Here is a 113,112-nt window from a genome sequence, read left to right as displayed (position 1 = left end):
CGTCGTGCAAATCGCGGGCTTGGTGGCGCGCCGCATCGTGTGCTTTGTCAAAATTGGTGATGCGCTGCAAACCGGCGAACGCTTCGGCCTGATCCGGTTCGGCAGCCGTCTGGATGTGTATCTGCCGGAGGGGATCCTGCCCGCCGTGTCAGTCGGCACCACAGCCGTTGCGGGGGAGACACTTCTGGCTGACCTGCGCGCGGACCAAACTCCTGTTCAAAGCGTTAATATCTGATCACTGGCAACCTGCTGGATTAGAGAAGGGGCCCACCATCACTGGTTGGGCCCCTTTTGTGTATACAGGCGAGGATTAGCGCTGGCCGTAGTAGAGGCCCACTGTGTGCTCCGCCTCTGCGAAGAATAGCCACCGCAGGGTCAGCGCGCCGCCAATGTGCAACAGCAGCGCGAACAGCGACAGGAGGTGGTGAAATGGCGGGATGACCAACAGAAGATAGGGCAGCAGCGACAGGCATAAAACGCCGATAATGCGCAGCTTGCGCGCGTGCTTGCGGCCGATGACGTGGACCATTTCCTTCATCAGATAGTTCTTCGAGCTGTGTGGTGCCTCGAACATGCGAACCTTGCCCATCGCGCCCAACCCCGTCGCGGTCTCTATGGTGGACCCAGAGGTCGCGAACAGCTTGTCCCCGACCATCCAGACGACGCATTGAAGCACCCCGAGGGCGAGCAGCATTGGGGCCGCGATGGAGGTTTGTCCCGCGAGAAATGCGCCGCCGGTGAGGGCGTAACCGATGAACAGCACAGGGGTTGTCCAGTGGTTCCACCGTGGGACCGTCGTAATCTGGGTGTAGATCATGGAGGTGCCAAACACCGTCGCGAGGCTCAGCGCCGCACCCAAGAGGCCAAGGAGTGTCCAGCGCGTATCAAGAAACACCACGCCGATGGCATAGAACCCCATCACGGTGAGCGCTGCGACGGCAAGGCAGCCCTCCCGTGAAAGCCAGCTGGTGCGCCACTGCGTAAACGCCTTAAGGGCGCGCTGCGGATTGCCAAGGTGAAAGGTGGAGGCGACCAGCCCGCCGACGGCAAAGACATAGGCAATCAGGAAGAAAATGAATGCCGTGAACCCCGAGTAGTCTGGTTTCCCGAAGCCAAGGAATGTTAGCAGGCCAAAGCCCAAGCCAGAGAACACCGTGAAAAAGATGATTGAGGGAGCCGGATGCATCAGCCGATCCTTTCAAGTGTTTTGTCGAGCCAACCGAGGAAGCCCGTTGGCTCCGCGGCGACGGGGTCTAGAAATGGGGCCAAGATGTCGATTTGCTCATCCTTCGGGCGGGGAGGCAGGTACTTGTTGACGGGTTTTGTGCCGAGTTCAGGCATCAAATCCATACCACCACGCTCTGCGACCAGCTTTGACACATCGGAGGTTGCATCCCCCAGGTCTCCAAAGTGGCGCGCGCCTGAGGGACAGGTGCGCACGCAGGCGGGTTGGCGGTCAATCTCGGGCAGGTTTTCGTTGTAGATGCGGTCCACGCAAAGGGTGCACTTTTTCATCACGCCTTCGGCTTGATCCATCTCCCGCGCGCCGTAGGGGCAAGCCCAAGCACATAACCCGCAGCCGATGCAGTCGCTTTCGTTCACCAGAACGATGCCGTCTTCTACACGTTTGTAGCTGGCCCCTGTTGGGCACACTGTGACGCAGGGCGCATCCTCGCAGTGCAGGCAGGACTTGGGAAAGTGGACGGTCATCGCCGCACCTTCGTCCGGCGTCACCTCGTAGGAATGGACTCGGTTCAGGAAGGTGCCGGACGGGTCCGCACCGTAAGGATTTTGATCCGATAGGGGCGCGCCGTAGTTTTCCGTATTCCAGCCTTTGCAGGATACCACGCAGGCGTGGCAGCCCACACATGTGTCGAGGTCGATGACGAGCCCCAGCTTCTTTTCGGTATGCGTAGGAAGTGTTGTCATTGCGACACCTCTTTGCCAAAGGCAACATCAGAGTTTCTTAGAAACTCTGCAGGCAAATTTTCTTTGAAAATTTGGTTTCTGGTCATTTTCCGACCTTCCATTCTAGGTGGGATGGGCCCGTGCCAACCGGCGACTTTTGCGCGGGCATGTTTGGTTGGCTTTCAGAGGGTGCGGCGGTCTTCTCGATGCGAACCTTTAGGTCGAACCAAGCGGCCTGCCCCGTGATCGGATCGGAGTTCGCCCAACGGAGCCCGTCACCTTTCGGCGGCAGTAATTCGTGGATCAGGTGGTTCAGCAAGAAGCCTTTGGTCGTTTCCGGCGCGTCTTCTTCCAAGGCCCAAGCGCCTTTGCGCTTGCCGATCGCATTCCATGTCCAAACGGTGTTGTCGTTCAACGCTTTCTGCAAAGCCACTGGCACGGTGATCTCCCCATGGGGGGATGTAACGCGTGCCCAATCCCCTTCCGAAAAGTCGTTGTCGTCCCAGATTTTCTGAGGAACGTAGAGGGGATTGTGCCCGTGGATTTGGCGCAACCACGCGTTCTGCGAGCCCCACGAGTGATACATTGCCATCGGGCGCTGTGTCAGCGCGGTGATCGGGTATTCGTCGGCCTTGTTATCATCCTCGTTAGAATACCAGATCGGCAGCGGATCCATTGTTGCCTTGATCCGAGCGCGCAAGTGCTCTGGAGGTTGGCGGGTGCCGATGCCTTCCGCGGCGAGCTGGAATTTGCGCATGGGTTCAACATAGAGGTTGAAGAGGTAGGGCATGGGTTTATCGAAAAAGGACTTCTTCACAGCCCAGTCTTGGTAAGCCATGTTCCACGGCTTGTAGAACGCAGACTCTTCAGGGACGTGCTCCACCCAGAAGCCACCGTTTTCGATGTAGCGATCAAGTTGCGCGGGGTTGCTATCGCCGCGCCCGTGATCGTCGCCGTTGCCACGGAAACCTGCCAATGGGCCGACGCCGGGACGACGGATGTGGTTGGTGATATAGTCCGCGTAATCTTTGTATTTCTGCGAGCCGTCCTCATTTACAAAGCCGGGTAGGCCAAGGCGGCCGCCAAGATCACACAGCGCAGACTGGAAGCCTTTTACGTCGCGGTCAGGCTCCACTACGGGCCAGCGGATGGCGTCGGCCACGGCGTCGGCTTCGCAGATCGGGCGATCCAGCAGGCTGATGCAATCGTGGCGTTCGAGGTACGTCGTATCGGGCAGGATCAGATCTGCGTAGGCGACCATCTCCGAGCTATAGGCGTCCGAGTAGATGATGTTGGGGATTACGTAATTCCCGTCGTCATCCGTGTCTGTGAGCATCTCGATTACACCGCGCGTGTTCATCGAGGAGTTCCACGACATGTTCGCCATATACATGAACAGCGTGTCGATCTTGTAGGGATTGCCCGCATGCGCGTTGGAGATGACCATATGCATCATGCCGTGGCTGGACATGGGGTTTTCCCATGTGAAGGCCTTGTCGATCCGTGCGGGGGAGCCGTCTTCGCGCAGGCAAAGATCTTCTGGGCCGTGGGTGAAGCCCAGATGCGGACCGTCAAGGGCTTGACCCGGCGTTACGCCGTAGTGCGGCTTTGGGTGCGCCTCTGGGGGTTTGGGATAGGGCGGCTTGAAGCGCATGCCGCCGGGGGTCTCCACGCTTCCAAGGATGATCTGCAACACGTGCAAAGCGCGGCAGGTTTGGAAGCCGTTGGCATGTGCGGAAATTCCGCGCATTGCGTGGAACGACACCGGACGACCGACCATTTTAGTGTGTTTGTGGCCGCGAAAATCAATCCACTCACGGTCCAGCTCAATCGCTTGGTTGAACGCCACATCGGCGAGTTCGGCGGCGATGCGCTTGATACGCTCTGGGGCGAGACCGGTACGGCCTGCCACGGCTTCGGGGGCGTACTGTGGGTCCAGATATTTTTCTGCCATGTGCTGGAAGACAGAGCGGTGGGTAACGCCCGCCTCGCGCAAAGAGCCCGCCAGATCAGGTTTGACACCCATCGCATCATAGGCGGCAGGCTTTCCGGTGGCGCGGTCCATAACCATTAGCTTGTTATCTGCGTCGCGCATCAACAGGCCGAAGTCTTCGGATTTCTCATCGCCATTCACCAGCACGGGCGCATTGGTGAATTGCGCCAAATAGTCGAGGTCCAGTTTGCCCGCTTTGAACAGTTCATGGATGAGGGACAGGATAAACAGCCCGTCCGTGCCCGGTGTGATGCCGACCCATTCATCGGCAACGGCGTTGTAGCCGGAGCGGATCGGGTTCACGCCGTAAACCTTCGCGCCTCGCGCCTTGACCTTGCCGAGACCCATTTTGATCGGGTTGCTGTCGTGGTCCTCCGCGACGCCGAAGATCATCACCATTTTGGTGCGGTCCCAGTCGGGTTGGCCGAACTCCCAAAACGCCCCGCCCATTGTATAGATGCCAGCCGCAGCCATGTTGACGGAACAAAACCCGCCGTGGGCTGCGTAGTTGGGCGTACCAAAACCCTGCGCCCAGAGGGAGGTGAAGCTTTGCGACTGGTCGCGGCCGGTGAAGAAGGCCAGCTTCTCAGGGGCCGTTTCACGGATCGGTTTCAGGATGTTGGTCGCGATGTCGTAGGCTTCGTCCCATGTGATCGTCTCGAATTCGCCGGAGCCACGCGGGCCGACCCGTTTCATCGGGGCCTTCAAGCGTGAGGGCGCGTTGTGCTGCATGATGCCAGCAGAGCCCTTGGCGCAGAGCACACCCTGATTGACGGGATGGTCGCGGTTGCCCTCGATATAGGCGACTTTTCCTTCCTTCATGTGCACGTTGATCCCGCAACGGCAGGCGCACATGTAGCAAGTGGTTTTGCGGATTTCGTCGCTGACTTTCGGGGACAGGTCGATCACGGGTTGGTTCATGGAATTGGCTCCGGTCAGCTGTTGCGGTGGGCGGCGTTGACGATGGCGGCGAGGCAGCACGATGCCATGCGCGCGGCAGGCGGATCGGCACGGGAGGTCAACAGCACAGGAACCTTGGCCCCCATGACGATACCGGCGGCGCACCCGCCGGTGAGGTAGACGAGCGATTTAAACAGCGAGTTTCCTGACACGATGTCCGGCACGATGATGGCGTCGGCCTGACCTGCCACGGGATCAGCTGTCATTTTCTTGGTGGCAACGGCGGCGGGTGACAAAATCAGGTCAAGCGCGAGGGGGCCGGAGAAGTCCGCGCCGCTTATCTCCGCCTTGGCCCATGTGGCGAGTTCATCGGCTTCAACGGAGGACGGGACCGCTGGCAGTACGCTTTCCGTCGCAGACAAGAACGCGATTTTCGGGCGGTCAGTCCCCAGTGTTTGAAGCAGGTTTACGACTTCCCGCGTAGCGTCTTTGCGGGTCTCAATGTTGGGGGACACGTTCACAGCTGCGTCGGAGATGGTGATGGACTTCCCGCCGTCCGGGTGGGTGATGTGGAAGATGTGAACCAGACGGTTCCCCGTGCGCAGCCCCGCGTCGCGCGCCAAAGCGGCGCGCATGAAAGTGTCGGAATGCAGTTGGCCTTTCATCATGACGTCGGCGCGGCCTTCGCCGCAGGCCATCGCGGCGGCCATGCCGCTTTCCTGTTCGCCTTCGGCCTCGATGAGTTGGAACTGTGAAATGTCCCAGCCCAGCTTTTCGGCTTCTGCTTCGATCAATGCGCGCTCACCGGTGAAAACCGGCTCCATGATGTTAGCCTGCGTCGCATCGCGCGCGGCCTCCATCGGGAGGGGGGCACCGGCGCGTGCGATGGCGACGCGGGGGGTGGCGGCTTTTTGCGCCATGTCCAAGAGCCAATCGGGGCAAGCGGCCTCGCGTTGGGACAAGAATGGATTGTTGGTGGTCATAGCGGTCTCTCTCCCAAAAACACGGCTTTTCACCACGAAACCCGCCCCAATTTCTTGGGGCGGGTAGGGTGTTCGTATGGTGCGAGGGTTACTCGGCTGCCATATCGGATGCTGTTACGCCTGCAACTGCAACCGGTTTCTTCATTGCATCGCGGCGGAAGGGCTCACCCAGTTCTTGGTTCAAAAGAACCTCGATGAAAGTGGTTACATTGCCTTCCATCTGACCTTTGATTGCTGTGTTCAGCGCGTCGGTCAAACCTTCCATGCTGTCGACCTGTACGCCTTTCAGGCCGCACGCATCGGCAATTTTGGCGTAGGAGACGTTGGTGTCCAACTCTGTGCCGACGAAGTTATCGTCGAACCAAAGCGTCGTGTTGCGCTTTTCTGCGCCCCATTGGTAGTTGCGGAAGATCACCATGGTCATGGCAGGCCAGTTACCACGCCCGACGGATACCATTTCGTTCATCGAGATGCCGAACGCGCCGTCACCGGCGAAGCCTACAACCGGAACATCTGGGCAGCCGATCTTCGCGCCGGCGATGGCGGGGAAGCCATAGCCGCAGGGGCCGAACAGGCCGGGTGCCAGATACTTGCGGCCATCCTCGAACGATGGGTAAGCGTTGCCGATAGCGCAGTTATTGCCGATGTCGGACGAAATGATCGCGTTCTTCGGCAGGGCCGATTGGATGGCGCGCCATGCTTGGCGGGGGGACATCTTGTTCGGCTCGCGCGAACGGGCGCGTTCGTTCCATGTGGTGCCCGGATCGTCGTCCTCGTGGTCAAGGGAGGTCAATTCCTGCGCCCAAGCGGATTTGGTTTGCGCGATCAGGTTCTTGCGATCGGCGCGGCCAGCGTCACCAGCGCCATCGCTCAGTTGCGACAGGATGCCTTCCGCTACTTTCTTGGCGTCACCCACGATGCCGACGGTGACCTTTTTGGTGAGGCCGATGCGGTCGGGGTTCAGGTCGACTTGGATGATCTTTGCGTCTGTTGGCCAGTAATCAATGCCGTAACCCGGCAGGGTCGAGAACGGGTTCAAGCGAGAGCCCAACGCAAGCACAACGTCAGCTTTGGAGATCAGCTCCATACCGGCCTTGGAGCCGTTGTAGCCGAGCGGACCTGCGAACAGCGGGTGATTGCCCGGGAAGGCGTCATTGTGCTGGTAGCCAACACACACGGGCGCATCAAGCGCTTCTGCCAACTTTTGGGAGGCCTCGATGCCGCCAGCCAGAACAACGCCAGCGCCGTTCAGGATCACAGGGAATTTCGCGGAGGACAGAAGCTCTGCGGCTTTTGCAACGGCCTCTTGGCCGCCTGCTGGGCGTTCGAATTCGACTGCGACGGGCAGTTCGATGTCGATCACTTGGGTCCAGAAATCACGTGGGATGTTGATCTGAACAGGCGCGGACGCGCGGTGCGCTTGCATGATGCAGCGGTTCAAAGTTTCCGCGATGCGGCTAGGGTCGCGGACCTCTTCTTGGTAGGCGACGCAATCTTTGAACAGGTTCATCTGTTCCATTTCTTGGAAGCCGCCTTGGCCGATGGTTTTGTTGGCAGCCTGTGGCGTGACCAACAGCAGCGGCGTGTGGTTCCAGTAGGCGGTCTTCACCGAGGTCACGAAGTTCGTGATGCCGGGGCCGTTTTGGGCAACCATCATGGACATTTCACCAGTCGCGCGGGTGTAGCCGTCTGCCATCATACCGGCGGTCATCTCGTGGGCGCAGTCCCAGAATTTGATGCCAGCGGTCGGGAACAAGTCCGAAATTGGCATCATTGCAGAGCCAATAATGCCGAAGGCGTGGCGGATGCCATGCATTTGCAGCGTTTTTACGAAGGCCTCTTCGGTCGTCATCTTCATGGTGGCGAACTCCCAATGTGGTGAAATGCGGGCGCAGGTGCCCGTTTTGCAGATGTCTGGACGGAAGTTATGCCGACGGGCAACGTTGTGTTATGACCAGTTTATCTGGTTTGTATATCCAAAATAAGCGTCGCAGTCGCGATTGCCCTTTGGTATGAATGCGTTCCGATTTTCCAAGAGTCTCAAAAATACGCTAATTCAACGCTGCATTTCATCTATCTCTTTGGCGATAAGCGCCACCCCCGGGGAGATTTGAGCCGCGCCGATTGATGAGTACGCCAGCCGGTAATGCTTGAATTCGCGCTGCTCGCCCTCGCAAAAAGCAGCTCCCGGCTCAATTAGGACGGACTTCTGGCGAAGGCGGTCGGCGAGTTCTTTCGTGTCGACGCCGTCGGGCGCGCGCATCCAGTAGCTGGATCCCCCGAAAGCCCCCGCACCCGCGACAGTCAGCCCGTACTCGGCAAGCGCCCCATCCATGATACGGCGCCGATCGTGGAAGGCGTTCCGCAGACGGCGCACGAGCGCGTCGTAGTGGCCAAGGGACAGAAAATATGCGGCAGTGCGCTGCATGTGGCCCGGGGGGTGGCGCAGCACCGCTGATCTAAGGGCGCGGGCTTCGCGGATGAAAGGCGCGGGGCCGACAAGGTAGCCAAGGCGCAACCCCGGAAACAGCGACTTGGAGAATGACCCCACGTAGATAACGCGGCCCTCCTCATCAAGCGATTTCAAAGCGGGGGATGGGGGTTTCAAGAACGACATCTCGAATTCGTAATCGTCCTCCACAATAAGGAAGTCGTCTTGGGAGGCGCGGCGCAACAGCTCCTTGCGGCGGGCAAGCGGCATCGTGGATGCGGTAGGGCACTGGTGGCTGGGGGTCGTGAAAACCACATCCGTTTCAGGTGGGATCAGGTGCGGCGGCAAGCCGTCGCCATCGACGGGAACCTCCACGCGGTGGCAGCGCGATTGGTGCAAGATAGAACGCAAGCCGGGGTAGCACGGGTCTTCGTGAGTTGCGGTGCGCCGCTGGGTGAGCAGGACTTGCGCCGCCAGCCACAGCGCATTTTGCGCGCCGACGGTGATTAGTATTTCGTCCGAATTGGCGAGGATGCCACGGCGGGGCAGCGTATTTCGGGCGATGAATTCCAGCAGCTGAGGATCATCGCGGTCGACCTGATCTGCGGTGAGGCTGTCAAAATCGCGTTGCCCAAGGGCGCGCAGGGCGCAGAGACGCCAGTTTTGACGGTCGAATAAGGCGGGGTCTACCTGGCCATAGATGAAAGGGTATTTGTATTTCCGCCAGTCGAGTGGCTTGGAGATTTGCAACCCGCCGGAGAACCTGTTCCCGATAGCGCGGGACCAGTCGACGGTGTCGGACGATGATCGCGGGCTTATCTGTGGCGGCTCCGGCGCGTTCTCTGAGACGAAGTAGCCCGAGCGACCGGCGGAGGACAGATAGTCATCGGCCATCAGCTCGTTATAGGCGAGTGTCACGGTGATGCGGCTCACGCCGAGGTGTTGTGCCAGCTTGCGAGATGAGGGGAGTTTTTCACCCGGACGAAAGCGACCGGACAGTATGCCGCCCGCAACCATTTGCTGGATTTGCTGCTGCAAAGTGCCCTCAAATGCGGGGTCTAGAAAAAAGGTTTCAACTGCGATGGGCATTGGCTGGCCTTAAATCGGATATGATTTGGCTATATCGCAAAGCCCGCCGCGGCGGAAGAGGTCTCGTGTGGTGGAGAATAGTCAAACTGCGGTGCAACGGCACGCCTATGGTCGGAAAGGGCGTGCCGCTGCGAAGGCCTCAGCTTAATGTGCCATCATTCTTGCAGCAACTTCATCGCCACTTAGGTTGGCGGGGAAGTAAGTCGGCCAGTTGGTAACTTCTTTCAGCAACGCAGCGCGATCGTTGCCCCAGTAGAGGTGATAGTGATCTACCTTGGTTGGTACGATCTCATGGTCGCTGAATTGGATGAGCTGTGGCGCGGCGGCGTCGCCCCCCATCTTCTTGAACACGTAGCGCACGCCTTGGTTGCCGGACTCGTAGGTCAGGATTTCATACCCGTCGTAAGTATACTGCCCCAAAAGCGGTTGGCCGTCTTGGAAGAAGGTCACAGTTGAGTCGTCAATCAGAATGCGCTCCACGTCGGTTTTATAGCCAACCTCATAATAGGCGCGGTATTCCTCGGCGGTCTTTTTCCCGCTTTCGGCTTTGTGTGTCATGACTGGGTCTAGTGTGCCATCTTGAAGGAGCGGATAGAGCGACTGCCAGTCGTCAGCCCAATCGGAAAGCTCGCGGTCCTGCACGTCGGCCTTGTTGATCAAGGACGGCTCGGAGGCGGCGTGTGAATGGTTATGCGTCTCTGTCTTAGTTGTCTGGGCTGTAGTCTGAGTTGCAAGGGCGAAAAGGGCAGCGGCAGCGATGACGCCAGCCTTTGTAAAGATCGTCTGTTTCATTGAATTTCCAGCTTCCGTTGATTCGTTATGTTATAATATAATGATTACTGTTTTTATGTTTGCCAGCTGGGTTTGGCAACCGGAAGCAGCTGCGATCAGGACGCTCGGCGAAGATTGGTCGGATGCGTATGATGCAAAGAAAACGCCCGCTACCTTGATAAAGGCGCGGGCGTTCAGGCGTAGCATCTGGCCGAGGGTATTAGCCCATAACGGCCGTTAGGGCGCCATCGACGGAGGTGATGATTGTGTCGATGTCATCCTTCGTCGCGATCAGGGAGGGCGAGAAGCACAACGTGTTGTTGAAGCCCGGCACAGAGCGGTTCGTCATGCCAACGATGACGGCGTCCTTTGCCATGCAGTGACCGACGACTTGCGCGACCAGCTTTTCCGCCAGTGGCTCGCGCGTGTCGCGGTCGGCGACCAGCTCCAGCCCAAGGAACAGCCCCTTGCCGCGCGCTTCGCCTGCGACTTTGTGCTTGTCCTTCAGTGCTTCGAGTTGATCGAGCATGTAGTCGCCCATTGCGGTGGTATTCTCGAGCAGTTTCTCATCTTCAAGGATGCGCATGTTCTCAAGCGCCGCCGCCGGACCAGCAGTGCAGCCGCCGAAAGTGGAGATATCGCGGAAGTAATTCAGGTGGTCGGAGGTGTCGTCTTTAAACATGTTGAACACCGCTTCAGTGGTGACGCAGCACGAGATTGCCGCGTAGCCGGAGGCCACACCTTTTGCCATCGTCACGATATCTGGTTGGATGCCGTAATGTTGGTAGCCGAACCATGTGCCGGTGCGCCCCATGCCGCAAACGACTTCGTCGATGTGCAGAAGGATGTCGTACTTCTTGCAGATTTCCTGAACGCGCGGCCAGTACCCTTCAGGCGGGACGATGACGCCGCCGCCTGCTGTTATGGGCTCAAGGCACAGGGCGCCGACAGTGTCGGGGCCTTCACGCAGAATGACCTCCTCGATCGCGTTGGCGGCGGCGCTGCCGTAGGCCTCGCCCGACAGGTCGCCCAAACCTTGGTCCATCGCGCGGTACTCTAGGCAATGCGGTACTTTGATGAACCCGGGAGTGAAGGGGCCGTATTGTGCGTTGCGTTCGTCTTGTCCGCCGCCGGACAGGCAGGCGATTGTGGTGCCGTGGTAGTCGCGGTCGCGGTACAGGATCTTATGCTTATTACCGCCGTAGCGCTTATGCGCGATTTGACGGACCATTTTGAAGCCCTTCTCGTTGGCTTCGGAGCCTGAGTTCGCGTAGTAGACGCGGCTCATCCCTGGCATTTTGGAGATCAGGCGTTCGGAGAACATGGCGGCAGGGATAGACCCCACAGTGCCGCCAAAGAAGTTCATTTTCACCAACTGGTCACGCACCGCATCGGCGATGCTTTCGCGCCCATAGCCTACGTTGACGGTCCAGACGCCACCGGAGACGGCATCGAGATGCTCGCGCCCATGTTGGTCCCAGATGCGCATACCTTTACCTTCGACCATAATTTTGGGGTCGGTCTGGTTGTCTTCGGACATGTAGCCAGCGTGCTGGCTGAGGTGATGCCAAACGTGCGCGCGGTCGGCTTCGACAACGCCGGAGAGATCATTGCTTTGCAGATTACCGTCCATCGGCTTGCTCCAATATGTGCAGGGGGCCGGACGCATTTTCCGGCGATTCTATAGAGGGTACGCTTAGTATAGCGCTAAAATCAAAGCTGCACGGAATCTGGACGCGCAATAGGGCCAGAAGTTACTCACGCGTAGCGCCAGATTCGCTGTCGTCAAGCAGGAAAAGTAGGAACTTTTCTGCGCTAAGTGGTTTCTTATCATGGGCTTAGTGATTAGTAATCGGTGCAGTTGTGATATGAGATGGATCAACGGTCCCTGATTAAATTCATTGACGTGACCCACTCCTATTCGCCTAGCTTGCGTGTGGAAAAGCAGGATTGGGACGTGAGAAATCATGAAACTTCGCCTGCATGGACAGACTTCACTGGCATCTTGTTCGCCGTGTGATTTGTTCTACCAGCCCTAGGTGCGGCGTGAGACTTGGATAACCAAGCTAGCAACACTGAAGGAAATATTCGCGTCGTCAGGCGCACATTGTTCGACATGGGAGATGAACATATGAAACTTACCACCAAATTGATGAGCGCCGCTGCGAGTGTTGCCATGCTGACCGGCGCGACTGGCGCAATGGCGGATGGCCACGGGCTGACCGTTGGTTATTTCCTGGAATGGCCAATGCCATTCGAATACGCCAAAGTTAACGGCACCTACGACGAGGCGCTGGGTGCGCCCGTGACTTGGGTGTCCTTCGACACCGGCACGGCGATGTCGGCTGCTATGGCGTCCGGTGACGTTGATATTTCGGTATCGCAAGGTGTGCCACCATTCGTCGTTGCGGCTTCCGCTGGGCAAGATTTGCAAATCCTTGACGTTGCAGTGTCCTATTCTGACAACGACAACTGCGTTGTCTCGTCCGGTCTGGAGATCGACAAAGACTCCGCAGGCGAGCTGGCAGGCAAGAAAGTTGCCGTTCCATTGGGCACCGCCGCGCACTACGGCTTCCTGAGCCAGATGAACCATTTTGGCGTTGATGTTGCGTCCATGTCCGTGGTGGATATGGCCCCCGCCGAAGGTGCTGCTGCGCTGGCGCAGGGTGATGTTGACATGGCGTGCGGTTGGGGCGGCGGTCTTCGCCGTATGCTCGAGTCCGGCAACGTCTTGCTGACGGGCGCTGAAAAAGAAGCGCTGGGCATTCTTGTGTTCGACGTCACATCGGCGCCTGCCGCTTACGTGGCTGAGAACGCTGAGATGGTAGCCAAGTTCCTGAAAGTCACCGCAGATGCAAACGCGATGTGGGCTGACGAAGCCAACCAAGCGAAGATGCTGCCAGTGATCGCTAAAGACGCGGGTATGGACGAAGATGCGACCAAATCCACGTTGGCCGGTTTCTCCTTCCCGTCTATTGACGAGCAGCTGGGCGAAAAGTGGCTCGGCGGCGGCGCGCAAAGCTTCATGAAGGGTGTCGCTGACGTCTTCGTGGGCGCGAAGTCCATCGACGCAGCACTGGATAGCTACAGCGCGACAGTGAACACGGGTCCGCTGGAAGCTGCGTCCAAAATGTAGAGCCGACTGGGGGTGGCGCGATTGATCTCGCGCCACCCCTTTCACTTCCATACCCGTACACACAAGGAGTGGGGCAGCTATGTCGGGCCTATCAATTGAAAATATTTCCATGCGCTTTGACCTGCCAAACGGCGGATCAGTGCAGGCGTTGAAAGACGTCACACTCAACATTCAACCGGGCGAATTGATGAGCGTTCTGGGGCCATCGGGCTGCGGAAAGACAACGCTTCTGAATATCGCTGCAGGATTTTTAGCGCCCACCGAAGGACGCATCGCCATGAACGGCCACACGGTCACCGGCCCCGACGCGGAGCGGGGCATGGTGTTTCAGCAAGGCGCGCTGTTTGAGTGGATGAGCGTTCGTGAGAACGTCGCTTTCGGGCCGCGTATGAAGGGCGAGAAAGAGGCGCAATACGCCGCCAACGTCGATCACCTTCTGGATGTGGTCGGTTTGCAGGATTTCAAAGAGAAAGCCATTTACGAACTGTCGGGCGGCATGCAGCAACGTGTGGCGCTGGCCCGTTGTCTGGCGAATGATCCCGACGTCATCTTGATGGATGAGCCTCTGGGCGCGCTGGACGCGTTGACCCGCGAGAAAATGCAAAGCCTTGTGCTGAAGCTGTGGAAAGAAACCGGCAAGACGATCATTCTGATCACCCACTCGGTGGAGGAAGCATTGCTTCTGGGCGAGCGGTTGCTGGTGATGGCGCCGCGTCCCGGCCGCATCCACAAAGAATACCGCCTGCCGTTTGCCGATCTTGGCGTCGGTCAGGATTTGCGTGAAGTGAAGAAACATCCAGACTACAGCAAAACCCGCGAAGAAATTCTCGCCATGATTTGGGACATGGAAGAGGAAATTATGGGCCGCACGGAGGAAAGCGCATGATTATTCTGCTGATTTACGTCGCTATTTTCGTCGGCGCATTCTTCGCCGTCAAATACGTCGCGGCCTCAACGACGCCGAAAGACTACACGTCCCTGAAGACGGTGACCTTCGGGGACGAAAGCGCTGTGCGGCCAAGCCGCGCCGCGTCGATCATCTCGGTGGTCAGCATCTTTTTGCTCTGGGCGGCCTTCACCGGATCAAGCCTGATCCCGTCATTCCTGCATGCGCCGGGCGCTTTTACCGGCACGGGCGAATTTACCTACACAGTAGAGGCTGGCGGCGAGACAGACGACGCCACGGTAACGGTGAACGTCCACGACAAAGACGCGGATGGGACTGTACCCGACGTCGCATTGGGCGACGGCTTTGCCAAAAACGACAGCACATCCATCGTGAAATACCGCTCCAAGCTGTTACGCGTGGACCAAAACGACGAGCAAGGCCGTGACAGCGGCGCGCAAATCGTCGCCGTCAACGGCCAAGCCATCACACCCGGCGGCGAAGTCATGACGGACTTCGCGCGGGTTGCCATGACACCGAAGGGGACGCTGAACATCGTGCCCAAAACCGGTTGGCAGATGGAGCCTATCTGGCTGCCACCGCCGGAGGATGTGGCCAAGCGCGTGAGCGATATTGCCACGGACGGTTTCCGCAACTTCACGTTGCTGGAGCACCTAGGGTTCTCCTTGTTCCGTGTGGTCGTCGGGTTCTTCTTCGGGGCCTTGATCGGCATTCCGCTGGGGTATGCGATGGGGCTATCCAACTGGTTCCGTGGCTGGTTTGACCCGATTGTGGAATTCATGCGCCCTGTGCCACCACTGGCACTGATCCCGCTGGTGATCATCTGGGCTGGCATCGGGGAGACGGGCAAAATAATCCTGCTGTTCCTCGCCGCACTATGGATCATGGCAATCGCCGCACGCTCCGGCGTGTCGGGGGTGAATATTACCAAGGTCCACGCGGCCTATTCCTTGGGTGCATCCAAGTGGCAGATCATGCGCCACGTGATCATCCCGAACAGCCTGCCGGAGATATTCACCGGCGCGCGTGTTGCGATGGGGGTCTGCTGGGGCACGGTTGTGGCGGCGGAGTTGGTCGCGGCGGAAAAGGGGGCGGGCATGATGATCATGGTGGCCTCCAAATTCCAGAACACCGACATCGTGCTCATGGGTATCATTCTGATTGGCGTCATCGGCTTTAGCATCGACGTGCTGATGCGTTGGGCGGAGCGGATCTTGGTGCCTTGGAAAGGCAAAAGCTAAAACCCAGCTTATGTCGTGAATACGCTGCCGCCTGTCTTGTTTCGATAGGCGGCAGTTTTCGTTTGGGCAGAGGGTGGCGGCATGTTTTTAAGTATCTTCGATATCTTCAAGGTGGGCATCGGCCCATCGTCTTCCCACACCATGGGGCCGATGACGGCTGCGGGGCGCTTTCTGGACGACCTGCGCGGGGGGCGTGAAAAAGAACCGGGCGCGGGGAAGCTTGCGGCTGTGTCGGCATCCTTGCACGGGTCGCTGGCGTTTACCGGCAAGGGACACGCGACGGACCGCGCGGTGATGCTTGGTCTGATGGGCTTCCTGCCCGCGACGATGGACCCTGATGCCGTGGAAGACTTGATTGAAACGCTAAAGGTCGAAAAGACCGTGAGGCCTGAAGGCCTGCCAGCGCTGGCGTTTGATCCCGCGACGGATGTGGTGTTCGATTACGACCTGACGCTGGACGGCCACGCTAACGGGATGATCCTGAAGGCGTGGGACGCGGCGGGCAATCTGTATATGCAAGAAACGTATTACTCTGTCGGTGGCGGATTTGTCCTGACCGAGAAAGAGTTGGCGGGCGCAGAACCAGACCTGCACGCGCAAAAAGAACAAGCCGGTTTCCCGTACCCCTTCGGCTCCGCCGCAGAGATGTTGCAAATGGGCGCGGCCAGCGGCAAAACCATCGCGCAGATGAAGGAGGCCAACGAGTTAGCCACCATGTCCCGCGCGCACCTTGACCAAAACCTGACCGTCATTCGAGATGCGATGTTTGACTGCGTCGACCGAGGGATGCGTATGGACGGTGTGCTACCCGGCGGGCTGAACGTGAAGCGTCGCGCCAAGCGCATTCACGACCAGCTGATCGCGGAGCAAGGTATGAACCGAAGCCAGCCCCACACGATCAATGACTGGATGAGCGTTTATGCCATGGCAGTAAATGAGGAGAACGCGGCCGGCGGCAAGGTCGTGACCTCACCGACCAACGGGGCGGCTGGCGTTCTCCCTGCGGTGCTGCGCTATTACAAGGATCACTGCGTCGGCGCGACGGAGCAGGGCCAGCGCAATTTCCTGCTGACGGCCGCTGCGATTGGCGGGTTGATCAAGCACAACGCGTCCATTTCTGGCGCTGAGGTCGGCTGTCAGGGTGAGGTGGGGTCCGCATCCGCGATGGCGGCGGCGGGGCTGTGTGCTGCCCTTGGTGGCACCAATACACAAATTGAGAACGCGGCGGAAATCGCGTTGGAGCATCACTTGGGTATGACGTGCGATCCAGTCGCGGGGCTGGTTCAGGTGCCGTGCATCGAACGCAACGGCTTGGGGGCGATTAAAGCCGTTTCGGCGGCGTCACTTGCTTTGCGCGGCGACGGCACACATTTCATGCCGTTGGACAATTGCATCGAGACCATGCGCCAAACCGGCATCGACATGAGCACAAAATATAAAGAAACGTCACTCGGGGGACTTGCAGTCAACATTCCAGAGTGTTGAGGTCTGGCTGATTAATCAGGAGATCACATCATGAAGAAAATTGTGCTGACAGGCGCGGCTGGCAACCTTGGTAAACTTTTGCGCGCGCCATTGGCGGCGATGTGTGACGAGTTGCTGTCGACGGACATCGCGCAAAGCGTTGGCGATTTGGCCACGAACGAGACCTTTGTGCAGGCTGATTTGGCAAAGATGGATGACATCCGCCCGTTGCTGGAGGGCGCGGATATGGTGGTGCACTTCGGCGCATTGGTGGATGAGGTTCCGTTTGAGGAAATCTGGGGCCCGAACTTCGTAGGCTCATACAATATCTGGCAATCAGCCAAGGAGCACGGCGTGCGCCGTGTGGTCTATGCGTCTTCGATCCATGCGATGGGCATGTATCCCAAAACCGTCGCGATCACGCCCGATATGTCGCACCGTCCAGATACGTATTACGGTCTCGCCAAGTGTTTCACGGAAGATTTAGGCCGAATGTTCTGGGAGAAGGAAGGGGTGGAATCCGTCCACATCCGCATCCTGTCGGCCACATCGCGCCCCGGCAACGCCCGCGCGTTGGGCTCATGGTTGAGCCCTGATGATCTGGTCCAAGTGGTGACGCGTGCTATTGATACACCCGTCGTCGGCTTCTCGGTGATTTACGGCGTGTCCAACAATGACCGCTCGCCCGTAGATAATTCGTCGGCGTCCCATCTGGGCTACCGCCCGAAGGACAACGCCGAAGTGTTCGCTGAAGAGATACTGGCCGACACCCCGCCTGCGGATTTGAACGATTTGGGGCTGACATGCCACGGTGGGCCGTTTGCGTCAGCCACATTGGGTGTTAGCCCGATGGCGTTGATGGGCATCCCTGAAGACGACTGACCGCACACCTTATGGCGCGGCCTTGACGGCATGAAGTATGCGGTAGCTAATGGGCGCGCCTGAGGCGGTGGTACATAAGGAGCAGATCAATGAACCATATTCTAGCGATTGATCAGGGAACGACATCAAGTCGCGCCATTATTTTCGACCAAGACATGAAGATTGTCGCCACCGCTCAAGAAGAGTTCACCCAGCATTTCCCGAAGTCGGGCTGGGTGGAGCACGACCCCGCCGATCTGTGGTCCACAACGGCGGGGACTTGCCGCTCGGCGATTGAACGCGCGGGGCTCACCGCTGAACAGATCGCGGCCATCGGGATCACCAACCAGCGCGAAACCACGCTGGTGTGGGACAAGACTACCGGCGAGCCGGTGTACAACGCTATTGTTTGGCAGGATCGGCGGACCTCGGACTACTGCCGTGAACTGCGCGATGCAGGTCATGAGGCGATGTTCACCGAACGGACGGGACTGCTTTTGGACCCGTATTTTTCCGGCACCAAGCTGCGCTGGATACTGGAGAACGTGGAGGGCGCGCGGGCCCGTGCCGAGTCGGGTGAGCTGCTGTTCGGGACGGTTGATAGCTTCCTGATCTGGAAGATGACAGGCGGCGCCGCACATGTGACCGACGCGACCAACGCGGCGCGGACCTTGCTTTATGACATCCGAAAAGGCCGCTGGAGCACGTCCATCTGCGATATGCTGGGCATTCCGATGGGTATGCTGCCGGAGGTAAAGAATTGCTCTGACGATTTCGGCATGTGCCGCGCGGATCTGTTTGGCAAGCCGTTGCCCATCTTGGGCGTGGCGGGCGATCAGCAGGCGGCCACGGTCGGGCAGGCTTGCTTCCAACCTGGCATGATGAAGTCAACCTACGGCACGGGGTGCTTTGCGCTGCTGAACACCGGAGAGACGCCGGTGGCGTCAAAGAACCGGATGCTAACGACCATCGCTTATCAATTCGATGGCAAGCCGACCTACGCGTTGGAGGGATCTATTTTCATCGCGGGCGCGGTCGTCCAATGGCTGCGCGACGGGATCAAGATCATTCGCGAGGCTGGGGAAACACAGCCGCTCGCTGAGAAGGCCGATACTGGCCAGAATGTGATCATGGTCCCAGCATTCACCGGCCTAGGCGCGCCCTATTGGGATGCTGATTGTCGCGGCGCGATTTTCGGGCTGACGCGGGGCACCGGCCCAGAGGAGTTCGCCCGCGCTGCGCTTGAGAGCGTGGGGTATCAGACCCGCGACCTGCTAGAGGCCATGAAAGACGATTGGGGCGGGGACGGCAAAGATGTGTTGCGCGTGGACGGCGGAATGACGGCTAGCGACTGGGCGATGCAATTCCTCAGCGATATCATCGGTGCACAAGTGGACCGCCCAGAGGTGTTGGAAACGACGGCATTAGGTGCGGCTTGGCTGGCTGGGTGGCGGGCCGGACTTTACCCCGACATGGAAGGCTTTGCCCAAAACTGGGCGTTGGAGCATCGGTTTGAGCCGAATATGGACGACCCGACCCGCGACGCAAAATATGCCGGCTGGAAGCGAGCAGTGGCCGCAACGATGGCCGTTTAGCGGGGTGTGATGATCTGTGCGCCGATGTGGGCGAGCTTTGCGTCGACCAACGCAGTCTGCGATGTGGTCAGAATTTGACTGCGGGGATAGCGCGGATTTGAACGGTCGTTCAATACGGGCGTGTCCCAACCATCAGTCGTCTCAAAAAAGCGTTCGGCGCCGTCTTCACCGAATACCTCCAGAAAGCCCTGAACGACTACATCGAGATAGCTGAGCAGGATGGGGTGGCGCACGTCTGGCGTGGCCTGAAGCTCCGGCTGGGTCTGATACATTTGCACATCAACCGCACCTGCGCTGTGCTTTAGCTGCGTCGCGTCAAGGTTGCTGCGGAAGTAGCCTGTTTCGCGCAAGTCGAGCACTTGCCAGTCGGAATTCGGCACCTCTGCAATCAACCCGTCAATCTGTGCGCCCTCTGCGGGGGTCACGCTTAGGAACGCTTGGTCGCGCAGGGAGGTGTGGCGCCATACGCGCCGCCAGCCATTCAGTTGCGCGGGATGGGTGGAGCGGTACGTGTGCGTCGCGGCGTTTACCAGCGACCCGTACCCGAAGAAATATGGATCAAGCATGGCCGGACTTGACCGGATTTTCCCCGCCAGCACAAGTTGAGTTTGGGGTATAACCAAGGTCCATATTCAAACCGGAGAAGTCAAAATGTCGATTGCACGCGTTACAGAAGTTATTTCGTCCTCAACAAAAAGCTTTGAGGATGCGATCCAGCAAGGCGTTGAGCGGGCGTCCAAAACCCTGAAGAACGTAGAGGGCGCTTGGGTCCAAGATCAAAAATGCACAGTCAAAGACGGCAAGATCTCTGAATACCGCGTGATCTTGAAAGTAACCTTCGTACTTGAAGACTAAGCGGGGCCCTTGAATCCAAGGCGGTGTTTCAACAGCCGCCATCCAAGTTTTGGAATACGCCGCAACAGCGCACCGCGCAGGTCGGCGTATTCTGCCTCCCCCGCCAAAAGCTCCAGATACTTCATTTGCAGCGAGCTTCCCCGCTCGAACGCTTTTCTGAAATAGCCCTCGGTGGCCTTCGGGAACATGATCATCCGCCACAATCTGGCTTGGTCAATCGAGCGTTGGATGGGTTTCACCAAACGCATGTATTCATCCAGCGCAACGTTCGCCTGTCCCGCGCGCAACGCCCCTATGGCGGCGGTGGCCGCGTGGTGGCCGCTTTCCATGGCGAGCGCGATGCCTTCGCCCGTGATCGGATCCACAAGGCCAGCGGCGTCACCTGCCAGCAATACATGCGCGCGCCCCGGTCTACGTTTGTAGTCACCGAACGGCAGGTACTGCCCTTTGTAACGCAGGTCTTCGTCGCTGCCTGTTTGGGTCACATAGGTGGCCATATTGGCCTTCATGTCAGCGTTCTTGACGTTGATACCCCCGACGCCGACCGTCACGGTTTTGCGCTTGGGGAAGGACCACCCGTAGCCCCAGCTTGCGGCGTCAAAGTCGATCTCTACGGCGCCGTCGCGTGACGGCGTACGCGGGGTTTCTATCTCAAGGCCGAAGCCGATCTTTTCGGGGTCGAACGGGCGGCCAAACAATGTGCGCGCGACGAATGAATTCACCCCGTCTGCGCCGATCAAGGCTTGAAAGCCCAGCTCGGTGCCGTCCCTCAGGGTTAGGGTGTGCTCATTCAGTTCGGTGATGGGTTGGCCCACATGGGGAACCGCGCCCGCGTCAACGGCTGCTGCGTGCAGCATCGCGTCAAAGTCGCGGCGCATCGTCAGGTGGACGGGCGGGGCATTCGGGATGTCTGCCAGCACGCGCCCCTTGGACATGAAACGCATGTGGTCTGTGGTCACGAACAGATCGTCGCTGACCTCCAAACCGAAAATAGCACGCATCGCCTTTTGGCTGCGACCCGTGAATAACCCGCCACACAGCTTGTCACGCGGGAAGCTGGCCTTGTCGACGACTGCGACCCGCAGTCCGGCCTTAGCGGCGGTGGTTGCAGCGGCGGAACCTGCGGGGCCGGAGCCGACGACTATGATATCATATTCTAACATGCGTGACTTTTAGGCGATCGCGATGGCCCTGCCAATGCGCTACCTGCACTGCCAATGTGTGATGGTGTCTTGGGTGGGTTTCGGCTAGGTCGGAGCGACAAGTATGGGGATAAGAACATGATACCAGAGACTGTTTTGGCGCGTAGCAATGGCGCGTGTGAGCTATGCGGCGCTGAGGCGAGCGTCGGGTCTGCCGTGAACCCGCGTGACGACGTTATCGCCCTCTGCGCGACATGTGCGTCGGGCGACGCAGACGACAGTCACTGGCGCTGTTTGCAAGGGGCGGTGTGGTCCGAGGTGCCGGCGGTGCAGGTTCAGGCAGTCCGTCAGCTGCGCACGCTTGACGCGGCGTGGGCGCAAGAGGCACTCGATATGGTTTATCTGGATGATGATGTGGCGGCGTGGGCTGCTGACGTCCCGGTGGAGCACCGCGACGCCAATGGGGCATTGTTGTCGGCGGGGGACAACGTTGTGCTGATCAAGGATTTGCCCGTGAAGGGCGGGGGATTTACCGCCAAGCGCGGGACGGCTGTGCGCGGGATTTCACTGGTTGCAGATAATGCCGGTCACATCGAAGGGCGCGTTGAGGGGCAGCGGATCGTGATCCTGACCGAGTTCGTGAAGAAGAAGTAGCGACAAAAGAAAAGGGCGCGCGAAGTTTCCTTCGCACGCCCCAAAATTCTGTATCGCGGTGGCTTATGCCAGTGCGATGTTCACTGCGCTCTCGCGGCCGTCACGGCCAGCTTCGATGTCGAAAGTTACAGCTTGGTTGTCGTCCAGTGTGGACAGACCGGAGCGTTCCAGTGCGGAGATGTGCACGAACACGTCCTTGGAGCCACCTTCTGGAGCGATAAAGCCGAAGCCTTTAGTGGAGTTAAACCATTTTACGGTGCCATTAGCCATCGTAGTATTCCTTAATTATGCTGCCCGCATGATCGCGGCAACCCGGCTCGATTGGTCTGTGACGATAGACTGGCGGCCGTATTAGGGAAGACAGTGGGTCGAAAGAGGCAAACGTTGCAAGGCGCGTTTGGCATGGTTCGACCCACAAGTAAAGCTTTTTCGGTTACAGCAGGGCTGCAATCAAATCCTTCAACGCCAGACGCTGCTTGCGCAACTCGGCCTCATGCAGGCTGTCGGTCGGCTCCACATTGGTTTCGGCGCGGTGCACCGCGCGGTTCACCTCGTGGTATTCGTCAAACAGTTTGCGAAAATGGGCGTCCCCTTCTTTCAGGACATGGATTTGGCTGATCTTGTCGGGGAACTCTTCGGCAAGCTCGTGCGGGGTATGAGACATCGGGGGCTCCATAGTGTGTCGCTTGGCGCCAGTATGGGCATGCAGCAATACGCGACTTTGATGTGGGTCAAACGGCGCGCGGAATAGGGTGGCATCGTGCAAAAGGTCATGCTTCCGGCGGAGAAAGCAGGAAAGCGGCGCATTGTAGCGGGCGAAAACCGCGCCAAATCCGACGAAAGTTTGACGGGTCATAAGTTTTTTCCGGTCCGGCGCCGCCAGAAGGCGTCAACATTGAGACGAATTGGCCCTTGGCGGCACAAAACTGGGCCAATTGAGCCTAAATCATGTCATCTGCGAGCGCGAATTGAGGTAATTTAATGTCAAAAAATTAAGGTATGGAGAAACATACTTGCGAGATTGGTGCATTTTTAGCCCTAATTAATGCATAAACCAGCTCTTCCCCCTCTGTTAAACACCTTTAGGAGACTGTCATGACTGTGACCCTGATCGAAAAAGCCCGCAGCAACCGTTTGACCGCACTGCGCGCCCTGCAAATCCGCAAATCCGGCTCTGACCGCGTTACGTTGTTCCCAACGGTTGACCGCGATGCCACGCAGATCATGTTCGCGTCCCGTCGGGCACACGCCTCCCAACCTCGCCCATTCGTCGCGGCCTAAATCGCGACAGGGGCGCCGCTCGCTACACGTTTTGCGCTCCGACCTAGGGCCGATTTAACCGGACCTCCTCCCAAGAAATCGCTCAGGGAAACCTGGGCGATTTTTTTGTTTTTACCCCTGGCCAAAGGGCGTCTGCCACGGTCGGAGAAGATGACTCTGCGCGTCGACCGAGGCGTGGCGAAGATCGAGGAGTGCCTGACGGTTGAGAAGAATTTCCACCAGTCTATTGAGCAGACCATGGACAGGTACAGCGATCCGGCACCGGAGGATATCGAGCAGGGGGCTTAGGTTGGATGGGGAGGAAAGGGCGGTCCGAAGACCGCCCAACAATCAGAGCACGAAGCTCAAAATCGCCAGCAAGAGTGAAATTGTTCCAACAACGTCGGAATAACGCACTCGCCCTTTCAACTTGAATGAAAATTGCATTGGAGTGATCCTTAACAACGCTCATCCAGATGAGCTACTACAGTAACTCCGTATTTGTATCCCGCCCCACGATCGGCGGTTTGGCATGGTCCTATGATCACTCGAACCTACCTTCGGCGGGCACCCGCTGAGTGTCGCCCAGTCGGACCACCTTAGCCTAATCCCCGCGAAGGTTTCGACATAGCACCGCTAAGCACTTCAAGGTTCGTGGGCGGGGTTTGCCGTGCTCCACAGGAGTTGCTCACCCGCCCTACGGCCAGCATCCGCTGACCTCCTCAAGAAAATGTTACTGGGGGGCTTTATTTCTAGATTTCAACGGGGCGCGAACGCGTTTCAAAGAAAACGCTGCCTCGCGCTCGTCGCGCCGCAAGCGGCGCGACGGTTACCTCGTGAACTTCTTGTACTTCACCCGCTTCGGCTCCACAGAATCCGGCCCAAGACGACGGATTTTGTCTTCTTCGTAGGCCTCGAAGTTGCCTTCGAACCATTCCACATGGGCCTCGCCCTCAAAGGCTAGGATGTGGGTGCAGAGGCGGTCGAGGAAGAAGCGGTCGTGGGAGATGACCACGGCGCAACCGGCGAAATCCTCAATCGCATCTTCAAGCGCCCTTAACGTTTCCACGTCTAGATCGTTGGTAGGTTCATCGAGCAGCAACACGTTGCCGCCGGATTTGAGGAGTTTCGCCATGTGCACACGGTTGCGTTCACCGCCAGACAGCAGGCCCACTTTCTTCTGCTGGTCGCCGCCCTTGAAATTGAAGGCGGAGCAGTAGGCGCGGGAGTTCATTTGCGCATCACCCAGTTGGATGATCTCGCCACCGTCGGAAATTTCCTCCCAAACGGTGGCGTCAGACGCCAGGGCATCGCGGGATTGGTCCACATAGCTAAGCTGCACGGTATCGCCGTAAGTGACGGAACCGCTGTCGGGCTGTTCTTGCCCTGTCAGCATGCGGAACAGCGTGGATTTACCCGCGCCGTTGGGGCCGATCACCCCGACGATCCCACCCGCAGGCAGGGAGAAAGACAGGTCTTCGACCAGCAGCTTGTCGCCGTAGGCTTTGGTGAGGTTTTCGACCTCGATCACCTTGTTGCCCAAACGGGGGCCATTGGGGATGATGATCTGGGCATTGCCGAGCTTTTCACGCTCTGACTGGTTGGCCATCTCGTTATAGGCGTTGATACGGGCCTTGGATTTGGCTTGGCGGGCTTTGGCGCCAGCGCGAATCCATTCGAGTTCTTTTTGCAGGGTTTTCTGCTGCGACTTGTCTTCCTTGGCCTCGCGCTCCAGACGCTTGGCTTTCTGTTCCAGCCAGCTGGAATAGTTGCCCTCGTAAGGAATGCCGCGACCACGGTCGAGCTCCAGAATCCAGCCGGTGATGTCATCAAGGAAGTAGCGGTCGTGGGTCACGATCAGGATCGTGCCCTTGTAGTCGATCAGGTGCTTTTGCAGCCACGCGATGGTTTCCGCATCAAGGTGGTTGGTCGGCTCATCGAGGAGCAGCATGTCTGGTTCCTCGAGCAGCAGTTTGCACAAGGCCACGCGGCGCTTTTCACCGCCCGACAGGCTTTCGACGGCGGCGTCATCTGGTGGGCAGCGCAGCGCTTCCATCGCGACGTCGATTTGCGCGTCGAGATCCCAAAGGTTTTGGGCGTCGATCTCGTCTTGGAGCTTCGCCATTTCCTCGGCGGTCTCGTCGGAGTAGTTCATCGCCAGCTCGTTGTAGCGGTCAAGAATGTCCTTCTTAGCCTTCACGCCCAGCATCACGTTGCCGCGCACGTCTAGGGCTTCGTCGAGGTTCGGCTCTTGCGGCAAGTAGCCGACATGCGCGCCCTCGGCAGCCCATGCTTCACCGGTGAAGTCCTTGTCCTGACCGGCCATGATGCGCATCAGCGAGGATTTACCCGAGCCGTTAACACCCACGACACCGATTTTCACACCGGGCAGGAAGTTGAGGCGGATGTTCTCGAACACCTTCTTGCCGCCAGGATACTGCTTGGAAACGCCGTCCATGAAGTAGACGAATTGATTGGCTGCCATGGGATGAACTCCGGACTAGAATGAGATTGCTTTGTGGGGTGTTTAATCGGGCTTGGGGCTAAGAGCAATCGCGGCGCTTTGATTTGACGGCGGCACGGATTGAGCGCAGATTGCGCCGCATGACAAAACCACAACGCCCCCCAAAGCCCCGCCCCATTCACTACCGCCCCGCAGATGACCGTTATGACCGCATGGTGTACCGCCGCTGCGGCAAATCCGGTGTAAAACTTCCCGCCGTCAGCCTAGGGCTGTGGCACAACTTCGGCGGCGACACACCACATGAGTTGAAGCGCCAGCTGTGCCGTACTGCGTTTGACCACGGGATTACGCATTTCGATCTGGCCAACAACTACGGCCCGCCTCCGGGGTCTGCTGAGACGGCCTTCGGCGAGGTTCTCAAGACCGATTTCGCGGGCTACCGTGACGAGCTGATTATCTCCAGCAAGGCGGGCTATGACATGTGGCCCGGGCCCTACGGCGAGATGGGAAGCCGCAAGTATCTGGTGGCATCTTGTGACCAGTCTTTGGCGCGGATGGGGCTGGACTATGTGGATATTTTTTATTCGCACCGCTTCGATCCGGACACGCCACTTGAGGAAACCATGGGCGCGTTGGATTACATCGTGCGCTCTGGCCGCGCGCTTTATGCGGGCATTTCCAGCTACAACTCCGAGCGGACCCGCCAAGCTGTCGGAATCCTGAAGGATTTGGGCACGCCGATGTTGATCCACCAGCCGTCTTACAACTTGCTGAACCGTTGGGTGGAGCATGATGGTTTGCTGGACACATTGGATGATCTGGGCGTCGGCTCAATCGCGTTCACACCGCTGGCGCAGGGAATTTTGACCAAGAAGTATCTTGGCGGGATCCCCGAAGGCAGCCGCGCGACGCAGGGCAAGTCACTGCTGGACGGCATGATCAACGAGCGATCTCTGGCCAGCGTGCGTGCGCTGAACGACGTGGCAGAGGCCCGCGGGCAGACGCTTGCCCAGATGGCACTGGCGTGGGTGCTGCGTGGCGGTCGGGTGACGACTGCGTTGATCGGTGCATCCAAGCCAAGCCAGATTGAGGATTGCGCGGGCGCCGTGGCGAATTTGGAGTTCACGGCGGGCGAGTTGGCGGAGATCGACCGCATTTCTTCCGAGGAAGAAATCAACTTATGGGCGAAGTCCTCTGAAACCGACTAACTGTCTCCGCGCGGGCTGGCCTATGGCACAGGCCGGACAAACTGTTGGACTGCTGGGCGGGTCGTTTGACCCTGCCCACGCGGGCCACGCCCATATCACCCGCGAGGCGATAAAACGGTTCGGGCTGGATTTCGTATGGTGGCTGGTGAGCCCCGGAAACCCGCTGAAAGAGCGCGGTCCGGCCCCTATGGCGGCGCGAATGACGCGCGCGCGCGCGGTCATGGACCATCCCAAAGTGCGTGTGACCGATTTGGAGACTCAGCTTGGCACGCGCTACACGGCGCAGACGTTAAGGGCGCTTCGTGCGCGCTATCCTACGGTGAATTTCGTGTGGTTGATGGGGGCGGACAACCTCGCCAGCTTCCATAAGTGGCAGGACTGGCGGTGGATCATGGAGAACGTGCCGATCGGTGTGCTGGCGCGACCAGGGGATCGGATTTCCGCCCGTCGGTCAGTTGCGGCGCAGGCTTATGCCCACGCCCGATTGCCTGGCGTGGCCTCCCAGCTTTTGGCGCGAGAGGGCGCACCGCGCTGGTGCTACATCAACCTGCCGCTCAGCGATGCGTCCTCAAGCGAAATCAGAGCGTCGGGCGCTTGGACTTCGGGATAAACAGTGTGGCGAAGCCGGACAGGAAGATCACCACCAGACCAAGGGTGGACAGCCCGTCCGGCAGATTCCCGAAGACCAGCCAGCCGTAGGCGGTTGCGCCTATGAGTTGGACATAAACGAACGGCGCAAGAACGGATGCGCCCGCCCGCGCGTATGCGAAAATCAACAACAGGTTACCAAACATCGACGCGACACCGGACCACAGCACCAAGCCGGACACGGCGGGGGTGACGGTGGGGAGGTTCAGTAACCCAAGGGGGGTGAGCAGAAGTGCACCGATGAAAAGCTGTGTCATCATAAGGTGCACGGGCTTTCCGTACGGCGACACCCAGCGGGACGCCGTAAGAAAGACGCCGTAGCAAATCCCCGAGAATGCAGCCCACGCAAGGCCCGTTGTCATCCCGAAGCCGGGCTTGACGACCAAGAACACGCCGATGAGGCCAATTGCCAACAGGATAAGGCGCAGCGTACTGGGGACCTCTTTAAGCAGGGTCACCGACAGGATGTAGCTGACCATAGGGCCAAGGAAGAACGCCGCGAACACGTTTGCGATAGGTTCGGTCTTTAGGGCGGTCAGGATGGTCGTGATTGTTATCGCCTGAATGGCGCTGCGCACCCATATGCGCCAGTTCTTCAGCAATCCGAAGGCATCTTTGTGCAGTGCGAACGGCAATAGCACAAGTAAACCAACAAGATAGCGCGACCATGCCACGAAAAAGGGGGCTATTCCCGTGGATGTCATCAGCTTGCCTGCGGTATCCCCAAGCGGGATCAGCAGCATTCCAAGCGACATCATTGTGACGGCAAAAAGAATTGAGCGTTCCATTACTGCTGCGTATCAGGGCGTAACTGTGCTTGCCAGCGCCAACGGCATGGGGGATTAGTTTGATATGAGTAGAGATCCTATCGTGACAAAATTCGGACGGCGCGCTGTCCTTGGTTTCTTGATGTTTGGCGTCGCCGACGTGGCACTCGCCGGTGCGCCTGCGGTGTCGCTGCGCCCCGTGCGCAAGCCTGCTGATGCAGTGAAGCGGTCGGTCAAAGGCGTGACGTCTTTGGTGGCTGATGCCAACTTGGGCGGCAAAGTGAGCTTTGTCGTCGCCGATGCGCGAAGCGGCGCGGTGCTGGAATCCTATAACCCGCTAGCTGCCCAGCCGCCTGCAAGCGTCACCAAAGCGTTAACTACACTGTTTGCGCTGGATCGCTTGGGCGCGGGCAAGCGGTTCAAGACGCAGCTTTTGGCGACTGGCCCTATCCAAAATGGCGTTTTGGCGGGGGATCTGGTGTTAAAAGGTGGCGGGGACCCGACGCTGAGCACGGATGATCTGTTCGAGATGGCAGGGCGGCTGAAAGCGGCGGGTGTGACCTCGGTCAAGGGCAAGCTGCGGGTCTACGGGGGGATGAGCGTGATCGACCAGATTGATCGCGACCAGCCGGAGCACGTTGGGTACAACCCCGCTGTTGCGGGGCTAAACCTGAATTTCAACCGTGTCTATCTTGAGTGGAAGCGCAGCAGCGGCGGCTATTCCGTCACGATGGATGCGCGGTCCAACAAGATCAGGCCTGGTGTCGGCTTTGCCAAGACCACCGTTGCGGCGCGCAGTTTGCCGATTTTCAAATACTCCGGCGCGGGCGGTCGGGACAACTGGAGCGTGGCAAACAAAGCGCTGGGCAAGGGCGGCGGGCGCTGGTTGCCTGTGCGCCGACCAGAGATCTACGCGGGCGACGTGTTGCAGACGGTGGCGCGGTCCCACGGGATCAAACTGCCGTTCCCTGTGAAGGCGTCCGGCGCGCCGCGCGGCACTGTCTTGGTGGAACATGTTAGTCAGGATTTACGGGTGGTCGCCCGCGACATGCTGCGGTTCTCGACGAACCTGACGGCGGAAGTGCTGGGCCTGCAAGCAAGTGGAGCGGGCAGCCTGAAGGCCTCTGCGCGCGCGATGAGCCAGTGGCTGGGCGATACCTACGGAATGAGAAAGGCCAAGTTTGTCGACCATTCCGGCCTTGGGGACGCGTCGCAGATCAGCGCGCAAGAGATGGTAAAGGCGCTGGTGGGTGCAGGGGCGAATAGCCAGCTGCGCTCCATCTTGAAATCCATTCCTGTGCGGGACGGCGATAACAAGGTCGTGCAGAATAGCGCCACCAAAGTTGTGGCGAAAACGGGGACGTTGAACTTTGTCAGCGCCCTTGCCGGATATATCCGCACGCCGGACGGGCGCGATTTGGCGTTTGCGATCTTTATGGCGGACGTGCCGCGCAGGCGTGCCCTGAAAAAGTCGGAGCGCGAGTCACCTCGTGGATCACGGTCGTGGAACGGGCGCGCCAAGCGGCTGCAATCGGAACTGATCAACCGTTGGGCGGTGCTACACGGGGCCTAGCCTTTGAGGTGGCGGGCTCTTGCACCGCGCTCAATCGCGGCGGCGTGCAAGCGGTCGATTTGTAGCTCGTAGCGGATTTCTTCCAGCAGTCGCAGTTCAGGCTGGTAGAGGGCGCCATCGGCGGCGGCGACATCGCATGCGAAGGCGTATGCCGTTTCAAAAAGGTGCTCTGGCAAGGCCGCACGCACGATCTCAAAAAGGGCATCCAGCCCTTCTTCTTCCTCGAACAAATCGGTTGTGATGGTCGACACCTCTTTGATGCGGTCAACATCGTAATCGTTGAAGATGGGCAGGGACGTCACCGCCTGTTGGATCGCAACGAGTTCAGCTGTGCGCATGTTTTGATCGGACATCGACACGGCGATCATGATGGCGACCAGCGCGTCTTGCGGGGAAAGGGATGCTGCGTCGAGGGTCATAGCCTGCTCCGGTGATGGTATTGTTGCGGTGCAGAATATTGACCTGAGGCAGCGCACACAATAGGTAGCGGGCTTGCCGTGTCATATGGTGTGCCGCGGATAAAACTGGATGTGCTCCGATGACGGATATGCGTGACGCTGGATTAACCTCTAAAGCTTGGCCCTTTGTAGAAGCGCGGTCGTTGCTTAAACGTTACGAAAAGGGTGCTCCAGAAAAGGGTTACGTGCTGTTCGAGACAGGTTACGGCCCTTCAGGCCTGCCCCATATCGGCACATTTGGCGAAGTCGCACGAACCACGATGGTGCGGCGTGCGTTCGAAGTCATTTCGGACATTCCGACGCGGCTGATTTGCTTCTCTGACGATGTGGACGGCATGCGCAAGGTTCCGGGCAACGTACCGAACCCCGAAAAATTGGAAGAACATTTGCAACGCCCGCTGACACGGGTGCCTGATCCGTTCGGTGAATTCGAGAGCTTTGGCCACCACAACAACGCCATGTTGCGTCGGTTCCTTGATGCGTTCGGGTTTGACTACGAATTCTATTCGGCGACGGAATTCTATACCTCTGGCAAGTTTGATGCGGTGCTGCTGCGGGCGTGTGAAAAGTATGATGACATCATGAAAGTGATGCTGAAATCCCTGCGCGAAGAGCGTCGCGGGACCTATTCGATCTTCCTGCCAATCCATCCGGAAACCGGTCGGGTACTGTATGTGCCTATGAAAAACGTGGATGCAGAGAAGGGCGAAATTACCTTCGATGATGAAGATGGTCGCGAGTGGACGCTGCCCGTGACTGGCGGCAACGTGAAGTTGCAATGGAAGCCGGATTTCGGTGCACGTTGGGCGGCGCTGGACGTTGATTTCGAGATGTACGGCAAGGACCATTCGACCAACACGCCGATCTACGACCGTATTTGCGAAATTCTGGGCGGCAAGAAGCCGGAGCACTTCACCTATGAGTTGTTTCTTGATGCTGAAGGCCACAAGATTTCCAAAACGTCCGGCAACGGCGTGTCGATTGACGAATGGCTAACCTATGCCTCCGCGGAATCGCTGTCGTACTTTATGTATCTGAAGCCAAAGACGGCGAAACGGATGCATTTTGATGTGATCCCGAAAGCGATGGATGAATACCATCAGCAGTTGCGCGCTTACGTGGGCCAAGACGCCACCGCACGCGCCAACAATCCGGTGTTCCACATCCACGGTGCCGATGTGCCGGAAAGCAAAATGGTTGTGCCGTTCTCTATGCTGCTCAACTTGGCCTCGGTGGCGAATGCGGAGGAGAAAGACCAGCTTTGGGGCTTCATCCAGCGCTATGCGCCTGACGCCACGCCTGAAACCCACGGCGACCTGGACCAAGCGGCGGGTTATGCCGTGCGCTATTACAACGACTTTGTGAAACCGGCGAAGGTGTTCCGCCTGCCAAGCGAGTTGGAGCGCGAAGCGCTGTTGGACCTGCGTGGGCAGTTGGCGGCATGGGACGGTGGTTTGGACGCGGAAGCGCTGCAATCGGTCGTGTTTGCCTGCGGTCGGGAGCGGTTTGACCCGCTGCGTGACTGGTTCAAGGCGCTTTACGAAGTGCTGCTTGGCGCGTCGCAAGGCCCGCGTTTCGGGGGCTTTATCGCCCTGTACGGCGTGGACGAAACGATCGCGCTGATTGATGCCGCGTTGGCTGGTGATTTGGTCGCCTGAGGTCCGAAAATTGACCTGACCCGCATCTGCGCTACCTTGGATTTAACAAGGAGAGCGTGATGCGGGTTTTGTTTGCGGTGATATTTTCGATGTTCGTGGCGCAGTCGGCGATTGCCGAGGAGCGCATCGCCGATATTGAGACAATCATCCAGAGCCAAGTTGACGCCTTTCTGGATCAGGACACGACAACGGCGTTCTCCTATGCGTCCCCCGGTCTGAAACGCCTGTTCGGCACGCCGGAACGGTTCGGCCAAATGGTTCAGAACGGCTACCCTATGGTTTGGGCCCCGTCCGAGATCCGGTTCTTGGAGTTGCGGCGGCAGGGCGCATTGCTCTTCCAGAAGGTGCTCATCATTGACGAAAACGGCGCGCCGCACGTGTTGGAATACAACATGATGCAGGTCGAGCAGGGCTGGCTGATCGACGGTGTGGAGTACCTTGCCGCACCACCGGTCGGTGCCTGATGCCCCCTGCGTACGGTGCGAATTAGGCTAGCCTTAACAGTTTCCAACTAAACCGCCCTCCGTCAGGACGGCGTGTCCGGCATTTCCCAATTTGAGCATCACTTCCACCCCGATCTCGGGGGCGCACGGGGCTTGCCGCGTGCCGCGCTTTGATCCGACACGCCCGCTCCAACCAAGTTGAAAAGGGCTACGGATGAACAAGGCGATTACTGACGGGCTGGTGCTTACGCCGCCCCCATTTGCGAACGGTCTGGATGTGTGGTCCCGCGGCGACGGGACCCCCGGAACGGCGACCTATGATGGCTTTGCCTCGGCGGCATATGTGCCGGCGGATCAGGATTTCGGTGGCTGTCTCGAATTGCAGAAGACCGAAAACATCCAATCCTTGCGCTACATGGGTGAGACGCCGTTGCTGCCGGGATGCTACTTGCAGATCAAGGTTCGCGTTAAGGCGATTTCGGGAAACCTTCCGACGGTCCGTGTTGGTGGCTTTGCGGGCGGCGCGGGCGGTGTTGCGGTCGCTGGCGTGACCACGCAAGGGGCGGCCGCCACATTGACGGGCTACGGCGAGGTCGTGGAAATCACCGCCATCGTCGGCGGCGGCGCGCGTACGGGTGTGGACCTAAACTGGGGGCGGGAGGCTTTGTACGGCCACTTCGGCATTGATCTGACCGGCGCAAATGGCGGGGTGGTGCGCATTGACGACGTGCAGATTGGGGACGTTACATCGGCGTTCCTGCGCACGATGATGGACTGGGTCGACGTGAAGGACTTCGGTGCGGTGGGTGACGGTGTCACCGACAACACTGCAGCCTTTGAAGCCGCGGATGCGGCGGCGGGTGGGCGCGAGGTACTTGTGTCTGACGGCGTTTACCATCTTGCCAACAACGTCACCTTCGAAAGCCGCGTGCGGTTCCAAGGTACGGTGACGATGCCCGCAGAAAAGTATCTGGCGCTCTCTCAGAACTTCGATTTCGACCACTATGCGGCGGCCTTTGGGGATGAAGAACTGGCGCTTCGCAAGGCGTTTCAGGCGCTGCTAAAGCAATCCAGCCATGAAAGCTTGGACCTGTGCGGGCGCTCCATCGGGTTGCGAGGGCCGATTGACATGCAGGCGGCGGTGCCGGATGTGACATCGTTTACCGCGCGGCGTGTGATCCGAAACGGGCAGCTGGATGCGATTGCGGATCCGGCTTGGGCCACTGGCACCGCCAGTTCCGCCGCTACTTACGCCACGTCGCAGCCCTATACCCTAAGCAACGTCACCAATGTGGCAAACATCGAAGTCGGTAGCTTGGTGCAGGGCAATGGCGTCGGGCGTGAGGTTTATGTGACCAGCAAGAATGTGGGTGCCCAGACGCTAACGCTGAGCCAGCAACTCTATGACGCGGTGGGGACGCAGACTTACAGCTTCAAACGCTTCCGCTACATGTTGGATTTCAGCGGCTTTCAGAAGCTGTCGCAGTTCAACATCTCTGACGTGGACATGAAGGCCGACGGGTTGGCGAGCTGTGTCATGCTGCCGCCTGCTGGTCTGATCTGGCACCTGCGGGATTGCTTTTTTAACCAGCCGTTGGACCGCGCGGTGACATCCATCGGACTGGCGTGTCAGGGGATGATGATTGATCGGTGTCAGTTCATCTCGAACGAGCAGGCCCTAGCGGCGACGGAGCGGGCGTCGATCGGCTTCAACATCAACGCGAACGACAGCAAAATCCGCGACAATCGCTGTATTCGTATGGGCGCCTTCGCGGTCATCCACGGGTCTGGCCACATGCTGCTGGGGAACCATTGGTTCCACGGCGACAACCTGAGCGGGGCGCCGCGCGTTGCGGGGCTGATCCTGACCAAGCCGTCCTCAAAAATCGTGATCAACGGCAACTACAGCGACAACAATTACATCGAGTGGAACAACGAGCATGACGCGTTGCCGAACTTTTCCAGCGAGCTGAGTTTTGGGGCCTTGTCGATTGTTGGCAATATTTTCACGGCAATCGGCGCGGCGTCGTACTTCCGGTTTATCGTGATCAAACCTTACGGGGCGGGGCACTTTATCAATGGGCTGAACGTCTCTGGCAATACGTTCAAGGTTACGAACGGCAACATCGACCGTGTGGACAAGGTAGATGACAGCGTTGCCGCGCTGGATGCGGGGCGGTTCCGCAACATCAACTGGACGGGCAATACCTACCATGCGGTGAACCAATGGACACAGAGCCCTGTCATGTTGTCATTTAGTGAGACCAGCGCGGCGGAGACATGGCGCTGTGACTTCACGGATTGGCTGCCTTTCGGCGGGCGTGCCAGAAACGTCACCGATGTCACACCAGTGGGTGCGCTGCGCAATGCTGGCAACGTAAAGCAGTTTGTCACCCATTACACCGACCCCGAGGAGGGGGCCTCCAAAGGGGCGGTTGATGTCATCTGGGGGACGGCGGTGAAGGGCAGGGTGAATGTGACGGCGCGCGTCGACAACCCATACTGACCGCCGGACGGGGTGGCGACGTATTGACGTGGATCAAAGCGGATGGGCTGCGTTAACGGGTATTAAGGGGGCAACTAAAGGAGAAGGTTTCATGTATTCTAAAATTCTTGTTCCAGTTGTCTTCGACCCTGACCATACGCCGGACGCCGCGCTGGAGGTGGCCCGCGCTATTGCCGCCGACGGGGCGCGGGTCACGATCTTGCACGTCATCGAGGAGCTGCCAAGCTACGCCGCGCGCTACGTCTCTGGTGAGTTTATCGAGAAGAGCCGCGAGGACGTGATGACCCGTTTGGACCAGATCGCCGCAATGGTTCCGGGCGGGGAGGCTATGGTGGTTACCGGCCATTCCGCCCGCACTATTCTGGAGTGGGCTGACACGCATGGGAACGACTGCATCATCGTGTCGTCGCACAAGCCCGGTGTGCAGGATTACTTCCTTGGTGGCACCGCTGCACGCGTCGTGCGGTATGCGCAATGCGCGGTTCACGTCGTTCGCTAAACAGTACGGGTGTTTCCCAACTCGCCGCTACAGTTATCTGGCTGTGGCGGCTTTTTGTTTTTGGGCCAAAGCATTGGCGGCAAGGCTAGCCGCGAAATGTGCTGCGGCACGGTCTAGCGTGGATGTGACGGGATGAAACCAGCCGTCGATGGCGGGGGTTGAGGCGTCGTGGCGCGCCATTTCATGCCGGTGTGCCGTTAAAACCTGCCGTCGTAAGTGGCGGATGCGGCGCAGCCAGAAGGCGGCGCGGTCTTGGGTTGGCGAAGCGCGCGCGGCGTCGCGGGCGAGCGCGATTTGGTCCCAGACTTGGGCGATAAGGGGGCCGTGCCGCAGGGCAAGTGGGTCTACCGTATGATCTGTCATGCACTCATGTTGAAGGGATTCGGGTTTCGGCTTTGTTAAAAGGACCGCCCCAAATCCCAGACCTGATGTGCTAAGCTGTACGCAGGAGGGATTTGATATGACCAAGATTTCTAAACAAGCGCAGTGCCAGACGGTGATCACCACCTTCGAGATGACGCCGGGGACGTGTCAGGATTTGTTGGACGAGTTGACGTCGGCCTATGCGGAATTCATCTCGAAGCAACAAGGCTTTATATCTGCCGCGCTGCATGTGAACGACGCGCAAACGCGGATCGCCAACTATTCGCAATGGGACCGCCGCGAGGACTTTCAGGCGATGCTGCGCACGGATGAGATGCGCAAACGCAACCGCGTGATCAGCGGGTTGTGCAAGAGCTTCGAGCCGGTGATGTATGAGGTGGCGGAGGGGTTTTAGAGGGGGGCGATGGGTTCAGAAATAGAGAAGTGTTAAGCTAGCGAGTACTAATAGTATTTGTGAAATCTAACCAATACTGAAAAACTTCGTGCATGTGTTCGTCTAAGTACACGACGCGATCTCCGTCAAAAGCTATTGGGTTTATCCCACCATACCTTGCGGTTCCGAATGTCCCTTCCCCAAATGCACTGGTTTCGATTTTCAAATCGGTGACGTTCTTGATGTTGGTACTGGGTTTTCCACTCAGATTTACGTGTTTGGAAGCATTCGCGATGTCCCGGATCAGTCCGAAAGAACTACTTCCCAGAGCTAAATGTGGGTATATATCCTTTTCGGATTCAAAACGGCGACCTTCCAAGGATTCAAGTGCGGCCCGCTCGTGAGAAAACGCCCAATCAGCCATGTGGAATAGGCTTTGGGCAAGGTGCACGCATTTTCGCAGTGAGATCGATGACTTGTAGTCAGTGTAATCCTCTTGAACTATGAGTTCGAAATAGTCGCCCAAATTTACTAATTCTTTAACAGTGCTCACCTCTTCCCCCGCTTCTTAACACCACCCCGTTGACCCGGCCTGCCAGCCGTTGAACGGCCACCGTTTTTCAAGCCGTCTTGCACGGCTTTCTCCACCGCGTATTGACGCGCCAAGGGGTCGTCGGAGACCACGAGATCGACGGTTTCCAAGCGCTTCACCTCGTCGCGTAGGCGGGCGGCTTCCTCGAACTCTAGGTTCTCGGCGGCCTTGCGCATGTCGACCCGTAGACCGTCCAGCACCGCCTGCAAGTTGGCGCCCGCAGGCGCGTCGATGGTGGCGGTTACGCGGTTCATGTCAACGTCGCCTTTGTAGAGGCCGGCCAGAATGTCCTCGACGTTTTTCTTGACCGTGGCGGGGGTGATGTTGTGCTTCTCGTTATAGGCAATCTGCTTGGCGCGGCGGCGTTCGGTCTCCCCCATCGCGCGCTCCATCGAGCCGGTGATTTTGTCGGCATACATGATGACGCGCCCGTCGGCGTTCCGCGCGGCGCGGCCGATGGTCTGCACCAGCGACGTCTCGGAGCGCAAGAAGCCCTCCTTATCGGCGTCCAGAATGGCCACAAGGCCACATTCGGGGATGTCCAATCCCTCCCGCAGGAGGTTGATCCCGATCAGCACGTCGAACACCCCAAGGCGCAGGTCGCGCAGGATTTCGATCCGCTCGATCGTGTCGATATCGGAGTGCATGTAGCGCACCTTGATGCCGTTCTCGTGCAGGAACTCCGTCAGGTCCTCGGCCATGCGTTTGGTCAGCGTCGTCACCAGCGTGCGCATGCCCTTGGCGGAGACGAGGCGGATTTCGTCCATGACGTCGTCAACTTGGGTCTCCACCGGACGGATTTCGATCATCGGGTCCAGAAGGCCGGTGGGGCGGATGATCTGCTCCACGAAAATGCCGCCCGACTGCTCTATCTCCCAAGAGGCGGGGGTGGCCGACACGAAGACGGATTGCGGGCGCATGGCATCCCATTCCTCAAACTTGAGGGGGCGGTTGTCCATGCAGGATGGCAGGCGGAAGCCGTGCTCTGCCAGCGTCATTTTGCGTCTAAAGTCACCCTTATACATGCCGCCGATTTGCGGCACGGAGACGTGGGATTCATCGGCGAACACGATGGCGTTGTCGGGGATGAATTCGAACAGGGTGGGGGGCGGCTCGCCGGGGGCGCGACCCGTGAGGTAGCGCGAATAGTTTTCGATCCCGCTGCACACACCGGTGGCTTCCAGCATTTCCAAGTCGAAGCTGACGCGCTGCTCTAGCCGCTGCGCCTCCAGCAGCTTGCCCTCATCGTTGAACTGCGCCAAGCGGTGCGTGAGCTCCTTTTTGATGCCCTTAATGGCCTGCTGCATGGTTGGTCGCGGCGTCACATAGTGGGAGTTCGCGTAGATGCGCACGCGCTCAAACGTGTCGGTTTTGGTTCCGGTGAGCGGATCAAATTCGGCGATGGCTTCCAGCTCCTCCCCGAAGAAGGACAAGCGCCATGCGCGGTCATCAAGGTGGGCGGGCCAGATCTCCAAGCTGTCGCCGCGTACACGGAAGGTGCCGCGCTGGAACGCCTGATCGTTGCGCTTGTAGGCTTGGGCGATCAGATCGGCCATGACCTTGCGCTGATCGTACTCCTGACCGATATGCAAATCCTGCGTCATGGCACCGTAGGTTTCGACACTCCCGATGCCGTAGATGCACGACACGGAGGCCACGATGATGACGTCATCACGCTCCAGTAGCGCACGGGTCGCGGAGTGCCGCATGCGGTCGATCTGCTCGTTGATCTGCGACTCCTTCTCGATGAAGGTGTCGGAGCGGGCGACATAGGCTTCGGGCTGGTAGTAGTCGTAGTATGAGACAAAGTACTCGACGGCGTTGTCGGGGAAGAAACCTTTAAATTCGCCGTAAAGCTGTGCCGCGAGTGTTTTGTTCGGCGCAAGGATGATCGCGGGGCGATTGGTTTCCTCAATCAGTTTAGCCATCGTAAAGGTTTTACCCGTACCAGTGGCCCCTAGCAAAACTTGGTCACGGTCGCCGTTCAGAATTCCCTCTTTCAGCTCGCGGATGGCGGTGGGCTGGTCGCCTGCGGGGTCGAACTCGGTTTCCAGACGGAACTTAATCCCGCCCTCCAGCTTGTCGCGGGTTTTCACATCCGGCGCAGGGTTGGACAGGATCGGAACCTGTTTAGGCATCTGTTCAGGAGAGTTATTATGCATGTCGCGCGATTCCTTGGGTTGCCCTTAAGATGATCCTTTTTTGTTCCGCTTCAACCCGTGCTGTTTTGTGCTCTTGCCATAGGGTGTCAGGATCGCGATATATAGGCAGAGTTTTTGGAGAAGTCCCCATGCGCGCACGCATCTACCAACCGACGAAGACAGCCATGCAATCCGGCACTGCAAAATCCAGAGGATGGGTTTTGGAGTTTGTGAACAGCACGGGCCGCGACGTTGATCCGTTGATGGGCTGGACGTCGTCGTCCGACACGCAGGCGCAGGTGAAGCTGACCTTCGACAGCAAGGAAGCCGCGCTGGATTACGCGAAAGACAATGGGATTGAGGCGACTGTCACCAGCCCCAACATCCGCAAGCCGGTGATCCGCCCGGGCGGTTACGGTGAAAATTTTGCCACCGGACGTCGCGGTGTGTGGACGCACTAGTTAGGGCGCGCCTTAACTAGCCGCCGTAATAGTAGCGTGTGACGTGGAAGAACACGGGCGCTGCGAAGACCACGGAGTCGAGTTGATCCACGAACCCGCCTTGCCCGGGAATGAGGTGGCCCCAGTTCTTTATGCCGCGGTCAGACTTGATCGCCGCCAAAACCAAAGACCCGCCGACACCCACGAGATAGGCCATGACCGCCATCGCAATCGATGCGAGCGGTGAGAACGGCGTCATCCACGTTAGCAGCAGGCCTAGAGCCGCCGCAAACGCGGCCCCGCACGCGATACCCTCGCGGGTTTTGGGCGATACGGCAGGAGCGACCTTGCGTCTGCCAAAGCGGCGGCCGGTGAAATATTCCATGAGATCGCTCATCTGGATCACGAATACCAAATAGGCGATGAGCAGTGGCGCGCGGTCGCCGTAGTTTGGAATGTCGAGGGTGACGAGCGCGGGTATGTAGCTGGCGCAGAACACACAGATCATCAGGCCCCATTGGGTTTCCGATATTCGCGCGAGGAAGTTTTTGTCGGCCCCTTCGCCGCCCCGCAGAACGCTGAGGATCGGGAGGAGTAGGAAGGCGTAGATGGGGATCAGGGTGGAGAACAGCCCGACCTCACCCCACCAAATCAAAACATATTGAAACGGTAGAATTAGATAAAAACTGGCAATCAGGGACCAATGATCCGCATTGGTTTTCGTTGTCAGCGTTAGAAATTCGCGCAATGCCGCTAAGGAGCAGAAGGCGAACAGAGTGATGATGCCCACCGGACCGACCAGCAGCGCGATGGAGAACAAAAACACCATGCCCCACCAGCTGTGAACGCGTGTCAGGTAGGTCTCTACCGTCAGGTTGGCACGGGTTTTGTGAAGCCGCGCTTGTAGGACTTCGCCCACAAGTGTCGCGATGATCAGCAAGCCGCAGCACGCGGCGAACAGGAACAGCAGGTCGGAGCTTGTTTGGGTCATTTCCATCAGGCTTGCCCTCGGGACGGGATCAGATCGAGCAGCGCGTCAGAGGCGCGAGACAAGAACGCGTCTTTCTGTTCTGTCTCGCCCACATGGATAGGGGCGCCAAACGTCACGGTGCAGGCCAATGGCACTGGGATCACCTCCCCCGTTGGCATTATGTGGGCGATGTTGTCGATCCAGCATGGGACCAGATCAACCTCTGGTCGTTGCTGCGCGATGTTATAGAGCCCCGCCTTGAATGGCATCAAAGGGTCTTCCGTGCGGTTACGCCCACCTTCAGGGAAAATGATAATGGATGAACCATCGTCGAGCGCCTGCACGATTTTTGCGATGGGATCATCGGTGCGGTGCTCGGCGCGGCGGTCGATCAGCACCCCATGAAAAACGTCGCGCCCGATGAACGCGCGGAGCTTGTTCTTCAACCAGTAGTCAGCCGCTGCGACGGCGCGGGTGTTGCGCCGAATTGCGGCGGGCAGAACCGTCCAGATAAGCGGCAGATCGGCGTTGGAGGAGTGGTTGGCGTAGTAGATGCGTTGACGTGGTACCGGCTCAATCCCACGCCAATCGGCGCGGGCTGCCGTAATGAACTGACCTACAAAAATCAGGAGTTGTCCTACGATGGAAGCTGCAAAGCGGCGCATTTCGGCTCTCTTATTAAACAGTTACTTCAAGGGACAGGTTTTGGCGGCTTTAATCAAGGAAAACCGCGCCCCCGGGGAGGAGGGCGCGGCAACTGGCTTGGAAATGTCTTAGGCGGCTTTGTCGACCGTCACATAGTCTTCCAGCAGTTTTTCGTTCCGTGCGCGTTCAATCTGTTGAATGCGGTCTTCGCTGATGCGCTCGTCAAAACGGTACTTCACGAAGTTCACCAAGCTCAGCGACAGCATCAGCACGCCGATGCCCCAGAAGCCTTTGGTCGACAGCGGCACGTCAGGCGACATGTAGAGGGAGAGGGCCAACATCCCGAGGGCGATGAACACGCCTGCAAGGTTTACCATCATTATCAAGGTATTGTCGGATTTGATTGCGTTATTCATTTTCTGTTCCTTTTCTAAAGAATTTTATGTGTCTGTCGGTTATTTGGATTTCAGGCGCTTGAGGACATCCGCGCCCGTGGCCCGTGTGGCTGCGCCGTATCCTGCGTCCGATAAGCGATCTGCGAGGGTCTCGTGGGTGAGATCGCGGTCGATGTCGGCGAGGATTTCGGCCTGCTCGAACGGGTCGTCTTTTTGAAGAACATTCGCGATTAGCTCTTCGGCCTCGGCCACGCTGGACTTACCCTGAAGTGTGGTGTTCAGCTTGGCTTGCACCGATTGTTCGTAGCGCACCGCTTTAGCCGTTATTGCGCCTTGCTTCAGGTCGATGATGCGGCGGTTTCCCGTTTCAATACTTTGGCGCAAGCGCATGATCCGCTGATCCAACCGGCCTAAAGTTTGGCGGCGGCCTTCAAGCTCGTTCTCAAGCTGGGCGATGGCATTCGCGGCCTCGGCGGCCATGGTCTCATTGTCATCATTAAGCGCCTTTTGCGCGCGCTCGGTCAGGTCAGTGACGCGGGCCTCGATGGAGCGCACTTGGCGGTCTTCACCGCGATGGCGCTGGATCAAGCTTGCCAATGTGGCCTTGGCAGCGGTCAGGCTGTTGGTCGCTTCGCGGATTTTTTGTTCAATCAACTCGATGGCGTAGACGTCGCGGACCTTTTCTTCGGCCCGAGCATTTGCGCCGGTCATCAGGGTCTTCAATGTCAAAAACATCTTGGTCTCTCCTACATGGTAGCGTGTGAACGCTGTTCATGAATTCAAGATACTGATTTTTGAACGACGTTCAATAAAAAACTTGAACGAAGTTCATTTTTCTGAGGGTGTTGACGTCAAGTGATTGAAAACAAGAGAAATCATATGTTCAAGCTTATCAATAGGAACGCCTGATATTCGCTTCTCCAACCCAAGAAGCACGATTCCATGCACGGATGAGAACAGCCCGCGGGTCATAAGATTCACATCCTCCTCGGACATATCCGGAAAGATTCGCACCAACGGATCAGCGATCAGGGAGAAGACGTTTTGCAGCTCCTCTAAATACCACGCTGGCACCTTTTCTTCGGTAGAAACCTCCAAGTCGAACAGCGTGCGCCAAGCGGGAGTGTTGTCACGTGCGAAGTGCAGATAGGCATGCGACATGGCGATCATTGAATTGACCGGATGACCGGGGGGCTGTGCCGCGACGGCCTTTGAAACCTGCGCGCCGACGCGTTTGAACGTCCGTGCGTTCACGGCCATGATCAAGTCGTTCATATCGCCAAAGACGTTGTATATGGCACCAACCGCACATCCTGCTTCCTTCGCAAGGTCTCGGGCCCGCAGGCCAGCTATGCCATCCGTCTTGATCCGCTCTTCAGCGATATCAATCAATCGCGCGCGGAGATCTTCACGTTTCTTCTGAACTTTTCCGGTCATAGGCCCCTCACTTGAACTGCGTTCATCTTTAGCTAGGGCGGATAAATAAGCAAAGCCCTTGCGTTTGCGCGCAGGCTTTCGCAATAAGCGGTCAGCGGTCCCTTAGCTCAACTGGATAGAGCAGCTGACTTCTAATCAGCAGGTTGAGGGTTCGAGTCCTTCAGGGATCGCCACAATGAACAGTTATTCGCAGCCAGCATTGCCGCGATGAATAAGGCACAGTGTTGCCTGTCTGAACAATCGACCTACTTTCATCCCTGTCAGTGCCCAAGCGACTGCAATATAGGTGAGCCTGTTATCTAGTTTTTGGTTTGCTTCTGCGGTTTGCGGAACGTGGTGGGAATTATAAACTGGGGATCTTCGGATTTGGTCGATTTTATTGTTAAAAAACACACTGGGTGGATTCCATTAACCATCATGACCGCTTGTGTGTTGGCGACGCTTGCCGTGGCCTCATGGTTCAACAATGACCAAAAGAAGCGCACGAGCGCGGTCTTTGAGACGATAACAGAAGACAACAAGGATGCTCTGTCCGGTCGCTTATCGGACTACCGGCAAGCGTTGACTAGCGCAGCCGGTTTTTACATGGCCTCCGATAAGGTGACGCAAGAGGACTGGCGCAAGTACGTAGAGGCGTTGACGATATCCGAAGCATTGCCGGGAGTTAGTGGTCTTGGGATTATTCTGCCGGTTGAGACGGCGAAGATGGACGAGTTTCGCGCGGGCCGCAGTGATTTTGGGCAACCGAACTTTCAAGTCCGGCCTGAGTCCAATCGTGAAACCGCCTATGTGATCACCTACATCGAACCAATGTCGGTAAATGCCGCCGCGATTGGCTTGGACATCGGGTTCGAGAAACGAAGGCGAGAGGCGGCCATCAAGGCACGTGACACGAAGTCCCCTCAGCTTACCGAACGTATTTTGCTGGTCCAAGATGAGACCAGTCAGCCAGGGTTCCTTTTGGTCAACCCGATTATCGGTGCAAACGACGTATTTATCGGTTGGTCGTACCTGCCGTTCGTTGGTGGCGAAGCTCTGAAAGACATGACAGCAGCGCAGACCGAGCAATTCTGGTTGACGGTCTACGACGGCACCGAGCCTGACGATGACATGGTGATATACGACGAAAGTCCTGACGGTGGTGCAACATCCGCTTTCACGCGGTCCGCCGTCGTGCCGGGGATGGGTCAGGAATGGCTGATGGTCTGGAGCAGTACGCCAAAGTTTGAGGCAGGCGAAGCGCAGTTATCCACGTGGTTCACCTTGGCGCTAGGGCTCATGGTCACGGCGCTGGTGGGCTTGCTGACGGCCTCGCTTTTGCAGCGGGAGCGTGCGGTGAGGATATTGGTCGCGCAGAAAACCCGTGAGCTAAAGGCGCGGGAGCGTCAGACCAGTTCCATCGTGGATAATGCAATGGCGGCCATCCTGCTGTTAGACGGTGAGCAACGCATCGTTACGGCAAACAAAACCACGGGCGAAATGTTCGAGCTGGATGAGCAGGCGTTGATCGGAAAACCGTTACAGTGCCTCATCGGCGGGCTTGATATTACCGCACATGACGACGCAACGCGGATCAAGGCGGAAACCTCCAGCGGAACGAAGCTTTTGTTAGACGGGCGGTTTTCAAGCTGGGATGCGATTGATGGGTCCACCCAGTCGGTGGCGATTTTACAAGACGTCACCGAGGAAGAAAACAGCAAGCAAAGGCTTGGCGAGGCTGAAGAGCGCTGGAATAAAGTGCTCATCGGCGCAGAGATTGGCGTGTTCGATCTGGATTTGAGAACGGGCAAATCAATTGTCTCCGGCATGTGGAAGCAGCTAATGGGCATCCCTGAGGCGACCTCCGACGTGGATACCCAGCAAGCGTTTTTGGACCGGATTCACCCCGACGATCTTGCGGCGCTGCAAGAGGCGGATCAGGCGTGCATTTCGGGTAAAACGCAACGCTCGGTCGCGCAGTACAGGATGCGGTTCGGCGAGGACGAATGGCGCTGGATGCGGTCGGACGCGGTCGTTGCAGGCAAAGATGAGAACGGGGTGGCTACACGCCTCATCGGGGCGCAAACGGACATCACCGAATTGCGTGAAGCGCAAGAAAGGCTTGAGCACAGCGAACAACGATTCAAATCCGTATTGGCACACGCTCCGGTAGGGATGGCGCTGTGCTCGGCGCAGGGCGACTTCCTTGGCGTCAACGATGCGCTATGCGATCTGACAGGCTTTAGCGAGGAATACCTGCAAACCAAAAAGCTCAGCGACATTGTGGTGCGTGAGGACTTCCGCAACCTGCATAGCAACGTGCGGGAGCTGCAAAAAAACAACGAGCATTCTTTGAAGAGCGAGTGCCGGATCGTCACGCGTGAGGGTGGCATAAAATGGGGGCTGGTCGGTGTCGCGTGGACGTACAACGATGAGCTGGATGAGGAGATGTTCATCCTGCAAGTTCAGGACATCAACGAGCTGAAAAACGTCGAGAAAATGAAGGCGCAGTTTGTCTCCACCGTTAGTCACGAATTGCGAACTCCGCTTACATCCATCAAGGGCGCATTGTCTTTGCTCGAAGGTCAGTACGCTGCCGACTTAGCTGGCCCTGCCAATCGGTTGGTGAAGATCGCGCAGCAGAACGGGGATCGTTTGATCGACCTTGTGAACGATATTCTCGACATGGAGAAAATCTCCTCCGGTCAGTCGGATTTCGTCTTCTCGAACGAGAACATCAATACGCTTGTACAGCTTGCGGTTGAGCAGCTGGAACCCTTTGCCCATCAACACAATACCACGATCAAGGGGAAATACCCTCCGATTTCCCCTGCCGCATATGTCGACCCGAGACGCCTGCAGCAAGTTGTTGCCAACTTCATTTCCAACGCGGCGAAGTATTCCTGCAACGACAGCGTGATCAACGTGTCGGTGGAACGGCTGGACGGCAACCTACGGGTGAAAGTGTGCAACATCGGACCAGGTATACCGGAGGCTTTTGTCCCCAAGGTATTCATGGCGTTCCAGCAGGCTGATAGCTCCGATACGCGGAGCAACGGCGGAACGGGGCTTGGCTTGAATATCTCCAAGCAAATAATTGATCACATGGGCGGAGAAATTGGCTTCGACAGTGTCGTGGACGGCGAGACATGTTTTTGGTTCACGCTACCCGAGATCGAGAGCGCCGCTGTCGTTGCCGCGAACCTGCAGGAGCATCAATTGGAGGATCAAAAGCCGATCGAGATCTTGCACCTAGAGGACGATGAGGACTTCGCCGAGATTGTTCGCAACAGCTTCGGCGGATTTGCCAAGGTAACATCCGTTGGGACGCTTGCGGGCGCGCGCAAAAAGATTCGCGACTTTACATATGATCTAGTTATCATCGACTGGGAATTGCCCGATGGACGAGGCGATGAGTTGTTGAGCGGCATTGAGGAAAATCAGAACAATATCCCGATATTTGGCCTTTCGGCGTATGAGGGCAAGGTCAAGAGCGATCTGGTCGTTGCAGACCTTGTTAAATCCCGTGCGGATTTGACTGAAGTCGTGACGAGAGCCATCAAAAGTGTCGAGCGCTTCCGGCGCGCAGAAGGTGACCCTCACGTCTCCTAAACTTGGATTCAAATCTACCACAACAATGCCGCAATTTCGGCACGGGATTAGCCACAAGTTCAGTGATTGTCCGTGGATATGTAAATAGTTACGCAAGTTGCGTGGATTGTGGGTCAACATGAGTCGAAAAATATCTCTAGGTGTTAGGCGGGCGTCGTCTCTGCTCAGCACTGCGGCATCCTTTGTCGTGCCGAGTGCAGCTTTGGCCGCGCCGGACCTTACTGCGTTGTCGAGCGGAACATACTTCAGCTTGGGACTCGTAACTTCCGCGCTGTTCTGCGGTGGGATGGGCTATGTGATGCACCTGAGAGCCGTTGCGGAGGCGCGGTGCTCTGATGCGGAAAACCAGCTTAAGGCCTTCAACCAACATACGATCGTTAGCGTGACGGACCGGAATGCGCGTATCACCGAGGTGAACGAACGCTTTCTTGAGACATTTGGATACAGCAGGGATGAGGTGATCGGCCAACAGGCCAACGCGTTTTATCCCGACAAAGAACAACATCAGTTCAAGCTCATTCGACAGGCGATGAACGACGGAATTCCTTGGACTGGCGAGCTACAGCTGCGGGCCAAAAGTGGGCGCCCTATCTGGACGCAAACTACAGTGTTCCCCGTGTACTCGGACGCGGGAGAACATGTCAGCAGCATCTCCACCCGAACCGATATTACCGCCGTGAAGCAGATGCAGAGCGAGCAGGACATGCGGGCCGCTCTGCATATGCTGCGTGACCAAGTGTATGTGTTTGATGCCGAAACCCTGCATTACACCTACATGAACAAAGCAGCGATGGACCGGTCCGGTTGGGGGGACGACTATAAGGACAAGACGCCCGCCGATTCCGTCGCGGAATTTGACCGCAGCCGTTTCTTCGAACGCGCAAAGCCGCTGATCAAAGGGCGCCTACCGCAGCTTACCTACGTGATTGAAACGGACGGGACATCGTTCGAGATAAACCTGCAGCACATTATCAACGTCGACGGGCGCGCACAATTTGTAGCTTTCGCCAATGATATCTCCAAGCGCTTGGCGCAAGAGAAGGCCAAGGACGAATTTGTCTCGACAGTCAGCCATGAACTCCGGTCTCCGCTGACGTCTATCAAAGGAGGCCTTGGGCTGGTGCTGTCAGGTGCAACGGGGGAGCTTTCGGACAAGAGCCGTTCGCTGTTGGAAATCGCGCATCGAAACTCGGACCGTTTGGTCCTGATCATTAATGATATATTGGATTTGCAGAAGTTTTCGTCAGGGCAAAACCAGCTCAATCTCGCGAAAACAGACCTGTCTGTTTTGATCAAGGATGCCGCCGCCGCGAACGAGGCGTATTGCACGCAGTACCAGGTCGGGATCCGACTGGTGGGGACGGACGAGCCGCATGTTGTGGAATGTGACGCGGACAAAATCTTCCAGATACTCAACAACTTGATGTCGAATGCGGCCAAATTCTCGATTCCAGGAGACGACATTGTTGTAAGCCTTGCGACTGACGGCCCTGACACGTTGATCGCGGTGCGCGACTACGGGGTAGGGATTCCGGCAGAAGCTCAGGCGACGATTTTTGACCGTTTCACACAAGTGTCTGGACAGGACCGCAAGTCAAAGGGCGGTACAGGTTTGGGGCTGAATATTGTAAAGGTCATTGCGGAACGCCACGGCGGCAAGGTGACTTTGGAAAGTGCCGAAGGGGCAGGCTCCACTTTCGTTGTGCGTCTGCCATCGCGGCATTCCGCACAGGGCCGTGTGCAGGACGCCGAAATACTGGACGCGGCGCAATAAGTCTTTAAGGCTTATAGGAAAGAGTAAGGTGGGGCATGGCAGATCAACTAACAGTATTGCACGTCGATGATGACGACGACATTCGAGAAATCACACTTCTGGCGCTGGAGGCAGTCGGCGGAATGACGGTCGTGCAAGCGTCATCCGGCGCAGCGGCGCTGGTAAGCGTCGAAAACCTCCAACCAGACGTGCTGCTGCTTGATGTTATGATGCCCGAAATGAGTGGCGTAGAGTTGCTTTCGCAACTCCGCAATATCCCAAAACTTCAAGAGACGCCGTGTATTTTCATGACTGCGCGCGTGCAAGCGAACGAGATCTCAGGGTTGAAGGAACACGGTGCTGTGGATGTCATCGAGAAGCCCTTTGACCCAATGACTTTGGCCGACCGGATCAGGGCGATCATCACCGCTTGAGTTTATTGGTCGGGTGACATGCCCTGCACTGCGAGCGCACCAGTTTCCAAAAGCAACTCTACCTGTGCTTGGAGACGCCTCGTGACGCTTTCGGTCATTGCTGACGCTGAAAGACCAGCGATGGCAGTATCGACGGTTGCCGCGACGCTGCCCAGTTCAGGAAGGCCAATCACGGGCGCTGTACCTGAAATTTTATGCGCTTCAGCTTGAATGGCCCGCATCGCGTTCGCGCGCTTTTGTGGGATAAGGAGCTGGTCCAGCTGCAGTTCTAGCAAGTCTAGTTTGTCATCAAGCTGCGATAGAAACCGAAGCTTGATACGTTCCAGACCTATTTGAACGGCGCTGGTTTGCGTCATTATAGGCCGCCCAGCCGGAAGGATGGGAACTTAGGCTTTGTAGGAATATGCGCCGGCACGTCTGCTGATTCATGCTCCACGCGCGATACGGCGGTGCTCAACGCACGGTCAATCGCGTCACGTCCACGGAAGCGCAGGGCAACTGGTTCGCTAACGAGGATTGACATAACAAGCGGGCGTCCGTCGCCGTAGCAAGGATCGATTTCCTCGACTGCATGGGCGATGTCGGAGGGCAGCGCCTCGATCAGTTCACGGTTCACGCCGTCGGCGACGCATAGGAAAGTGCCGTTGCCGCCGTGCGTCATAAGAAACTGACGGAAGGGGATCGCCGCCGCAATTGCGTCGGCCGCGTCTGTCAGGGCGCAGATGTATTCAAAATCCGTCATTGAGCCGTTCAACCGCTCGATGTTCTCAATCTTGAAGGTGATCAGGGAGGAGCTGAAAAGCGAGCCTCTGCCAAGTTGTTTCAGGTAGTTGTTGAACGCAGGAAGCGGGATCACGCAGTCAACATCTTGGATGGAATGCGGGTCTTCCAGAGCGATCTGACGCTCTTGCTGTGCAATATCGCGCAGCGAATTCGCGCGCGCGTCGAGACGTTTTTGGCCCTGCGCCAAACGGCTGGCCAAATCCATCCGAGAGCGCAACTCTTGCGTCTCGAAAGGTTTGGTCACGTAGTCTGTCGCGCCCGCGCGGAATGCGCGGTCGATGTATGCTTTGTCGGCCATAGCCGTCAGCATCAGAATCGGCACGTCTTTATAGCGGTGAATTTTGCGTGTCAGCTTGGTCAGCGTAATGCCGTCCATATCCGGCATTTGAATGTCGTATAGTAAGGCGTCGAAGCCTTGCTTATCATTCTTGAGGGTTTCTAGCCCTTCATAGCCTGAACCCGCAAACGTAAAGTCATCATACCCGAAAGAGCTTAGAACCTCGCTCAGGATCTCCAAGATGATTGGATCGTCATCGACTGCTAAAATACGCATAGTCTTGCCCTTTGGTTTCTTGCGGTCAGAAAAAACAACCAACTAACACCGTAACTTCCGTCCACAGTGTCGGGGAATGTGGGCAGGAATAGGGCGACTATGTGATTGTTTCCGGATGCAAGTTAATCTTGTGAGGGTTGCGAAACGCGATGTTACGAAAAGAAATTTCGTAATAAGCCGATGAAAATAAGACGTTATTCGGTGGTGTCGTCCGGCAAAATGCAAAACGCCCCGCAGCAGCAATGCAACGGGGCGTTTAGGTTTAATTTAACCTAGTTGCTCAGGTGTTAGCGCGTTCCGAACGCAAGCCTTTGTAGATCGCGTAGCACATGAACAGCAGCACAACAGTGAACGGCAATCCGGTAGAAATCACCATCGATTGCAACGACTTCAAGCCGCCTGCAGACAGCAGCAACACGATTGCTACGGCCCCTTCGAAGATGCACCAGAACACGCGCTGTGGAACCGGCGCATTAACCTTGCCGCCAGCCGTGATCGTGTCGATCACCAGCGAGCCGGAGTCGGACGAGGTGACGAAGAACACGATGACCAGCACGATGCCGATCAACGATGTGATGCCAGCCCATGGCAGCGCGTTGAGCATTGCGAACAGTTGACGTGGCAGCTCTGCTTCTTGTGCGACAGTGTAACCATCTTGGATCACTTGCTGGATTGCTACGCCGCCAAAGACGCTCATCCACAACACGCAAACGACACTTGGGATCAGCAATACGCAGACCAAGAATTCACGCACAGTACGACCACGGCTAACACGGGCGATGAACATGCCGACGAAAGGTGACCAGCTGATCCACCACGCCCAGTAGAACGAGGTCCAGCCTTGGACGAAGTTCACATCTTCACGGCCAACAGGGTTGGCTAGGGCTGGCAGGTACTCAAGGTACGCCAGCAACGAGGAGCCGAAGGTTTGCAAGATCAGCAGCGTCGGTCCAACGATCAACACGAAGACCAGCAGCAAGAACGCCAACCCCATGTTCAGCTCGGACAGGCGCTTCACGCCGCCATCAAGGCCGCGCAGAACAGACACTGTAGCAACTGCGGAAATGCCGGAGATCAGCAGCACCTGCGTTGTGGCGCCGATTGGCACGCCGAACAATTCGTTCAAACCGGCGTTGGCTTGCGTTGCACCAAGGCCAAGGGACGTCGCGAGGCCGAACAGCGTCGCAAAAACCGCAAGCGTGTCGATGATGTGACCAGGCCAGCCCCACACACGCTCCCCCAAGACAGGGTAGAAAGCAGAACGGATCGTCAGCGGCAAGCCTTTGTTATAACTAAACAAAGCCAACGCCAAACCTACGACGGCGTAGATGGCCCAAGGGTGCAGGCCCCAGTGATAGATGGTCGCGGCCATGCCAAGGCGGATGGCCTCTGTTTGGTCGCCCGCTGCCGCACCCAAAGGTGCCCAGTCGTTGCGCAGACCATCTTCACCAACGGATGTGCCGCCCAATGCGGTAGAGAAGTGGGAAAGCGGCTCTGACACGCCATAAAACATAAGCCCGATGCCCATGCCTGCGGCGAACAGCATCGAGAACCAGCCAAGATAGTTGTAGTCGGGCGCGGCATCCGCGCCGCCCAGCCGAACGTTGCCCAGCGGGGTCAGGATCAGGAGAAAACAGAACAAGACGAAGACGTTCGCCGCCGCAATGAAGAACCAGTCAAAGCCTTGGGTCACAGCCGAAAACAGCCAGCTGAACACAGCGCCAGCCTGCTCGGGCAGCGCCAAGGTGTAGAATACGAATGCGACAATGCTCAACCCAGATATCTGGAACACTGGGTTATGGATATCGAATCCAAAGGGGCCAACACTGCCCTCGTGGTTGTCTTGGCCGACGACGTAATCGGTATCAATTACATCTGCCGCGCCGTCCGGAGAGGGAATCCCCGGCGTCGAATCATCTGACATCAGACGTCCTCCTTATGATTTTCGTTTCGTCACTCCTAATTGATCGCGGCCCAGATCAACACAGCTGGGGCCGACTTTTGTTAACTTTTATAAAGTATTTAGGCGGTTTCGACAAATTCTCGCATGGTCTTTATCAGCGACGTCAAATCGCGTGTCAGCGCCGCGAAGCCTGATGACCGCTCTCGGGTAACCTCGTTCATGTAGAGCGCACGGTTCAACTCTATCTGAACACTGTTTCGACCCCTTGCCGGATCACTGTAGTCGCGGATCAGGTTTGCGCCCTTGAACGGGTCGTTGCGCTTCACCGAATACCCTAGGCTTTCGGCCGCGTTGCAAATGCAATCCACGAACGCGGGGTCACAGGTGGTGCCGTCACCGTCGCCGATCACAAAGTCTGCGCGTCTGGTGCCCGCGGGGTCAGGGGATAGCTTGTGACCGAATTCCGGCATGGAGTGGCAGTTGACATGATAGACGCGCCCGTAGGTGTCAAAGGTATGGTCAAGCAGCGCCCTTAGGCGGTCGTGATACGGGTGCCAGAAGGCGGCGATCCGATGCTCCATCTCCGCCACGGAAATTGGAGTGTCGTGCATCAGCACGTCGCCCCACGCGTATTTCCATGCCAGCCCCATGCCCCGATGCGTGGCGGCACTCGGGCGGACCGGATGGGGCCACTCGCCCGCAATCATGGAGACGTCGACGTCGTCGACGGCACGGTTCACATCTAGGTAACTGCGCGGAAACTCCGCAACGAGAAGCGGCGCGCCGATGTCAGGGGCAGCCGCGAACAACTCGTCGACATAGGTGTCGCTCGCTTGGCGCACCATGGCTGCATCGACAGAAGGTTTGAAACCGTCGGGCAGCGTTAGGCCGCTGTGCGGGCTGTCGAACACCAAGGCGCAAGACGGTAACGCCGGGGCGTTAACATGCAGGGTTCCATTAATAGCGTTCAGCAGATTTTCTGGCAGTGTCATCAGGAGGATCCGTTCAGATAGGCAGCCGCATAGGCTGCGGGGTAGGAAGTGTCGGGAATACCCACAAAGCCATTGGCGTCTTTGCCGATCATGGACGGGGACCCGAACGGCCGAGGCATGACGGTGGTTTGCGCGGGGGTCAGGCGCCAGTGGCGTTCCAGCGCCGCGATCTCCGCGGGCATCATGTCTGCATCAACGCTCATCTTGCCCTCAGGGCCAAGATGCAGGCGCGGCCTGTGGGCGGCCTCTTCCACATCAAGATTGGCGCAAAGGTGCAGCGCGATGAATTGCGCCACCGCTGGGACGATCATGTTCGCCCCTGACGCCCCAACCGCCATCACGGGGGCATCGTCCTTGGTGACGATGGCTGGGCACATGTTGGAATGCGCGTAGGCATTCGGGAGCATGGAGGTTGTCCGCCCCGCCCGTGCATCAAACCACGCCATACCGTTGTTCAAAATAATGCCTGTCCTTGGTGACAGCGCGCAGGCCCCGAAACGGTTGAACAGTGTGAAGGTGATCGACACAAAGCGCCCCTGCGCATCAACGGCGTTGATCTGCGTGGTGCTTCCTTTGGTGTCAAAATCGGCAGGCACGGCTGGCTTCACCGCATCCTCAAAGCCGGCGGCGATGGAATGGCCCATTGCGGTAAAGAATTCCGGCGACACTGGCCCGTCACCATGGCGGTCGGTGAACTGCGTGATCGTTGCATGAAGCCGTGCGCCAGCGCTGGTATGGCCAGCAGTATGGAGTTGATATCTGCCGAACACGCTGGTCACAGAGGGGTAGGTCAAAGGCGCATAGTTGCGCAGGTCGCCCTTCGTGATGCCGTTGCCGCCTGCTTGTAGGTCCGCCACCAGATCGGTCGCGATCTGGCCTTGGTAGAACTCGTCCGTGCCGTGCTCGACCAAACGTTCCAGCGTTGCGGCCAGCGCGGGCATTGCAAGAATCTGGCCCGGCTGGGGGATTGTGCCGTTTGGCAGGAACACGCTGCTCATTCCGGGGTCTTTGCGAATGTTCTGCTCCGCGAGCGCGATGGCAAGCGTGGTGTGCCAATCCACCGTCATACCCGCTTTTGCCCGCTCTAGCGCTGGCGTCAGGGCGCGAGCAAAGGAGATGGTTCCGTAACGTGTGAGCGCCTGATCAAACCCGCGCACGCAACCCGGAATTGCGGCGGCGGGGAAGCCGCGAATGTTGTTGTGATCTCGCGATATTGCGTTGCCGTTAAAGAACAGCGCACCGCTAGGATCGGGTGCATAGGTGTTGGCGTCAATTACAGCGGGCAGTCGGCCCGTGAACTCAATTGTCTCTACCTGCCCGTCGGGTTCGCCCACCAGCATATAGCCACAGGCGCCCAATCCAGACATCCAAGGCTCCGCTGTTTGCAGTGTGAAGGCGGTTGTGACGGCGGCATCAACTGCGTTGCCGCCCTCTGATAGAACAGCCAACCCCGCTTCCGAGGCCGCATAATGCTGGCTTGTGACAATGCCGTGCGCAGAGCGGGCGGCAGGCTTTGTGCGCGTCCAACGCTCTACGCGCGCGGCTTGTAGGGCTTCAGGTGTCATGCGGCGCTCCCGTTCATCGCTGCTTCTACAATGGTGCGCGCGCGCGATATGCGCCTTTCGCCTACGGGCAGGTTTTGCTGCGCGGCAGATGCGGCTTCGCGGGCGACGGCGGCACGGCATATGTCCCACGCGTCGGCGCGGGGCAGCACGATAACGCCTGTGTTGTCGCCCATCACAACATCACCGGGCAGGACGGGCACGTTACCAATGGCCACCGGAACATTGAGTGCCCCACCCAAATCGGTTACGCGCGTCGTCAGCGAGGATGCACCGCGGGCCCATATGCCAAGATCCACATCGGCGAGTTCATCGACATCGGTGCACGGTCCATCCACGGCGACACCAACAGCACCGCTCATAGCGATGCGTTCAGCCACCCCCCCGCCGACACAGGCGTACCTTTCGTCGCCCAAGCGGTCGATCACCAGAAAGTCGCCGGCCCGCAAGTGATCAAGCGCATAGTGCAACATCACGCCGTCGCACGCAGGTAGGCTGACCGTCACCGCCGTGCCCACCACGGTTTTGGGTTGCGGGGTCATGGCGGCAATGCCGTGATCGACAAACCCACGGTGTAAGAGATGTCCGATTGTTGCCAACTCCACCCCGCTTAGGGCAGTGACCAGATCGGCAGGCAGAGGCGGCGGCATGTCGGCGACTTCATATTTCTTCATCAAAGGGAGGTATCCTTTTGCGTTGGCAGTAAGAGCGTTCTCAACCGAACACGCGATTTGCACCGGGGACGGCGGCCAAAAGGGCGCGGGTGTAGGGTTCTTTCGCGTTGGCGAACAATTGATCCGGCGCACCTGTCTCCACGATCTGCCCCCTTTGCATCACGCAAATACGGTCGCATATCTGGCTGGCAACGCGCAGGTCGTGGGTCACAAACAACATGGCGAACCCGCGCTGCGTCTGAATGTCAGCCAGCAGATCGAGGATTTGCGCCTGCACCGAGACGTCGAGCGCCGAGACGCTTTCGTCGGCGATCAACAGGTCCGGTTGCAGCGCCAATGCACGCGCGATGCAGATGCGTTGGCGCTGGCCGCCAGAAAATTCGTGCGGGTAACGGTCTGCGGCAGCTGTTTCCAACCCTACGGCCTCAATCAACTCGTGGCTGATTTTGGTGGCTTCGCGCATGTCGGTGCCATGGATCAACGGGCCCTCGGCGATAGCATCGCCAACCTTTTGGCGTGGATCTAGGGACGTGTATGGGTCTTGGAAAATGATCTGGACCCGCTGGCGCGCTTTTCGCAACTCTTTGCCTTTGAGGGACAAGAAGTCTTTCCCCGCGATCTGGACTTGACCGGATGTCGGTTCCACCATGCGGATGATGCATTGCGACAACGTCGTTTTTCCCGACCCGCTCTCCCCCACGACGCCTAGCGTTTCGCCACCGTGGATGTGGATGTTGGCATCGACAACGGCTTTCACCTCGCGCCCTGCTTTGCGCAAAAAACTACCGGTTCGGTATGTTTTAGAGACAGAGTTCACCTCAAGGATTGGTTTGCCTTGAACGGGGCGCGCGGCACGCGGGGCCAGTTTCGGAACAGCAGCCAGCAGCGCCTTGGTGTAGTCATGTTGCGGGTTGGTGAGGATTTGCTCGCGTGGGCCGACTTCCACCAGCTGCCCTTTGCGCATCACCGCGACACGGTCGGCAATTTCGCTGACCACCCCGAAGTCATGCGTGATAAACAGGATGCCCGTGTTGTGGTTGTCGCGCAGCGCCAATATTAGCGACAGAATCTGGGCCTGTGTTGTCACGTCCAGCGCGGTTGTCGGCTCGTCTGCAATCAGCACGGCCGGATCAAGCGCAAGGGCAGAAGCGATCATGACGCGCTGGCATTGGCCCCCAGATAGTTCGTGCGGGTAGGCGCGAAAAATCTGTTCCGGGTTTGGCAAATGGACCTCTTCGAAAAGCGATAGCACTTTCTCGCGTATAGCGGCGGCGGGCTGATCTGAATGGGTGCGGATCGTCTCCGACACTTGCGCGCCAGCGGTGTAGAACGGATTGAGCGACGCTATCGGTTCCTGAAACACCATTGAAAGCTTGGAGCCGGTTAATTGACGGCGTGCATCGGGGCTGAGCTTGGTTAAATCCTGCCCCGCAAAGCGAATGGCGCCAGACGTTTGGCTCATCTCGCCTTTGAGCAGTCCCATGGTTGCCATGGCGGAAACCGATTTGCCTGATCCGCTTTCGCCGACAAGGCATAGGACCTCGTTCTGGCGCAGATCCAGGCTCAGGTTTTCAACAGCGTGAGGCCGATCCGCACCGGTTGGTAGGGGCACGCTCAGGCGGTCCCAGTGAAGCAGGGGGGCTTGGGTTGAAACGATCATAGGTTCTTCGGGTCCTGCGTTTTAAGGTGTGTCACGAAATCGCACAGTAGGCCGATTATATGCTCGGATATTTGCGCGCCCTTTTCAGGCGTGGAGAAGGACGGGTCACCGCCCAGAATGCCCGTCTCATTGGCGTCGCGGGCCGATAGCGGCATGTTGATAGATGCGGTGCCAAACCGGACTGATCGCGGGTTCTGGACCGGCAAGCCAAAGGCGGTGCCATTGTCCCGCGGGGACACGCGATTCAGGTGAATCTGGTCGGGGAAATAATGCATGTAGACGGACGTCATCGGGTCCGCGCCGTGGCCCCGGGCGGCGCTGGCATTGTCGCCATGAATTGCGCGCCACGTATCAGCGTCGAGCGACTGCCAGATGTCGATGGAGGTTAGGTAAACACCACGCTCGGCTTGTATCTTGCGCATGACCTCGTCGATCAGGAAGCCATTGGTGGTATGCCCGTTCACGATGATGAGCCGCGTTATGCCGTGATCCAGAAGCGATACGGCGACATCCTCCACCAAGGCTTTGAAGGTTTGGGAGCGCAGCTGGATGCCGCCTGCGAACGCACGGAAGAAATCAGCGTAGCCGAAGGGGACGGTGGGGGCGACGAGCGCCCCCGACCTTTGTGCCGCAAGGTCTGCAATCTGGCGCGTCAGGCGGTAATCGCCCATCGGTGCATGCGGGCCTTGCTCTTCCTGACTGGCGAAAGGCAGCAAAACGACGGGTTCTTCGGCTAGGGCCGCTTGGAACTCCACGAAGCTGAGATCGCTTAATCGGTGTGACCGTGTCATCTTGTCAGCCTTCTTTCGGGATCAGGATACAGTGAGGTAATTGCCGTACATGCGCATCTCACCGGCTGCGGGGGCCCAGTCGACACCCGTGCGGTGGACGTAGCTGAACAGCCGCTTCCACATGTACATGCCGGGCGTGACGTCCTGCCATTCCTTGGAGAGGGCCAGATAGGCATCGCGCCGTTCCTCGAACTCCACTGCTTTGACGAACTTCTCACCCAGTTCCACAAATTTGTCGGTTGGATCCCACACCTTCCAATCCGCAGACGCGCGGGTGGAGCCGGGGTTCCAATCCAGCCACAGCGGGCGGTAGGGATCGCCGGGGATGAAGTCGGTGCCGTTGGACATGTTGAGCAGGTGGAACGGGCGCTGATAGGCAAGAGAGAAGTTGTCGACGACAACCATCTTCACGTTGATCCCGACCTCGGCCCATTGGGCGATCATGATCTCCGCTGCGGTTTCATAGTTGTCATAGAAACCACGCGTGATGTGCCAGATCAGCTCTTCCCCGTCGTAGTCCGTCTCCGCAATAAGCGCGCGCGCTGCTTCAACGTCGTAGGGGTGGGGGTCAACCATGTCGGGGTCGTAGAAGTCGCCGTAATCGGGGAAGTTGAACGGTATGGTTGGGAAGAACGTTTCGTCGCCAAACAGCACCTTAACGATGGTTTCCATGTCGACACTTTGAATCATGGCGTGGCGCAACCGCACGTCGACCAGCGGGTTGTCTTCTGGATCAGGACGGGTGTTGAAGGCGAACATCACGTAGTTCGGCGCGACAGTGTTGATCAGATTGATGTTGTCGTAACCGCGCACCTGCTCTTGTTGGTCAAAGGGTACGTTAACGGCGAAGTCGTAATCGCCAGCAACCACACCCGCGATCCGGCCCGCGTATTCAGGAACGATCCGCCATTCAAGGGAGGCCGCAGCTGGTTGGTCGCCCCAGTAGTCCTCGAAGGCATCCATGGTCATGACTTCGCCCGGACGGAACAGGGTGACCTTATAGGGGCCGGTTCCGATTGGCATCTGGCCAAAGGCGTCAACGCCAACTTCAAGGTAGTGCGCTTTTGGAACGACCTTGGCGTGATGGTTTGACAGCTTTTGCGCCATGTTTGGATCAGGGGAGTCCGTTTCGATCTCCACGGTGTAGCGGTCAACGGCCTCCACCCGAACAATGTTGGAGCTGAAAATGGCGCCGCGCGGCTCATAGGCATCATCGGCGCGCAGACGTTCATGGGACAGGGTGAATGCCACATCTTCGGCGGTCATCTCTTCGCCGTGGTGGAACATCACCCCTTCGCGCAGCTTGAACTGCCAGACATTCCCGTCGCGTTTCCAGCTTAGAGCCAGTTTGGGGATGACGGTGGCCCCTGACGGGTCATTGAACCAATCTACTTCGGTCAGGGCTTCGTAGAAGTTGATGTTGATCCGGTTCCCAGTGGTCGACAGACCGTTAAGGGGCGCCATGGTGCGCCACAGATTGTCCACTGCTATGCGTATCGCCGGTCGGTCTTGTGCAATGAGCGCTGTCGGTGCCGAGGCTAGGGCAAGCGCGCTAACGCTCATAAGGGATTTATTCAAAGTACGACGTGTGATCATGGGTGACCCTCCTTTGCTGAGTAGTTTTTAATTGCGACGCGCCTTTAGCGTCGGGTCGAATCTGTCGCGCAGCGCGTCACCGACGACGCCGACCGACAAGGTAATGCAGAAAATAGCCAACCCCGGGAACACAGCGATCCACCACGCAGAGCCTAGGTAATCACGCCCTTCGCCAAGGATTTGCCCAAGGCTGGCGTCCGGTGGTTGAATGCCCAAGCCCAGAAAGCTGAGCGCGGTCTCCAGCAGGATAATCGCCGGAATGGTAAGAGTGAGTTGCACAATCAGGGCGCTGGCGATGTTGGGCAAAATATGGCGCCCGTAGAGCCGCCCCGACGTGGCTCCTAGGGACACGATCGCAACCGAATACGCCTGCCGCTTGGCGGATAAGACAAGGCCGCGGGCCAGACGGGCGTAGGTTTCCCAGCCGTACATTCCCATAAGCAGGATAAACAGCGCCATGGAATTCCCGAAAAAAGCCAGCAGCGTCAGCGCGATCAGGATGAAGGGCAGCGACAGCTGAATGTCGACAATGGTCATCAAAATGTTGTCGACCCAGCCTTCAAAGTGACCCGACACAAACCCGACAACCGTGCCCACCAGCGCGCCGATCATTGTGCCTAACAGGGCGACGCCCACGGACATTTGCAAGCCGACAATCAATCGCGACAGTAAGTCCCGCCCAAGCCTGTCGGTGCCAAGCCAGAACTCAGAGGAGCCGCCCTCTGTCCACACGGGGCCCGTCAGTCGAGACAGCAGGTTTTGCTTATACGGATCATGAGGTGCGACGTATTCACCAAGCAGGGCAACAACCGCGATAAGCACAAGGAACATGGCCGCAGCAGCGGTGATCGGGTTCATTCGGTGTATCATGAGGAGCGCCTCGTGCGTGGGTCTAGCATTCGGTAAGACAGGTCGACTGCCAAGTTGATAAGGACCATCGCGGCGGCGATGACGAAGACCAAAGCTTGAACAACGGCCAAGTCCTTGGATGAAATTGCGGTGACCAAAAGCCGCCCGATACCGGGCCATGCAAACACAGTTTCAACGACAACCGTGCCTGCGACGAGATTCCCTAAAATCAGACCCATGATCGTGATCACAGACAGTGCGGCGTTTGGCAGGGCGTGAAAGATCGCGCGGCGCACGGGGCGGATGCCCTTGGCCTCTGCCGCCAACATGTAGGTCTTTGACAGAACTTCCAGCATCGCGGAGCGGGTGAAGCGCGCCAGAATACCCGCAAGCGTTAGACCCAAGGCGAAGGCGGGCATTATGATATGTGCCCAAGAACTGGCGCCGGAGCTGGGCAGGATTTGCAACACCAGCGAGAATAAGAGGATCATCAAAATCCCGAGAAAGAAGTTCGGCAGCGCAAACCCCACAACCGACACGACCATGATGGCGCGATCAAAGATTGACCCTCTGTAAAGCGCGGCCAAAATGCCCGCAGGCACACCGATAACGATCGCAAATACGTAAGAGACGCCCCCCAGCCACAGGGTTTGTGGGAACCGTTCTGCGATAACCACGAACACGGGGCGGCCGTCGCGGAAGGAATTGCCAAAGTCGCCGCGAATAGCGTTGCCGAGATAGGCCAGATACTGGTCGAACAGCGGCTTATCGAGGTTCCAGCGGGAGCGGAACATTTCTATCTCGCGGGCCGTTGCGTCCGGCCCCAACATGGCGACGACTGGATCGTATGATGTGCGCAGCAAAATGAACGTCAAGGTGACCACCACAAACAGCGTGAGAGCCAGCCGAAAAGCCCGTGTTATCCAAAATTCCATCCATCCCTCCAAGGCCCGTCGATGGCCGTTCAAGGGTACTCTAGGCGCGAAAAATCAGTCTCAGAAAGGGGGTAGTGAATATATAATTAAGTTGCATTATGTCTTAATTGAAGTCCTATAAGGTGGCAGCGCCGGCAGGCACGCGTAGTAGAAAACGGGGTGAAGTGATGCAAAACCAGATCGAACTACGGCACCTGCGCTACTTCATGGTCCTTGCGCGGGAGCTGCATTTTGGACGTGCGGCAGATACGGTTGGGATATCGCAGGCGCCCTATAGCCAACAGATCAAACAGCTGGAGGACCGGATGGGAACAAAGCTGTTTGAGCGAACAACGCGCCGCGTATCCCTCACCGAGGGCGGCGTTCGTTTTCTGGAATATTGCGAGACAATTCTGGACACATTGGACGAGGGTGTCAGCCACGCCCGCGCCGCCAGCAGTGAGGAGGGTGGTCGGCTGCGTGTCGGCGCGATTAGACCAGCAGCCAACTATATCCTCCCCGAAGTTTTGCGTCGCTTTCGAGCGCTTTACCCCGCTGTAATTGTTGACGTATTCGGGATGACCACCAGCGCACAACTACAGCGCATGGAGAGTGCGGAGCTTGACTTGGCCCTTGTGCGCCCCGCGAGTATTCCGGGGTCTTTCGTTGCCGAAGTTGTCTGCAACGAAGGGCTGTGCGCAGCGATACATGAGGATAACCCGCTCAGCAAAAAGTCGCAGCTTGAGATGGCGGATCTGCACCAACAACCGATGGTGTTGTTCACGGACAAGGTTGGCACCGATTACAGCGGTGCCCTGCGCGCGGCGATAGCACGGTTCAACATTTCACCCAAGATTGTCGGCACGTTCTCAGACACGTTCGGCGGTATCTGCCTCGTTGCGTCGGGCTTGGGGATTGCAGTCCTGCCGGAGTCGTCGCGCTCCGCGGCAAGTCCCGGTGTCGTGTTTCGCCCCATCGACATTCCAGACGTGACGGCGAAGCTGGTCATGGTCATGCCCGAGCGCAAAGTGGCGCGTAAAACGACTGACTTCGCGGCGATCTTTAAGGATGTCGCCACGACGAATCAGCCGTGGCGCATGCCCCGCGACGCGCCGCAATTATGATCCCTTGGTTTGCCGCTTCATGGCTTCCGCCAATGCTGACCCAAGCGCGCTTGGGCCGCTGTCTTGTGACGGTTTTGCGGTCGTTTTCTTAGGGGACCGGTTCTGCTTCGGCTTACCTGTCTCTGTGTTTTGTGACGGAGCATTATCCTTGCGCATGGTGAGGCCGATGCGTTTGCGGGGCACGTCGACTTCCGTCACACGCACGCGCACGACATCGCCAGCTTTCACCACCTCATGCGGGTCTTTGACAAACCGGTCCGCCAATTGGCTGACGTGAACCAACCCGTCCTGATGCACGCCGATATCCACAAAGGCCCCGAAGGCGGCAACATTGGTGACGGTGCCTTCCAGCGACATGCCGGATTTCAGGTCGGTGATGTTGTCGATGCCATCGGCAAAGGTGGCGGTCTTAAAGGTCGGGCGCGGGTCACGACCGGGCTTCTCAAGCTCCGCCAAGATGTCGCGAATGGTTGGCAGGCCAAAGTTATCGTCGACAAACTGTTCTGCCGATAGGTGTGCCAAGGCGCTGCTGTCACCCATGATTGCACGAATGTCGCGGCCGCAGGCTTGCACGATTTTGCGGGCCACGCCGTAGGCCTCTGGGTGGACAGAAGACGCATCCAGAGGCTCCGCCCCGTCGTTGATCCGCAAGAAACCCGCGCATTGCTCGAACGCTTTCGGCCCCAGCCCCGCAACCTTCAACAGGTCTTTACGGCTCGCAAAGGGACCGTTGGCGTCACGATGCGCGACGACGGCCTGTGCCAGCGACGTGCCCAAACCGGCGATATGTGACAGCAGCGGGGCGGACGCCATGTTAAGGTCTACGCCGACGGCGTTCACCGCATCCTCCACCACAGCGGCCAGCGATTGTGACAGGCGGCGTTGGTCGACGTCGTGCTGATACTGCCCGACGCCAATGGCTTGTGGTTCAATCTTCACCAGTTCGGCCAACGGGTCTTGCAGGCGACGCGCGATAGAGACTGCCCCGCGTAGCGACACGTCGATGTCGGGGAATTCCAATGATGCCAGCTCCGACGCTGAATAAACCGACGCGCCTGCCTCCGACACGATAACCGGTGTGGGCCGCGCGATGCCTGCGGGCAGGGCTTTGATCACGTCGGCGACCAAACGTTCAGATTCGCGGCTGGCGGTCCCATTGCCAATCGCAATGAGCGCCACGCCGTGTTTACGTATCATGTTGGTCAAACTGTCCTGTGCACCGCGCACATCCATGCGTGGCTGGAACGGGTAGATCGTGGCAGTGTCGAGCAGCTTTCCGGTTTCATCGACGACGGCAATTTTGCAGCCCGTTCGAATGCCCGGATCAAGCCCCAGTGTGGCGCGGGGGCCAGCTGGCGCGGCGAGCAGCAAGTCCCGCAAGTTGCGGGCGAACACGTCGATTGCGGCGTCATGGGCGCGGCGGCGCAGATCGGTCATCAGGTCCATAAACATGGTCATGCTCAACTTGATGTTCCACGCCCACCGCGCAACCTCGCGTAGCCAGATGTCGCCGGGCTGCTCCCCTTGGATGCCGATTTCTGCGGCAACAATGTCGATCATACGGGGCAGGCCGTTCTCGGGCTCGGGCGCGATGTTTACGGTCACGATTTCCTCTTTCGAGGCGCGCAGGATAGCTAAGGCACGGTGCGACGGGATCGTGGCCCATTTTTCGCTGTGGTCAAAATAGTCGGAAAACTTCGCGCCGACGGTTTCCTTGCCCGCGCTCACCTTTGCGGTGATCAGGGCCTCCTTTTGCATGATCTCGCGCAGACGGCCAAGCAAACTGGCGTTCTCTCCCAACTCCTCCACCAATATATCGCGCGCCCCGTTGAGGGCGTCTTTCGCCGTCTCAACAGTCTCGGTCAGGTAAGTGTTGGCTAGTTCTTCGGGATTGGCGGCGCGGTCCGCAAGGATCGCGCGCAGCAGCGGCTCCAACCCGTTTTCTCGGGCGATCATCGCCCGTGTGCGGCGCTTCGGTTTAAAGGGAAGGTACAAGTCTTCCAGCAGGGACTTCGTGTCGGCGGCGGTGATGGAGCGCGCCAAGTCGTCGGTCAGCTTGCCTTGGGACTTGATCTCGCCAAGAATGCTGGCGCGGCGCTTCTCAAGGTCGCGCAGGTAGTCCAACCGATCCGCCAGTTTGCGCAGTTGCGCGTCGTCCAACCCGCCCGTGGCTTCCTTGCGGTAGCGCGCGACGAAGGGCACCGTATCGCCGCCGTCCAGCAGGGCCACCGTCGCGGTCACCTGATCGGCGCGGGCCCCGATGTCGGTGGCAATCGTGCGGGCGATACGGTCTGCAACTGCGGTCATTGGTGGCTCCTGATTTTGGGGGTCGGAAGGTCGTGATATCTGCACTAACTGGGGCCGCCAAGCCAAAGGTGCTTGAAAATGCAATCCTGCCCTAGATATTTGCGCGGCGCGGCCTAAGGTCTTTCTGCGAGGCGCGTAAAATACGTTGCCGCAGCGTATCTGACAGAGATTGAGCCTTCTATGACCACTGCAGCCGATATCGACCACCTGATCGCACGGGTCGCTTTGGGGGACCGCTCGGCCTTCTCCAAGCTATATGACGCCACGTCCGCGAAACTTTTCGGGGTGGCGCTGCGTGTGTTGAATAATACCGCAAGTGCCGAGGATGTTTTGCAAGAGACGTTCATGAAAATCTGGCGCTACGCGGACAGATACGCAAGCAACGGAATGAGCCCGATGACATGGCTAATCACAATTGCCCGAAACACAGCCATCGACCGGCTGCGGGCGACAAAGCAGACGTCCGACATCGCTGATGTCGAGGACAGGGTGGCGGCCTCTGGGCCGACACCGGAACAGTCTGCCGTGGCGGGTTCAGAGGCGAAGCGCATTGTCGGATGTCTGGACCAGTTGCCGGATGACCGCCGCGCGGCGGTTCGCGGCGCGTATCTGCAGGGGGAAAGCTACGCCGATCTTGCGGCGCAATTTGACGTACCGCTGAACACAATGCGCACTTGGCTGCGCAGATCCCTTTTGGCGCTGCGGGAGTGCATGACCCAATGAGCGAGCAATTGACACCAGAGGACGAAAACCGCGTCGCAGCGGCGGAATACACATTGCGCCTGATGGACGCGGATGAAGAGCGGCGTTTCGAGGCCCGTCTGTCAGAGGATCAGGCCCTGAAGCAGGACGTGGCGGAGTGGGTGGCGCACTTCGCGCCGCTTGCTGACGAATACGCGCCGGTTAAACCGCCTGCTGCCGTGAAAGCGCGTCTGACCGCGAACCTGTTTGGCGCGCCCGACGTCCCAGCGTCGATCTGGTCACGGCTGGGCTTCTGGCGCGGCTTGTCCTTCGCAGCCACGGCTGCGGCAGCCGTGCTGGCCGTGGTGCTGGTTACGCAGCCAGCGCCAGATGCACCTGTGTCAGGGCCGTTCTATCTGAGCGAGATCGCGTCAGAGGATGACAGCTTGCGGGTGTTGGCCATGTTCGACGGCGCGACCGGTGGCATGCGCGTGACGCGGACTGCGGGCGAAGCCGTGGCGGGGCGCGATTTTGAGCTTTGGGCCATTGTCGGGGATAACGCGCCGGTCTCACTCGGGGTTTTGACGGACGGTGGTGTCGATACCATCGCAATTCCGGCCAGCCTTCAGGGGGCCTTTGGCGGGGTGGTCTTGGCGATCTCTGATGAGCCAGATGGCGGCTCTCCTACAGGTGCGCCGACGGGCGCGGTTCTGGCCGTGGGGCAGGTCAGCGGGGTTTAAAGGCCGGTCCCTACCGTGCCAGCATCCTCGTGACGTCTTGTCCAGTCACCAACCGGCTATGCCGTTGCCCGGTCTCCGCGTAGCTTTAAGCCCCCTGTCCCAGAGGGCGGTGGTTGCTGTCGAATCGCGCAAATCGGCTAAAGCGTGTTGATTGACTTCGCCGCGCCAAGGCGGGCGGGTGGCGGCAGAATGGGGCGATTAACTTAGTTTAGCGCTATCAAAGCCAATAATTCTCCTTAGAGTAACTGGTTCTGGGTATTGTTGGCCGCGCTGCGCTGCCGCAAAACTGGTTTATGGTAAGGAAACATTACCAATTAAGCTCTCTGGGAGGAGATAACATGAAAAATAACCTAATCGCTGCCGCCTTCGGGCTGTCCGTGGCTGCTGGGTCCGCTCAGGCACAAGACGTGCTGGAGATGACATCGGCCTTCGGCAAAAACCTACCAATCTTGGGCACTGCCGCGACGGATTTCGTCGCCAAGCTGAACTCCATTTCCACCGAGGTGGAATTTGAACACTTTGATCCGGGCAAACTGGTCCCGACTCTGGAGGCGCTTGACGCTGTCTCCAACGGGTCGGTCGATGCGGCCTTTACCACCTCCGGTTACTGGCAGGGCAAGATCAAATCGGCGTCCTTGTTTGCGGCCGTGCCATTCGGGCCGGAAGCTGGCGAATTCCTTGGCTGGATTTTGTACGATGACGGCAAAGAGCTGTGGCAGCGCATGTATGACGAAGCCGGCTACGACGTGCACGTCACCCCCTGCGGTGTGATCGCGCCTGAAACATCCGGCTGGTTCAAGAACGAAATCAACAGCGCCGAAGACCTGCAAGGCCTGAACATGCGCTTCTTCGGCCTTGGCGCTGAAGTGATGCAAAAGATTGGCGTCTCCACGTCGCTGCTTGGCGCGTCGGACATCTTCCCTGCGCTGGAGCGCGGTGCGATTGATGCGACGGAATTCTCCATGCCTCGCATTGATGCGCGACTTGGCTTCCACAAAATCGCCAAGTTCAACTACTTCCCCGGCTGGCACCAGCCATCCACTTTGTTCGAGCTGATCGTGAACAAGGACGCGTGGGAAGGTTTGGGCGAAATGGCTCAGGCCCAGATCGAAGTCGCTTGCTTGGCAAACATCACCACCAACCTCGCGGAGGGGGAGGCTACGAACTTCGAGGCCATGGTCGAGAACACCGAAAAGAACGGCGTTCAAATCCGCCAGTGGTCGCCAGAGCTTCTTGACCTGTTCGAGAACACTTGGAACGAAGTTGCCGCTGACTTGGCAAAAGAAGACGCCTACTTCGCAGAAGTCTGGAACGACCTCGCAGAGTACCGTGCAGGCTACAAAGTCTGGAACGACAACATCTACCTGCCGCGCCCACGTAACTAAGCGCGCGTTTAGAACCTAAACATCAAGGGTGGCCAAGTTGGCCGCCCTTTTTCCAACATTTTCAGATTCCGAATGGAGCAGGGGGGCATATGCCAGGTGGACCAGTAGACGTGGCCAAAGGGTTGGACGAGGTGTCGATCGCCATCAACGACCCCGGCGAGATAGACCGCGAACATCACGGCTGGCCGGATCGCTTGATGATCAATGTGGGCAACGTTGTCGCGTGGTTGTTTCCGCTGCTGATGATCGGCATCGTCGCTCAAGTGATCTTGCGTCAAAGCGGCGTAAACCAAGCGTGGCTTGATGATGCGCAGTGGTGGATCTACGGCTTCGCCATGCTGACGGGCTTTGCCTATGCCATCACCACACAAAGCCACGTGCGGGTGGACATCCTGCACCAAAACTACTCCCCCGCGAAACGCGCGCGGATTGAGGTATTCGCCATCGGCTGGCTGCTGCTGCCGTTCTTGGTGATTATGACCGACATCCTGCTGCACTATGCGTGGTCGTCCATCGTCGCGTTGGAGGGATCCAGCAGCCCGAACGGCTTGCACCACCTCTATCTCCTGAAATCCTCGCTACCCGTGATGTTCATCATCGCGATGATTGCCGCATGGGGCGTCTTCAAGCGCAACTTGCAGGTGTTCTCTGTCATAAAGCTGCACACGGTTTTGCTGTGGATGTTGCCCGCCGCGTTGTTCTTTTTTACGCGCGCTTTTCACTACGTCTTCTACTGGTTCTACGCGCTGACATCCGATCTGGCCCCGCGCAGAATAACCAAAGAGGCCGTGTTTTCACAGGTGGGGCTGTTTGCCATCGCCTTACTCGCGCTCCTGATCGTGATCAGCCTCGTGCGGTCACGCAACACATCTAAGGAAGCTTGAGTTCATGCAAATCCTATCCCTTTTTGACTTCATGACGCTGAACCAGTGGTCCGTTCTGGCGATGTTCGTCATTTTCATCGTGATGCTGTTTCGCGGCGTTCCGGTGGCCTATGCGCTGGTTGGCGTGTCGCTGGTGTTCATTGTTCTTGGCGAATTCGTGTTGGATCCGAACCGCAAATATATAAACGAATTCATCGAATTCGACAGAACCGGCATCACCTATACAAAGCTGTTTGCCAACGGCAGCCGCTTCTTCGGGGGGATCATCAACAACCCCGTTCTGGTGGCCTTACCGATGTTTATCTTCATGGGGCTGATGCTGGATCAATCCGGCGTGGCGCAGCGTATGATGAAAGCTATGCAGGTGCTGTTCGGCGCGCTGAAAGGCGGGCTGGCGCTGTCAGTCATGCTCATCGGCATCATCCTCGCGGCCTCCACGGGGGTTATCGGCGCGTCGGTCGTTCTGTTGGGCGTGATGGGCATCCCGACGATGATGAACCAAAACTACTCCAAGTCGATCGCGACAGGCACTATCGCCGCATCCGGCACATTGGGCATCTTGATCCCGCCGTCGATCATGTTGGTCATCATGTCGGATCAGCTCGCGATCAGCTTGGGCGATCTGTTCATGGGGGCGTTGTTCCCGGGCTTGCTGCTGGGCGTGCTCTACATTGTGTTCCTGATTGTCTACGGGCTGGTTAACCCGAAGGCGATGCCGGTGCCTGCCAACCGTCCGCCCGTGGATATGACTGTCATCAAGGAAACGGCTTTGTCGGTGATGCCGCCCATGGCACTAATTCTACTGGTCTTGGGGTCGATCTTCTTCGGCTTCGCCACCCCGACAGAGGCGTCCGGCCTTGGGGCAATGGGTGCGACTATCTTGGCCTTGCTGAATCGCAAGCTAAACATGCGCGTCTTCCAAGATGTGATGCGCCAGACGCTGAATACCTCCGGCTACATTGTCGGGATTTTCATCGCCGCCAATTTCTTTGCCTTCATTCTGCGCCGCTTTGGCGGGGACGAGATTATCGAGCATCTGGTGTTGTCGTCCTTCGATGACAAATACCTCGTGGTCTTGTTCATCCTGTTCATCATCTTCTTGCTTGGCTTCTTGCTGGACTGGATCGAGATCACGCTGATCATCATGCCGTTGATGCTGCCAGTGGTGCTGGCGTTGGACATTCCCGTGGACGGTTTTGGCGTCGTGGATAACCCGTCCATCGTGTGGTTCGCTATACTGGTGGCGGTGACATTACAGACGTCATTCCTAACGCCGCCGGTTGGCTTCGCGTTGTTCTACCTCAAGGGCGTTTGCCCGCCAGAGATCACGCTGGGCCACATCTACAAAGGCGTTATCCCCTTCGTACTGCTGCAACTCACAGGGCTAGGGATTGTGTTCGCCTTCCCGGGCATTGTGACATGGCTACCGGCGGTGGCTTACGGGAACTAAAACGAACTTGGCCGCCCCTCGGGGCGGCCTTTTCACAAGGCGCGCAACAAAAGCCCTGACGCAATCACAAGGATCAACAGCCCTGCTAGTAGCTCGATGGCAGGCACGATCCGCGCGGCCAAAGGTGAGGCGGCAAAAGAGCCAAGCAGCCCCGCCCGCATAGTCACGGCAGCGACCCCCACCGCGATCGTCACGACGGCAGTGCCTAGCGCCATCGCAAAGGCACCCGCGATGCCTGCATAGGCGATCCCCATCTGCCATGTGATGATCAGCACGAACAATGCACCAGTGCAGGGGCGCATCGCGATACCGCCGATCAGGATAAGGGCGTCACGCAGTGAGCTGGCGTTTTCCACCTCCTCCACGGTTGGCCCGTGTTTGTGACCACATTCGGAGCAGGCCCCATGATCGTGGCTGTGATCATGACCGTGATCATGGCTGTGGTCGTGGTGATGGTGGTCATGCGCCGCAGCGGCACGCATCCGTGCGAATTTGCGTATGGCGCGTATCGTGAGCCATACTCCGATTGCACCGATGGCGGCGTAACTGAACGGAGCCATATAGTCCTCCGCCGCGCCGACCATCTGCGTGCGGCTCAGGTTGAACACCAGCACCCCCGCATAGACCAGTGCCACAGCGGTGACAGCCTGCCCGAGGCTGGAGACCAGCGAAATCAGCGAGAGCCGTACCCAAGGCACCTGACGGCCCAGACCGTAGCCGCCAATCAGCACCTTGCCGTGACCCGGCCCAACCGCATGAAAGAAGCCGTAGGCAAAGCACAGCGTCATCAACAAGGTCAGCGCGCCCGCGTCGCCGCTGCGCAACGCGCGCAGGGTACGGGCGATATGGTTTTGAAAGTCACGCTGCTCCCCTGCGGCCCACGCCGCGATGCTGTCAAAGCCGCCGCTGCCCCATAACCAAAGAAGAAGCGCAATCGCGGCGATGACCGGAACAATTACAAGGCGGGGCATGTGACGCGGATATCCGTGGCAAACTCGCCGCCAATGAGCGGGATGTCATTTTCTTCAAGATCCGCATTGGCGTCGAGCGTCAACAGTTGCGCTTGCATTTGTGCGAGCTGGCCCTCGATGTCAGGCTCTATCCGCGTGAAGACGCAATCGCTGCGCCCCTTCAGGACGACCGGCAAGGTCATGTCGTAAGCGGTGTAATAGGTGGGGTCGAACGCTTTCAGAGACACGGGGTCACCCTCCAGCAGTGGCGTCCCTGCAACTTCGCGTATGTGCGTGGATATGATGCGCCCGTCGATCATATCTGCGGTTGGATCAAGTGGGCGCGAGAGGGCGAGCACCTGTCCGTCCAACACAACCTCAAGGTCGCCCGCGTAGCCCTGCACCCAGTCCGCGTCGAAGCCGGTTAGCTCTTTGCGCTCAGCGTCCGTCAGCGCACCGTCTCCGTCGCTGTCCACGCGGTAGTCCTCTGCCAGCAGCAGTGAATACAGATCGTCGTATTTCCAAGTGACCTTCACGTGGGTCAACCGACCCTCAGCATCGAATATAATCTCTAGGCCGGTATCAATGAACACGTGGGGGTGGGCCGCGATCGGCGCGGGGGCCAGCATCATGCAGGCGGCTGCGGCAATACCGTTTAGACGTTTGGACATGGCGTAAATCTCTTGGATTTAGGTGGCTCAGGTTCGGCGCAGCCTAATCACTACGTCGACTTTTGCAATTTCCGTGCCCTCGGGGGCTTCGGGCAGGGCGGCGATCTCCAACTGCTCTTTCGGGGCGTCGGTCAGGTGGCCTTCGTCCTCCCAGAAAAAATGCGGGTGGTCGTCAACCCGCGTGTCGAAGTAGCTTTTGGTGCCGTCGACCATGATCTCGCGGATAAGTCCCGCTTCGGAGAACGCCTTTAGCGTGTTGTAAACAGTCGCCAGTGAGACGCCCTCGGAGTGAGTCTTGGCGGCGGCATGCAGGCTTTCGGCGGTTATGTGCCGGTCTTGGCCGTCACCGACCAGCAGCTCCGCCAATGCCACGCGTTGCCGCGTCGGGCGTAGCCCCGCACCTGCCAACCATTCCGTTCCGCGCTTGGTCTTTATCGACAACATTCGCCAACTTTCCTTTGCTTGCCTTACATATAGGGCCTGTCCCCCCTATGTTTCAAATGAAAATCAGTCGCAGCTGGCTGGATGGCGGCCCTTGCACGCCATAAAGCGCCAATGCTAGATGGTTGCCAAGGAAACAACACGAGATATGGGGGGCAGAGTGCCATGAGCGATTACCCAACGAGCTTTGACAAAGACGCACTTCTAAAATGCGCACGCGGCGAGCTGTTCGGCGAAGGCAATGCCCAGCTTCCGGCCCCGCCCATGCTGATGATGGACCGCATCACAGAGGTCTCCGGCGACGGCGGCGCGCATGGCAAAGGCCACATCCTTGCCGAGTTCGACATCACTCCTGATCTGTGGTTCTTCGACTGCCACTTCCCCGGCAACCCGATCATGCCCGGCTGCCTTGGCCTTGATGGCTTGTGGCAGCTAACCGGATTCAACCTTGGCTGGCGCGGCTGGCAGGGTCGCGGCTACGCGCTGGGTGTGGGCGAAGTGAAGCTGAAAGGCATGGTGCGCCCTGACCGCAAGATGCTGACGTACAAAATCGACTTCATCAAAGCGATCCAAACCCGCCGCCTGACCATGGGCGTGGCAGATGGTATCGTCGAAGCCGATGGCGAAGTCATCTATGAAGTAAAAGACATGAAAGTTGCTCTCTCCGAGAGCTAAAGTCCAAAGAGGAGCACGCCCATGCGTCGCGTCGTCGTCACAGGTTTGGGGATCGTATCCCCCATCGGCAACACTGCCGAGGAAGTCACCACCGCTTTGAAGTCCGGCACCTCCGGCATTGTCGCCTCGGAGGCGATGGCCGAGCACGGTTTCCGCAGCCAGATCGCAGGCACGCTGAAGATCGACGTAACAGAGCATGTCGACAAACGCCGCCTGCGCTTCATGGGGCCAGGTGCGGCCTACGCCCACATCGCGATGGAGCAGGCGATTGCGGACGCGGGGCTTGAGGAAAGCGACGTCATCAACCCACGCACGGGCCTGATTGCGGGCTCCGGCGGTCCGTCCACATCTGCCATGTTCGCCGCGCACCAGTCGGTGCTGAAAACAGGCGCGACCAAACGTATCGGGCCGTTTGCGGTGCCGAAATGCATGGGCTCCACCATCTCCGCCAACTTGGCGACGGCGTATCAGATCAAAGGGATCAACTACTCGATCACTTCCGCTTGCTCGACATCGCTGCACTGCATCGGGGCTGCGTCAGAGCAGATCATGATGGGCAAGCAGGACGTCATGTTTGCAGGTGGCGGTGAGGAATTGGATTGGACCCTGTCCTGCCTGTTCGACGCCATGGGCGCGATGTCCTCCAAGTATAACGACACGCCAACGAAGGCCTCCCGCGCGTTTGACGCGGACCGCGACGGGTTTGTGATCGCAGGCGGCGGCGGCATGGTCGTGCTGGAAGATCTGGAGCATGCCAATGCGCGCGGCGCAAAAATCTACGCGGAAGTCACAGGCTTCGGCGCAACGTCCGATGGTGCCGACATGGTGGCACCGTCTGGTGAGGGCGGGGAGCGCGCGATGCGTTTGGCCATGAGCACCATCCCAGAAGGCCGCAAAGTCAGCTATATCAACGCGCACGGCACCTCCACGCCAGTGGGCGATGTGGGGGAGGTCGAGGCCGTGCGCCGCGTGTTCGGCGAAGGCACGACCCCGCCAATTAGCTCTACCAAGTCAATGACCGGGCACTCCCAAGGCGCCACCGGCGCGCAGGAGGCCGTGTATTGCCTGTTGATGTTGAAGGACGACTTTATTGCGCCATCCATCAACGTTGAAACGCTTGATCCGGCTCTGAAGCCGGCAGAAATTGCCACGTCGTTGGTCGAGAACGCGGGGCTGGACACGCTTATGACAAACTCCTTCGGCTTCGGCGGAACCAATGGCTCCATGCTGCTTTCCAAGTTTAAGGATTAATCTATGTCTGACCTGATGAAAGGTAAACGCGGCCTTATCATGGGCGTTGCCAACGAGCGCTCCATTGCATGGGGCATTGCGAAGGCCATGGCCGCAGAGGGCGCAGAGCTTGCGTTTTCCTACCAAGGCGACGCCTTTGGCAAACGGGTAGAGCCGCTGGCCGCGTCATTGGGATCCGACATTCTGGTCGATGTTGATGTGACAGACGACGCGTCTCTGGACGCCTGCTTCAAGACGCTGGAAGACAAATGGGGTGGCTTGGACTTCGTGGTCCACGCCATCGCCTTCTCCGACAAGAACGAGTTGACGGGCCGTTTCGTGAATACTTCGCGGGAGAACTTCAAGAACTCCATGGTTATCAGCTGCTACTCGCTGATCGACGTGGCCCGCCGCGCGGCACCTTTAATGAAAGACGGCGGCACCTTGCTGACCTTGACGTATCAAGGCTCCAACCGTGTGACGCCGTTCTACAACGTGATGGGCGTGGCCAAGGCCGCGTTGGAGTCGACCGTGCGCTATCTGGCCAACGACCTTGGCCCCGATGGTATCCGTGTAAACGCGATCTCTCCTGGTCCGATGAAGACCCTTGCAGGGGCGGCCATCGGCGGCGCACGCAAGACCTTCCGCCAGACAGAGGCCAATTCCCCGATGCGCGCCAATGCTACGCTAGAGGCCGTCGGCGGCACCGCCGTTTATCTGGCAGGCGACAACGGCAACTGCACCACGGGCGAGATTATCCGCGTCGACGGTGGCTACCATGTCTTGGGAATGCCTCAGCCCGAAAATCTGTAAGCCTGCCCTAACAACGCCAATCTGTGGGTCTCATTTGGCCATGTTCTGGCGCGAAAACGCAGTCCTTCGGTAATTAGGGCTTCGTGTTATGCTTACATTGTTATCCGCAGCGGTGCTGTGCAGCTTGATGGTTTACACCCTGCGCGGCGGGATGGTTTCGGACCGTGGGTTAACAATTGTCGGCATGGACATTGAGGGTCTTGGCATGGGCGTTTTGGCCTTTGTCGCGGCCGCGTGGTACTTCGGCCCGCTTTATGGCGTGGCGATTGTGCTGTCGGTGATGATCCACGAATTCGGGCATGTCGCGGCGTTTCGCATCGCGGGGCACGATGATGCCCGCTTCCGGCTGATCCCGCTGATGGGCGGCGTGGCAATCTCTGACCGCGCGCCGGAAACACAAGCACATGACTTCTTTATAAGCCTGATGGGGCCGGGCATCTGCCTCGCCCCGATGGCGCTGGCCTATGCGTTGTCGGAGGTAGTTGCGCCATTTGCACCTGATTTTGCGCATTTCCTGTGGGTCTTCGCAATTGTGACGGGCGCGCTGAATTTCTTTAACCTTATGCCATTCTGGCCGCTGGACGGCGGCCATTGCACCCGCATTCTGACCGACACCTTCGCGCCGGGTGCCACAAGGTTTGTCACCCTCACGATGAGTGCGGGGCTCGCCGCGCTCGCGGTGGCCATGCAATCCATGGCGTTGTTCTTCTTTGCTATACTTGGCGCCCAGTCGCTGTTTTCGTGGTCTCAGACGTGGGTACATAGGCCAGCCATGACGAAGTCGCAGGGCGTCATAGCACTCGGCGCGTATGTGTTCACGGCAGGGGCGCACCTTTGGGGCGGGTTCACAATGTTGGCACGCTACCTTTAGGCGTTTTCCTTCGTTGCGGGCTATGCCAGTCTGCCCGAAGCAGCCAAAGGAGTGCCCATGCCTATCACCACTTGTGTTTTCGATGCTTATGGAACGCTGTTCGATGTATCCGCTGCCGCCCGTTTGGCGTCAGAGGAGCCGGGGCGCGACAAGCTCGCGGCCTGCTGGCAAAAACTGGCAAGCGATTGGCGAAATAAACAGCTGCAATACACATGGCTTCGCGCCGTCACGGGGGATCATGCAGACTTTTGGGATGTGACCCAGAATGGCTTGGATTGGGCGATGGAGGCAAACGGCCTCGCTGATCTGGAACTCCGCGAACGGCTGCTTGCACTCTATTGGGAACTGCGCGCCTACAAGGAGGTGCCGTTGATGCTGGCGCAGCTGAAGAAAGCCGGAATGAACACTGCCATCCTGTCCAACGGGTCGCCGGATATGCTGGATGGCGCGGTTTCGTCCGCAGGGATCGCCACCACGTTGGATGACGTGCTGTCGGTCGAAGACGTGGGTGTCTTCAAACCACATGCGTCGGTTTACGATTTGGTCGGCAAGCGGTTCAACTGTCAAAAGGATGAGGTGCTGTTCGTCTCCTCCAACGGTTGGGACGCAGGCTGCGCCACGGGCTACGGCTTCACCACCGCGTGGGTGAACCGCGCTGGCGAACCTGTTGATCGCTTGCCGTGGACGCCCGCGCATATCCTCACCGACCTGACCACCATCCCCGAACTGGCAGGCGCATTATGAGCACACTGACTGCCGCTGACGGGACCAAGCTGCATTACACCGATGAGGGCGCGGGGCTTCCTGTTCTGTGCCTCGCGGGACTGACCCGCAACAGCACCGATTTTGACTACGTCGCCCCCCACCTGAAAGACGTGCGTATGATCCGCATGGATTACCGCGGACGTGGGCAATCTGACTGGGCTGACCCTTCAACATACACCCTGCCGCAAGAAGGCATGGACGCACTGGCGCTGCTGGATCATCTGGGCATCGAGAAGGCCGCGATACTCGGCACCTCTCGTGGTGGGATCATCGCCATGGGGCTTGCCGCAACCGTGAAGGACCGCCTGCTTGGGGTATGTCTCAACGATATCGGGCCGGAAATCGCAGCCCCCGGATTGGACGCTATCAAAACCTATCTTGGGCGCAGGCCCAGTTTCAAGACCTACGCGGAGGCCACGACAGAACGCGCCAAGCTCATGGCGGGGTTCGAGGATGTTCCCGTGGACCGTTGGCGCGAAGAGGCGCATAAGCACTACATCGAAAAACCCGACGGCTTGGATATCAACTACGACCCCAAACTGCGCGACGGCGTATTGGCTGGGCCGCAGAATTTGAACCCTGACTTGTGGCCCTTCTTTGATGCACTGGACGGTCTGCCGCTGGCGGTCATTCGTGGTGCCAACTCTGATCTGCTCACCCGCGACACGGTCGCAGAGATGGAGCGCCGCCGCCCCGACATGCTGGTCGCGGAAGTCGCGGGCAGGGGGCACGTGCCCTTCTTGGATGAGCCGGAATCGCTTCTCGTTCTCAATGCTTGGTTACAGGAACTACAATGAACATCGACATGATCGAAGCCGCCGCCGGGCGGATCAAAGGGCACGCCCGCCGCACTCCGCTACTGACATCCCCCTTCGTGGATAAGATCGCCGGACGGCGCGTGTTCCTCAAGCCGGAGGCGTTGCAGCACACCGGCTCGTTCAAGTTTCGCGGCGCATGGTCGGCTTTGTCAGCGCTGGACGCGGAGGCGGTGAAGGCTGGCGTCATTGCGTTTTCATCGGGCAACCACGCGCAGGGGGTCGCCTTGGCGGCGCGCGAACATGGGGCCAGCGCGGTCATCGTCATGCCTGCCGATGCGCCCGCGATGAAAATTGAAAACACCCGCGCCTTGGGCGCTGAGGTCGTGTTATATGACCGCACCACAGAGGACCGCGACGAGATCGGCGCACGCCTCGCGGCGGAGCGTGGATTGACGCTAATCAAGCCATTTGATGAGCCACAGGTGATCGCAGGCCAAGGCACGATCGGCTTGGAAATTGTGGAGCAGGCGGCAGAACTCGGGGCCAATGCGCGCGACGTTTTGGTGTGCTGCGGCGGCGGCGGGTTGACCTCCGGCATTGCTTTGGCGCTTGAGGCGAAAGCCCCCGCTATGCGCGCCCGCCCCGTGGAGCCTGTGGGCTTTGACGATGTAACGCGGTCGCTCGCGACGGGTCAAATTCAACGCAATGCGCAACTGGCGGGCTCCATCTGCGACGCGATCATCACCCCACAGCCTGGGGACCTGACGTTCCCGATCATGAACCGACTGTGCGGCGCGGGGATCACCGTGACGGACGAGGATTGCCTTAGGGCAATGGCCGTCGCCTTCGCGCGGCTCAAGATCGTTTTGGAACCCGGAGGTGCAATCGCCTTGGCCGCAGCACTGTACCATGGCGACAAGATAGAGGGTGAAGACGTCATTGCCGTGGCCTCCGGCGGGAACGTCGACGCGGAGGTTTTCCAGCGCGCGCTATCGCAATACGGGAATGACGCATGACTGATTTCACCATAGCCAGCTTCAATGTGAAGAACCTGATCGGTGCCGATCAGGAGTACTACCGCTTTGAGAAGTATACCCCAGAAGAACACGCGTGGAAGGAAGACTGGCTGGCCGATCAGCTGTTCACGCTAAACGCGGATATCGTGGGCTTTCAGGAGATATTCGATAAAGCCCCGCTGCAAGATGTGATTGCGGAAGCCGACCGTCGCGGCAAGGCCTCCAACGATGACGCCTTGCCCGACCGCAGCAAACGCTACGCTCGCAAGGCCATCTTTCGCAAGTTAGCCTACGCCGATTACGCCGACGCGGCGCTGGCCTTCGCGCCAAATCTGAACGACGGGGCGCCAGGAGAGCGACGTCCGGGCCTCGCGATCCTGTCGCGCTACGGCTTTGTGGGCAAGCCGGAGGTCATTCAGGACGTTGACCCCGATCTGGTGATCCCCTTCGGGTTGATGCAAGGCGGCGACGGCGGCGCGTTCAAGCTGGACCGCCTGTCACGCCCGATTTTGAAAGCCCGCATTCCTGTCGGCGATCAAGTGATAACCGTCTTTAACTGTCACCTGAAATCCAAGCTTGGTGAATTCACCCGTCCGGATGGTGGCGGCCTGCCGCCAGAGGTGGATTTGGTGAACTATGACCCCGTCGGGCGTGCCCTAGGCGCGTTGCGTGCCGCGACGCGCCGCATGGCGGAGGCTTGGGTGCTCCGTCAGTTGATCGTCGAAGAGATCAACAACGGCTTGCCAGTGATTGTGCTGGGCGATTTCAACGATAGCGACAATGCCGTCAGCTCCGAGATCATCGCAGGTGAACGCCCGTTCAAAAACTACGCGTGGATGCGCCGCCATGACGCGCAGAAGTCAAACGAGCGCTATACGGATGCAGAAAACGAGATCATCCAAGAGAAGATCAAATCAGTCCGGCTGGAAAGCTGCGAAAAGCTGTTCGTGCGTAAGTCCTTGCGCGATATGGTCTACACATCTGCCTTCGGCGGGGTGTTTGAGAGCATCGACCAAATCCTGCTATCGCGCCACTTTACCGGCGGAGACGGCCAAATCGGGGAGATGTCTTATTTCTCGGTGTTCAACGATCATTTGACTGACGGGTCGCACCAAGAAGCGCCCTACAACAAGCTGGCGTCGGACCATGGGCAGATCATGGCGCACCTGCGCCTGTGGGACGCGTAGCGGCGCGGGCGACCATCGCCCACGACACCAGCATCAGCCCCATCGCCAGCAAGAACGCAGCGCCGGGCAGGTAGATCAGCGCGTCGCTACCCGTGAAGTAAGAGAACACGCGGGTAAAAACCAGCGGCGCAAAGATCATGCCCAAAGCGTTGATCGACGACATGACACCCAGCAATTCGCCCTGCTGGTTGTCCGCCGCCCGTCCCGACATAACGGCCTGTAGGGCTGGTCCGACAACGGCTCCGAACGCGGCCAACGGGGTAAGCACCAGCAGCACTACGCCGTCAGTGATAAACGCCATCATCGCCAAGGTCATCGCGTTGTAGATGAGACCCCAATAGACCGTGCGTACCTCCCCCAGCTTGGCAATGACCCAGCGGATCAGCAGCGCCTGTGTGACAGCCATCGAGACGCCGTAAATCGCCAAGGACGCCCCGATCACGCCCGGTGACCAACCAAAGCTGGCGGCGGTGTAGTAGGCCCAGATCGCGGGGTAGACCATGTTGCCGATCTGGTAGAAAAAGTAGACCGCCAGCAACGCCCCAAGCCCTGGCAGGGCGGTGATGGCCTTCAACCCGCCGACGGGGTTGGCGCGGGCCCATTCAAAGGGGCGTTGCTTCTCCGCGGTTACAGTTTCCGGCAGCACGAAGTAGCCGAACACGAAGTTCCCGCCCGCAAGGATCGCCGCCGCCCAGAACGGGGCGCGTGGCCCAAGCTCTGCCAACAGGCCGCCGATCACCGGCCCCAGCACAAAGCCCACGCCGAACGCCGCGCCGATCAGGCCGAAGTTTTGCGACTTTTTCTCGCGCGGGGACACATCCGCCATGAACGCGTTCGCCGTAGCATGTGTGGCCGCTGTGATCCCGCCGATGATCCGCCCGATCAGCAAGAGCCAGATCGTCCCCGCCAAGGCCATCAGTACATAATCAAAGGCCATCGCCGCATTCGAGGTCAGCAAGACGGGCCGCCGCCCGAACCGATCTGACAACGCACCAACTGTGGGCGAGAAGACGAATTGCATCAGTGCGAAAACCGCCGACAATACGCCGCCCCAAATCGCCGCGCCGGAAATATCCGTCTGCCCGACATCTTGGATGAGTTCTGGCATCACGGGCAGGATCAGGCCGATGCCCATGGCGTCGATCAGCACGGTGATCAGGATAAAGGTTACTGGCAAGTTGCGCGTCATAGCGCCCTAAGTGGCCGTGAGTGGCGCGCATGGCAAGGTTTACGTATGGCCAATGTCGCTCAGGAACTCGGTCAGCAACGCCGCGAAGACGTTCGGCTGCTCCACACAGGGCAGGTGACCCGCGCGGCGGATCAACTCAAACCGGCTGCCTTTGATCAGCTCTGCGGTCTCGCGGATCAAATCGGGGGGCGACGCGCCATCTTCGCTGCCCGCGATGACCAAGCTCGGCAAGGTCAGCGCGGCGGTGGTGGTGTAGAAATCCGTGCCCGCAATCGCCGCGCACGCCCCAAGGTAGCCCTGCTCTGGGGTGCCGGTTAACATGTCGCGCCAGTAGTCGAGTTCCGGCGTTTTCAAGAAGGCCCGCGAAAACCAGCGCGTCGTGATGTCGTCGGCGAGACTCTCTATCCCGCCTGCCTTCACAGCGTCCATCCGGCCTTTCCACATCGGCGGGTTGCCCATCTTGGCAGCGCTATTTGACAGCACCATAGCGCGGATCTGATCCAGCCGTTTGGTGGCCAAACCTTGCGCGATCATGCCACCCACCGACAGGCCGACAAACACGCAGTCACGGATCTCCAGATGGTCCAGAAGGGCCTCCGCATCGCGGATCAACATACCCATGGAGTAGGGCGCGGGCGGCACATCAGACGCCCCGTGACCGCGCATGTCATAGCGGATCAGCCGCAAGTTTTGCGGCAGCAGCGGTATCACCTTGTCCCACAGTTCCAGCGACGTCCCAAGGGAGTTGGAAAACACGACCGGTGCGCCGGACGCGTCGCCGTCCTCTTGGACGTTCAGTGTGATGTGGCCTAGGTCTATCTTCACGCGTTGCTCCGTCGGTTGCGGTGCACGGCGCAGAAAACCGCACGGCACAGCAGAAAAATCGCACATGTCTCTTGCGAAGTGCCAGCTTCGCGGGTTGTCTTCAACTAGAACATATTGCGAGGGCGCCCTAATGACCAAAATCAAAGCCGCAGTGTGCCATGAATTTGGTGCGCCCCTAAGTATCGAGGAGGTGGAGCTGCGTGCGCCCGAAGCCGGTGAAGTCGAGGTGGCGCTTGAAGCCTGCGCGATCTGCTTTTCCGATATCTCCTACATGGATGGCGGATGGGGCGGTGCACTGCCTGCGGTCTATGGCCACGAAGCCGCCGGACGCGTGGTCGCCATAGGCGACGGCGTGACGGGGGTGTCCGTCGGTGACGCGGTGTTGGTGACGCTGATCCGTGCCTGTGCCACCTGCACGCCCTGCGCCTCCGGTGCGCCAACACAATGCACCACGCCCTACGACCGCATGGCAGGGCCGTTGTCGATGCCGGACGGCAGCGCGCTGGAGCACGGATTGGCTTGCGGCGCCTTCGCGGAGCGCGCGGTGGTCGATCAAAGCCAGATCGCACGCATCCCTGACAACATCCCGATGGACGCCGCGTCGCTGCTCTCATGTGGCGTTGTCACGGGCGTCGGCGCGGTGGTGAACACCGCTAAAGTGCGGCCCGGACAGACGGTGGTCGTCATCGGCGCAGGTGGCGTCGGGCTTAATGCAATCCAAGGCGCGGCGCTGTCCGGTGCTGCGCGGATCATTGCCGTCGATATGGTGCCCGAGAAGCTGGAAGCCGCCAAAGAGTTTGGCGCAACCGATGGCGTGCTGGCCACCGATCCAAAGCCGTGGAAAGCGGTGGCCGACATCACGGACGGGCGCATGGCTGACGCGGTGATGGTCACGGTCGGTGCTATCCCTGCCTTCGACTCCGCGCCCCGATTTCTGGGTGCGGGGGGTAACATGTACCTCGTCGGCATGCCGCATTCCGGCGATAAAGCCACCTATGAGCCAGTGATTTTCGGCGCGATGGCGCAGGGGATGAAGGGCACCAAGATGGGCGATGTCGTCCTGAAACGCGACATCCCGTGGCTGGTCGACCTGTATAGTCAGGGTCGCCTGAAACTGGATGAACTGGTGTCGGGGCGCTGGCGTCTGGATCAGATCAACGAGGCCATTGCCGACACGCGCTCCGGCGCGGCGCGGCGCAATGTGATCATGTTCAAATGAAGCTGCGAGACCTCAAAATCATCGTGACCGCGCCCCCTGCACCGGGGTGGGGCGGGCAGTATTGGATATTCGTTAAACTAACGACCGCGTGCGGGATCGAGGGCGTGGGGGAGGTCTATGCCTCCGCCGTCGGGCCGGATGCGATGCGCGCGGTGATAGAGGATGTGTTTGCGCGCCATGTAGAGGGCGAGGACCCCGAAAACATTGAACTGATGTTTCGCCGCGTTTATTCGTCCGGCTTCACGCAGCGCCCTGACCCCACCGTTATGGGGGCGTTTTCAGGTCTGGAGATGGCCTGCTGGGATATCTTGGGCAAGGCCCGTGGCCGCCCCGTGTGGGCGATGCTTGGCGGCAAGATGAACCCGAAAATTCGCGCCTATACCTACCTCTACCCCCTGCCGCACCACGATCTGACAGAATTCTGGACCTCTCCGGATATGGCAGCGGAATCGGCGCTGGACGCCGTCAATCGCGGCTACACAGCGGTGAAGTTTGACCCCGCCGGCCCCTATACGATCCACGCAGGCCATCAGCCCGCCATGTTCGACATTTCCTTGTCCGTTGCGTTCTGCAAAGCCATCCGCGCCGCCGTGGGCGACCGCGCGGATTTGCTGTTTGGCACGCATGGGCAGTTCAACACCGCAGGTGCGATCCGGTTGGGGCACGCGGTAGAGCCCTATGCGCCGCTTTGGTTCGAGGAGCCTTTACCGCCCGACAACCCGCTTGAATTTGCGGAGGTGGCAAAAGCCGTGCGCATCCCGATTGCGGCGGGTGAACGGCTGACCACGAAGGCCGAATTCGCAACGTTGCTGCGCACTGGCGGCGTAAAGATATTGCAACCCGCGTTGGGTCGCGTGGGCGGTATATGGGAGGCGAAGAAGCTTGCCGGACTGGCGGAAGTGTTCAACGCGGAACTCGCGCCGCACCTTTACGCAGGGCCTGTTGAGTGGGCCGCTAATATCCATTTGGCGACTTCGATCCCGAACTTGCTGATGTGCGAAACCATCGAGACACCATTCCACGCGGATCTGATCGGCGGCGCGCTCAAGGTGGATAACGGCTACATCACGCCGCCAGATGCGCCGGGTCTTGGGATCACATTGAACGAAGATCTTGCCTCGGCGCATCCCTACACCGGCCAAGGGCTTCACCTGCAAATGCAAGAAGCCCCCTGCGACTACCAGAACGGGAATTCTTTCGCGGGCGGCGCGCCGCTTAAGGCTTAGAGGTTTCGTGGTCGAGGCGCAGTTTGGCAATGGCCTCGTTGTGCTCTGCCTTCAGGCTGTCGGACAGGCTGGCTTCGACGTAGTTCAAATGCGCCTCCACCGCAGCGCGTGCGCCGCTTTCGTCGCGTGCAAGCAGGGCCGTGTTTATGGCGCGGTGCTGCTCTAGCAGGGTGTCGCGGGTGGTGCGGTGTTTGAACATCATGTTGCGGTTGTAGAACACGCCTTCGCGCAGCATCTGGAACATGGCCCGCATCATATGCAGCATGATCACGTTGTGGCTGGCCTCAATGATCGCAAGGTGAAACTCCGCATCAAGCTGCGCTTCGTCGGCGGGGTTTCTTTTGGAATGGGCGGCTTCCATTTTGCGGTAGATGGTGTCGATAACCTTCAGATCAGTATCGGACCCTAAACGCGCGGCGCGCGCAGCGGCCAACCCCTCAAGGTCACGGCGGAATGAGATGTAGTCGAAAATTGCCTCGTCGTGGTCGGAGAAAAGCTGCACCAACGCGTCCGAAAACGCCGCGCCGACCACTTCGGCCACGTAGATGCCAGCCCCTGCTTTCGTTGCCAAAAGTCCACGGCTTTGCAGGTCCGCGACGGCCTCGCGCAGGGACGGGCGGGAAACGCCCATCTTTTCCGCCAACTCCCGTTCCGACGGTAGCCGTTCCCCCGGCTTCAGAATGCCGCGCAAGATCAGCAGTTCGATTTGGCGCACGACCGCGTTGGACAGTTTCTCGGCTTCGATCTTCTTAAATGGCATCTATTCACCTTCTGAATTGGTAAATTTATATGACCAGCGCCAAGTGCAGACAACAAAAAACGGCCCCCGCGTGATAGGGGCCGCTAATGTCTCGCTGTCTATGGATCAGGCCGCGTTGGGGCGGATCACGATGTCGACGCGGCGGTTCTGCGCGCGCCCTTCTTCGGTAACGTTGGACACCACGGGGCGGGACTCGCCCTGCCCGTAGGACCGGATGCGCGACGGGGCCACGCCGCCATCTTCCAAAGTAAATGCAACGGCCTGCGCGCGGCGCTCCGACAGTTCGTAATTGAAGCTTTCTGAACCCGTGTCGTCGGTGTGGCCAACGATGTTCACAGTCGTGTCGGGGTAGTCTTGCAGGTTGGACGCCAGCGCCAGCAGGTCAGACCGCATAGCCCCGCCCAGATCTGCACTGTTAACTGCGAACAGCAAGTCTTGCGGCATGGTCACACGCAACTCGTCGCCCGTGTTCACGATGTCGATGTCTTCGTTCGGGATGTCGCGGCGCAGATCGTCGGCCTGCTTGTCCAACTGGTGGCCGATGACGCCGCCAGCGGCGGCGCCGATGCCCGCGCCCACAATGCCCTTCAGCAGCTTGTTGTCGTCGCTTGACGCGCCAATCAGCCCGCCGACCGCGCCACCGATGATGGCGCCGGTTTGGGATTTATTGGCTTGGGAAATGCTATCGGTCGTGCATGCGCTGACAGCAAAAGCGGCAGCCGCAACGGCTGCGATAGGTTTGATCGTCATGGTACCTGCCTCGGTATGTGGGTCCCGCCTTTTCGGCGTGGGTTATAGGGGCAGTTTACCGCAATCTGGCCTCCCTGTTAAGGGGGAAGCTCTGGCCGGCGAAATCACGCCGCCGGCCAAAGGTCTTATAAGGCGCGCTTAGGAGTAGGGGCGGATCACGATCTCGACCCGACGATTCTGGGCGCGGCCCGCGCTGCTCGCGTTAGACGCGATTGGCTGGCTTTCACCTTGGCCGATCACGCGCAGGCGGGAGCCGGACACGCCAGCGTTGCGCAGCACGCTGGAAACCGCCTGAGCGCGGCGCTCTGACAGGTCTTGGTTGTAGGCAGCGTCACCCGTGCTGTCGGTGTGTCCCGCAACGATCACTTCGCTGTTCGGGTAGTCGTTCAGGTTGTTTGCAACGGCCCGCAGGTCGGCGCGCAAGTCAGAGCGCAGCGTCGTGCTGTCGGTTGCAAACAGTAGGTCTTGCGGCAGTGTCACGCGCAATTCGGAGCCGGTGTTAACCACGCCCACGTTGTCGTTGCCCAAGTCGTTGCGCAATTCGGCGGCCTGTTTGTCCAAGCTGTTGCCGATCGCACCGCCGACCGCGCCGCCAACTGCCGCGCCGATTATGCCGCGCTCCAGTTTGTTGTCGGATGTGGAGTTCGCGCCGAGCGCCCCGCCGATAGCCGCACCAATCAAGGCGCCGTTCTTTGTACGTTGGTTCGGGGTGGATGCATCGCAGCCAGCCAAGATGAGTGCCGCAGCGGGCACAGCAAGCATAAGGGTTTTCATGTCATACGTTCCTCTTTAGGCCGCGGTGTCGCGGCTCTCAAAGTAATAACTGTGCAGACGCCAAAAAGTTTCAAGTGAGGGCAAGAAACCTGCGGCGGGTTCCCGCCGTCGCGATCAATTTACTGACACAAGTGGCCGCAAAAGGCCCCGATACCCCGCGCCTATAGGCCGGTTTTCGCCGCTTCATAGGCCAACATTGCGCGCTTCACTGGAAGGCCCCAGTGGTATCCGCCGAGACCACCGGATTTGCGCAACGCGCGGTGACATGGAATCAGCCAGCTAATCGGGTTGCGCCCCACGGCAGTGCCTACCGCACGTACCGCTTTCTTGTGCCCGATGGTGTTCGCGATCTCCGAATAGGTCGTCACATGCCCTGTGGGGACCGCCAGCAGCGCCTCCCATACCTTGATCTGGAACGGGGCCCCGATCAGATACAGCGGCGCTGGCTCCGCGCTGGCGTCTTGCGCCCCGAAGGCCGCCATCACCCATGGACGCAGGAGGTCAGGGTTTTCCTGATAAGTCGCATTTGGCCAGCGGCTGACAAGGTCGGCCATCGCAGCCTCTTCGCCGGTTTCCGCGCCAAACCCGATACCGCAGATGCCCTTGTCGGTGCCCATCACCAACGCTGGCCCGAACGGACTATCAAACCACCCCCAATGGATCGTCAGCCCCTCACCCTTGCGGGCGAACTCACCGGGGCTCATCGCTTCCCATTTTATGAACAGATCATGAAGCCGCCCGCTGCCTGACAAACCGACAGAGCCGGAGGTCTCCAACACCGTAAACCTGTCCTCCAGCAACGCCTTGGCGTGCCCTAGGCGCAGATATTGCTGCAACCGCCCCGGCGACACGCCCGCCCATTTGCTGAACACACGCTGAAAATGCGCAGGGCTCATCTGCATGCTGTGCGCAAGCTGGTCCAGCGACAACGGCCCGTCTTGGTGTTGGTCAATTGCTTCAATGGCGCGTTTGACCAGCCCGTAGTGGTAGCTGCTCTCCGGCGTTACGGCGTGATTGTCATGGGCGAGGGGATTGGGTTTATGTTCCATGGATGCAGCCTAGGCCTGTGCGTCCTGCGGATCGACCCGTTTTTTGCGCTTTCACCGTAGGGGGCTGACATACAGTAAACCTTGCCCCCAATGGGGCGACGGGGCATACCGCGCGTATGACTGCGCCTGCCAAACAACTCGATTATCATACGATCCACGAGATCTTCACCCGCTTCGCCGCATCTGACCCAGAACCCAAAGGGGAGCTGGACCACGTGAACGCGTATACGCTGGTGGTGGCCGTCGCGCTGTCGGCGCAGTCCACCGACGTGGGCGTGAATAAGGCTACGAAAGAGCTGTTCAAGATCGCCGACACGCCTGAGAAGATGCTGGCGCTTGGCTTGGACGGGGTCATCGAGCACATCAAAACAATCGGCCTGTACCGCAACAAGGCCAAGAACGTCATCAAGCTGAGCCAGATATTGGTGGACGATTACGGTGGCGTGGTGCCGTCTTCGCGCGCCGCTTTGGTGTCGCTTCCGGGCGTAGGGCGCAAAACGGCAAATGTCGTGCTGAACATGTGGTGGAGCTATCCCGCACAGGCGGTCGATACCCACATCTTTCGCATCGGTAACCGCACGGGCATCTGCCCCGGTAAAACCGTAGAGGCGGTGGAGCGCGCCATAGAGGACAACATCCCCGTCGAATTCCAACACCATGCGCATCATTGGCTGATCTTGCACGGGCGTTATGTCTGCAAGGCCCGCAAGCCAGTGTGCGCCAATTGTATCATCCGTGATCTGTGTACCTCAGAGGACAAAATCCATGACTAAGAAGTTTCAAATCGTCGGCATCGGCAACGCTATGGTTGACGTGCTGGCGTCCAGCACTGACGCGTTTTTGTCCGAAAACGGCATCGACAAAGGCATCATGCAGCTGACCGACCGCGCCCGCGGCGTGGCGCTTTACGATCTTATCGGGCCGGCCAAGGAAATCTCCGGCGGCTCGGCGGCCAACACGATCGCGGGTATCGCGCATCTGGGTGGAACCACGGCCTATATCGGCAAGGTCAAAGACGATCAGCTCGGCGCGATCTTCGCGCACGACCTGCGCGCGCAAGGCGCCGTCTATGAAACGCCGATGGCACCCAGCACCCATGACGCGGAAACTGGTCGTTGCATCGTCCTTGTGACGCCAGACGGGGAGCGTTCGATGAACACCTACCTTGGCGTCACCGAATTCCTGTCGCCAGACGACATCGACGAGTCCCAGATGGCGCAGGCCGAATGGATCTACCTTGAGGGCTACCGCTTCGACGGGCCAGACTCTGTTGCCGCGTTCGATAAGGCGATTGCGGCCTGCACTGGCTCTGGCGGGCGGGTGTCCTTGACCCTGTCCGATCCGTTCTGTGTCGGCCGCCACCGTGAGGCCTTCCGCAGTTTGATCCAAAACCACGTTGACCTGCTGTTCTGCAACCGCGCTGAAATGCTGTCGATGTACGAGACCGATGATTTCGATGCGGCGCTGGCGCTCGCGGCCTCTGAGGTTGAGATTGTAGCCTGCACGGACGGCGAAGACGGTGCTCACATCTTGTCCCACGGTCAGCGCTGGCACGTGCCGGCCACGCCAGTCCAAATCGTTGATGCCACCGGTGCCGGAGATCTGTTCGCAGGGGCGTTCCTGTGGGGCTTGACCAATGGCCACAATCTGGAGACCTGCGGCCGCATGGGCTGCGTTGCAGCCTCTGAGGTGATCTCCCACATTGGCGCGCGCCCCGAAGCTGATTTGCGTGCTTTGTTTCAAGAGCAAGGGCTTCTCTAGCGGCGGTCCTCCAACAGAACTGACGGTACAGCTTGCTCCTACGGGATGCCTCCGGCGGGGATATTTTGGGGGCCAATGAGAGATCTGGCGCTAATAGAAAAAGGCGAGCGGTCCGTTTGAGCCGCCCGCCTTGGTGACAGGTCTAAACCCTCACCGGCCACGGCCATCGGCGTCCCCGCCTGTACCGCGCAACCAGTCTCGGAGATTCCCGTTAAAGAACCGTTACCCTCTCATTGGCCCATAAATATCCCGGGGGTGCGGGGGCTGGCCCCCGCTTGCGCGCGCGGTTTATCTAGTCACCAAGCTTGGCGTGGACCTCATCCAGATCAATTTCTCCGATGGGCATTTTATTAGCAGGGTTGTCGAAGTCATATTTGAACAGGTTGAAGTCGCGCTTGTAGATTTCATAGACCAGATGCATCGACAGGTCGTCGAAGTAATCCTCAATCGGGTGCAGGCGTTTGGGGCCGTGCCCTTCGCTTTCGTTGAAGCGCGGTATGGTGGCGACGTCGACGGCGTGTTTGGTTTCCACTGCGTCCATCACCGACTGCATGCCGTCGTTGAAAGTTTCGGTGAAGAAGATGTTGTCGTAGCGCCCGCCGTTCACGATGAAGGTGGAGATATGGCCCGACATGGCCGACCAGTGGATGTCCGGATCCATCGGGCGCTTCCAGCGGATGGTGTCGCGCGCGAACAGCAAGAAGCGGCGAAACGACTCGATTTGGTCAAACTCGAAGCCGGTTTCCGGATCGCCCACCTCAATGCCGTATTTCTGCACAAGCAGCGGCACCAGATTGCCCCGATAGCGTTTGCCATTGCGCTGGATGCCGCAAATCTTGTCGAAGAACGACGACAGGATGCGCCCATACGGGTTGCGCACGCAGGTGAAGGCATAGCTTTTGTGGGAGGTGACGTTTTGTTCGATCTTCGGCTGGCTGGCCTCGATCGCCCATTTGTGCAACTTGCCCGTCGCGTCGTGGATGTCGCCGTCAAAAAACTCGCCGTGATCGGAATAATACATGATCTGGCCGATGGAGGAGCAGGCGCATTTGGGCACAACGCGGTACACCATGCTTTCGCTTTCCGTCATCCAGGTTCCTGGAAACCCCATACTGCTATCCTCGTTCTCGCATCAATCGGCCGATTGTTTACGTTTTGGCCACAATTACACCTACAATTGCAATTGCGGACTGTTTAAGCAACCGCACCTAAGGTTATGTAGGCAAACCTAAAAGAGTTTTAAGTCAGGTCAGGGGGGAATTTCCAGATGGCAAAAATCGCCTTCATTTTGCTGTGTCATAAAGACCCCTTAGCAATTATTGACCAAGCGGAGCGTTTGACGGCGGCGGGGGACTGCATGTCTATCCACTTCGATGCCAGCGCCAGCCCCGCCGCCTATAAACAGATTCGCGCGGCGTTGGACGATAACCCGAACGTGGCCTTCGCCAAAAAGCGCATCAAATGCGGTTGGGGGGAGTGGTCGTTGGTGCAGGCAACCCTGCACGCCATGCGCGCTGCGGTGGATGAATTCCCGCGCGCCACCCATTTCTACATGCTGTCCGGCGATTGCATGGCCATCAAATCCGCGACCTACGCCCATGAGGCACTCGATTCGAACGATGTCGACTACATCGAAAGCTTCGACTTCTTTGCTTCGGACTGGATCAAGACGGGCATGAAGGCCGACCGCCTGATTTACCGCCACTGGTTTAACGAGCGCACGCGCAAATGGCTGTTCTACACCTCTTACGAGTTGCAAAAGAAGTTCGGCTTCACGCGCGAGATACCCGCCGATCTGCAAATGATGATCGGGTCGCAATGGTGGTGCTTGCGGCGGCGCACGGTGGAATGGGTGCTGGACTTCACCCGTGACCGGCCCGACGTCATGCGCTTCTTCAAGACGACGTGGATTCCGGACGAGACGTTTTTCCAAACGTTGGTGCGCCACCTTGTGCCCTCTGCCGAAATCAAGACGCGGACGCTGACGTTTTTGATGTTCACCGACTACGGCATGCCGGTGACATTCTATAATGATCATTACGATCTGCTGCTCAGTCAGGACTTTTTGTTCGCGCGCAAGGTTTCCCCAGACGCGCTAGAGCTGAAGGAGCGGTTGGGCGACCTTTACGCGTCGGAGCGGATGGATTTTCAAACCTCCAATGAGGGGCTGACGCTGTTCAAGTTCCTGACCGGACGTGGCCGCATCGGCCGCCGCTTTGCCCCGCGGTTCTGGGAACGCGAAAGCTCGCTCGGACGCGACCGCGAACTGATGGTGATCGCCTGCAAGAAATGGCACGTGGCCAAGCGCCTGATCAGCCGGATATTGGAGCACACGGAGTTGAAAGGCGCGGAGTATCTGTTTGACGAGGCAGACACCGTGCTGCCGGACCTGGGCGGCATCCAAAGCACGCTCGACAAGCGCACGCGTCACCGCCGCGCATTGATGCGGCTGCTCTACGACCATTACGAACAGAACCGCATGGTGATCTGCCTCGATCCGTCCAATCTGGACTTGCTCAGTGATTTGTTCTCCGACAACTCCACCACGCGACTGCTGGAAATCGAGTGCCGCTTCGAGGATGAATACCTGCTGGGCCACGCCAAACGGGTAGGGCTGGCGGGCGAGATGACGCCGCAAGACACCATCGACAGGTTGCTGCCCACCGTGCGCCAGAATTTTCTGTTCGAGAGTGACCAGATCAAGGATGCGGACTTCCCGAATTACTTTAAGGTGTCGGAGAACCAGTCGCGCGACGAAAACATCGTGCCCTTGATGGCCTTCCTTGACGTGTCAGAGGAAAAGGCCCGCGAGATATTGAACATCGACTACCTGTTTGAGGACTAATGCCCATGGCCTACGCTTACGACGACCAAAACATCTTTGCCAAAATCCTGCGCGGCGAAATCCCCAATGATACCGTGTTTGAGAGCGACCACGCCTTGGCCTTCCGCGATATCTCGCCCGCCGCGCCCACGCATGTGCTGGTGATCCCCAAGGGGCCGTATGTTTCCATGGACCACTTCACCCAAGAGGCGTCGGAGGCCGAGATCGTCGGCTTCATGCGCGCCATCGGCGAAGTGTGTCGCCTTGAGGGCGTCAGCGAAGACGGCTTTCGTGCCATCTCCAACGCCGGTCGCAACGGTGTGCAGGAGGTGCCGCACCTTCACGTACATATCATCGGTGGCCGTCCGCTGGGCCGGATGCTCGCGAAGACGGAGTAGGGCGTTAGGCCGCCCGCTCGGACGGTCCGAAGTTCGTCGCGACCAGATCAATGTCCTGCGGCGTCAGCGTTGTGGCCCCCAACACCGTGGCCACGACGTCGCCGTCGATCAGGATATCCGCGCCGTCGGCTGTGATCGTGACACTAACCGCAGGCTCGGGGTCGGCCGCGTTGTAGCGTAGGCGGATGGCGTCTTCGGTGTCGTTGTAATCCTCGACCACCGCGCCCGAGTTCGCGTTCAACCATGTGCCAAGCGTAAACAGATCCGACCCCGCGCCGCCCGTGGCGCTATCGCCATTGCCGATTTGCAGAGTGTCGTCACCCGCACCGCCTACAAGCGTGTCGCCTTGATCGTAATCCTCGGCTCCGAACAATCCGTCCTCGATACCGTCCTCCAAGCCTAGAATGATGTCGTTGCCATCGCCGCCCCGCAAGGTGTCGACGCCCATATCACCGTTGATCAGATCGTTACCTGCGCCGCCTTCCAGAACGTCGTCGCCGCCGTTGCCAATCAAGTGGTCGTCGCCCGCGTTGCCGCGCAGGGTGTCGTTGCCGTCCCCGCCAAACATCGTGTCCCCGTCTTCGCCGCCGCTGATGGTGTCGTCGCCCGCTTCGCCGTAAAGGCTGTCTTGGCCAACGCTGCCGCGGATCAGGTCGTCGCCTTCGCCACCGAACAACACGTCGTCACCTTCGCCGCCGTTCACAATGTCATTGCCGTCGCCGCCCGTCATCAGGTCGTCGCCCGGCCCGCCGTTCAGCGTGTCATCGCCCGCGCCGCCGTCAACAATATCGTCGCCCGCGTTTGCGTTGATGGTTTCATTGGCAGTGGTCGCCTCAATGATATCGCCGTTCTCGGTGCCGATGAGCGTAGCTTCCTCGCCACCACCGTCTTCAGGGTTTTGGGCGTCGTCAGCGGCTTTATCGTCGCTTCCGCCGAACACATCCGTGACCAACCCCACACCAAGCAGCGCAATAATTGAAAATAAACCGATCATATTTAAAATGTCCTTGCTGGAAGTCGCGTTTGGATACCCCTGTGGGTATCGCCGCCGAAGGTGCCCTAAAAACCGCGATTTTGTGACGACACCACGGCAATCCGGCTGCCGGGCATTTTTTCTGCGGCGATCGCGCTTTTGTTCTGCACTGCGCGCGCAGTCCGCCCTTGTCGGCGCGGGTGGGGGCGCTATGATTGCCCCCTCTGATTTACTCTTGAAACGGGACGATTCATCATGGCCACTGCTGCTCCTGAGACTGTAATTGTGGACACCATGCGCGTCGCGTGTGATGGCGGCGAAGGGGCCTTGGGCCACCCGCGTGTCTGGCTGCAAATCCCTGCGACTGTCGGCTATGTTGAATGTCCCTACTGCGATAAAAAGATCGTCCACAAAGACTTTGAGGGTAAAGTCTAGTGGCGTTCGGCAAGGGCTGCCATCTGCACCTGATCGACGGCTCTGCCTTTATCTTCCGCGCCTACCACGCTCTACCACCGCTCACACGCAAGTCTGACGGGCTGCCCATCGGGGCGGTTGCGGGATTTTGCAACATGTTGCAGCGCTATGTGGAGGGCAACAACGGCCCCGACGCGCCGACCCATGTTGCTGTGATCTTTGACAAAGGGTCACACACTTTCCGCAACGATATGTATGATCTCTACAAAGCCAACCGCGACGCCATGCCAGAGGATTTGCGCCCGCAAATGCCCCTAACACGCGAAGCCACGGTGGCCTTCAACATCGCCTGCGAGGAGATGGAGGGCTATGAGGCCGACGACATCATCGCGACCCTTGCCGTGCAGGCGCGCGACCTCGGCGGACGTTGCACGATCATCTCCAGCGATAAGGACTTGATGCAGCTTGTCGGCGGCGGCGTCGAAATGCTGGATGCGATGAAGAACAAGGTCATCGACGTCGAAGGCGTTGAGGAAAAATTCGGCGTAGGCCCGAACCGCGTTGTCGATGTGCAAGCGCTGGCAGGCGATAGCGTCGATAACGTACCCGGCGCGCCGGGTATCGGTATCAAAACGGCGGCCCTGCTGATTAATGAATACGGCTCGCTGGAGCAGCTTTTGGACCGCGCCGAGGAAATCAAACAGCCCAAACGCCGCCAGACCCTGATTGAGCACCGCGCCCAGATCGAACTGTCTAAACGACTGGTGCAGCTGGATGAAAACACGCCGCTGACCTTCTCCATTGACGATTTGGAGGTCCGCGATCCGGACCCAGAACGCCTGCTCGACTTCCTCGCCCGCATGGAATTCCGCACGTTAACCAAGCGTATCGCCGATAAGCTGGGGACAGAGGCACCGGTTATCGAGGACGCAGCCCCCGTTGCCGCTGACGCGCCGGAAATGCCCGAAATCAAAGACGCCACTTACGAGACAGTGCGCGATGCGATCACGCTGCAAACATGGGTCGATCTTGTCTATGAGCATGGCCATGTCGCCGTCGACACCGAGACCACAGGCCTTGACGATATGGTTGTGGACCTCGTGGGCATATCGCTCTGCGTGAACGCGGGTCACGCCTGCTACATCCCGCTGGCGCACAAGCAAGGCAGCGATGATTTGTTTGGCTCCGACGCCGCGGCGGAGGGGCAAATGCCCCTGCAAGAGGCGCTCGATCTGCTGAAACCCATGCTTGAGGATGAAAGCATCCTCAAAATCGGCCAGAACATGAAATACGACGCCAAAATCTTTAACAGATACGGCATTGATCTGGCCCAGTTCGATGACACCATGCTGATCAGCTACGCGCAGAACGCAGGCCTGCATGGTCACGGTATGGACGCATTGTCGGAACGCTATCTGGGGCACACCCCGATCCCGATTAAATCCCTGCTCGGCACGGGCAAAAGTCAGATTACATTCGACCGTGTCCCTATCGACGACGCCACGCCCTACGCCGCCGAAGACGCGGATATCACGCTGCGCCTTTGGCAGTTGTTGAAGCCCCAGTTGCACCAAAAAGGGGTCACCACAGTTTACGAGACGTTGGAGCGCCCCTTGGTGCCGGTTCTGGCCCAGATGGAGCGGCACGGCATCAAAGTGGACCGTGACACGCTGAGCCGCATGTCCAACGCGTTCGCGCAGAAGATGGCGGGGCTGGAGGCGGAAATTCACGAACTCGCAGGCCAGGATTTCAACGTCGGCTCCCCCAAACAGCTGGGCGAAATCCTGTTCGACAAGCTGGAATTGCCGGGCGGTAAAAAGGGCAAGACAGGTGCCTACTCCACGGGTGTGGACATCTTGGAAGACCTCGCAACAGAGCATGAGTTGCCCGGCAAGGTGCTGGATTGGCGCCAGCTGTCAAAGCTGAAATCCACCTACACCGACGCGCTGCAAACCCATATCAACGCCGATACTGGCCGCGTGCACACCAGCTATTCTATCGTTGGGGCGAACACCGGCCGTCTGTCGTCGTCCGATCCGAACCTGCAAAACATTCCTGTTCGCTCCGAGGAAGGCCGCCGCATCCGCGAGGCGTTTGTGGCGGAGCAGGGCAATGTGCTTGTGTCGCTCGACTATTCCCAGATTGAGCTGCGTATCCTCGCCCACGTCGCGGGGATTGATGCGCTGAAGCAGGCCTTCAAGGATGGCCACGATATCCACGCCATGACCGCGTCAGAGATGTTCGGCGTGCCTTTGGACGAGATGACACCAGACGTGCGCCGTCAGGCCAAGGCGATCAACTTCGGGGTGATCTACGGCATCTCCGGCTTCGGTCTGGCCCGCAACCTGCGCATTCCGCGTAGTGAGGCGCAGGGCTTCATCGACCGCTACTTTGAACGCTTCCCCGGCATCCGCGCGTACATGGATGAAACCGTGCAATTCGCCAAGGATAACGGCTACGTGCAAACGCTGTTTGGCCGCAAAATCCACACGCCGGAGATCAACGCCAAAGGCCCGGGGGCTGGCTTTGCCAAACGCGCCGCGATCAACGCGCCGATCCAAGGCACGGCGGCGGACGTCATCCGCCGTGCGATGATCCAGATGCCTGCGGCGATCAAGGACTTGCCGTGCAAAATGCTGCTACAGGTCCACGATGAATTGATCTTCGAGGTGCCGGAAGACGCGGTGGACGACACGGTCAACACCGTGCGCGGCATCATGGAAAACGCATCCGATCCAGCGGTTAAATTTGACGTGCCACTGGTGGTGGATGCAGGGCAGGGCGCAAACTGGGCCGAGGCGCACTAGCGCGTCTCGTGCGGCTCTTGCGAGGGCACGGCCATCGGGCACTTGCACCCGCGATAAACGGTCTTGCGCACGAACGGCCCGATGCTGACCAGCACGATGAACGCCACAGGCCACGCGAAAAACCACGCGCCGGACCACACGTGTACAAACGCCGCCGACGCCCCAACCATGCGGAAGGTGGCGACGCCGCACACTAGCGATGACATCAGCGCGGAGGTCACGGCGCTAAACAGCAGGTGGGCAAACAAGAAACGGTTCATACGCGGGCTCTCGACAGGTCAGCAATCTGGGCGATGCTAGGCAGTTCACCGCAGCCCGAAAAGCCCTGCCGCGCACGATCTCTGTGCGCCATCGCGCAGGACGGCTGCTAAGTGCCTGTAAGCTATGGTGCCAACCAAGTGCGCACGCGGATGTGATCAGCCCTCAAGCGCGTCAGAGCGAATGATCGAGAAGAATTCCCCCGAAGACCACACCCCGAACCAGCCGTCGCGGTGAACCCCCAGATCAACCAACCGGTAAAAGCTTTTGCGGTCCACCAACGCCTCCAGATTGCGGCGAACCAATACATAAGGCGACGGCTCGCCATTGTCGTCATAGGCCACGCGGATCGGGTGATCCGGCCCTGCAACAAAGACGTCGCCCACATGTGTCTCGAAGCGCAGTTTCTGGCCCTCGCCTTCGCCCACCACGTTGAAATCCAGCGCCACAAATGGCGCGTCGTCCACCTTGATGCCCACTTTCTCCACGGGCGTCACAAGGAAATAGTCGTCGCCGTCTTTGCGGATGATCGACGAGAACAGCTTCACCAGCCCCGCCCGCCCAATGGGCGTGCCCAGATAGAACCACGTCCCATCCCGCGCGATGCGCATGTCCAAGTCGCCACAAAACGGCGGATTCCATTTGTCTACCGGCGGCAGGCCGCCTTTGGCGCTTTCTTGCGCAGCGGCTGCGATACTTTCCGCCGACGGGACCTCAAGCTTTTGTGCATCTGTACCTTTTGCCATTCTATTATCCCGCCATATCTGCCTTTATATACATATTGATTATAGCCGCCCCGAGGGAGTTGTCACATGGCAGACGCGCAGGAACTGGTAAAAGATATTGAAGCCCTTGCGGACAAGCTGAACGCTGCGCGCAACAGCATCGGCCAGCAGATCATTGGCCAGCAGGGCGCAGTTGATTTATCGCTGATTGCCATGTTGTCCGGCGGTCATGCGCTGCTCATGGGGCTTCCCGGCTTGGGCAAAACCCTGCTTGTTGATACGCTCTCCACCGTTATGGGGCTCAGCTCCAACCGTGTGCAGTTCACGCCGGATTTGATGCCCGCCGATATCATCGGCTCCGAGGTGCTGGAAACCGCAGACGATGGCAGCCGCGCGTTTCGCTACATCGAGGGCCCGATTTTCGCGCAGTTGTTGATGGCAGATGAGATCAACCGTGCCTCGCCGCGCACCCAGTCCGCGCTGCTTCAGGCGATGCAGGAACGCTCCGTCACCGTGGCGGGCGTTGACCACAAGCTGCCCGCGCCATTCCACGTTCTGGCCACGCAAAACCCGTTGGAGCAGGAAGGCACCTACCCGTTGCCGGAGGCCCAGCTTGACCGCTTCTTGCTGCAAATCAACGTCGACTACCCCGACCGCGACACCGAGCGCGATATCCTGCTGGCCACAACCGGTACGGCGACGGCGAAATCCACGCAGGTCTTCACAGGCGCGGAGCTAATCGCAGCACAAAATTTGGTCCGCAGCATGCCCGTGGGCGATGCGGTGGTGGAGCATATCCTTGATCTGGTCCGCGCGTGCCGCCCTGACGAGGGCGAAGCCACCGATCTGGTGCGCGAAACCGTCGCTTGGGGGCCGGGCCCCCGCGCCGCACAGGCGTTGATGCTGACCGTGCGCGCCCGCGCGTTGCTGCAAGGCCGCCTCGCGCCATCCTCCGACGATGTGCTGGCGATGGCGGACCCGATCCTGTCGCACCGCATGGCGCTGAGCTTCGCCGCCCGCGCGGAAGGGCGCGTTTTGTCCGACGTTATCGCGGATGTCGCCGCCAAAACCAGCCAGCGGAAAGCTGCGGCGTGAGCCAAGCCACCCCCAAAGATACCGCGACCACGCCCGCAGGCCTACGGCACCGCGCCGAGGCCCACGCCAGCGCCTTCCCCGCGCTTTTGGCGCAGGCGGAGCATTTGGCCGCGACGGTTCTCTTGGGGGAACATGGCCGCAAACGGGCGGGCATGGGCGATGAATTTTGGCAGTACCGTCCCACGCAACACGGCGACGGGCTGCGCGATGTGGACTGGCGGCGCTCCGCGCGGTCCGACGCCACCTTCGTGCGTCAAAAGGAATGGCAAGCGGCGCAATCGGTCATGCTCTGGGTTGATGACGCGCTGTCTATGTCCTTTGCGGGTGGCAAGGATCGCCCCACCAAGGGCCACCGCGCCCGCGTTATCGCCATGGCGCTCTGTGTGTTGCTGAACAAAGGCGGAGAGCGTTTCGGCCTCGCGGATCGCGGCACCCCGCCACGGCGCGGCGAGGGGCATTTGACCCGCACGGCTGGCCATTTGATGAATGCGGAAGGCACTGCCGACTACGGCGCGCCCAACGCCCGTGTGTTGCCTGCAGGCTCCCGCGCGGTGTTTATTTCCGACTTTCTGGGCGATCCGGCAGAGGTTGCCACCGCCCTGACCGCCGCAACCGATCGCGGTGTGCGCGGGGTTTTGCTGCAAGTGCTGGACCCTGACGAGGAGGCCTTTCCCTACGACGGGCGCACCGTCTTCGAGAGCATGTCCGGCGCCATAAAATTCGAAACCCTCAAGGCCAATTCCCTGCGCGACGCGTATTTGCAGCGACTTGCCGCGCGCAAGGCGCAGTTGCAGGATCTGGCCCGTAAAACCGGCTGGCGCTACATGTGCCATCACACCAATGATCCGGCGGCCAAGGCCCTGCTGTGGCTGTATCAGTCGCTGGAACGCGGGGCGTCATGATAGCCAGTCTTGCCTTCACCGCACCGCTTCTTTTAGCCGCCCTCGCGATTTTGCCGATCCTGTGGTGGCTGCTGCGCGCCGTGCCACCCGCGCCGGTCAAACGCCGCTTTCCAGGCATCGCGCTGCTGCTTGGCCTGACCGACGATAAGGCTCAGACCGACACCACCCCGTGGTGGTTGCTGCTGCTGCGCATGTTGGCGGTGGCCGCGTTTATCATCGGCTTCGCGGGTCCGGTCCTGAACCCCGAAGAAGACCGCGCAGGCTCCGGCCCGCTGCTCATCGCTATGGACGGCTCTTGGGCCAGCGCGCGCGACTGGCCAGCCCGCAAAGCCCGTGTGGAGGAGCTTTTGGCCGAAGCCGCCCGCGAAGGCCGCCCCGCCACCATCACCCTTCTGTCCGACCCGCCCGCTGGCCCGCTGAGCTTCCAATCCGCTGACGCCGTCGCCGCAACGCTCGCAGGGGTGCAGCCCCGCGCATGGGCACCGGACGCAGATAAGGTGGCAGAGTGGCTGCCGCGCCTTGGCGATGCGGCCTTCGATACCGTCTGGTTCTCTGACGGGTTGGACCGCGACAGCCGTGCGGATGTGTTGGCCGCGTTTGAGGCCAAAGGCGATGTCAGCATCATTGAAACCGCGCGCCCGATCTATGCCTTGAAGCCCGCCGTGTTCAAAGACGGTCGTATTTCCATCACCGCGCTGCGCAGCCCTGCGGGTGCCGCGCAAAGCATCACCCTGTCGGCCATGGGGCCGGACCCGAACGGGGCGGAGCGTGAATTGGCCACCGCCACCGCCGACTTCGCCGCAGGGGCGACCTCGACAGAGGTGCTGTTGGACCTGCCGACCGAATTGCGCAACCGTGTGAACCGCTTCGAAATTGCGGGGCTGCGCTCGGCAGGGGCTGTGGCGCTGACGGATGATGCCTTGAAGCGGCGCGAAGTCGGCTTGCTGGCAGGCCGCAACGACCAAGAGGCGCAAGACCTGCTGTCGCCGCTCTATTACCTGAACAAAGCACTGGTGCCGACCGCCGACCTGATCGAAGGCAGCTTGCAAGACATGTTGCTCGCCAGTCCCGACGCATTGGTGCTGGCCGATGTTGCAACCGTGTCCGGCGCGGAACGTGACGCGCTTTTGGATTGGGTCGATGAGGGCGGTATGTTGGTCCGCTTTGCCGGACCACGCACCGCCGCCGCCGATGTCGAAAGCGACGATCCGCTTATGCCCGTTCGCCTGCGCGCGGGCGGGCGCAGCGTCGGCGGTGCCATGTCATGGGGGGAGCCGAAAGCGCTGCGGGCCTTTACCCGCGACGGCCCGTTCTTTGGCCTTAGCATCCCCGAAGACGTGCAAGTCACCGCGCAAGTGGTGGCGCAGCCGGACCCAGACTTAGCCGCACGCACCGTGGCGTCGCTGGCGGACGGTACGCCGCTGGTCACGCGCAAATCCTTGGGCGACGGTCAGATCATCCTGTTCCACGTCACCGCCAACGCCGAATGGTCCACCCTGCCGCTGTCTGGCCTGTTCGTGCAGATGTTGGAGCGCCTCGCGATCTCCACCCGCCCCGCAACCATCGCGGCGGAAGATTTGATCGGCACGACATGGGTGCCCGAAGAAACGCTCGACGCGTTTGGCGTGGTCAGCGATGCGGGTGATTTGGCAGGCGTGGCGGGCGAGGTGCTGGCCGAAAATCCCATCGGTGCCGCGCTTCCGCCTGGTCTGTATGCGGGGGAGGACCGGCGCATTGCCTTGAACGTGATCGCCAGCGACACAACCCTCAGTGCATCGTCATGGCCCGCGGGCACCAAGGTCGAAGGCCTGTCCGTGGCGCAGGAAACCCCGTTGATGGGCGCGCTTTTGTCGGCGGCTTTGCTGCTGTTACTGCTCGATATCCTCGCCACGCTGTCGCTGTCCGGCAAGCTGCGCGGCGCGACGACAGCCGCCGTCGTGCTGTTCGCAGTGTCAGCCCTACCGCAGCAGTCACGCGCCCAAGATGACAGCCGCGCGGTGCAAGCCACGTCCGAGGTGGTGCTGGCCTATGTGAAAACCGGCGACGCCAAGCTGGACCGCGTCTCAGACGAGGGGTTACGCGGCCTGTCGATGAGCCTGTTTCGCCGCACCTCGGTGGAGCCTGCGGACCCTATCATGGTCGATCTGGAGGCGGACGAGCTGTCCTTCTTCCCGATCCTCTACTGGCCGATCATTGAAAGCCAACCCACACCGTCGCCCGAAGCTTATGCCAAGCTGAACCGCTATTTGCGAACCGGTGGGATGATCCTTTTTGACACCCGCGACGGCAATATCGGCGGCTTTGGCGCGTCCACGCCGATGGGCCGCAAGTTGCAGGCCTTGGCCGCGCCGCTGGATATCCCCGCGCTGGAACCCATTCCAGAAGACCACGTGCTCACGCGCACGTTCTACCTGTTGCAAGACTATCCCGGTCGGTTCACCTCGCGCGATATCTGGGTCGAAGCCGCCCCCGCCGACGCGCAAGCGGCGGAGGGGCTGCCGTTCCGTGATCTCAACGACGGGGTGACGCCGGTGCTGATCGGTGGCAACGATTGGGCCGCGGCATGGGCGCGCGATGCGCGGGGCAATGCCCTTTATCCGGTGGGGCGCGGCTTTGCTGGCGAGCGTCAGCGCGAGTTGGCGATCCGTTTTGGGGTCAACGTGGTGATGCATGTGCTGACCGGCAACTACAAATCAGATCAGGTCCATGTGCCGGCCCTGCTAGAGCGGTTGGGGAATTAGAATGGACGTGATTTTTGCCCCTCTCCTGCCGTGGCCCGCGCTGTATGTCGCGGCGGCTGTGGCAACGCTTTGTTTGGTGCTGGCGATCTGGCGCGGCCTGAATGGCTGGTGGCTGCGCGGCTTGGCGCTGGTCGTTCTGCTCGGGGCCTTGGCCAACCCGTCTTTGCAGGACGAGGAGCGCGACCCCCTGTCAGATATCGTCGTTATGGTGGTGGATGACAGCGCGTCGCAGCACCTGTCGGACCGCACCACCCAAACGGGCGAGGCCGTTCAGGCCCTAAGCGATGACATCACGTCGCGCGGGATGGAGCTGCGCACGGTCACCGTGCCCGACGGGCAGGGCGACGCCGGAACCCAGTTGATGAGCGCGTTGACCGATACCTTGTCGGAGGTGCCGAAATCCCGCGTTGCGGGCACGATCCTCGTGACCGACGGGCAGGTCCATGACACGGCCCGCGCCCCCGCGCTGGACGCGCCGTTGCACACGCTTTTGACCGGACGCAGCCCTGATTGGGACCGCCGCCTAATCGTCAAAAATGCGCCCGCTTTCGCGATCTTGGATGAGGAAATCACCCTCACATTGCGGATTGAGGATCAAGGCGCGGTGCCCTCTGGCACACCGCCCTTGGCCAGCCTCTCCATCGCCATCGACGGGGCAGAGGCGCAGACCTTCCAAGTGCCAACAGGTGAGGATCTGGAGCTGCCGCTCACCCTGCCGCATGGCGGCATGAACGTGCTGCAATTCAACGTCGCGGCGGATGACAGCGAGTTGACGGACCGCAACAACTCCGCCGTGGTGCAGATCAACGGCGTGCGTGACAGGCTGCGCGTTTTGCTGGTCTCCGGCGAACCCCACGCGGGGGAGCGCACATGGCGCAACCTTCTAAAATCCGACAGCGCGGTCGACCTTGTGCATTTCACCATCCTGCGCCCGCCTGAAAAGCAAGACGGCGTGCCTGTGTCGGAGCTGTCCCTGATCGCCTTCCCCACGCGGGAGCTGTTTTTGGAGAAGATCGACGAATTCGATCTGATCATCTTTGACCGCTACAAACGGCGCGGCATCCTGCCCGCCCTCTATTTCGACAGTATCCGGCAGTATGTCGAAGGCGGCGGCGCGGTGCTTGTCGCGGCTGGGCCGGACTTCGCCTCCGCCGACAGTATTTACCGCTCGCCTTTGGGCGACATCCTTCCGGCCCGCCCAACGGCGCGGGTGCTGGACCAAGGCTTCACGCCGCTTATCTCAGAGCTTGGTGCGCGCCATCCGGTGACCGAAGGTCTGGAGAAATTTGCGCCGACTGCCCCCGTAGACGGGGTGCCGGGTTGGGGCCGCTGGATGCGCCAGATTGAGGTAGAGCGCTTGCAAGGCCAAACGGTGATGTCTGGGATAGAAGGCCGCCCGCTGCTCACGCTTGACCGCGTGGGCGAAGGGCGCATCGCGCTTATGGCATCCGATCAGGCGTGGCTTTGGCACCGCGGATTTGAGGGCGGTGGCCCGCAGCTGGAATTGCTGCGCCGTCTGGCGCACTGGATGATGAAAGAACCTGATCTGGAGGAGGAGGCCCTGACCGCCACCGCCGAAGGGCAAACCATGACGCTGACCCGCCGCACGCTGGAGATGGAGGTCGGTGAGTTGGAGATCACCGCACCTGACGGCACGGTGACCATGGTGCCGCTGACGGAAACCAGCCCCGGCCGATTCACCGCAACATTCGACGGGCCGCAGCAGGGGCTTTACCGCCTGAAGGAGGGCGATCAGGAAAGCGTCCTCGCCCTTGGTCCTGCCGCCCCGCGTGAATTCATCGAGACCGTGGCCTCTGGCGACAAGCTGCAAGATGCGGTCGATGCCACCCGTGGCGGTATCTTACGTCTGGAGGACGGCATTCCAAGCCTGCGTATGGTCGGTGAAGGTCGCAACGCCGCCGGTCGCGGCTGGATCGGCCTGACCCCGCGCGACGCTTACGTGACCACGAACGTCACCGTCACGGCGCTCGTGTCGCCGTGGGTGTTCTTGTTGCTGGCAATGATGCTGACGGTCGGCGCGTGGCTGCGCGAGGGCCGCCGCTAGTTCTTCAGCTTGACGGTGTAGGTCTTGTCGGACCACCCGTGCACGCTGTCACGGGCGCGGATGATAACCTCGCTCACCCCCTCGGGCACAACGACGCCAGACAGGGACCGTGTGAACGGTTGTTCATTTTCATGCGGATGCGCCAACTGGCGAAAGCCAAGCTCGGTGCCGTCCGGCGCATTCACCGACCAACCGTCAGCGTAATGGTCCCACCCCGTGTCAGGGTGGCTGATTGTGACGTCAAAGCTCCAGCTGTTGCTGGATTGGCGGGCGGTCACGCGCTCGATCAGCGCTTGGTCTGCAAGCGCGGGCAGGGCGGTTGCCCCCAAAAGGAAGGCCGATACCAGTAGAGGTCTCATGTCGATGTCTCCTCGGTGGCTGCAGGCAATGCAGGCCCGTTTTGCAAAATGTCGCGCGGCAGGGACCAGAATTCCCTTTGCCAGATGATATAGGTGACCATCAATGTTGCAAGGATCAAGGGGATCGGCCCCAATAGCCACGCCAGCGTGCCCAAGGAGTAATATATAGCGCGCAGCCCACGGTTGAAGTTCCACGCGGCGCGCACGTTGATGTCGGCAGCTTGGGCGGCGCGGGGGTAGACGGTGGGCTGGGTGATGTCGTTGGGCACCGCCGCCATGATCACCGCGCAGTAGCCAAACAGCCGGTTGGACCACACGAACTTCAAGAACGCATGCGTCAGAAACAGCACGACCACCATCAGCTTCACCTGCCAGACGATGCTGGGAATTTCCTCGGAGGTCAGGTCGGAGGCGACCATCTGGATTTGCTCGGTGTTGCCAATCATCGCCAGCACGCCGCCAATCGCGATCATGCAGCCGGAGCCGAAGAAAGACGTCGCTTGGCGCAGGTCCGATAGAATCGCCGCGTCAAAAATGCGCGGGTCGCGGGTCACCATCTGCCGCATCCATTCGCGGCGGTATTCAACCATGATGGCGGTGACCGACGGGCGCGCGGTGTTGGGGCGCTCGATCCACCAGCTCATGAAAAACCAGCAGAAAGCCAGCAAAGCAAGGGCGGCGGCGTCGAGAGGCGTCAGAAGGGACAGGTGGTCTAATATTGTCATATCGTGATGCTACTCGCGATTTGGGGGACTTGCCATACGGGTAAATTGGTAATATGTTTTTACCAATTGCTGTGCAGCGAGAGGACAACTCATGGAAATGCCCGCCCCGGACGCCCGTATCATGGCCAAGAAGGCCAAGCTGGTATCGCGCTTGCAGCAGGTGCTGCCTAAGGACGCGGTGATCCACGATGAATTCGAAACCCGCGCCTATGAGTGCGATGCGCTGACGGCCTATAAATGCCCGCCGCTTTGCGCGGTGCTGCCGTCCTCCACCGAGGAGGTCGCGGCGGTTTTGAAAATCTGCCACGAAGAGGGCGTGCCTGTCGTGCCACGCGGCTCCGGCACGTCGCTGGCAGGGGGCGCGCTGCCCACGGCGGATTGCGTGATCCTAGGCGTTGCCAAGCTCAGCGCTGTGCTGGAAACCAATTACGACGACCGCTACATCCGTGTGCAAACAGGCCGGACCAACCTTAGCGTGACCGGCGCGGTGGAGGAGAATGATTTCTTCTACGCCCCAGACCCCTCGTCGCAGCTGGCCTGCGCGATTGCCGGCAATATCGCCATGAACTCCGGCGGGGCGCATTGCCTGAAATACGGCGTGACGACAAACAACCTGCTGGGCGTGACCATGGTGCAGATGGACGGGACCATCGTTGAAATCGGCGGCGCGTATCTGGATGCGGCGGGCTACGATCTGCTGGGCATCATCTGCGGCTCTGAGGGGCAAATGGGGGTTGTTACCGAAGCCACCTTGCGCATTCTGCGCAAGCCCGAAGGCGCGCGGCCCGTGTTAATGGGCTTTGACGACAACGAAGTCGCAGGCGCCTGCGTGGCTGACATTATCAAGGCGGGCGTGCTGCCCGTGGCCATCGAATTCATGGACCGCCCCGTCATCCGCGCCACCGAGGCTTTCGCGGGCGCGGGCTACCCCGACTGCGAGGCGCTGCTGATCGTGGAGGTCGAAGGCTCCCCGCAGGAGATCGACGACCAGCTTGCCAAGATCATGGACATCGCCCGCAAGCATAACCCCGTGGAGCTGCGCGAAAGCACCTCCGCCGAGGAAAGCGCCAAAATCTGGTTGGGCCGCAAATCCGCCTTCGGCGCCATGGGCCAGATCAACGATTATATGTGCCTTGACGGGACGATCCCCGTGTCGGAGCTGCCTTATGTTTTGAAACGCATTGGCGAGCTGTCCAAGCAATACGGGCTGGATGTGGGCAACGTCTTTCACGCAGGCGACGGCAACATGCACCCGCTGATCCTGTTCAACGCCAACAAGGAAGGCGATCTGGAGCTATGCGAAGCCATGGGCGCGGACATCTTGCGCCTGTGTGTAGAGGTCGGCGGCTGCCTGACGGGGGAGCACGGCGTTGGCATCGAGAAACGCGACCTGATGTTCGACCAATTCGCGCCCGAGGATCTGGAGGCGCAGATGAAGGTCAAAGACGTGTTCGACCCGAAATGGCTGCTCAACCCCGCCAAGGTTTTTCCGCTGAGTGCGACCGAGACCCGCCGCGCGGGCTGAAACCGCCCATCCGGGGGGAATATTTTTGCCAAGATGAAACGCTTTTGAAGAAGTTGAGACGACATGATGACACCCGATAGCGAAGCAGCGCTGGCCGAAGCGGTCGCAGGCGCAACAGGCCCCTTGCGCATTCAAGGTGGCGGCACGCGGCCGATCGGGCAGGCGAAGGGGGAGGTGCTCTCCACCGCTGGGCTGACCGGCATCGAGCTATACGAGCCGGGTGCTTTGACGCTGGTGGCCAAAGCGGGCACGCCCGTGGCCGAGATTGAGGCGGCACTGGCGCAGGAAAACCAACGCCTGCCGTTCGAGCCAATGGACCACCGCGCGTTGCTTGGCACCACAGGTGAGCCGACGATTGGCGGGGGCGTTGCCACCAATGCCTCCGGCCCGCGGCGCATTCAGGCGGGCGCGTGCCGCGACAGCCTGATCGGCGTGCGCTACGTGGATGGGCAGGGCACGGTTATCAAGAACGGCGGCCGCGTGATGAAGAATGTGACCGGCTACGATCTGGTGAAGCTGATGGCGGGATCGCACGGCACGCTGGGGGTGCTCTCTGAGGTTGGCTTCAAGGTGTTGCCGGGGATAGAGGCCACCGCGACGCTAGTGGTGCACGGCTTGGACGCCGCCCGCGCAGTTGCGGCGATGTCCAAGGCTCTGGGCTCTCCTTACGAGATATCCGGCGCGGCTTATCTTCCCGAAGCCACGAAAACCGTGTTGCGGCTGGAGGGGTTCGAGGCCTCCGTCACCTATCGCCTCAAGGCATTGCGCGCGCTGTTGGACGGCTTTGGCGATATGGAGGAATTGCACGGCGAAGCCTCCCGCGACCTGTGGGCCGCCACCCGCGACGTAACGCATTTCGCAGGGGTCGCGGGCGACCTGTGGCGCATTTCCGTCAAACCGAGTGACGCGCCGGAGGTGTTGAAATTCCTTCCGTCAGACATGCGCTATTCGCTGGACTGGGGGGGCGGGCTGATCTGGGCCGTTGTGTCTGAGGGCGCTGACCTGCGTGGCGGCTTGGGCAAGTTTTCCGGCCATGCGACCTGTCTGCGCGGCGCGGCGCGCACCTTTCATCCTGAACCCGCCGCCCTTGCGGCGATCTCCCAAGGCCTGCGCGCACAGTTCGATCCGCGCCGAATTTTTAACACCGGATTAATGGGGTAAAGCATGCAAACGAATTTCACACCCGCGCAGCTTGAGACCCCCGCCACCGCGCATTCCGAGAAAATCCTGCGGGCCTGTGTGCATTGCGGTTTTTGCACGGCCACGTGCCCGACCTATCAGGTGCTGGGGGATGAGCTGGACAGCCCGCGTGGCCGTATCTACCTGATCAAGGACATGCTGGAGAACGACCGCAAGCCGGACGCCAAAACCGTGAAGCACGTCGACCGTTGCCTGTCGTGTCTGGCCTGCATGTCGACCTGCCCGTCGGGGGTGCATTACATGCATCTGGTCGACCACGCCCGCGAATATATCGAAGAGCACTACGACCGCCCCTTCACCGACCGCGCGTTGCGCTGGGTGTTGGCGCGGATATTGCCCTATCCGAGCCGGTTTCGCCTTGCGTTGCTGGGGGCCAAGATTGGCCGCCCCTTGGCGCGCTTCATGCCGGACGCGCGGCTGCGCGCGATGCTGGAAATGGCCCCTAAAATCATCCCCCCCGTCTCGCGCAATGACGACCCGCAAACCTTTGCCCCCAAGGCCCCTAAAAAGATGCGCGTCGCCTTGATGACGGGGTGCGCGCAAAAGGCGCTGAACACCGACATCAACGATGCCACCATCCGCCTGCTGACCCGTTTGGGCTGCGAGGTTGTCGTGGCGGAGGGCGCAGGGTGCTGCGGCGCGCTGACTCACCACATGGGCAAAACCAGCGAGAGCCACGCAACCGCCGCCAAAAACATCCGCGCATGGAACGCGGAGATGAACGGCAAGGGGTTGGACGCCATTGTTATCAACACGTCGGGCTGCGGCACGACGGTGAAGGACTACGGCCACATGTTCCGCGACAGCGATATGGCGGCGCAGGCGCAGGCGGTCTCGGATATCGCGATGGACGTCTCTGAGGTGCTGATGAAGCTCGACCTGCCGCAAGGCGCGGACCAGCAGATGAAGGTGGCCTATCACGCAGCATGTTCTTTGCAACACGGCCAGCAGATCAAAACCTACCCGAAGGACTTGCTCAAGCGGGCCGGTTTCACGGTGCTTGAACCCGCCGACCCGCATCTGTGTTGCGGATCCGCAGGCACCTACAACCTGATGCAGCCAGAGATATCCAAGCAACTCAAGGACCGTAAGGTTCAAACGCTTGAGGCCAAAAATCCTGATATCATTGCGGCGGGCAACATCGGATGTATGATGCAGATAGGCTCCGGCACGCAGGTGCCCATCGTTCACACGGTGGAGCTTTTGGACTGGGCCACCGGCGGCCCCAAACCGCCCGCGATGCTGGCGGCGGCAAACGGGGGCGTGCGCCCGATGGACATCCCCGTGCTGCGGTAGCGCGCCGCCAACTGCTGCATTTTATCCGCAGTCGCCGGATTGCTGAACGGACGGGGTAGACAGCGCCGCCTGTGCTGGTGTCTTTGGATGGTCTGGCCGTCGGGCCCAAAAGGGGCCAGTCATGGCCGCATTTCCGCCTTAACTGTTTTCTAATTAGGGTCAAAGCGGGCATATCGGGGCAATTGATGCGAATTCTGGCAACACTCATAGCGGCAGTCATCTTGGCGACCTCAGCACAGGCGGAGGGCGACTTGCGGCCGCTGACGTCACTGGACGCCACCAAGGCGTGGCAGGGCGTGGGGCGGATCAATCTGGGCACCAGCGGATTTTGCACGGGCACGTTGATTGCGCCCGATCTGGTGTTAACCGCTGCGCATTGCTTCTTTGATGCCGACGGCGTGCGCACCGATGACAGCGATATCGAGTTTCTGGCGGGCTGGCAGCACGGTCGCGCCTCTGCCTACCGCGGTGCGCGGCGGTCCGTCATCCACCCCGATTACGTCTACAAGGGGCGCGACAACGTCGACAAAGTGTCCTCCGATCTGGCTGTTATCCAATTGGACCAGCCGATCAAGAACCCCTCCATCCGTCCGTTTGACACTGCCTTGACGGTGGAGCGCGGGCAGGAGGTTCAGGTCATTTCCTATGCCAAACACCGCGCCGATGCACCCTCCATTCAGGAAACATGCAACGTTCTGGCCCGTGATCCTGGGGTCTATGTGACGTCCTGCGATGTCGACTTCGGCTCCTCCGGTGCGCCGATCTTTGCGATGCAGAACGGCGCGCCCGTGATCTTGTCCGTGGTGTCTGCCAAGGCGGAATGGCGCCAGCAAAAGGTGGCGCTTGGCGTCGGGTTGGACCAACGCCTGTCCGCGCTTCTGAGCGAGATTGAATACAACGATGGCGTGTTCCGCCGCACCGATACCGGCGCGTCCCGCGTGGCGCTGCAAACGGGTATCCAGCCCTCCGGCGCGTTGTTTTTAAAACCCTAAACAAAGGGTCTTGAAACCCCGCGCAGCCCTTCCCAAATCAATATCACCGGATGCCCGAATGGGGTTCGGTACATGCAAATCGGGCCTGTCCATATGGAAGGCCCGCCAACGCTAACATTGCTTATTGATAAGGATGCACACCATGCGAGCATATGATTTCACCCCACTTCACCGCGCAACAGTCGGCTTTGATCGGGTCGCAGACCTGATGGACCGTGTCTTGTCCGCAGAGGTCACAAACTCCACCTATCCGCCCTACAACATTGAACGCACCAGCGACGACGAATACCGCATCTCCGTGGCGGTCGCTGGCTTCTCTGAGGGCGATCTGTCCGTGGAGCAGCGTGAAAACGCGCTGATCGTGTCTGCCAAGAAGGCCGATGAGGGCGAGAAGACCACCTACCTGCACCGTGGCATCGCCACCCGCGCCTTCGAGAAGCGGTTCCATCTGGCCGACCACGTGCGCGTGACCTCGGCCACCCACGCGGACGGAATGCTGCATATCGAGCTGACGCGCGAGGTGCCAGAGGCCCTGAAGCCGCGCCAGATTGCGATCAGCAAGGCGTCCGAGCCAAAGGCGATTGAGGCGTAAGCTCAATCAACGGATGAACGATTTGCGGCCTCCGTCCCATGTGCGACGGGGGCCGTTTTGCCGTTAGACTAGAACCACTGCCCCGGTTCCATCAGGCCCAGCTCCAGAAGCTGGTTGGAATTCCACTCGAACTTGGCCGAGTTCTTCCACCAGAAGTGCGGGATTTCATACATGGACCCCGGGTTGGACACCAACGCCTTGGCCGTTCGGAACGAGCAGATCGTGCCGGAAATGTTGTGATGCCACGGGCAGGAATAGGTGTTGTATTCCGGCTCGTTGAACGTGTGGTCGCCCAGCAGCTCCAAGCCCTTCGCCGCCTGAAACAGCCCCACGCGGTCGATCCGGCGGCGGGTCCACGGGATATGCTCCTCAAAGCGCCAGCGCAGCCCGCCGAAGAAGTCCAATTGTCGCTCCAGCGCATGGCCGTCCTCACTAAACCGCGCCAAGGCGTAGTAGCCCGATTTGTCCAGATAGGCGTCCTCCATGCACACGGCATTGGGGTGTTTGCCCAGATCCTTGGAATACAAATCGACCACATAGGTCATTACCGTGTGGCGTCGTTCCTCTAGGTTGAACGCGATCAACTCCCGCACATTGCGGCTTTCGCAGAACGGGAAGTACAGGAATTCGGCGTTGAAGCAGTAGTGCATCCAGACGCCGGGAAACAGTTTGATCACCTCGGTGGTGATGCGCGCGAAGGCGTCCTGCTCGTGGATGTCGGTTTCGATCAGATGCAGCCCGTCGCGGGGTTTCGGCAACAAGTGGCCGGAGGCAAAGGCCAGCACTTCGCGAAAGCCCAGTTTCTGGACGTGGCTGATGGTGCTTTCCACCTCGGTGTCGTCTTCGATAAACACCAGTGCAAACGGGCCCTTAGGCGAAAGCTGGGTTTGGGCCACGCCCAAAAAGTCGCTAAGAGAGCTGTGCCGCATGCCTGCTGTTCTTTCTATTCTGCCCGCAGCTAAACTCTGTCATCCGGCGTGGAATTGCAAGATCGCACGGGCTGGGGTATGCCCCGCCTCAACCCTTGTTACACCGGTGCATCATGTCCAACGCGAAGAAGCTCTTTATCAAGACCTACGGCTGTCAGATGAACGTCTATGACAGCGAGCGCATGGCGGAAGCCTTGGGCTCCGAAGGCTACGAGCCGACCGACGATATGGCGGCGGCGGATATGATCCTGCTCAACACCTGCCACATTCGCGAAAAGGCGGCGGAGAAGCTGTATTCCGATCTGGGCCGCATGAAGCCGTTGAAGGCGGAAAAGCCGGACCTGAAAATCGGTGTGGCCGGATGCGTCGCACAGGCCGAAGGCGGCGAAATCATGCGCCGCCAGCCTATGGTTGATCTGGTTGTCGGCCCGCAAACCTACCACCGCCTGCCGGACCTGATGAAGAAGGTGAACGACGGCGAAGCGGCCCTAGATACCGACTTCCCCGAAGAGGATAAGTTCGAGCATCTGCCAAAGCGCGAAAGCAAGGCCCGCCCGTCGGCGTTCCTGACCGTGCAAGAAGGCTGCGACAAGTTCTGCGCCTTTTGCGTGGTGCCCTACACACGCGGCGCGGAAGTGTCCCGCCCGCCGGAACGCCTGATCGCGGAGGCCGAAAATCTGGTCGCGCGCGGCGTGCGCGAAATCACTCTGCTGGGCCAGAACGTCAACGCCTACCACGGCGAGGGCGAGGACGGCACATGGGGCTTGGCCCGCCTGATCTGGGCCTTGAACGACATCGAGGGGCTGAAGCGCATCCGCTTTACCACCTCCCACCCCAACGACATGGAAGACGCGCTGATCGAGGCGCATGGCACCTGTGACAAGCTGATGCCCTATCTGCACCTTCCGGTGCAGTCCGGCTCCGACAAAATCCTGAAGGCGATGAACCGCAAGCACACCGCCGCCAGTTATATCGAACTGATCGACCGCATCCGCGCGGCGCGGCCTGATTTGCTGCTGTCCGGTGACTTTATCGTGGGCTTCCCCGGCGAGACCGAGGAAGATTTCGAGGCAACGATGGATCTGGTCCGTACGGTCAAATACGGGCAGGCCTATTCGTTCAAATACTCCGCCCGTCCGGGCACGCCCGCCGCGGAGAAAGAGCCGGTGGCGGATGATGTGGCGTCCGAGCGGTTGCAACGTTTGCAGGCTTTGTTGAGCGAGCAGCAATACGAGGCGCAGCGCAGCATGGTTGGCCGCGAAGTAAAGGTTCTGTTCGAGAAGAAGGGCCGCCTTGAAGGCCAGCTTGTTGGCAAGTCCGACTACCTGCATGCGGTCCACTGCGATGCACCGGAGCATATGATCGGCACTGTGCAGCGGGTATTGATCGAGGCCAGCGTGACCAACTCCCTAAAGGGTGTGTTGGCCTAAGTCCGCGAATATACCGCTAAAAGTAAGCTAATCGCGCGGCCACCTGTGGCACTGTTGCCGATTCGGCAACTATATGTGGTAAAAACTTCTTTAATCCACACCGAAATTTGTTACTCTACGGCAAATGTGGGTGGGTGCGGTCTGATCCCAACAACCCACCGTTTGAAGATGCTTAACGATCATAGTGAAAAAAGGACGAGGGCAGTGCACAACACTCTAACAAGTACCCTACGGACCGCGATCAAGGGGTGTGCCGTTCTGGTCTCTGCCTTGACGTTGTCGACCACCGCCGCTTCGGCGCAGCAGCAATATGTCTACACCGAAGACGGTTTCAGCCAAGGCACAGTCGCCAACGGCAAGATCGTGCGCCGCACAACAGTGCGCGCCGAACGCTACATCCCCACAGTTTGGGTTGATCCGGATGGCTGTGAGCACTGGGTGATGGATGACGGCTTTGAAGGCTTCATGACGCCGCACGTGACCCGCGAGGGGATTCCGGTATGCCGTCGTGGCAA

At 59.3% G+C, this 113,112-nt stretch carries 107 protein-coding genes and 1 tRNA gene (2 of these 108 only partly in view); 57 read left to right on the top strand and 51 right to left on the bottom strand.

The features are described 5' to 3' along the window. A protein-coding gene (locus tag BLW66_RS12965; protein ID WP_170833476.1) for a phosphatidylserine decarboxylase crosses the window boundary here: on the top strand, window positions 1-235 show its end. It extends 458 nt beyond the left edge of the window; only the last 235 of its 693 coding nucleotides appear in the window; its start codon lies off the left edge, out of view; the stop codon is at window positions 233-235. 75 nt (window positions 236-310) lie between these two features. Here BLW66_RS12965 and BLW66_RS12960 read toward each other — a convergent pair whose 3' ends face one another. The 8 genes from BLW66_RS12960 to BLW66_RS12925 all read right to left on the bottom strand — a co-directional run bounded on the left by BLW66_RS12960 (window position 311) and on the right by BLW66_RS12925 (window position 11,708). Continuing rightward, the gene (locus tag BLW66_RS12960) at window positions 311-1,186 is read right to left on the bottom strand and encodes a dimethyl sulfoxide reductase anchor subunit family protein (RefSeq protein WP_089947588.1); all 876 of its coding nucleotides are present in this window, start codon (window positions 1,184-1,186) and stop codon (window positions 311-313) included. Continuing rightward, window positions 1,186-1,929: a 4Fe-4S dicluster domain-containing protein gene (locus BLW66_RS12955; RefSeq protein WP_089947587.1), complete on the bottom strand. Its 744-nt coding sequence runs from the start codon at window positions 1,927-1,929 to the stop codon at window positions 1,186-1,188. Before BLW66_RS12955 ends, BLW66_RS12960 begins: the two co-directional genes overlap by 1 nt. 82 nt (window positions 1,930-2,011) lie before the next feature. Next, entirely contained in the window at window positions 2,012-4,822 is a 2,811-nt protein-coding gene (locus tag BLW66_RS12950) for a molybdopterin oxidoreductase family protein (protein WP_089947586.1), read from the bottom strand. Between the two features lie 14 nt (window positions 4,823-4,836). Then, window positions 4,837-5,784 carry a phosphate acyltransferase gene (locus tag BLW66_RS12945; RefSeq protein ID WP_089947585.1) on the bottom strand — a complete coding sequence of 316 codons (948 nt, stop codon included), beginning with the start codon at window positions 5,782-5,784 and terminating at the stop codon, window positions 4,837-4,839. An 88-nt stretch (window positions 5,785-5,872) separates the two neighbouring features. After that, window positions 5,873-7,642 carry a sulfoacetaldehyde acetyltransferase gene (gene xsc / locus BLW66_RS12940; protein WP_089947584.1) on the bottom strand — a complete coding sequence of 590 codons (1,770 nt, stop codon included), beginning with the start codon at window positions 7,640-7,642 and terminating at the stop codon, window positions 5,873-5,875. A 198-nt stretch (window positions 7,643-7,840) separates the two neighbouring features. Continuing rightward, a complete protein-coding gene (pdxR, locus tag BLW66_RS12935; RefSeq protein ID WP_089947583.1) occupies window positions 7,841-9,304 on the bottom strand; it encodes a MocR-like pyridoxine biosynthesis transcription factor PdxR in 1,464 nt (487 codons plus the stop codon). A 144-nt stretch (window positions 9,305-9,448) separates the two neighbouring features. Then, window positions 9,449-10,096 (bottom strand): metal-binding protein ZinT, encoded by a 648-nt coding sequence (locus BLW66_RS12930; RefSeq protein ID WP_089947582.1) that lies wholly within the window; start codon window positions 10,094-10,096, stop codon window positions 9,449-9,451. Between the two features lie 199 nt (window positions 10,097-10,295). Further along, the gene (locus BLW66_RS12925; RefSeq protein WP_089947581.1) at window positions 10,296-11,708 is read right to left on the bottom strand and encodes an aminotransferase family protein; all 1,413 of its coding nucleotides are present in this window, start codon (window positions 11,706-11,708) and stop codon (window positions 10,296-10,298) included. A 498-nt stretch (window positions 11,709-12,206) separates the two neighbouring features. On the opposite strand from BLW66_RS12925, the gene BLW66_RS12920 reads away from it, so the two are divergent. The 6 genes from BLW66_RS12920 to glpK all read left to right on the top strand — a co-directional run bounded on the left by BLW66_RS12920 (window position 12,207) and on the right by glpK (window position 19,279). Then, on the top strand, window positions 12,207-13,211 hold the full coding sequence (locus BLW66_RS12920) for a taurine ABC transporter substrate-binding protein (RefSeq protein WP_089947580.1): 1,005 nt from the start codon (window positions 12,207-12,209) through the stop codon (window positions 13,209-13,211). 79 nt (window positions 13,212-13,290) lie between these two features. Beyond that, a complete protein-coding gene (locus tag BLW66_RS12915) occupies window positions 13,291-14,097 on the top strand; it encodes a taurine ABC transporter ATP-binding protein (protein WP_089947579.1) in 807 nt (268 codons plus the stop codon). Then, complete coding sequence (locus tag BLW66_RS12910; RefSeq protein ID WP_089947578.1) at window positions 14,094-15,359, top strand: ABC transporter permease; 1,266 nt, start codon at window positions 14,094-14,096, stop codon at window positions 15,357-15,359. Before BLW66_RS12915 ends, BLW66_RS12910 begins: the two co-directional genes overlap by 4 nt. Window positions 15,360-15,440: 81 nt before the next feature. Then, window positions 15,441-16,844, top strand: a complete 1,404-nt coding sequence (locus BLW66_RS12905; protein WP_089947577.1) for an L-serine ammonia-lyase — start codon at window positions 15,441-15,443, stop codon at window positions 16,842-16,844. A 30-nt stretch (window positions 16,845-16,874) separates the two neighbouring features. Beyond that, on the top strand, window positions 16,875-17,705 hold the full coding sequence (locus tag BLW66_RS12900; RefSeq protein WP_089947576.1) for an NAD-dependent epimerase/dehydratase family protein: 831 nt from the start codon (window positions 16,875-16,877) through the stop codon (window positions 17,703-17,705). An 89-nt stretch (window positions 17,706-17,794) separates the two neighbouring features. Next, window positions 17,795-19,279: a glycerol kinase GlpK gene (glpK, locus tag BLW66_RS12895; RefSeq protein WP_089947575.1), complete on the top strand. Its 1,485-nt coding sequence runs from the start codon at window positions 17,795-17,797 to the stop codon at window positions 19,277-19,279. Here glpK and BLW66_RS12890 read toward each other — a convergent pair. After that, the gene (locus tag BLW66_RS12890) at window positions 19,276-19,845 is read right to left on the bottom strand and encodes a gamma-glutamylcyclotransferase family protein (RefSeq protein ID WP_089947574.1); all 570 of its coding nucleotides are present in this window, start codon (window positions 19,843-19,845) and stop codon (window positions 19,276-19,278) included. The two genes, glpK and BLW66_RS12890, sit on opposite strands and share 4 nt — an antisense overlap. Window positions 19,846-19,930: 85 nt before the next feature. On the opposite strand from BLW66_RS12890, the gene BLW66_RS12885 reads away from it, so the two are divergent. Next, window positions 19,931-20,134 carry a dodecin family protein gene (locus tag BLW66_RS12885; RefSeq protein ID WP_089947573.1) on the top strand — a complete coding sequence of 68 codons (204 nt, stop codon included), beginning with the start codon at window positions 19,931-19,933 and terminating at the stop codon, window positions 20,132-20,134. On the opposite strand, the gene BLW66_RS12880 is transcribed toward BLW66_RS12885, so the two are convergent. Beyond that, window positions 20,131-21,297: an NAD(P)/FAD-dependent oxidoreductase gene (locus tag BLW66_RS12880; RefSeq protein ID WP_089947572.1), complete on the bottom strand. Its 1,167-nt coding sequence runs from the start codon at window positions 21,295-21,297 to the stop codon at window positions 20,131-20,133. The genes BLW66_RS12885 and BLW66_RS12880 overlap by 4 nt on opposite strands. Before the next feature lie 117 nt (window positions 21,298-21,414). On the opposite strand from BLW66_RS12880, the gene BLW66_RS12875 reads away from it, so the two are divergent. Continuing rightward, complete coding sequence (locus BLW66_RS12875; protein ID WP_089947571.1) at window positions 21,415-21,930, top strand: PhnA domain-containing protein; 516 nt, start codon at window positions 21,415-21,417, stop codon at window positions 21,928-21,930. A 63-nt stretch (window positions 21,931-21,993) separates the two neighbouring features. On the opposite strand, the gene BLW66_RS12870 is transcribed toward BLW66_RS12875, so the two are convergent. Both BLW66_RS12870 and BLW66_RS12865 read right to left on the bottom strand, forming a co-directional pair. Beyond that, window positions 21,994-22,200 carry a cold-shock protein gene (locus BLW66_RS12870; protein ID WP_089947570.1) on the bottom strand — a complete coding sequence of 69 codons (207 nt, stop codon included), beginning with the start codon at window positions 22,198-22,200 and terminating at the stop codon, window positions 21,994-21,996. 163 nt (window positions 22,201-22,363) lie between these two features. Beyond that, window positions 22,364-22,594 (bottom strand): HP1242/YdcH family protein, encoded by a 231-nt coding sequence (locus tag BLW66_RS12865; protein WP_089947651.1) that lies wholly within the window; start codon window positions 22,592-22,594, stop codon window positions 22,364-22,366. A gap of 431 nt (window positions 22,595-23,025) precedes the next feature. On the opposite strand from BLW66_RS12865, the gene BLW66_RS12860 reads away from it, so the two are divergent. Together BLW66_RS12860 and BLW66_RS17800 are read left to right on the top strand one after the other, a co-directional pair. Then, a complete protein-coding gene (locus tag BLW66_RS12860; protein ID WP_089947569.1) occupies window positions 23,026-23,211 on the top strand; it encodes a hypothetical protein in 186 nt (61 codons plus the stop codon). Window positions 23,212-23,316: 105 nt separating this feature from the next. Beyond that, on the top strand, window positions 23,317-23,499 hold the full coding sequence (locus BLW66_RS17800) for a hypothetical protein (protein ID WP_139254570.1): 183 nt from the start codon (window positions 23,317-23,319) through the stop codon (window positions 23,497-23,499). Between the two features lie 520 nt (window positions 23,500-24,019). Here BLW66_RS17800 and ettA read toward each other — a convergent pair. Continuing rightward, window positions 24,020-25,675, bottom strand: coding sequence for an energy-dependent translational throttle protein EttA (ettA, locus tag BLW66_RS12855; protein WP_089947568.1), 1,656 nt, complete (start codon window positions 25,673-25,675; stop codon window positions 24,020-24,022). 155 nt (window positions 25,676-25,830) lie between these two features. Between ettA and mgrA the strand changes: the two genes are divergently transcribed. Further along, the gene (gene mgrA / locus BLW66_RS12850; RefSeq protein WP_089947650.1) at window positions 25,831-26,862 is read left to right on the top strand and encodes an L-glyceraldehyde 3-phosphate reductase; all 1,032 of its coding nucleotides are present in this window, start codon (window positions 25,831-25,833) and stop codon (window positions 26,860-26,862) included. Between the two features lie 22 nt (window positions 26,863-26,884). After that, window positions 26,885-27,472 (top strand): nicotinate-nucleotide adenylyltransferase, encoded by a 588-nt coding sequence (locus tag BLW66_RS12845; RefSeq protein WP_089947567.1) that lies wholly within the window; start codon window positions 26,885-26,887, stop codon window positions 27,470-27,472. Here the strand turns inward: BLW66_RS12845 and BLW66_RS12840 are convergent. Continuing rightward, a complete protein-coding gene (locus BLW66_RS12840; protein WP_089947566.1) occupies window positions 27,441-28,298 on the bottom strand; it encodes a DMT family transporter in 858 nt (285 codons plus the stop codon). The two genes, BLW66_RS12845 and BLW66_RS12840, sit on opposite strands and share 32 nt — an antisense overlap. A 64-nt stretch (window positions 28,299-28,362) precedes the next feature. On the opposite strand from BLW66_RS12840, the gene dacB reads away from it, so the two are divergent. Beyond that, complete coding sequence (gene dacB, locus BLW66_RS12835) at window positions 28,363-29,850, top strand: D-alanyl-D-alanine carboxypeptidase/D-alanyl-D-alanine endopeptidase (protein ID WP_089947565.1); 1,488 nt, start codon at window positions 28,363-28,365, stop codon at window positions 29,848-29,850. Here dacB and BLW66_RS12830 read toward each other — a convergent pair. Next, window positions 29,847-30,269, bottom strand: a complete 423-nt coding sequence (locus tag BLW66_RS12830; RefSeq protein ID WP_089947564.1) for a tellurite resistance TerB family protein — start codon at window positions 30,267-30,269, stop codon at window positions 29,847-29,849. The two genes, dacB and BLW66_RS12830, sit on opposite strands and share 4 nt — an antisense overlap. Before the next feature lie 119 nt (window positions 30,270-30,388). On the opposite strand from BLW66_RS12830, the gene BLW66_RS12825 reads away from it, so the two are divergent. The 4 genes from BLW66_RS12825 (at window position 30,389) to BLW66_RS12810 (ending at window position 35,414) form a co-directional block, all read left to right on the top strand. Continuing rightward, window positions 30,389-31,966: a lysine--tRNA ligase gene (locus BLW66_RS12825; protein ID WP_089947563.1), complete on the top strand. Its 1,578-nt coding sequence runs from the start codon at window positions 30,389-30,391 to the stop codon at window positions 31,964-31,966. A gap of 59 nt (window positions 31,967-32,025) precedes the next feature. Then, window positions 32,026-32,430 (top strand): DUF4864 domain-containing protein, encoded by a 405-nt coding sequence (locus tag BLW66_RS12820; RefSeq protein ID WP_244508642.1) that lies wholly within the window; start codon window positions 32,026-32,028, stop codon window positions 32,428-32,430. A 193-nt stretch (window positions 32,431-32,623) separates the two neighbouring features. After that, window positions 32,624-34,915, top strand: coding sequence for a glycosyl hydrolase family 28-related protein (locus BLW66_RS12815; protein WP_089947561.1), 2,292 nt, complete (start codon window positions 32,624-32,626; stop codon window positions 34,913-34,915). Window positions 34,916-35,006: 91 nt separating this feature from the next. Further along, a complete protein-coding gene (locus tag BLW66_RS12810; protein ID WP_089947560.1) occupies window positions 35,007-35,414 on the top strand; it encodes a universal stress protein in 408 nt (135 codons plus the stop codon). Window positions 35,415-35,447: 33 nt separating this feature from the next. Here BLW66_RS12810 and BLW66_RS12805 read toward each other — a convergent pair whose 3' ends face one another. Next, a complete protein-coding gene (locus BLW66_RS12805) occupies window positions 35,448-35,777 on the bottom strand; it encodes a hypothetical protein (protein WP_089947559.1) in 330 nt (109 codons plus the stop codon). 97 nt (window positions 35,778-35,874) lie between these two features. Here BLW66_RS12805 and BLW66_RS12800 point away from each other — a divergent pair, with 97 nt between their 5' ends. Further along, on the top strand, window positions 35,875-36,192 hold the full coding sequence (locus BLW66_RS12800) for an antibiotic biosynthesis monooxygenase family protein (RefSeq protein ID WP_089947558.1): 318 nt from the start codon (window positions 35,875-35,877) through the stop codon (window positions 36,190-36,192). A 37-nt stretch (window positions 36,193-36,229) separates the two neighbouring features. Here the strand turns inward: BLW66_RS12800 and BLW66_RS12795 are convergent, their stop codons facing one another. Further along, window positions 36,230-36,595: a hypothetical protein gene (locus BLW66_RS12795; RefSeq protein ID WP_170833475.1), complete on the bottom strand. Its 366-nt coding sequence runs from the start codon at window positions 36,593-36,595 to the stop codon at window positions 36,230-36,232. Window positions 36,596-36,720: 125 nt separating this feature from the next. After that, on the bottom strand, window positions 36,721-38,925 hold the full coding sequence (uvrB, locus tag BLW66_RS12790; protein WP_089947556.1) for an excinuclease ABC subunit UvrB: 2,205 nt from the start codon (window positions 38,923-38,925) through the stop codon (window positions 36,721-36,723). Window positions 38,926-39,053: 128 nt separating this feature from the next. On the opposite strand from uvrB, the gene BLW66_RS12785 reads away from it, so the two are divergent. Then, window positions 39,054-39,365 (top strand): ETC complex I subunit, encoded by a 312-nt coding sequence (locus BLW66_RS12785; protein ID WP_089947555.1) that lies wholly within the window; start codon window positions 39,054-39,056, stop codon window positions 39,363-39,365. Window positions 39,366-39,381: 16 nt separating this feature from the next. Here BLW66_RS12785 and BLW66_RS12780 read toward each other — a convergent pair whose 3' ends face one another. The 5 genes from BLW66_RS12780 to BLW66_RS12760 all read right to left on the bottom strand — a co-directional run bounded on the left by BLW66_RS12780 (window position 39,382) and on the right by BLW66_RS12760 (window position 42,791). After that, window positions 39,382-40,341, bottom strand: coding sequence for a phosphatidate cytidylyltransferase (locus tag BLW66_RS12780; RefSeq protein WP_342027825.1), 960 nt, complete (start codon window positions 40,339-40,341; stop codon window positions 39,382-39,384). After that, window positions 40,341-40,979, bottom strand: a complete 639-nt coding sequence (locus tag BLW66_RS12775; protein WP_089947554.1) for a lysophospholipid acyltransferase family protein — start codon at window positions 40,977-40,979, stop codon at window positions 40,341-40,343. Before BLW66_RS12775 ends, BLW66_RS12780 begins: the two co-directional genes overlap by 1 nt. 108 nt (window positions 40,980-41,087) lie before the next feature. Next, entirely contained in the window at window positions 41,088-41,375 is a 288-nt protein-coding gene (locus BLW66_RS12770) for a hypothetical protein (protein ID WP_089947553.1), read from the bottom strand. 39 nt (window positions 41,376-41,414) lie between these two features. After that, the gene (locus tag BLW66_RS12765) at window positions 41,415-42,089 is read right to left on the bottom strand and encodes a PspA/IM30 family protein (RefSeq protein ID WP_089947552.1); all 675 of its coding nucleotides are present in this window, start codon (window positions 42,087-42,089) and stop codon (window positions 41,415-41,417) included. 93 nt (window positions 42,090-42,182) lie between these two features. Further along, entirely contained in the window at window positions 42,183-42,791 is a 609-nt protein-coding gene (locus BLW66_RS12760; RefSeq protein WP_089947551.1) for a TetR/AcrR family transcriptional regulator, read from the bottom strand. 96 nt (window positions 42,792-42,887) lie between these two features. Here BLW66_RS12760 and BLW66_RS12755 point away from each other — a divergent pair. The 4 genes from BLW66_RS12755 (at window position 42,888) to BLW66_RS12740 (ending at window position 48,569) form a co-directional block, all read left to right on the top strand. Next, window positions 42,888-42,964, top strand: a tRNA-Arg gene (locus tag BLW66_RS12755). A 244-nt stretch (window positions 42,965-43,208) separates the two neighbouring features. After that, window positions 43,209-46,382, top strand: coding sequence for a CHASE domain-containing protein (locus BLW66_RS12750; protein WP_139254568.1), 3,174 nt, complete (start codon window positions 43,209-43,211; stop codon window positions 46,380-46,382). 250 nt (window positions 46,383-46,632) lie between these two features. Then, a complete protein-coding gene (locus BLW66_RS12745) occupies window positions 46,633-48,156 on the top strand; it encodes an ATP-binding protein (RefSeq protein WP_170833474.1) in 1,524 nt (507 codons plus the stop codon). A gap of 35 nt (window positions 48,157-48,191) precedes the next feature. Continuing rightward, window positions 48,192-48,569: a response regulator gene (locus BLW66_RS12740; RefSeq protein ID WP_089947548.1), complete on the top strand. Its 378-nt coding sequence runs from the start codon at window positions 48,192-48,194 to the stop codon at window positions 48,567-48,569. Between the two features lie 2 nt (window positions 48,570-48,571). Here BLW66_RS12740 and BLW66_RS12735 read toward each other — a convergent pair whose 3' ends face one another. The 11 genes from BLW66_RS12735 to BLW66_RS12685 all read right to left on the bottom strand — a co-directional run bounded on the left by BLW66_RS12735 (window position 48,572) and on the right by BLW66_RS12685 (window position 60,867). Then, window positions 48,572-48,925: an Hpt domain-containing protein gene (locus BLW66_RS12735; RefSeq protein WP_089947547.1), complete on the bottom strand. Its 354-nt coding sequence runs from the start codon at window positions 48,923-48,925 to the stop codon at window positions 48,572-48,574. Then, the gene (locus BLW66_RS12730; protein WP_089947546.1) at window positions 48,925-49,905 is read right to left on the bottom strand and encodes a response regulator; all 981 of its coding nucleotides are present in this window, start codon (window positions 49,903-49,905) and stop codon (window positions 48,925-48,927) included. The genes BLW66_RS12735 and BLW66_RS12730 overlap by 1 nt, the downstream gene beginning before the upstream one ends. Before the next feature lie 280 nt (window positions 49,906-50,185). Then, window positions 50,186-51,829, bottom strand: coding sequence for a BCCT family transporter (locus BLW66_RS12725; protein ID WP_089947545.1), 1,644 nt, complete (start codon window positions 51,827-51,829; stop codon window positions 50,186-50,188). Window positions 51,830-51,927: 98 nt separating this feature from the next. Next, window positions 51,928-52,800 carry an N-formylglutamate amidohydrolase gene (locus BLW66_RS12720; RefSeq protein WP_089947544.1) on the bottom strand — a complete coding sequence of 291 codons (873 nt, stop codon included), beginning with the start codon at window positions 52,798-52,800 and terminating at the stop codon, window positions 51,928-51,930. Next, complete coding sequence (locus tag BLW66_RS12715) at window positions 52,800-54,365, bottom strand: gamma-glutamyltransferase (RefSeq protein WP_089947543.1); 1,566 nt, start codon at window positions 54,363-54,365, stop codon at window positions 52,800-52,802. The genes BLW66_RS12720 and BLW66_RS12715 overlap by 1 nt, the downstream gene beginning before the upstream one ends. After that, window positions 54,362-55,036: an RraA family protein gene (locus BLW66_RS12710; protein WP_089947542.1), complete on the bottom strand. Its 675-nt coding sequence runs from the start codon at window positions 55,034-55,036 to the stop codon at window positions 54,362-54,364. Before BLW66_RS12710 ends, BLW66_RS12715 begins: the two co-directional genes overlap by 4 nt. Window positions 55,037-55,076: 40 nt before the next feature. Then, on the bottom strand, window positions 55,077-56,696 hold the full coding sequence (locus tag BLW66_RS12705) for an ABC transporter ATP-binding protein (RefSeq protein WP_089947541.1): 1,620 nt from the start codon (window positions 56,694-56,696) through the stop codon (window positions 55,077-55,079). Beyond that, window positions 56,693-57,487, bottom strand: a complete 795-nt coding sequence (locus BLW66_RS12700; protein WP_089947540.1) for a creatininase family protein — start codon at window positions 57,485-57,487, stop codon at window positions 56,693-56,695. Before BLW66_RS12700 ends, BLW66_RS12705 begins: the two co-directional genes overlap by 4 nt. Before the next feature lie 21 nt (window positions 57,488-57,508). Then, window positions 57,509-59,083, bottom strand: a complete 1,575-nt coding sequence (locus BLW66_RS12695) for an ABC transporter substrate-binding protein (RefSeq protein ID WP_089947539.1) — start codon at window positions 59,081-59,083, stop codon at window positions 57,509-57,511. 27 nt (window positions 59,084-59,110) lie between these two features. Next, a complete protein-coding gene (locus BLW66_RS12690; RefSeq protein ID WP_244508641.1) occupies window positions 59,111-59,953 on the bottom strand; it encodes an ABC transporter permease in 843 nt (280 codons plus the stop codon). Continuing rightward, window positions 59,950-60,867, bottom strand: a complete 918-nt coding sequence (locus BLW66_RS12685) for an ABC transporter permease (RefSeq protein ID WP_089947537.1) — start codon at window positions 60,865-60,867, stop codon at window positions 59,950-59,952. The genes BLW66_RS12690 and BLW66_RS12685 overlap by 4 nt, the downstream gene beginning before the upstream one ends. A 167-nt stretch (window positions 60,868-61,034) precedes the next feature. Between BLW66_RS12685 and BLW66_RS12680 the strand changes: the two genes are divergently transcribed. Then, window positions 61,035-61,970: a LysR family transcriptional regulator gene (locus tag BLW66_RS12680; protein ID WP_089947536.1), complete on the top strand. Its 936-nt coding sequence runs from the start codon at window positions 61,035-61,037 to the stop codon at window positions 61,968-61,970. Here BLW66_RS12680 and BLW66_RS12675 read toward each other — a convergent pair. Continuing rightward, complete coding sequence (locus tag BLW66_RS12675) at window positions 61,965-64,277, bottom strand: Tex family protein (protein WP_089947535.1); 2,313 nt, start codon at window positions 64,275-64,277, stop codon at window positions 61,965-61,967. The two genes, BLW66_RS12680 and BLW66_RS12675, sit on opposite strands and share 6 nt — an antisense overlap. A gap of 180 nt (window positions 64,278-64,457) precedes the next feature. On the opposite strand from BLW66_RS12675, the gene BLW66_RS12670 reads away from it, so the two are divergent. From BLW66_RS12670 to BLW66_RS12650, 5 genes are all read left to right on the top strand, one after another. Beyond that, window positions 64,458-65,000 (top strand): sigma-70 family RNA polymerase sigma factor, encoded by a 543-nt coding sequence (locus BLW66_RS12670; protein ID WP_089947534.1) that lies wholly within the window; start codon window positions 64,458-64,460, stop codon window positions 64,998-65,000. Further along, window positions 64,997-65,698, top strand: coding sequence for an anti-sigma factor (locus BLW66_RS12665; protein WP_089947533.1), 702 nt, complete (start codon window positions 64,997-64,999; stop codon window positions 65,696-65,698). Before BLW66_RS12670 ends, BLW66_RS12665 begins: the two co-directional genes overlap by 4 nt. A 338-nt stretch (window positions 65,699-66,036) precedes the next feature. Then, complete coding sequence (locus BLW66_RS12660) at window positions 66,037-67,083, top strand: TRAP transporter substrate-binding protein (RefSeq protein ID WP_089947532.1); 1,047 nt, start codon at window positions 66,037-66,039, stop codon at window positions 67,081-67,083. 89 nt (window positions 67,084-67,172) lie between these two features. Further along, a complete protein-coding gene (locus BLW66_RS12655) occupies window positions 67,173-67,967 on the top strand; it encodes a TRAP transporter small permease subunit (protein WP_089947531.1) in 795 nt (264 codons plus the stop codon). A gap of 4 nt (window positions 67,968-67,971) precedes the next feature. Then, window positions 67,972-69,417, top strand: a complete 1,446-nt coding sequence (locus BLW66_RS12650; protein WP_170833473.1) for a TRAP transporter large permease — start codon at window positions 67,972-67,974, stop codon at window positions 69,415-69,417. Window positions 69,418-69,449: 32 nt separating this feature from the next. Here BLW66_RS12650 and BLW66_RS12645 read toward each other — a convergent pair whose 3' ends face one another. From BLW66_RS12645 to irrA, 3 genes are read right to left on the bottom strand one after another with little or no spacing between them, the layout of a single operon-like run. Then, entirely contained in the window at window positions 69,450-70,388 is a 939-nt protein-coding gene (locus BLW66_RS12645; RefSeq protein WP_089947530.1) for a nickel/cobalt transporter, read from the bottom strand. Continuing rightward, the gene (locus tag BLW66_RS12640; protein ID WP_244508639.1) at window positions 70,373-71,038 is read right to left on the bottom strand and encodes a DUF1007 family protein; all 666 of its coding nucleotides are present in this window, start codon (window positions 71,036-71,038) and stop codon (window positions 70,373-70,375) included. The genes BLW66_RS12645 and BLW66_RS12640 overlap by 16 nt, the downstream gene beginning before the upstream one ends. Window positions 71,039-71,065: 27 nt before the next feature. Further along, entirely contained in the window at window positions 71,066-71,482 is a 417-nt protein-coding gene (irrA, locus tag BLW66_RS12635) for an iron response transcriptional regulator IrrA (RefSeq protein WP_089947529.1), read from the bottom strand. Window positions 71,483-71,644: 162 nt separating this feature from the next. Between irrA and fabA the strand changes: the two genes are divergently transcribed. The 8 genes from fabA (at window position 71,645) to BLW66_RS12595 (ending at window position 78,794) form a co-directional block, all read left to right on the top strand. After that, entirely contained in the window at window positions 71,645-72,154 is a 510-nt protein-coding gene (gene fabA / locus BLW66_RS12630; protein ID WP_089947528.1) for a bifunctional 3-hydroxydecanoyl-ACP dehydratase/trans-2-decenoyl-ACP isomerase, read from the top strand. A gap of 21 nt (window positions 72,155-72,175) precedes the next feature. Continuing rightward, window positions 72,176-73,405 (top strand): beta-ketoacyl-ACP synthase I, encoded by a 1,230-nt coding sequence (gene fabB, locus BLW66_RS12625; RefSeq protein WP_089947527.1) that lies wholly within the window; start codon window positions 72,176-72,178, stop codon window positions 73,403-73,405. 3 nt (window positions 73,406-73,408) lie between these two features. Next, the gene (locus BLW66_RS12620; RefSeq protein ID WP_089947526.1) at window positions 73,409-74,197 is read left to right on the top strand and encodes an enoyl-ACP reductase FabI; all 789 of its coding nucleotides are present in this window, start codon (window positions 73,409-73,411) and stop codon (window positions 74,195-74,197) included. A gap of 88 nt (window positions 74,198-74,285) precedes the next feature. After that, entirely contained in the window at window positions 74,286-75,068 is a 783-nt protein-coding gene (locus BLW66_RS12615; RefSeq protein WP_089947525.1) for a metalloprotease, read from the top strand. 57 nt (window positions 75,069-75,125) lie between these two features. Then, the gene (locus tag BLW66_RS12610) at window positions 75,126-75,812 is read left to right on the top strand and encodes a haloacid dehalogenase type II (RefSeq protein ID WP_089947524.1); all 687 of its coding nucleotides are present in this window, start codon (window positions 75,126-75,128) and stop codon (window positions 75,810-75,812) included. Beyond that, window positions 75,809-76,630, top strand: a complete 822-nt coding sequence (locus BLW66_RS12605; protein WP_089947523.1) for an alpha/beta fold hydrolase — start codon at window positions 75,809-75,811, stop codon at window positions 76,628-76,630. Before BLW66_RS12610 ends, BLW66_RS12605 begins: the two co-directional genes overlap by 4 nt. After that, on the top strand, window positions 76,627-77,607 hold the full coding sequence (locus tag BLW66_RS12600; RefSeq protein ID WP_089947522.1) for a threonine ammonia-lyase: 981 nt from the start codon (window positions 76,627-76,629) through the stop codon (window positions 77,605-77,607). Before BLW66_RS12605 ends, BLW66_RS12600 begins: the two co-directional genes overlap by 4 nt. Further along, a complete protein-coding gene (locus BLW66_RS12595) occupies window positions 77,604-78,794 on the top strand; it encodes an endonuclease/exonuclease/phosphatase family protein (protein WP_089947521.1) in 1,191 nt (396 codons plus the stop codon). Before BLW66_RS12600 ends, BLW66_RS12595 begins: the two co-directional genes overlap by 4 nt. Here BLW66_RS12595 and BLW66_RS12590 read toward each other — a convergent pair. Both BLW66_RS12590 and pcaD read right to left on the bottom strand, forming a co-directional pair. Continuing rightward, on the bottom strand, window positions 78,763-79,983 hold the full coding sequence (locus BLW66_RS12590) for a TCR/Tet family MFS transporter (protein WP_089947520.1): 1,221 nt from the start codon (window positions 79,981-79,983) through the stop codon (window positions 78,763-78,765). The two genes, BLW66_RS12595 and BLW66_RS12590, sit on opposite strands and share 32 nt — an antisense overlap. Before the next feature lie 39 nt (window positions 79,984-80,022). After that, window positions 80,023-80,808: a 3-oxoadipate enol-lactonase gene (gene pcaD / locus BLW66_RS12585; RefSeq protein WP_089947646.1), complete on the bottom strand. Its 786-nt coding sequence runs from the start codon at window positions 80,806-80,808 to the stop codon at window positions 80,023-80,025. Between the two features lie 130 nt (window positions 80,809-80,938). Between pcaD and BLW66_RS12580 the strand changes: the two genes are divergently transcribed. Both BLW66_RS12580 and BLW66_RS12575 read left to right on the top strand, forming a co-directional pair. Beyond that, entirely contained in the window at window positions 80,939-82,027 is a 1,089-nt protein-coding gene (locus BLW66_RS12580; protein WP_089947519.1) for an alcohol dehydrogenase catalytic domain-containing protein, read from the top strand. Next, a complete protein-coding gene (locus BLW66_RS12575) occupies window positions 82,024-83,253 on the top strand; it encodes a mandelate racemase/muconate lactonizing enzyme family protein (RefSeq protein WP_089947518.1) in 1,230 nt (409 codons plus the stop codon). The genes BLW66_RS12580 and BLW66_RS12575 overlap by 4 nt, the downstream gene beginning before the upstream one ends. Here BLW66_RS12575 and BLW66_RS12570 read toward each other — a convergent pair. From BLW66_RS12570 to BLW66_RS12555, 4 genes are all read right to left on the bottom strand, one after another. Beyond that, the gene (locus tag BLW66_RS12570; protein ID WP_089947517.1) at window positions 83,243-84,013 is read right to left on the bottom strand and encodes a FadR/GntR family transcriptional regulator; all 771 of its coding nucleotides are present in this window, start codon (window positions 84,011-84,013) and stop codon (window positions 83,243-83,245) included. The two genes, BLW66_RS12575 and BLW66_RS12570, sit on opposite strands and share 11 nt — an antisense overlap. A 105-nt stretch (window positions 84,014-84,118) precedes the next feature. After that, window positions 84,119-84,763: a YiaD family glycine zipper/OmpA-like lipoprotein gene (locus BLW66_RS12565; RefSeq protein WP_089947516.1), complete on the bottom strand. Its 645-nt coding sequence runs from the start codon at window positions 84,761-84,763 to the stop codon at window positions 84,119-84,121. A 138-nt stretch (window positions 84,764-84,901) separates the two neighbouring features. After that, a complete protein-coding gene (locus tag BLW66_RS12560) occupies window positions 84,902-85,537 on the bottom strand; it encodes a YiaD family glycine zipper/OmpA-like lipoprotein (RefSeq protein ID WP_089947515.1) in 636 nt (211 codons plus the stop codon). Window positions 85,538-85,698: 161 nt separating this feature from the next. After that, entirely contained in the window at window positions 85,699-86,586 is an 888-nt protein-coding gene (locus tag BLW66_RS12555; RefSeq protein WP_089947514.1) for a bifunctional helix-turn-helix domain-containing protein/methylated-DNA--[protein]-cysteine S-methyltransferase, read from the bottom strand. A gap of 116 nt (window positions 86,587-86,702) precedes the next feature. Between BLW66_RS12555 and nth the strand changes: the two genes are divergently transcribed. Then, a complete protein-coding gene (nth, locus tag BLW66_RS12550; RefSeq protein WP_089947513.1) occupies window positions 86,703-87,359 on the top strand; it encodes an endonuclease III in 657 nt (218 codons plus the stop codon). Further along, a complete protein-coding gene (locus BLW66_RS12545; RefSeq protein WP_089947512.1) occupies window positions 87,352-88,347 on the top strand; it encodes an adenosine kinase in 996 nt (331 codons plus the stop codon). Before nth ends, BLW66_RS12545 begins: the two co-directional genes overlap by 8 nt. Window positions 88,348-88,639: 292 nt before the next feature. Here BLW66_RS12545 and BLW66_RS12540 read toward each other — a convergent pair whose 3' ends face one another. Then, on the bottom strand, window positions 88,640-89,458 hold the full coding sequence (locus BLW66_RS12540; RefSeq protein WP_089947511.1) for a sulfotransferase family protein: 819 nt from the start codon (window positions 89,456-89,458) through the stop codon (window positions 88,640-88,642). Window positions 89,459-89,614: 156 nt separating this feature from the next. Here BLW66_RS12540 and BLW66_RS12535 point away from each other — a divergent pair, with 156 nt between their 5' ends. Together BLW66_RS12535 and BLW66_RS12530 are read left to right on the top strand one after the other, a co-directional pair. After that, window positions 89,615-91,192, top strand: coding sequence for a DUF5928 domain-containing protein (locus tag BLW66_RS12535; protein ID WP_089947510.1), 1,578 nt, complete (start codon window positions 89,615-89,617; stop codon window positions 91,190-91,192). Between the two features lie 5 nt (window positions 91,193-91,197). Then, window positions 91,198-91,569 (top strand): histidine triad nucleotide-binding protein, encoded by a 372-nt coding sequence (locus BLW66_RS12530; RefSeq protein ID WP_089947509.1) that lies wholly within the window; start codon window positions 91,198-91,200, stop codon window positions 91,567-91,569. A 4-nt stretch (window positions 91,570-91,573) separates the two neighbouring features. Here BLW66_RS12530 and BLW66_RS12525 read toward each other — a convergent pair whose 3' ends face one another. Continuing rightward, window positions 91,574-92,563 (bottom strand): calcium-binding protein, encoded by a 990-nt coding sequence (locus BLW66_RS12525; protein ID WP_089947508.1) that lies wholly within the window; start codon window positions 92,561-92,563, stop codon window positions 91,574-91,576. A 234-nt stretch (window positions 92,564-92,797) separates the two neighbouring features. Here BLW66_RS12525 and BLW66_RS12520 point away from each other — a divergent pair, with 234 nt between their 5' ends. Together BLW66_RS12520 and polA are read left to right on the top strand one after the other, a co-directional pair. After that, complete coding sequence (locus BLW66_RS12520) at window positions 92,798-92,977, top strand: zinc-finger domain-containing protein (RefSeq protein WP_089947507.1); 180 nt, start codon at window positions 92,798-92,800, stop codon at window positions 92,975-92,977. Further along, entirely contained in the window at window positions 92,977-95,763 is a 2,787-nt protein-coding gene (gene polA / locus BLW66_RS12515; RefSeq protein WP_089947506.1) for a DNA polymerase I, read from the top strand. The genes BLW66_RS12520 and polA overlap by 1 nt, the downstream gene beginning before the upstream one ends. On the opposite strand, the gene BLW66_RS12510 is transcribed toward polA, so the two are convergent. Together BLW66_RS12510 and BLW66_RS12505 are read right to left on the bottom strand one after the other, a co-directional pair. Then, complete coding sequence (locus tag BLW66_RS12510) at window positions 95,760-96,023, bottom strand: DUF2798 domain-containing protein (protein ID WP_089947505.1); 264 nt, start codon at window positions 96,021-96,023, stop codon at window positions 95,760-95,762. The two genes, polA and BLW66_RS12510, sit on opposite strands and share 4 nt — an antisense overlap. A 156-nt stretch (window positions 96,024-96,179) precedes the next feature. Next, on the bottom strand, window positions 96,180-96,767 hold the full coding sequence (locus BLW66_RS12505) for a DUF1285 domain-containing protein (protein WP_089947504.1): 588 nt from the start codon (window positions 96,765-96,767) through the stop codon (window positions 96,180-96,182). Between the two features lie 66 nt (window positions 96,768-96,833). Between BLW66_RS12505 and BLW66_RS12500 the strand changes: the two genes are divergently transcribed. From BLW66_RS12500 to BLW66_RS12485, 4 genes are read left to right on the top strand one after another with little or no spacing between them, the layout of a single operon-like run. After that, on the top strand, window positions 96,834-97,841 hold the full coding sequence (locus BLW66_RS12500; protein ID WP_089947503.1) for an AAA family ATPase: 1,008 nt from the start codon (window positions 96,834-96,836) through the stop codon (window positions 97,839-97,841). Continuing rightward, entirely contained in the window at window positions 97,838-98,743 is a 906-nt protein-coding gene (locus BLW66_RS12495) for a DUF58 domain-containing protein (RefSeq protein ID WP_089947502.1), read from the top strand. The genes BLW66_RS12500 and BLW66_RS12495 overlap by 4 nt, the downstream gene beginning before the upstream one ends. Next, on the top strand, window positions 98,740-101,484 hold the full coding sequence (locus BLW66_RS12490; protein WP_089947501.1) for a DUF4159 domain-containing protein: 2,745 nt from the start codon (window positions 98,740-98,742) through the stop codon (window positions 101,482-101,484). The genes BLW66_RS12495 and BLW66_RS12490 overlap by 4 nt, the downstream gene beginning before the upstream one ends. A gap of 1 nt (window position 101,485) precedes the next feature. Further along, window positions 101,486-103,549 (top strand): hypothetical protein, encoded by a 2,064-nt coding sequence (locus BLW66_RS12485; RefSeq protein WP_089947500.1) that lies wholly within the window; start codon window positions 101,486-101,488, stop codon window positions 103,547-103,549. On the opposite strand, the gene BLW66_RS12480 is transcribed toward BLW66_RS12485, so the two are convergent. After that, window positions 103,546-103,908, bottom strand: a complete 363-nt coding sequence (locus tag BLW66_RS12480) for a hypothetical protein (protein WP_089947499.1) — start codon at window positions 103,906-103,908, stop codon at window positions 103,546-103,548. The two genes, BLW66_RS12485 and BLW66_RS12480, sit on opposite strands and share 4 nt — an antisense overlap. Further along, a complete protein-coding gene (locus BLW66_RS12475) occupies window positions 103,905-104,633 on the bottom strand; it encodes a DUF599 domain-containing protein (RefSeq protein WP_089947498.1) in 729 nt (242 codons plus the stop codon). The genes BLW66_RS12480 and BLW66_RS12475 overlap by 4 nt, the downstream gene beginning before the upstream one ends. Before the next feature lie 91 nt (window positions 104,634-104,724). On the opposite strand from BLW66_RS12475, the gene BLW66_RS12470 reads away from it, so the two are divergent. From BLW66_RS12470 to BLW66_RS12450, 5 genes are all read left to right on the top strand, one after another. After that, window positions 104,725-106,158 (top strand): FAD-linked oxidase C-terminal domain-containing protein, encoded by a 1,434-nt coding sequence (locus BLW66_RS12470; RefSeq protein WP_089947497.1) that lies wholly within the window; start codon window positions 104,725-104,727, stop codon window positions 106,156-106,158. Between the two features lie 66 nt (window positions 106,159-106,224). Further along, a complete protein-coding gene (locus BLW66_RS12465) occupies window positions 106,225-107,319 on the top strand; it encodes an FAD-binding protein (protein WP_089947645.1) in 1,095 nt (364 codons plus the stop codon). A gap of 3 nt (window positions 107,320-107,322) precedes the next feature. Beyond that, a complete protein-coding gene (gene glcF, locus BLW66_RS12460) occupies window positions 107,323-108,654 on the top strand; it encodes a glycolate oxidase subunit GlcF (protein WP_089947496.1) in 1,332 nt (443 codons plus the stop codon). Between the two features lie 185 nt (window positions 108,655-108,839). Beyond that, on the top strand, window positions 108,840-109,646 hold the full coding sequence (locus BLW66_RS12455) for a trypsin-like serine peptidase (RefSeq protein ID WP_089947495.1): 807 nt from the start codon (window positions 108,840-108,842) through the stop codon (window positions 109,644-109,646). Between the two features lie 142 nt (window positions 109,647-109,788). Next, entirely contained in the window at window positions 109,789-110,238 is a 450-nt protein-coding gene (locus BLW66_RS12450; RefSeq protein ID WP_089947494.1) for an Hsp20 family protein, read from the top strand. A 68-nt stretch (window positions 110,239-110,306) separates the two neighbouring features. Here the strand turns inward: BLW66_RS12450 and BLW66_RS12445 are convergent, their stop codons facing one another. Next, window positions 110,307-111,167 carry a hypothetical protein gene (locus tag BLW66_RS12445; protein WP_089947493.1) on the bottom strand — a complete coding sequence of 287 codons (861 nt, stop codon included), beginning with the start codon at window positions 111,165-111,167 and terminating at the stop codon, window positions 110,307-110,309. 113 nt (window positions 111,168-111,280) lie between these two features. Here BLW66_RS12445 and miaB point away from each other — a divergent pair, with 113 nt between their 5' ends. Continuing rightward, window positions 111,281-112,597 (top strand): tRNA (N6-isopentenyl adenosine(37)-C2)-methylthiotransferase MiaB, encoded by a 1,317-nt coding sequence (miaB, locus tag BLW66_RS12440; RefSeq protein ID WP_089947492.1) that lies wholly within the window; start codon window positions 111,281-111,283, stop codon window positions 112,595-112,597. A gap of 204 nt (window positions 112,598-112,801) precedes the next feature. Further along, on the top strand, window positions 112,802-113,112 hold the 5' end (the start) of the coding sequence (locus tag BLW66_RS12435) for an OmpA family protein (RefSeq protein ID WP_394199395.1). It continues 328 nt past the right edge of the window; the window shows 311 of its 639 coding nt (coding positions 1-311); its start codon is at window positions 112,802-112,804; its stop codon lies off the right edge, out of view.

The organism is Litoreibacter albidus (genome assembly GCF_900107015.1).
Taxonomy (GTDB): Bacteria; Pseudomonadota; Alphaproteobacteria; order Rhodobacterales; family Rhodobacteraceae; genus Litoreibacter; species Litoreibacter albidus.
Note: the sequence above shows the minus strand (reverse complement) of the source record. Positions and strands in the feature narration are given on the sequence as shown.

What these genes read in the sequence shown, in the direction of transcription:
- BLW66_RS12505 (WP_089947504.1), bottom strand. Translation starts at nt 96,767, where the DNA reads ATGGCAAAAGGTACAGATGCACAAAAGCTTGAGGTCCCGTCGGCGGAA.
- BLW66_RS12775 (WP_089947554.1), bottom strand. Translation starts at nt 40,979, where the DNA reads ATGCGCCGCTTTGCAGCTTCCATCGTAGGACAACTCCTGATTTTTGTA.
- glpK (WP_089947575.1), top strand. Translation starts at nt 17,795, where the DNA reads ATGAACCATATTCTAGCGATTGATCAGGGAACGACATCAAGTCGCGCC.
- BLW66_RS12815 (WP_089947561.1), top strand. Translation starts at nt 32,624, where the DNA reads ATGAACAAGGCGATTACTGACGGGCTGGTGCTTACGCCGCCCCCATTT.
- BLW66_RS12565 (WP_089947516.1), bottom strand. Translation starts at nt 84,763, where the DNA reads ATGACGATCAAACCTATCGCAGCCGTTGCGGCTGCCGCTTTTGCTGTC.
- BLW66_RS12890 (WP_089947574.1), bottom strand. Translation starts at nt 19,845, where the DNA reads ATGCTTGATCCATATTTCTTCGGGTACGGGTCGCTGGTAAACGCCGCG.
- BLW66_RS12690 (WP_244508641.1), bottom strand. Translation starts at nt 59,953, where the DNA reads ATGATACACCGAATGAACCCGATCACCGCTGCTGCGGCCATGTTCCTT.
- BLW66_RS12955 (WP_089947587.1), bottom strand. Translation starts at nt 1,929, where the DNA reads ATGACAACACTTCCTACGCATACCGAAAAGAAGCTGGGGCTCGTCATC.
- BLW66_RS12675 (WP_089947535.1), bottom strand. Translation starts at nt 64,277, where the DNA reads ATGACCGCAGTTGCAGACCGTATCGCCCGCACGATTGCCACCGACATC.
- BLW66_RS12485 (WP_089947500.1), top strand. Translation starts at nt 101,486, where the DNA reads ATGGACGTGATTTTTGCCCCTCTCCTGCCGTGGCCCGCGCTGTATGTC.
- BLW66_RS12605 (WP_089947523.1), top strand. Translation starts at nt 75,809, where the DNA reads ATGAGCACACTGACTGCCGCTGACGGGACCAAGCTGCATTACACCGAT.
- dacB (WP_089947565.1), top strand. Translation starts at nt 28,363, where the DNA reads ATGAGTAGAGATCCTATCGTGACAAAATTCGGACGGCGCGCTGTCCTT.
- BLW66_RS12880 (WP_089947572.1), bottom strand. Translation starts at nt 21,297, where the DNA reads ATGTTAGAATATGATATCATAGTCGTCGGCTCCGGCCCCGCAGGTTCC.
- BLW66_RS12445 (WP_089947493.1), bottom strand. Translation starts at nt 111,167, where the DNA reads ATGCGGCACAGCTCTCTTAGCGACTTTTTGGGCGTGGCCCAAACCCAG.
- BLW66_RS12685 (WP_089947537.1), bottom strand. Translation starts at nt 60,867, where the DNA reads ATGGAATTTTGGATAACACGGGCTTTTCGGCTGGCTCTCACGCTGTTT.
- BLW66_RS12845 (WP_089947567.1), top strand. Translation starts at nt 26,885, where the DNA reads ATGGCACAGGCCGGACAAACTGTTGGACTGCTGGGCGGGTCGTTTGAC.
- BLW66_RS12640 (WP_244508639.1), bottom strand. Translation starts at nt 71,038, where the DNA reads ATGTCCAAACGTCTAAACGGTATTGCCGCAGCCGCCTGCATGATGCTG.
- BLW66_RS12860 (WP_089947569.1), top strand. Translation starts at nt 23,026, where the DNA reads ATGACTGTGACCCTGATCGAAAAAGCCCGCAGCAACCGTTTGACCGCA.
- BLW66_RS12580 (WP_089947519.1), top strand. Translation starts at nt 80,939, where the DNA reads ATGACCAAAATCAAAGCCGCAGTGTGCCATGAATTTGGTGCGCCCCTA.
- BLW66_RS12680 (WP_089947536.1), top strand. Translation starts at nt 61,035, where the DNA reads ATGCAAAACCAGATCGAACTACGGCACCTGCGCTACTTCATGGTCCTT.
- BLW66_RS12715 (WP_089947543.1), bottom strand. Translation starts at nt 54,365, where the DNA reads ATGACACCTGAAGCCCTACAAGCCGCGCGCGTAGAGCGTTGGACGCGC.
- pdxR (WP_089947583.1), bottom strand. Translation starts at nt 9,304, where the DNA reads ATGCCCATCGCAGTTGAAACCTTTTTTCTAGACCCCGCATTTGAGGGC.
- ettA (WP_089947568.1), bottom strand. Translation starts at nt 25,675, where the DNA reads ATGGCAGCCAATCAATTCGTCTACTTCATGGACGGCGTTTCCAAGCAG.
- BLW66_RS12575 (WP_089947518.1), top strand. Translation starts at nt 82,024, where the DNA reads ATGAAGCTGCGAGACCTCAAAATCATCGTGACCGCGCCCCCTGCACCG.
- fabA (WP_089947528.1), top strand. Translation starts at nt 71,645, where the DNA reads ATGAGCGATTACCCAACGAGCTTTGACAAAGACGCACTTCTAAAATGC.
- BLW66_RS12525 (WP_089947508.1), bottom strand. Translation starts at nt 92,563, where the DNA reads ATGATCGGTTTATTTTCAATTATTGCGCTGCTTGGTGTGGGGTTGGTC.
- nth (WP_089947513.1), top strand. Translation starts at nt 86,703, where the DNA reads ATGACTGCGCCTGCCAAACAACTCGATTATCATACGATCCACGAGATC.
- BLW66_RS12545 (WP_089947512.1), top strand. Translation starts at nt 87,352, where the DNA reads ATGACTAAGAAGTTTCAAATCGTCGGCATCGGCAACGCTATGGTTGAC.
- BLW66_RS12470 (WP_089947497.1), top strand. Translation starts at nt 104,725, where the DNA reads ATGGAAATGCCCGCCCCGGACGCCCGTATCATGGCCAAGAAGGCCAAG.
- BLW66_RS12765 (WP_089947552.1), bottom strand. Translation starts at nt 42,089, where the DNA reads ATGTTTTTGACATTGAAGACCCTGATGACCGGCGCAAATGCTCGGGCC.
- BLW66_RS12950 (WP_089947586.1), bottom strand. Translation starts at nt 4,822, where the DNA reads ATGAACCAACCCGTGATCGACCTGTCCCCGAAAGTCAGCGACGAAATC.
- BLW66_RS12615 (WP_089947525.1), top strand. Translation starts at nt 74,286, where the DNA reads ATGCTTACATTGTTATCCGCAGCGGTGCTGTGCAGCTTGATGGTTTAC.
- BLW66_RS12825 (WP_089947563.1), top strand. Translation starts at nt 30,389, where the DNA reads ATGACGGATATGCGTGACGCTGGATTAACCTCTAAAGCTTGGCCCTTT.
- BLW66_RS12805 (WP_089947559.1), bottom strand. Translation starts at nt 35,777, where the DNA reads ATGACAGATCATACGGTAGACCCACTTGCCCTGCGGCACGGCCCCCTT.
- BLW66_RS12595 (WP_089947521.1), top strand. Translation starts at nt 77,604, where the DNA reads ATGACTGATTTCACCATAGCCAGCTTCAATGTGAAGAACCTGATCGGT.
- BLW66_RS12800 (WP_089947558.1), top strand. Translation starts at nt 35,875, where the DNA reads ATGACCAAGATTTCTAAACAAGCGCAGTGCCAGACGGTGATCACCACC.
- BLW66_RS12705 (WP_089947541.1), bottom strand. Translation starts at nt 56,696, where the DNA reads ATGATCGTTTCAACCCAAGCCCCCCTGCTTCACTGGGACCGCCTGAGC.
- BLW66_RS12875 (WP_089947571.1), top strand. Translation starts at nt 21,415, where the DNA reads ATGATACCAGAGACTGTTTTGGCGCGTAGCAATGGCGCGTGTGAGCTA.
- BLW66_RS12660 (WP_089947532.1), top strand. Translation starts at nt 66,037, where the DNA reads ATGAAAAATAACCTAATCGCTGCCGCCTTCGGGCTGTCCGTGGCTGCT.
- BLW66_RS12695 (WP_089947539.1), bottom strand. Translation starts at nt 59,083, where the DNA reads ATGATCACACGTCGTACTTTGAATAAATCCCTTATGAGCGTTAGCGCG.
- BLW66_RS12840 (WP_089947566.1), bottom strand. Translation starts at nt 28,298, where the DNA reads ATGGAACGCTCAATTCTTTTTGCCGTCACAATGATGTCGCTTGGAATG.
- BLW66_RS12810 (WP_089947560.1), top strand. Translation starts at nt 35,007, where the DNA reads ATGTATTCTAAAATTCTTGTTCCAGTTGTCTTCGACCCTGACCATACG.
- BLW66_RS12665 (WP_089947533.1), top strand. Translation starts at nt 64,997, where the DNA reads ATGAGCGAGCAATTGACACCAGAGGACGAAAACCGCGTCGCAGCGGCG.
- BLW66_RS12960 (WP_089947588.1), bottom strand. Translation starts at nt 1,186, where the DNA reads ATGCATCCGGCTCCCTCAATCATCTTTTTCACGGTGTTCTCTGGCTTG.
- BLW66_RS12700 (WP_089947540.1), bottom strand. Translation starts at nt 57,487, where the DNA reads ATGACACGGTCACACCGATTAAGCGATCTCAGCTTCGTGGAGTTCCAA.
- BLW66_RS12870 (WP_089947570.1), bottom strand. Translation starts at nt 22,200, where the DNA reads ATGGCTAATGGCACCGTAAAATGGTTTAACTCCACTAAAGGCTTCGGC.
- BLW66_RS12530 (WP_089947509.1), top strand. Translation starts at nt 91,198, where the DNA reads ATGGCCTACGCTTACGACGACCAAAACATCTTTGCCAAAATCCTGCGC.
- BLW66_RS12560 (WP_089947515.1), bottom strand. Translation starts at nt 85,537, where the DNA reads ATGAAAACCCTTATGCTTGCTGTGCCCGCTGCGGCACTCATCTTGGCT.
- BLW66_RS12905 (WP_089947577.1), top strand. Translation starts at nt 15,441, where the DNA reads ATGTTTTTAAGTATCTTCGATATCTTCAAGGTGGGCATCGGCCCATCG.
- BLW66_RS12785 (WP_089947555.1), top strand. Translation starts at nt 39,054, where the DNA reads ATGCGCGCACGCATCTACCAACCGACGAAGACAGCCATGCAATCCGGC.
- BLW66_RS12720 (WP_089947544.1), bottom strand. Translation starts at nt 52,800, where the DNA reads ATGACACTGCCAGAAAATCTGCTGAACGCTATTAATGGAACCCTGCAT.
- BLW66_RS12500 (WP_089947503.1), top strand. Translation starts at nt 96,834, where the DNA reads ATGGCAGACGCGCAGGAACTGGTAAAAGATATTGAAGCCCTTGCGGAC.
- BLW66_RS12865 (WP_089947651.1), bottom strand. Translation starts at nt 22,594, where the DNA reads ATGTCTCATACCCCGCACGAGCTTGCCGAAGAGTTCCCCGACAAGATC.
- miaB (WP_089947492.1), top strand. Translation starts at nt 111,281, where the DNA reads ATGTCCAACGCGAAGAAGCTCTTTATCAAGACCTACGGCTGTCAGATG.
- BLW66_RS12600 (WP_089947522.1), top strand. Translation starts at nt 76,627, where the DNA reads ATGAACATCGACATGATCGAAGCCGCCGCCGGGCGGATCAAAGGGCAC.
- BLW66_RS12760 (WP_089947551.1), bottom strand. Translation starts at nt 42,791, where the DNA reads ATGACCGGAAAAGTTCAGAAGAAACGTGAAGATCTCCGCGCGCGATTG.
- BLW66_RS12740 (WP_089947548.1), top strand. Translation starts at nt 48,192, where the DNA reads ATGGCAGATCAACTAACAGTATTGCACGTCGATGATGACGACGACATT.
- BLW66_RS12735 (WP_089947547.1), bottom strand. Translation starts at nt 48,925, where the DNA reads ATGACGCAAACCAGCGCCGTTCAAATAGGTCTGGAACGTATCAAGCTT.
- BLW66_RS12710 (WP_089947542.1), bottom strand. Translation starts at nt 55,036, where the DNA reads ATGAAGAAATATGAAGTCGCCGACATGCCGCCGCCTCTGCCTGCCGAT.
- BLW66_RS12670 (WP_089947534.1), top strand. Translation starts at nt 64,458, where the DNA reads ATGACCACTGCAGCCGATATCGACCACCTGATCGCACGGGTCGCTTTG.
- BLW66_RS12900 (WP_089947576.1), top strand. Translation starts at nt 16,875, where the DNA reads ATGAAGAAAATTGTGCTGACAGGCGCGGCTGGCAACCTTGGTAAACTT.
- fabB (WP_089947527.1), top strand. Translation starts at nt 72,176, where the DNA reads ATGCGTCGCGTCGTCGTCACAGGTTTGGGGATCGTATCCCCCATCGGC.
- BLW66_RS12570 (WP_089947517.1), bottom strand. Translation starts at nt 84,013, where the DNA reads ATGCCATTTAAGAAGATCGAAGCCGAGAAACTGTCCAACGCGGTCGTG.
- BLW66_RS12885 (WP_089947573.1), top strand. Translation starts at nt 19,931, where the DNA reads ATGTCGATTGCACGCGTTACAGAAGTTATTTCGTCCTCAACAAAAAGC.
- BLW66_RS12945 (WP_089947585.1), bottom strand. Translation starts at nt 5,784, where the DNA reads ATGACCACCAACAATCCATTCTTGTCCCAACGCGAGGCCGCTTGCCCC.
- BLW66_RS12730 (WP_089947546.1), bottom strand. Translation starts at nt 49,905, where the DNA reads ATGCGTATTTTAGCAGTCGATGACGATCCAATCATCTTGGAGATCCTG.
- BLW66_RS12535 (WP_089947510.1), top strand. Translation starts at nt 89,615, where the DNA reads ATGGCAAAAATCGCCTTCATTTTGCTGTGTCATAAAGACCCCTTAGCA.
- irrA (WP_089947529.1), bottom strand. Translation starts at nt 71,482, where the DNA reads ATGTTGTCGATAAAGACCAAGCGCGGAACGGAATGGTTGGCAGGTGCG.
- uvrB (WP_089947556.1), bottom strand. Translation starts at nt 38,925, where the DNA reads ATGCATAATAACTCTCCTGAACAGATGCCTAAACAGGTTCCGATCCTG.
- BLW66_RS12920 (WP_089947580.1), top strand. Translation starts at nt 12,207, where the DNA reads ATGAAACTTACCACCAAATTGATGAGCGCCGCTGCGAGTGTTGCCATG.
- BLW66_RS12620 (WP_089947526.1), top strand. Translation starts at nt 73,409, where the DNA reads ATGTCTGACCTGATGAAAGGTAAACGCGGCCTTATCATGGGCGTTGCC.
- BLW66_RS12645 (WP_089947530.1), bottom strand. Translation starts at nt 70,388, where the DNA reads ATGCCCCGCCTTGTAATTGTTCCGGTCATCGCCGCGATTGCGCTTCTT.
- BLW66_RS12520 (WP_089947507.1), top strand. Translation starts at nt 92,798, where the DNA reads ATGGCCACTGCTGCTCCTGAGACTGTAATTGTGGACACCATGCGCGTC.
- BLW66_RS12780 (WP_342027825.1), bottom strand. Translation starts at nt 40,341, where the DNA reads ATGGAAATGACCCAAACAAGCTCCGACCTGCTGTTCCTGTTCGCCGCG.
- BLW66_RS12770 (WP_089947553.1), bottom strand. Translation starts at nt 41,375, where the DNA reads ATGAATAACGCAATCAAATCCGACAATACCTTGATAATGATGGTAAAC.
- BLW66_RS12540 (WP_089947511.1), bottom strand. Translation starts at nt 89,458, where the DNA reads ATGGGGTTTCCAGGAACCTGGATGACGGAAAGCGAAAGCATGGTGTAC.
- BLW66_RS12930 (WP_089947582.1), bottom strand. Translation starts at nt 10,096, where the DNA reads ATGAAACAGACGATCTTTACAAAGGCTGGCGTCATCGCTGCCGCTGCC.
- BLW66_RS12480 (WP_089947499.1), bottom strand. Translation starts at nt 103,908, where the DNA reads ATGAGACCTCTACTGGTATCGGCCTTCCTTTTGGGGGCAACCGCCCTG.
- glcF (WP_089947496.1), top strand. Translation starts at nt 107,323, where the DNA reads ATGCAAACGAATTTCACACCCGCGCAGCTTGAGACCCCCGCCACCGCG.
- BLW66_RS12490 (WP_089947501.1), top strand. Translation starts at nt 98,740, where the DNA reads ATGATAGCCAGTCTTGCCTTCACCGCACCGCTTCTTTTAGCCGCCCTC.
- BLW66_RS12750 (WP_139254568.1), top strand. Translation starts at nt 43,209, where the DNA reads ATGACCGCTTGTGTGTTGGCGACGCTTGCCGTGGCCTCATGGTTCAAC.
- BLW66_RS12590 (WP_089947520.1), bottom strand. Translation starts at nt 79,983, where the DNA reads ATGACGCGCAACTTGCCAGTAACCTTTATCCTGATCACCGTGCTGATC.
- BLW66_RS12925 (WP_089947581.1), bottom strand. Translation starts at nt 11,708, where the DNA reads ATGGACGGTAATCTGCAAAGCAATGATCTCTCCGGCGTTGTCGAAGCC.
- BLW66_RS12795 (WP_170833475.1), bottom strand. Translation starts at nt 36,595, where the DNA reads ATGGCTGATTGGGCGTTTTCTCACGAGCGGGCCGCACTTGAATCCTTG.
- BLW66_RS12915 (WP_089947579.1), top strand. Translation starts at nt 13,291, where the DNA reads ATGTCGGGCCTATCAATTGAAAATATTTCCATGCGCTTTGACCTGCCA.
- BLW66_RS12910 (WP_089947578.1), top strand. Translation starts at nt 14,094, where the DNA reads ATGATTATTCTGCTGATTTACGTCGCTATTTTCGTCGGCGCATTCTTC.
- BLW66_RS12820 (WP_244508642.1), top strand. Translation starts at nt 32,026, where the DNA reads ATGCGGGTTTTGTTTGCGGTGATATTTTCGATGTTCGTGGCGCAGTCG.
- BLW66_RS12450 (WP_089947494.1), top strand. Translation starts at nt 109,789, where the DNA reads ATGCGAGCATATGATTTCACCCCACTTCACCGCGCAACAGTCGGCTTT.
- BLW66_RS12475 (WP_089947498.1), bottom strand. Translation starts at nt 104,633, where the DNA reads ATGACAATATTAGACCACCTGTCCCTTCTGACGCCTCTCGACGCCGCC.
- BLW66_RS12510 (WP_089947505.1), bottom strand. Translation starts at nt 96,023, where the DNA reads ATGAACCGTTTCTTGTTTGCCCACCTGCTGTTTAGCGCCGTGACCTCC.
- xsc (WP_089947584.1), bottom strand. Translation starts at nt 7,642, where the DNA reads ATGAAGATGACGACCGAAGAGGCCTTCGTAAAAACGCTGCAAATGCAT.
- BLW66_RS12655 (WP_089947531.1), top strand. Translation starts at nt 67,173, where the DNA reads ATGCCAGGTGGACCAGTAGACGTGGCCAAAGGGTTGGACGAGGTGTCG.
- BLW66_RS12830 (WP_089947564.1), bottom strand. Translation starts at nt 30,269, where the DNA reads ATGACCCTCGACGCAGCATCCCTTTCCCCGCAAGACGCGCTGGTCGCC.
- BLW66_RS12610 (WP_089947524.1), top strand. Translation starts at nt 75,126, where the DNA reads ATGCCTATCACCACTTGTGTTTTCGATGCTTATGGAACGCTGTTCGAT.
- BLW66_RS12555 (WP_089947514.1), bottom strand. Translation starts at nt 86,586, where the DNA reads ATGGAACATAAACCCAATCCCCTCGCCCATGACAATCACGCCGTAACG.
- BLW66_RS12650 (WP_170833473.1), top strand. Translation starts at nt 67,972, where the DNA reads ATGCAAATCCTATCCCTTTTTGACTTCATGACGCTGAACCAGTGGTCC.
- BLW66_RS12725 (WP_089947545.1), bottom strand. Translation starts at nt 51,829, where the DNA reads ATGTCAGATGATTCGACGCCGGGGATTCCCTCTCCGGACGGCGCGGCA.
- BLW66_RS12465 (WP_089947645.1), top strand. Translation starts at nt 106,225, where the DNA reads ATGACACCCGATAGCGAAGCAGCGCTGGCCGAAGCGGTCGCAGGCGCA.
- BLW66_RS12455 (WP_089947495.1), top strand. Translation starts at nt 108,840, where the DNA reads ATGCGAATTCTGGCAACACTCATAGCGGCAGTCATCTTGGCGACCTCA.